This is a genomic window from Lacisediminihabitans sp. FW035 (genome assembly GCF_054880895.1).
This window is the reverse complement of the sequence record NZ_CM142187.1, coordinates 1,806,883-1,921,280: the sequence shown is the minus strand read 5'-3', so window position 1 is coordinate 1,921,280 and position 114,398 is coordinate 1,806,883. Positions and strand designations below refer to the sequence as shown.

The 114,398-nt window shown below is 66.6% G+C and carries 105 protein-coding genes and 1 tRNA gene (2 of these 106 only partly in view); 33 read left to right on the top strand and 73 right to left on the bottom strand.

The window, feature by feature from the left end; genetic code table 11:
• The 3 genes in view from ACVXZ4_RS09215 to ACVXZ4_RS09205 are tightly spaced (each overlapping or abutting the next) and all read left to right on the top strand, a layout consistent with a single transcriptional unit that may run on beyond the window.
• Positions 1-561: the 3' portion of a hypothetical protein gene (locus tag ACVXZ4_RS09215; protein WP_461797914.1), read on the top strand. 231 nt of this gene lie to the left of the window's left edge; only the last 561 of its 792 coding nucleotides appear in the window; the start codon falls outside the window, past its left edge; it ends in the stop codon at positions 559-561.
• Positions 561-2,225 (top strand): DNA polymerase Y family protein, encoded by a 1,665-nt coding sequence (locus ACVXZ4_RS09210; protein WP_461797913.1) that lies wholly within the window; start codon positions 561-563, stop codon positions 2,223-2,225. Before ACVXZ4_RS09215 ends, ACVXZ4_RS09210 begins: the two co-directional genes overlap by 1 nt.
• Entirely contained in the window at positions 2,225-5,710 is a 3,486-nt protein-coding gene (locus tag ACVXZ4_RS09205) for an error-prone DNA polymerase (RefSeq protein ID WP_461797912.1), read from the top strand. Before ACVXZ4_RS09210 ends, ACVXZ4_RS09205 begins: the two co-directional genes overlap by 1 nt.
• A 1-nt stretch (position 5,711) precedes the next feature.
• Here the strand turns inward: ACVXZ4_RS09205 and ACVXZ4_RS09200 are convergent, their stop codons facing one another.
• The 3 genes from ACVXZ4_RS09200 to ACVXZ4_RS09190 form a co-directional block, all read right to left on the bottom strand.
• Positions 5,712-6,650, bottom strand: coding sequence for a glycoside hydrolase family 6 protein (locus ACVXZ4_RS09200; protein ID WP_461797911.1), 939 nt, complete (start codon positions 6,648-6,650; stop codon positions 5,712-5,714).
• Positions 6,651-6,847: 197 nt separating this feature from the next.
• A complete protein-coding gene (locus tag ACVXZ4_RS09195; RefSeq protein WP_461797910.1) occupies positions 6,848-8,647 on the bottom strand; it encodes a DEAD/DEAH box helicase in 1,800 nt (599 codons plus the stop codon).
• A gap of 110 nt (positions 8,648-8,757) precedes the next feature.
• Positions 8,758-9,027: a GlsB/YeaQ/YmgE family stress response membrane protein gene (locus ACVXZ4_RS09190; RefSeq protein ID WP_461797909.1), complete on the bottom strand. Its 270-nt coding sequence runs from the start codon at positions 9,025-9,027 to the stop codon at positions 8,758-8,760.
• A 158-nt stretch (positions 9,028-9,185) separates the two neighbouring features.
• Here ACVXZ4_RS09190 and ACVXZ4_RS09185 point away from each other — a divergent pair, with 158 nt between their 5' ends.
• Positions 9,186-9,974 (top strand): SGNH/GDSL hydrolase family protein, encoded by a 789-nt coding sequence (locus ACVXZ4_RS09185; protein ID WP_461797908.1) that lies wholly within the window; start codon positions 9,186-9,188, stop codon positions 9,972-9,974.
• Positions 9,975-10,010: 36 nt separating this feature from the next.
• Here the strand turns inward: ACVXZ4_RS09185 and ACVXZ4_RS09180 are convergent, their stop codons facing one another.
• The 3 genes from ACVXZ4_RS09180 to ACVXZ4_RS09170 form a co-directional block, all read right to left on the bottom strand.
• Positions 10,011-11,108, bottom strand: a complete 1,098-nt coding sequence (locus ACVXZ4_RS09180) for a fatty acid desaturase family protein (RefSeq protein ID WP_461797907.1) — start codon at positions 11,106-11,108, stop codon at positions 10,011-10,013.
• Between the two features lie 149 nt (positions 11,109-11,257).
• The gene (locus ACVXZ4_RS09175; RefSeq protein ID WP_461797906.1) at positions 11,258-12,517 is read right to left on the bottom strand and encodes a D-alanyl-D-alanine carboxypeptidase family protein; all 1,260 of its coding nucleotides are present in this window, start codon (positions 12,515-12,517) and stop codon (positions 11,258-11,260) included.
• A gap of 38 nt (positions 12,518-12,555) precedes the next feature.
• Entirely contained in the window at positions 12,556-13,359 is an 804-nt protein-coding gene (locus ACVXZ4_RS09170) for a TrmH family RNA methyltransferase (protein ID WP_461797905.1), read from the bottom strand.
• 152 nt (positions 13,360-13,511) lie between these two features.
• On the opposite strand from ACVXZ4_RS09170, the gene ACVXZ4_RS09165 reads away from it, so the two are divergent.
• Positions 13,512-14,363: a Sir2 family NAD-dependent protein deacetylase gene (locus ACVXZ4_RS09165; RefSeq protein WP_461797904.1), complete on the top strand. Its 852-nt coding sequence runs from the start codon at positions 13,512-13,514 to the stop codon at positions 14,361-14,363.
• A 65-nt stretch (positions 14,364-14,428) separates the two neighbouring features.
• Complete coding sequence (locus ACVXZ4_RS09160; protein ID WP_461797903.1) at positions 14,429-15,100, top strand: histidine phosphatase family protein; 672 nt, start codon at positions 14,429-14,431, stop codon at positions 15,098-15,100.
• Here the strand turns inward: ACVXZ4_RS09160 and ACVXZ4_RS09155 are convergent.
• Positions 15,097-16,194, bottom strand: a complete 1,098-nt coding sequence (locus ACVXZ4_RS09155; protein WP_461797902.1) for a glycosyltransferase family 4 protein — start codon at positions 16,192-16,194, stop codon at positions 15,097-15,099. The two genes, ACVXZ4_RS09160 and ACVXZ4_RS09155, sit on opposite strands and share 4 nt — an antisense overlap.
• Positions 16,191-17,174, bottom strand: coding sequence for an alpha/beta fold hydrolase (locus ACVXZ4_RS09150; RefSeq protein ID WP_461797901.1), 984 nt, complete (start codon positions 17,172-17,174; stop codon positions 16,191-16,193). Before ACVXZ4_RS09150 ends, ACVXZ4_RS09155 begins: the two co-directional genes overlap by 4 nt.
• Before the next feature lie 105 nt (positions 17,175-17,279).
• Between ACVXZ4_RS09150 and treS the strand changes: the two genes are divergently transcribed.
• Complete coding sequence (treS, locus tag ACVXZ4_RS09145) at positions 17,280-19,004, top strand: maltose alpha-D-glucosyltransferase (RefSeq protein WP_461797900.1); 1,725 nt, start codon at positions 17,280-17,282, stop codon at positions 19,002-19,004.
• A gap of 9 nt (positions 19,005-19,013) precedes the next feature.
• On the top strand, positions 19,014-19,718 hold the full coding sequence (locus ACVXZ4_RS09140; RefSeq protein ID WP_461797899.1) for an exonuclease domain-containing protein: 705 nt from the start codon (positions 19,014-19,016) through the stop codon (positions 19,716-19,718).
• Positions 19,719-19,939: 221 nt separating this feature from the next.
• On the opposite strand, the gene ACVXZ4_RS09135 is transcribed toward ACVXZ4_RS09140, so the two are convergent.
• The 3 genes from ACVXZ4_RS09135 to glgA all read right to left on the bottom strand — a co-directional run bounded on the left by ACVXZ4_RS09135 (position 19,940) and on the right by glgA (position 22,315).
• A complete protein-coding gene (locus ACVXZ4_RS09135) occupies positions 19,940-20,188 on the bottom strand; it encodes a type B 50S ribosomal protein L31 (RefSeq protein ID WP_185203826.1) in 249 nt (82 codons plus the stop codon).
• Positions 20,189-20,270: 82 nt separating this feature from the next.
• Positions 20,271-21,062, bottom strand: coding sequence for an ABC transporter ATP-binding protein (locus ACVXZ4_RS09130; protein WP_461797898.1), 792 nt, complete (start codon positions 21,060-21,062; stop codon positions 20,271-20,273).
• A 71-nt stretch (positions 21,063-21,133) separates the two neighbouring features.
• Positions 21,134-22,315 carry a glycogen synthase gene (glgA, locus tag ACVXZ4_RS09125; RefSeq protein WP_461797897.1) on the bottom strand — a complete coding sequence of 394 codons (1,182 nt, stop codon included), beginning with the start codon at positions 22,313-22,315 and terminating at the stop codon, positions 21,134-21,136.
• Between the two features lie 62 nt (positions 22,316-22,377).
• On the opposite strand from glgA, the gene ACVXZ4_RS09120 reads away from it, so the two are divergent.
• Both ACVXZ4_RS09120 and serB read left to right on the top strand, forming a co-directional pair.
• Positions 22,378-23,616 carry a glucose-1-phosphate adenylyltransferase gene (locus ACVXZ4_RS09120; RefSeq protein ID WP_461797896.1) on the top strand — a complete coding sequence of 413 codons (1,239 nt, stop codon included), beginning with the start codon at positions 22,378-22,380 and terminating at the stop codon, positions 23,614-23,616.
• Positions 23,617-23,661: 45 nt separating this feature from the next.
• Positions 23,662-24,300: a phosphoserine phosphatase SerB gene (serB, locus tag ACVXZ4_RS09115; RefSeq protein ID WP_461797895.1), complete on the top strand. Its 639-nt coding sequence runs from the start codon at positions 23,662-23,664 to the stop codon at positions 24,298-24,300.
• Between the two features lie 24 nt (positions 24,301-24,324).
• Here serB and ACVXZ4_RS09110 read toward each other — a convergent pair whose 3' ends face one another.
• On the bottom strand, positions 24,325-25,047 hold the full coding sequence (locus ACVXZ4_RS09110; RefSeq protein WP_461797894.1) for a beta-ketoacyl-ACP reductase: 723 nt from the start codon (positions 25,045-25,047) through the stop codon (positions 24,325-24,327).
• Between the two features lie 113 nt (positions 25,048-25,160).
• Here ACVXZ4_RS09110 and ACVXZ4_RS09105 point away from each other — a divergent pair, with 113 nt between their 5' ends.
• Genes ACVXZ4_RS09105 through ACVXZ4_RS09095 form a run of 3 tightly spaced genes read left to right on the top strand, consistent with a single transcriptional unit; the run spans position 25,161 to position 26,562 of the window.
• Entirely contained in the window at positions 25,161-25,451 is a 291-nt protein-coding gene (locus ACVXZ4_RS09105; protein ID WP_461797893.1) for a DUF3099 domain-containing protein, read from the top strand.
• Positions 25,448-25,717 (top strand): hypothetical protein, encoded by a 270-nt coding sequence (locus ACVXZ4_RS09100; protein ID WP_461797892.1) that lies wholly within the window; start codon positions 25,448-25,450, stop codon positions 25,715-25,717. Before ACVXZ4_RS09105 ends, ACVXZ4_RS09100 begins: the two co-directional genes overlap by 4 nt.
• Positions 25,714-26,562 carry an SURF1 family cytochrome oxidase biogenesis protein gene (locus ACVXZ4_RS09095; RefSeq protein ID WP_461797891.1) on the top strand — a complete coding sequence of 283 codons (849 nt, stop codon included), beginning with the start codon at positions 25,714-25,716 and terminating at the stop codon, positions 26,560-26,562. Before ACVXZ4_RS09100 ends, ACVXZ4_RS09095 begins: the two co-directional genes overlap by 4 nt.
• Before the next feature lie 92 nt (positions 26,563-26,654).
• Here the strand turns inward: ACVXZ4_RS09095 and ACVXZ4_RS09090 are convergent, their stop codons facing one another.
• Positions 26,655-28,253, bottom strand: a complete 1,599-nt coding sequence (locus tag ACVXZ4_RS09090) for an ABC-F family ATP-binding cassette domain-containing protein (protein ID WP_185204058.1) — start codon at positions 28,251-28,253, stop codon at positions 26,655-26,657.
• A gap of 75 nt (positions 28,254-28,328) precedes the next feature.
• Entirely contained in the window at positions 28,329-28,967 is a 639-nt protein-coding gene (locus ACVXZ4_RS09085; protein WP_461797890.1) for a TetR family transcriptional regulator, read from the bottom strand.
• A 107-nt stretch (positions 28,968-29,074) separates the two neighbouring features.
• On the opposite strand from ACVXZ4_RS09085, the gene ACVXZ4_RS09080 reads away from it, so the two are divergent.
• Genes ACVXZ4_RS09080 through ACVXZ4_RS09055 form a run of 6 tightly spaced genes read left to right on the top strand, consistent with a single transcriptional unit; the run spans position 29,075 to position 33,751 of the window.
• On the top strand, positions 29,075-29,740 hold the full coding sequence (locus ACVXZ4_RS09080; RefSeq protein ID WP_461797948.1) for a biotin transporter BioY: 666 nt from the start codon (positions 29,075-29,077) through the stop codon (positions 29,738-29,740).
• Positions 29,737-30,990, top strand: a complete 1,254-nt coding sequence (locus ACVXZ4_RS09075) for a class I adenylate-forming enzyme family protein (RefSeq protein WP_461797889.1) — start codon at positions 29,737-29,739, stop codon at positions 30,988-30,990. The genes ACVXZ4_RS09080 and ACVXZ4_RS09075 overlap by 4 nt, the downstream gene beginning before the upstream one ends.
• The gene (locus ACVXZ4_RS09070; RefSeq protein WP_461797888.1) at positions 30,983-32,161 is read left to right on the top strand and encodes a thiolase family protein; all 1,179 of its coding nucleotides are present in this window, start codon (positions 30,983-30,985) and stop codon (positions 32,159-32,161) included. Before ACVXZ4_RS09075 ends, ACVXZ4_RS09070 begins: the two co-directional genes overlap by 8 nt.
• The gene (locus tag ACVXZ4_RS09065; protein WP_461797887.1) at positions 32,158-32,850 is read left to right on the top strand and encodes an energy-coupling factor ABC transporter ATP-binding protein; all 693 of its coding nucleotides are present in this window, start codon (positions 32,158-32,160) and stop codon (positions 32,848-32,850) included. The genes ACVXZ4_RS09070 and ACVXZ4_RS09065 overlap by 4 nt, the downstream gene beginning before the upstream one ends.
• Entirely contained in the window at positions 32,847-33,443 is a 597-nt protein-coding gene (locus ACVXZ4_RS09060) for an energy-coupling factor transporter transmembrane component T family protein (protein WP_461797886.1), read from the top strand. The genes ACVXZ4_RS09065 and ACVXZ4_RS09060 overlap by 4 nt, the downstream gene beginning before the upstream one ends.
• Positions 33,440-33,751 carry a CHY zinc finger protein gene (locus ACVXZ4_RS09055; protein WP_461797885.1) on the top strand — a complete coding sequence of 104 codons (312 nt, stop codon included), beginning with the start codon at positions 33,440-33,442 and terminating at the stop codon, positions 33,749-33,751. Before ACVXZ4_RS09060 ends, ACVXZ4_RS09055 begins: the two co-directional genes overlap by 4 nt.
• A gap of 173 nt (positions 33,752-33,924) precedes the next feature.
• Here the strand turns inward: ACVXZ4_RS09055 and ACVXZ4_RS09050 are convergent, their stop codons facing one another.
• The 7 genes from ACVXZ4_RS09050 to ACVXZ4_RS09020 all read right to left on the bottom strand — a co-directional run bounded on the left by ACVXZ4_RS09050 (position 33,925) and on the right by ACVXZ4_RS09020 (position 40,189).
• Positions 33,925-34,254, bottom strand: a complete 330-nt coding sequence (locus tag ACVXZ4_RS09050) for a metal-sulfur cluster assembly factor (RefSeq protein ID WP_185203835.1) — start codon at positions 34,252-34,254, stop codon at positions 33,925-33,927.
• A 4-nt stretch (positions 34,255-34,258) separates the two neighbouring features.
• A complete protein-coding gene (sufC, locus tag ACVXZ4_RS09045) occupies positions 34,259-35,023 on the bottom strand; it encodes a Fe-S cluster assembly ATPase SufC (RefSeq protein ID WP_461797884.1) in 765 nt (254 codons plus the stop codon).
• 19 nt (positions 35,024-35,042) lie between these two features.
• Positions 35,043-35,360, bottom strand: coding sequence for a non-heme iron oxygenase ferredoxin subunit (locus ACVXZ4_RS09040; protein WP_461797947.1), 318 nt, complete (start codon positions 35,358-35,360; stop codon positions 35,043-35,045).
• A 26-nt stretch (positions 35,361-35,386) separates the two neighbouring features.
• On the bottom strand, positions 35,387-36,613 hold the full coding sequence (gene sufD / locus ACVXZ4_RS09035; RefSeq protein WP_461797883.1) for a Fe-S cluster assembly protein SufD: 1,227 nt from the start codon (positions 36,611-36,613) through the stop codon (positions 35,387-35,389).
• Entirely contained in the window at positions 36,614-38,032 is a 1,419-nt protein-coding gene (gene sufB, locus ACVXZ4_RS09030) for a Fe-S cluster assembly protein SufB (RefSeq protein ID WP_461797882.1), read from the bottom strand.
• Positions 38,033-38,240: 208 nt separating this feature from the next.
• On the bottom strand, positions 38,241-39,125 hold the full coding sequence (locus tag ACVXZ4_RS09025; protein ID WP_461797881.1) for a COX15/CtaA family protein: 885 nt from the start codon (positions 39,123-39,125) through the stop codon (positions 38,241-38,243).
• Positions 39,126-39,262: 137 nt separating this feature from the next.
• Positions 39,263-40,189: a heme o synthase gene (locus ACVXZ4_RS09020; protein WP_461797880.1), complete on the bottom strand. Its 927-nt coding sequence runs from the start codon at positions 40,187-40,189 to the stop codon at positions 39,263-39,265.
• A gap of 282 nt (positions 40,190-40,471) precedes the next feature.
• On the opposite strand from ACVXZ4_RS09020, the gene tkt reads away from it, so the two are divergent.
• The 6 genes from tkt to pgl are packed head-to-tail and all read left to right on the top strand — an operon-like array spanning position 40,472 to position 48,708.
• A complete protein-coding gene (gene tkt / locus ACVXZ4_RS09015; protein ID WP_461797879.1) occupies positions 40,472-42,565 on the top strand; it encodes a transketolase in 2,094 nt (697 codons plus the stop codon).
• A 24-nt stretch (positions 42,566-42,589) separates the two neighbouring features.
• On the top strand, positions 42,590-43,774 hold the full coding sequence (gene tal / locus ACVXZ4_RS09010) for a transaldolase (protein WP_461797878.1): 1,185 nt from the start codon (positions 42,590-42,592) through the stop codon (positions 43,772-43,774).
• Positions 43,771-45,369, top strand: a complete 1,599-nt coding sequence (locus tag ACVXZ4_RS09005; RefSeq protein WP_461797877.1) for a glucose-6-phosphate isomerase — start codon at positions 43,771-43,773, stop codon at positions 45,367-45,369. Before tal ends, ACVXZ4_RS09005 begins: the two co-directional genes overlap by 4 nt.
• 33 nt (positions 45,370-45,402) lie before the next feature.
• Positions 45,403-46,944: a glucose-6-phosphate dehydrogenase gene (gene zwf, locus ACVXZ4_RS09000; RefSeq protein WP_461797876.1), complete on the top strand. Its 1,542-nt coding sequence runs from the start codon at positions 45,403-45,405 to the stop codon at positions 46,942-46,944.
• A gap of 22 nt (positions 46,945-46,966) precedes the next feature.
• Positions 46,967-47,938 (top strand): glucose-6-phosphate dehydrogenase assembly protein OpcA, encoded by a 972-nt coding sequence (locus tag ACVXZ4_RS08995; RefSeq protein ID WP_461797875.1) that lies wholly within the window; start codon positions 46,967-46,969, stop codon positions 47,936-47,938.
• Positions 47,938-48,708, top strand: coding sequence for a 6-phosphogluconolactonase (gene pgl / locus ACVXZ4_RS08990; RefSeq protein ID WP_461797874.1), 771 nt, complete (start codon positions 47,938-47,940; stop codon positions 48,706-48,708). The genes ACVXZ4_RS08995 and pgl overlap by 1 nt, the downstream gene beginning before the upstream one ends.
• A 420-nt stretch (positions 48,709-49,128) precedes the next feature.
• Here the strand turns inward: pgl and ACVXZ4_RS08985 are convergent, their stop codons facing one another.
• The 12 genes from ACVXZ4_RS08985 to uvrB form a co-directional block, all read right to left on the bottom strand.
• Positions 49,129-49,494 carry an RNA polymerase-binding protein RbpA gene (locus ACVXZ4_RS08985; RefSeq protein WP_461797873.1) on the bottom strand — a complete coding sequence of 122 codons (366 nt, stop codon included), beginning with the start codon at positions 49,492-49,494 and terminating at the stop codon, positions 49,129-49,131.
• Between the two features lie 11 nt (positions 49,495-49,505).
• Positions 49,506-49,757 carry a preprotein translocase subunit SecG gene (secG, locus tag ACVXZ4_RS08980; protein ID WP_185203850.1) on the bottom strand — a complete coding sequence of 84 codons (252 nt, stop codon included), beginning with the start codon at positions 49,755-49,757 and terminating at the stop codon, positions 49,506-49,508.
• 99 nt (positions 49,758-49,856) lie between these two features.
• Complete coding sequence (tpiA, locus tag ACVXZ4_RS08975; RefSeq protein WP_461797872.1) at positions 49,857-50,642, bottom strand: triose-phosphate isomerase; 786 nt, start codon at positions 50,640-50,642, stop codon at positions 49,857-49,859.
• Positions 50,639-51,859, bottom strand: coding sequence for a phosphoglycerate kinase (locus ACVXZ4_RS08970; protein WP_461797871.1), 1,221 nt, complete (start codon positions 51,857-51,859; stop codon positions 50,639-50,641). Before ACVXZ4_RS08970 ends, tpiA begins: the two co-directional genes overlap by 4 nt.
• Positions 51,860-51,868: 9 nt before the next feature.
• Positions 51,869-52,876: a type I glyceraldehyde-3-phosphate dehydrogenase gene (gene gap / locus ACVXZ4_RS08965; protein ID WP_461797870.1), complete on the bottom strand. Its 1,008-nt coding sequence runs from the start codon at positions 52,874-52,876 to the stop codon at positions 51,869-51,871.
• A 145-nt stretch (positions 52,877-53,021) separates the two neighbouring features.
• On the bottom strand, positions 53,022-53,648 hold the full coding sequence (locus tag ACVXZ4_RS08960; protein ID WP_461797869.1) for a superoxide dismutase: 627 nt from the start codon (positions 53,646-53,648) through the stop codon (positions 53,022-53,024).
• Positions 53,649-53,818: 170 nt separating this feature from the next.
• Positions 53,819-54,799, bottom strand: coding sequence for a DNA-binding protein WhiA (whiA, locus tag ACVXZ4_RS08955; RefSeq protein ID WP_461797868.1), 981 nt, complete (start codon positions 54,797-54,799; stop codon positions 53,819-53,821).
• 101 nt (positions 54,800-54,900) lie between these two features.
• Positions 54,901-55,788 (bottom strand): RNase adapter RapZ, encoded by an 888-nt coding sequence (gene rapZ, locus ACVXZ4_RS08950; protein ID WP_461797867.1) that lies wholly within the window; start codon positions 55,786-55,788, stop codon positions 54,901-54,903.
• Between the two features lie 58 nt (positions 55,789-55,846).
• Positions 55,847-57,772 (bottom strand): excinuclease ABC subunit UvrC, encoded by a 1,926-nt coding sequence (gene uvrC / locus ACVXZ4_RS08945; RefSeq protein ID WP_461797866.1) that lies wholly within the window; start codon positions 57,770-57,772, stop codon positions 55,847-55,849.
• Positions 57,773-57,781: 9 nt separating this feature from the next.
• Positions 57,782-60,709, bottom strand: coding sequence for an excinuclease ABC subunit UvrA (gene uvrA, locus ACVXZ4_RS08940; RefSeq protein ID WP_461797865.1), 2,928 nt, complete (start codon positions 60,707-60,709; stop codon positions 57,782-57,784).
• A gap of 46 nt (positions 60,710-60,755) precedes the next feature.
• A complete protein-coding gene (locus ACVXZ4_RS08935) occupies positions 60,756-62,468 on the bottom strand; it encodes a type III PLP-dependent enzyme (RefSeq protein ID WP_461797864.1) in 1,713 nt (570 codons plus the stop codon).
• A gap of 99 nt (positions 62,469-62,567) precedes the next feature.
• Positions 62,568-64,637: an excinuclease ABC subunit UvrB gene (uvrB, locus tag ACVXZ4_RS08930; RefSeq protein WP_461797863.1), complete on the bottom strand. Its 2,070-nt coding sequence runs from the start codon at positions 64,635-64,637 to the stop codon at positions 62,568-62,570.
• 194 nt (positions 64,638-64,831) lie between these two features.
• Here uvrB and ACVXZ4_RS08925 point away from each other — a divergent pair, with 194 nt between their 5' ends.
• The gene (locus tag ACVXZ4_RS08925; protein WP_461797862.1) at positions 64,832-66,187 is read left to right on the top strand and encodes an MFS transporter; all 1,356 of its coding nucleotides are present in this window, start codon (positions 64,832-64,834) and stop codon (positions 66,185-66,187) included.
• On the opposite strand, the gene ACVXZ4_RS08920 is transcribed toward ACVXZ4_RS08925, so the two are convergent.
• From ACVXZ4_RS08920 to polA, 16 genes are all read right to left on the bottom strand, one after another.
• A complete protein-coding gene (locus ACVXZ4_RS08920; RefSeq protein ID WP_461797861.1) occupies positions 66,138-67,289 on the bottom strand; it encodes an acyltransferase in 1,152 nt (383 codons plus the stop codon). The genes ACVXZ4_RS08925 and ACVXZ4_RS08920 overlap by 50 nt on opposite strands.
• Positions 67,286-68,797: a class I adenylate-forming enzyme family protein gene (locus tag ACVXZ4_RS08915; RefSeq protein ID WP_461797860.1), complete on the bottom strand. Its 1,512-nt coding sequence runs from the start codon at positions 68,795-68,797 to the stop codon at positions 67,286-67,288. Before ACVXZ4_RS08915 ends, ACVXZ4_RS08920 begins: the two co-directional genes overlap by 4 nt.
• Positions 68,798-68,865: 68 nt before the next feature.
• Entirely contained in the window at positions 68,866-69,840 is a 975-nt protein-coding gene (locus ACVXZ4_RS08910; RefSeq protein ID WP_461797859.1) for a BPSS1187 family protein, read from the bottom strand.
• A gap of 86 nt (positions 69,841-69,926) precedes the next feature.
• The gene (gene coaE / locus ACVXZ4_RS08905; RefSeq protein WP_461797858.1) at positions 69,927-70,538 is read right to left on the bottom strand and encodes a dephospho-CoA kinase; all 612 of its coding nucleotides are present in this window, start codon (positions 70,536-70,538) and stop codon (positions 69,927-69,929) included.
• Between the two features lie 213 nt (positions 70,539-70,751).
• The gene (gene rpsA / locus ACVXZ4_RS08900) at positions 70,752-72,197 is read right to left on the bottom strand and encodes a 30S ribosomal protein S1 (protein WP_185203865.1); all 1,446 of its coding nucleotides are present in this window, start codon (positions 72,195-72,197) and stop codon (positions 70,752-70,754) included.
• Between the two features lie 193 nt (positions 72,198-72,390).
• Complete coding sequence (locus ACVXZ4_RS08895) at positions 72,391-73,365, bottom strand: epimerase (protein ID WP_461797857.1); 975 nt, start codon at positions 73,363-73,365, stop codon at positions 72,391-72,393.
• A complete protein-coding gene (locus ACVXZ4_RS08890; RefSeq protein ID WP_461797856.1) occupies positions 73,362-73,979 on the bottom strand; it encodes a DUF4166 domain-containing protein in 618 nt (205 codons plus the stop codon). The genes ACVXZ4_RS08895 and ACVXZ4_RS08890 overlap by 4 nt, the downstream gene beginning before the upstream one ends.
• Entirely contained in the window at positions 73,980-75,665 is a 1,686-nt protein-coding gene (locus ACVXZ4_RS08885) for a DUF885 domain-containing protein (protein WP_461797855.1), read from the bottom strand.
• Positions 75,666-76,071: 406 nt separating this feature from the next.
• Complete coding sequence (locus ACVXZ4_RS08880; protein WP_461797854.1) at positions 76,072-76,341, bottom strand: HPr family phosphocarrier protein; 270 nt, start codon at positions 76,339-76,341, stop codon at positions 76,072-76,074.
• 48 nt (positions 76,342-76,389) lie between these two features.
• A complete protein-coding gene (locus ACVXZ4_RS08875) occupies positions 76,390-77,430 on the bottom strand; it encodes a zinc-dependent dehydrogenase (protein WP_461797853.1) in 1,041 nt (346 codons plus the stop codon).
• A gap of 3 nt (positions 77,431-77,433) precedes the next feature.
• Complete coding sequence (locus ACVXZ4_RS08870; protein WP_461797852.1) at positions 77,434-77,898, bottom strand: PTS sugar transporter subunit IIA; 465 nt, start codon at positions 77,896-77,898, stop codon at positions 77,434-77,436.
• Positions 77,899-77,901: 3 nt separating this feature from the next.
• Entirely contained in the window at positions 77,902-78,210 is a 309-nt protein-coding gene (locus tag ACVXZ4_RS08865) for a PTS lactose transporter subunit IIB (RefSeq protein ID WP_461797851.1), read from the bottom strand.
• A 38-nt stretch (positions 78,211-78,248) separates the two neighbouring features.
• The gene (locus ACVXZ4_RS08860; protein ID WP_461797850.1) at positions 78,249-79,481 is read right to left on the bottom strand and encodes a PTS transporter subunit EIIC; all 1,233 of its coding nucleotides are present in this window, start codon (positions 79,479-79,481) and stop codon (positions 78,249-78,251) included.
• 66 nt (positions 79,482-79,547) lie between these two features.
• A complete protein-coding gene (locus ACVXZ4_RS08855) occupies positions 79,548-80,489 on the bottom strand; it encodes a 1-phosphofructokinase family hexose kinase (protein ID WP_461797849.1) in 942 nt (313 codons plus the stop codon).
• 8 nt (positions 80,490-80,497) lie between these two features.
• Positions 80,498-81,259, bottom strand: a complete 762-nt coding sequence (locus tag ACVXZ4_RS08850) for a DeoR/GlpR family DNA-binding transcription regulator (protein ID WP_461797848.1) — start codon at positions 81,257-81,259, stop codon at positions 80,498-80,500.
• A gap of 304 nt (positions 81,260-81,563) precedes the next feature.
• A complete protein-coding gene (gene polA / locus ACVXZ4_RS08845; protein ID WP_461797847.1) occupies positions 81,564-84,242 on the bottom strand; it encodes a DNA polymerase I in 2,679 nt (892 codons plus the stop codon).
• A gap of 54 nt (positions 84,243-84,296) precedes the next feature.
• Between polA and ACVXZ4_RS08840 the strand changes: the two genes are divergently transcribed.
• Positions 84,297-84,722 (top strand): PaaI family thioesterase, encoded by a 426-nt coding sequence (locus ACVXZ4_RS08840; protein WP_461797846.1) that lies wholly within the window; start codon positions 84,297-84,299, stop codon positions 84,720-84,722.
• 23 nt (positions 84,723-84,745) lie between these two features.
• Here ACVXZ4_RS08840 and ACVXZ4_RS08835 read toward each other — a convergent pair whose 3' ends face one another.
• The gene (locus tag ACVXZ4_RS08835; RefSeq protein WP_461797845.1) at positions 84,746-85,351 is read right to left on the bottom strand and encodes an ANTAR domain-containing response regulator; all 606 of its coding nucleotides are present in this window, start codon (positions 85,349-85,351) and stop codon (positions 84,746-84,748) included.
• A gap of 39 nt (positions 85,352-85,390) precedes the next feature.
• On the opposite strand from ACVXZ4_RS08835, the gene ACVXZ4_RS08830 reads away from it, so the two are divergent.
• Positions 85,391-85,473, top strand: a tRNA-Leu gene (locus ACVXZ4_RS08830).
• 57 nt (positions 85,474-85,530) lie between these two features.
• Here the strand turns inward: ACVXZ4_RS08830 and ACVXZ4_RS08825 are convergent.
• Positions 85,531-86,331, bottom strand: a complete 801-nt coding sequence (locus tag ACVXZ4_RS08825; RefSeq protein ID WP_461797844.1) for a class I SAM-dependent methyltransferase — start codon at positions 86,329-86,331, stop codon at positions 85,531-85,533.
• Between the two features lie 104 nt (positions 86,332-86,435).
• Here ACVXZ4_RS08825 and ACVXZ4_RS08820 point away from each other — a divergent pair, with 104 nt between their 5' ends.
• From ACVXZ4_RS08820 to ACVXZ4_RS08810, 3 genes are read left to right on the top strand one after another with little or no spacing between them, the layout of a single operon-like run.
• Positions 86,436-87,062 carry a DUF2510 domain-containing protein gene (locus tag ACVXZ4_RS08820; protein ID WP_461797843.1) on the top strand — a complete coding sequence of 209 codons (627 nt, stop codon included), beginning with the start codon at positions 86,436-86,438 and terminating at the stop codon, positions 87,060-87,062.
• 59 nt (positions 87,063-87,121) lie between these two features.
• The gene (locus ACVXZ4_RS08815; protein ID WP_461797842.1) at positions 87,122-87,457 is read left to right on the top strand and encodes a DUF7882 family protein; all 336 of its coding nucleotides are present in this window, start codon (positions 87,122-87,124) and stop codon (positions 87,455-87,457) included.
• A complete protein-coding gene (locus tag ACVXZ4_RS08810) occupies positions 87,454-88,425 on the top strand; it encodes a bacteriorhodopsin (RefSeq protein ID WP_461797841.1) in 972 nt (323 codons plus the stop codon). Before ACVXZ4_RS08815 ends, ACVXZ4_RS08810 begins: the two co-directional genes overlap by 4 nt.
• Before the next feature lie 22 nt (positions 88,426-88,447).
• On the opposite strand, the gene ACVXZ4_RS08805 is transcribed toward ACVXZ4_RS08810, so the two are convergent.
• From ACVXZ4_RS08805 to fdhD, 18 genes are all read right to left on the bottom strand, one after another.
• The gene (locus ACVXZ4_RS08805; protein ID WP_461797840.1) at positions 88,448-89,332 is read right to left on the bottom strand and encodes an FHA domain-containing protein; all 885 of its coding nucleotides are present in this window, start codon (positions 89,330-89,332) and stop codon (positions 88,448-88,450) included.
• Positions 89,333-89,334: 2 nt separating this feature from the next.
• Positions 89,335-89,607 (bottom strand): hypothetical protein, encoded by a 273-nt coding sequence (locus tag ACVXZ4_RS08800; protein WP_461797839.1) that lies wholly within the window; start codon positions 89,605-89,607, stop codon positions 89,335-89,337.
• Between the two features lie 108 nt (positions 89,608-89,715).
• Complete coding sequence (pyk, locus tag ACVXZ4_RS08795) at positions 89,716-91,161, bottom strand: pyruvate kinase (protein WP_461797838.1); 1,446 nt, start codon at positions 91,159-91,161, stop codon at positions 89,716-89,718.
• 56 nt (positions 91,162-91,217) lie between these two features.
• Positions 91,218-92,672, bottom strand: coding sequence for a glutamate synthase subunit beta (locus ACVXZ4_RS08790; protein ID WP_461797837.1), 1,455 nt, complete (start codon positions 92,670-92,672; stop codon positions 91,218-91,220).
• The gene (gene gltB, locus ACVXZ4_RS08785) at positions 92,665-97,248 is read right to left on the bottom strand and encodes a glutamate synthase large subunit (protein WP_461797836.1); all 4,584 of its coding nucleotides are present in this window, start codon (positions 97,246-97,248) and stop codon (positions 92,665-92,667) included. Before gltB ends, ACVXZ4_RS08790 begins: the two co-directional genes overlap by 8 nt.
• Positions 97,249-97,403: 155 nt before the next feature.
• Positions 97,404-98,465, bottom strand: a complete 1,062-nt coding sequence (gene lgt / locus ACVXZ4_RS08780; RefSeq protein WP_461797835.1) for a prolipoprotein diacylglyceryl transferase — start codon at positions 98,463-98,465, stop codon at positions 97,404-97,406.
• 111 nt (positions 98,466-98,576) lie between these two features.
• Positions 98,577-99,374, bottom strand: coding sequence for a tryptophan synthase subunit alpha (gene trpA / locus ACVXZ4_RS08775; protein WP_461797834.1), 798 nt, complete (start codon positions 99,372-99,374; stop codon positions 98,577-98,579).
• Positions 99,371-100,633 carry a tryptophan synthase subunit beta gene (trpB, locus tag ACVXZ4_RS08770; RefSeq protein ID WP_461797833.1) on the bottom strand — a complete coding sequence of 421 codons (1,263 nt, stop codon included), beginning with the start codon at positions 100,631-100,633 and terminating at the stop codon, positions 99,371-99,373. Before trpB ends, trpA begins: the two co-directional genes overlap by 4 nt.
• A 3-nt stretch (positions 100,634-100,636) precedes the next feature.
• The gene (gene trpC / locus ACVXZ4_RS08765) at positions 100,637-101,431 is read right to left on the bottom strand and encodes an indole-3-glycerol phosphate synthase TrpC (RefSeq protein ID WP_461797832.1); all 795 of its coding nucleotides are present in this window, start codon (positions 101,429-101,431) and stop codon (positions 100,637-100,639) included.
• A gap of 5 nt (positions 101,432-101,436) precedes the next feature.
• A complete protein-coding gene (locus ACVXZ4_RS08760; protein ID WP_461797831.1) occupies positions 101,437-101,667 on the bottom strand; it encodes a DUF6704 family protein in 231 nt (76 codons plus the stop codon).
• A 31-nt stretch (positions 101,668-101,698) separates the two neighbouring features.
• The gene (locus ACVXZ4_RS08755) at positions 101,699-102,331 is read right to left on the bottom strand and encodes a Trp biosynthesis-associated membrane protein (RefSeq protein WP_461797830.1); all 633 of its coding nucleotides are present in this window, start codon (positions 102,329-102,331) and stop codon (positions 101,699-101,701) included.
• 3 nt (positions 102,332-102,334) lie between these two features.
• Positions 102,335-103,870 (bottom strand): anthranilate synthase component I, encoded by a 1,536-nt coding sequence (locus ACVXZ4_RS08750; protein ID WP_461797829.1) that lies wholly within the window; start codon positions 103,868-103,870, stop codon positions 102,335-102,337.
• A complete protein-coding gene (hisI, locus tag ACVXZ4_RS08745) occupies positions 103,863-104,240 on the bottom strand; it encodes a phosphoribosyl-AMP cyclohydrolase (protein ID WP_461797828.1) in 378 nt (125 codons plus the stop codon). The genes ACVXZ4_RS08750 and hisI overlap by 8 nt, the downstream gene beginning before the upstream one ends.
• 5 nt (positions 104,241-104,245) lie before the next feature.
• On the bottom strand, positions 104,246-105,010 hold the full coding sequence (hisF, locus tag ACVXZ4_RS08740) for an imidazole glycerol phosphate synthase subunit HisF (protein WP_461797827.1): 765 nt from the start codon (positions 105,008-105,010) through the stop codon (positions 104,246-104,248).
• 2 nt (positions 105,011-105,012) lie between these two features.
• Complete coding sequence (gene hisG / locus ACVXZ4_RS08735; protein WP_461797826.1) at positions 105,013-105,852, bottom strand: ATP phosphoribosyltransferase; 840 nt, start codon at positions 105,850-105,852, stop codon at positions 105,013-105,015.
• 44 nt (positions 105,853-105,896) lie between these two features.
• Complete coding sequence (locus ACVXZ4_RS08730; protein WP_461797825.1) at positions 105,897-106,160, bottom strand: phosphoribosyl-ATP diphosphatase; 264 nt, start codon at positions 106,158-106,160, stop codon at positions 105,897-105,899.
• Between the two features lie 10 nt (positions 106,161-106,170).
• The gene (locus ACVXZ4_RS08725; protein WP_461797824.1) at positions 106,171-108,477 is read right to left on the bottom strand and encodes an FdhF/YdeP family oxidoreductase; all 2,307 of its coding nucleotides are present in this window, start codon (positions 108,475-108,477) and stop codon (positions 106,171-106,173) included.
• Entirely contained in the window at positions 108,474-109,346 is an 873-nt protein-coding gene (fdhD, locus tag ACVXZ4_RS08720) for a formate dehydrogenase accessory sulfurtransferase FdhD (protein ID WP_461797823.1), read from the bottom strand. Before fdhD ends, ACVXZ4_RS08725 begins: the two co-directional genes overlap by 4 nt.
• Positions 109,347-109,423: 77 nt before the next feature.
• Here fdhD and ACVXZ4_RS08715 point away from each other — a divergent pair, with 77 nt between their 5' ends.
• Both ACVXZ4_RS08715 and ACVXZ4_RS08710 read left to right on the top strand, forming a co-directional pair.
• A complete protein-coding gene (locus ACVXZ4_RS08715) occupies positions 109,424-110,365 on the top strand; it encodes an NTP transferase domain-containing protein (protein ID WP_461797822.1) in 942 nt (313 codons plus the stop codon).
• On the top strand, positions 110,362-111,528 hold the full coding sequence (locus ACVXZ4_RS08710; RefSeq protein WP_461797821.1) for a molybdopterin molybdotransferase MoeA: 1,167 nt from the start codon (positions 110,362-110,364) through the stop codon (positions 111,526-111,528). Before ACVXZ4_RS08715 ends, ACVXZ4_RS08710 begins: the two co-directional genes overlap by 4 nt.
• Positions 111,529-111,624: 96 nt before the next feature.
• On the opposite strand, the gene ACVXZ4_RS08705 is transcribed toward ACVXZ4_RS08710, so the two are convergent.
• The 4 genes from ACVXZ4_RS08705 to fmt all read right to left on the bottom strand — a co-directional run.
• Positions 111,625-111,999, bottom strand: coding sequence for an FKBP-type peptidyl-prolyl cis-trans isomerase (locus ACVXZ4_RS08705; protein WP_461797820.1), 375 nt, complete (start codon positions 111,997-111,999; stop codon positions 111,625-111,627).
• Between the two features lie 34 nt (positions 112,000-112,033).
• Positions 112,034-112,696: a ribulose-phosphate 3-epimerase gene (rpe, locus tag ACVXZ4_RS08700; protein ID WP_461797819.1), complete on the bottom strand. Its 663-nt coding sequence runs from the start codon at positions 112,694-112,696 to the stop codon at positions 112,034-112,036.
• A 181-nt stretch (positions 112,697-112,877) separates the two neighbouring features.
• Complete coding sequence (locus ACVXZ4_RS08695; RefSeq protein WP_461797818.1) at positions 112,878-114,302, bottom strand: RsmB/NOP family class I SAM-dependent RNA methyltransferase; 1,425 nt, start codon at positions 114,300-114,302, stop codon at positions 112,878-112,880.
• On the bottom strand, positions 114,299-114,398 hold the 3' portion of the coding sequence (gene fmt, locus ACVXZ4_RS08690; RefSeq protein ID WP_461797817.1) for a methionyl-tRNA formyltransferase. Its footprint extends 830 nt past the window's final position; the window shows 100 of its 930 coding nt (coding positions 831-930); its start codon lies beyond the right edge, outside the window; its stop codon occupies positions 114,299-114,301. Before fmt ends, ACVXZ4_RS08695 begins: the two co-directional genes overlap by 4 nt.

Genomic DNA, 114,398 nt, shown 5'->3' with positions numbered 1-114,398 from the left:
GCAGGCCCCTCGGCTGCCGGCTCATGGTGCGGTGTCATCGGGGTGCCCGAGTTCGGGGTGGAGGCTGCCGAACACTTCGGTATCGACCTCGAGCGGCTCGTGCTCGTGCCGCACCCCGGGGAGCAGTGGCTCGGCGTCACTGCGGCGATCGCCGATGTGCTCGGCGTCGTCGTCACCCGGCCACCCAAGCGCGCGAGCGATTCGAGCGTCGCGCGCCTGAGTGCCCGCCTGCGTCAGCGCGGGACCACCCTCATCGTGCTGGGACCGTGGCCGCAGAGCGAGGCGATGCTGAGCCTCTCCGACAGCCACTGGACCGGCATCGGCCAGGGCAACGGGCATCTCAGCGCCCGGCAGGCCACTGTCACGGTGTCCAGCCGGGCGGGGAGGCCGCGCAGTGCCCGGCTCTGGCTGCCCGATCCGCACGAGCAGTTCCGCGAGGTGGACAGGTTCGCGCAGCCCGAGGCGGGCCCGCGCGAATCGGTGGTGCAGGGCGAATCGGTGGTGCAGCGCGAATCGGTGGTGCAGCGTGAATCGGGCTACTGGCGCGAGGCGGCGGGATAATGCGCCGCACCACATCGCTCTCTCCCCCCGGTGCTCCGATGCGCACCATCGTGTTGTGGTGCCCCGACTGGCCGATCACGGCCGCCCTGCGCCTCGCGGGGGCCGGCGCAAAAGGTGCCGGCGCAAAGGATGACGGCGCAAAGGGCACCGCAACAAAGGGCACCGCAACAAAGGGCACCGCAACAAAGGGCACGGCCACAGCGGATGCCCCGCTCGCCCTGATCGACGCCGGCCAGGTCTTCGCCTGCTCGGCATCGGCTCGCAGCGAGGGCGTGCGCCGCGGGCTCCGGGTGCGCGAGGCCCAGGCCCGCTGCCCGGAGCTCCGGGTGCTCGACTACGACCCCGCCCTCGACATCCGCGCTTTCGAACCGGTACTCGAGGCCATCGAGGAGACGATGCCCGGTGCCCAGGTGCTGCGCCCGGGCACTTGCGCAGTGAGGGCTCGCGGGCCCGCTCGCTATTACGGCGGCGAGGAAGAGGCCGCCCTCTGGCTGCTCGATGCGCTCGATGCGCTCGGCATCCACGGCTCACGGGTGGGCATCGCCGACGGGCCGTTCACCGCGGAACACGCGGCGCGCAGTCCGCAGCGCCAGCGCATCCGAATCGTGCCGGAGGGGGGATCCGCCGAGTTCCTCGCTGGCATGCCGGTGGGGCTGCTCGGCGAGCACTCCCTTGCGACGCTGTTGCGGCGGCTGGGCATCCGCACCCTCGGTGAGTTCGCCCGGCTGCAACCGCAGGATGTCGAGGCACGATTCGGAGACACCGGCGCGCGGGTGCACGCCCTGGCCCGCGGCCTCGACAGTCGCCCCGTCGTGCCGCGGACCGTTCCGGAGGAGCTCGACAGCGCCGTGGGATTCGAACCGCCGCTCGATCGCATCGACCAGGTGACCTTCGGCTTCCGGGCATCCGCGGACCGTTTCATCGAACAACTGGTGAAGGCGCGGCTCGTCTGCACGTCGATCCGGATCGAGGTGGATTCCGAGTCGGGAGAGCTGTCGGAGCGCACCTGGCTGCATCCGCGTTCCTTCACGGCGGCGGATGTCGTGGACCGGGTGCGCTGGCAACTGCAGGGCAGCGGCACCATCGACCACGGTCTCAGCTCGGGCATCACCCGGGTGCGGGTAGTGCCCGAGAGCGTCGATGCCATCGGCAACCACGAACAGGGGCTCTGGGGCACCGGGCACGACGAACGCATCCACCACGGGCTCTCCCGGGTGCAGAGCATGCTCGGGCACGGTGCCGTCGTCACCGCAGCGATCGGCGGAGGGCGCACCCTGCTCGACCGCCAGAGCCTCGTGGCGTGGGGGGATCGCTCCGAGACCCCCAAGCCCGATGGTCTTCCCTGGCCCGGACAACTGCCCACCCCGACACCCGGCACGGTGTTCGAGGCGCCGAGGCCGGCGATGGTGATCGACTCCGCCGGCGTCGCCGTCGACCTGGACTCGCGAGGGGTGCTCTCAGGCACGCCGGCCCGGTTCTCCACCGACGGGCGCACCCTGAGCACGGTTGCCGCCTGGGCGGGCCCCTGGACCGTCGACGAACGCTGGTGGGATGCCGCCACCTTTCGCCGGGCGAGCCGCTTCCAGGTCGTCGATGACGCCGGGGCGGCCTGGCTGCTGGTACTCGACAGCCATCTGTGGTGGGTCGAAGCGAGGTACGACTGATGGGCTGGAACAACCCCCCGATCCCCTGGTCGGAGTTCGAGAAAGCCCTCTCCGACGCTCGGCGACCCCGAAACGTGCCGGTCGGAGCGGATGGCGGCGACAGCCCCGGCTGGTCGCACAAGCGCGGAGCCTATGAAGCGCCACCTGAGACTGTGCAGGAGGTGCCGGTCGGCGATCGGGTGCCCTACGCCGAGCTGCACGCCCACTCGAGCTTCAGCTTCCTCGACGGGGCATCTTCCCCCGAGCAGCTGCTCGAGGAGTCCTCCCGGCTCGGGTTGCACGCTCTCGCGATGACCGATCACGACGGGTTCTACGGTGTCGTGCGCCTCGCCGAGGCGGCGGAGCAGCATCCGCAGATCGGCACGGTGTTCGGGGCCGAACTCTCGCTCGGGCTCAACCGCCCGCAGAACGGCGCTGCCGACCCGGAGGGCAGCCACCTTCTGGTGCTCGCGCGCCGGGAGGAGGGCTATCACCGGCTGGCCGGGGCCCTCACCGATGCCCAGCTCGCCGGCCTCGAGAAGGGGCGCCCGGTCTACGACCTCGACGAGCTCGCAGCCCGGGCCGAAGGGCACTGGGCGATTCTCAGCGGATGTCGGAAGGGCGCCGTGCGGCAGGCTCTCGAGCAGTCCCCGGCGGCCGCCACCCGGGAGATCGACCGTCTGGTCGACCTGTTCGGCCATGCCAATGTGATCGTCGAGCTCTTCGATCACGGCACGCCCCTCGCGAGCGACCACAACGATGCGCTCTTCGAGATCGCGGATCGGCGGGGACTACCGGTAGTCGCCACCGGCAACGTGCACTACGCCCGGCCGGAGCAGTACCGGCTGGCATCGGCCCTTGCGGCGGTTCGCGCCCGTCGCAGCCTCGACGACATGGACGGCTGGCTGCCGGCATCCGGAGCGGCCCACCTGCGCTCCGGTGCCGAGATGGCGGCGCGGTTCGCCCGCTATCCCGGGGCGGTCGAGTACACCGTCACCCTCGCCGACGAGCTCTCCTTCCAGCTGCGCCGGGCACGGCCGAAGCTGCCGAAGCAGGAGGTGCCCGAAGGCCACACCCCCATGAGCTACCTCCGCACGCTGGTCTGGGATGCCGTGCCGGTGCGCTACCCGCAACTCGCGCAATCCGAGCGCGAGCGCATCGCACACGAGCTCGACGTCATCGAGGCGAAGGACTTCCCCGGCTACTTCCTCATCGTCTGGGACATCGTGAAATTCGCCCGCGATCGCGGCATCCTCTGCCAGGGTCGCGGATCGGCAGCGAACTCCGCTGTCTGCTACCTGCTCAACATCACGGCGGTGGATCCGATCGGCTACAAACTGCCCTTCGAACGCTTTCTCTCGAGCATGCGCGAGGAAGAGCCGGACATCGACGTCGACTTCGACTCCAACCGGCGCGAGGAGGCGATCCAGTACGTCTACGAGAAATATGGGCGGCAGAACGCGGCGCAGGTGGCGAACGTGATCCAGTACCGTCCGAAGTTCGCGGTGCGCGACATGGCGAAGGCCCTCGGAGCGAGCGCCGGGCAGCAGGATGCGTGGTCGAAGCAGGTGGAGCGCCACGGTGCCCTTCTCTCGAGTGTCGACCACGACATCCCGGATGCCGTGACGAGCCTCGCCCTCGAGGCGCTGAAGCTCCCGCGGCATCTCGGAATCCATTCGGGAGGCATGGTGCTCACCGACCGGCCCGTCGGGGAGGTCTGCCCGATCGAGCACGGACGCATGGACGGTCGAACGGTGCTGCAGTGGGACAAGGACGACTGCGCCTGGATGGGACTGGTCAAGTTCGACCTGCTCGGCCTCGGCATGCTGAACGCGATCCAGCACACGTTCGACCTCGTGCGGCAGCACCTCGGCGAGGAGTGGGAACTCGCCACGATCCCCAAGGAAGAGCAGGGCGTCTACGACCAGCTCTGCCGGGCGGATTCGATCGGCGTGTTCCAGGTGGAGAGCCGGGCACAGATGGGGCTTCTCCCCCGGCTGCAGCCGCGCAAGTTCTACGACCTCGTCGTGCAGATCGCGATGGTGCGACCGGGACCGATCCAGGGCGGGGCGGTGCACCCGTTCGTGCGGCGAAAGCTCGGCGAGGAGGCGATCACCTACCAGCATCCGAAGCTGAAGGAGCCGCTCGAACGCACGCTCGGCATCCCGGTGTTCCAGGAGCAGCTGATGCAGATGGCCATGGCGGTCGGGGGCTGCAGCGCGGATGACGCGGACCTCCTGCGCCGCGCGATGGGATCCAAGCGCGGGCAGGAGAAAATCGCCTCGCTCAAGACCACGCTCTATGCCGGAATGGAGAGCAACGGCATCGTCGGAGACGTCGCCGACGACATCTACGCCAAGATCGAGGCCTTCGCCAACTTCGGATTCGCTGAGAGCCACAGCCTCAGCTTCGGGCTGCTCGTCTATGCAAGTTCCTGGCTGCGGTTGCACTACCCCGGGGCATTCCTCGCGTCGCTGCTGCGCGCCCAGCCGATGGGCTTCTATTCGCCGCTCTCGCTGGTGGCGGATGCCCGGCGGCACGGCGTCGAAGTGCGGCGTCCCGACATCCTGCGGTCGGGCTGGCAGCCGGGGCTAGAGGCGGGTCCTGCTGGTCGAATACATCCTGCCGGTCGAGTAGCGCCGTCTACGGCGCGTGTCGAGACCCCGCCACCCGCCCCGCTACCATCCCCACTCGCCGCGCCGACGGGCACCGACTCCTGCCTCTCCCGCATCCAACCACCGGTCGGTCCCTACGACCGCCATGCCCACTTCGACACCGACGATCACCGCCGCGACGGAGCCCTCGCGGTGCGTCTCGGGCTCGCGGAGGTCACCGGCATCGGCGAGACCCTCGCGAAGAAGATCGTCGCCGATCGCGAGGAGGGCGGCAACTTCACCGACCTCGCGAACCTCGTGCGTCGGGTCGGGCTCAGCACCGCCCAGCTCGAGGCCCTCGCCGCGGCCGGCGCCTTCGAATCCCTCGGCCTCAGCATGCGTGAGGCACTCTGGGCAGCGGGAGACGCCGCCCGCGATCGCGAGGAGTTCCTCGCCGGCAGCATGGTCACCGTGCAGCCACCGCTGTTCTCGATGCCCAGCACCTCGGAGATCCTCGCCTCCGACCTCTGGGCCACCGGCATCTCGCCCGACGATCATCCGATCCGCTACCTGCGCGAGGCCCTCCGGGAGCGGGGTGCTCTCAGCTCCGATGATCTCAAGAAGGCGGAGTCCGGCCGACGCATCGAGGTGGGCGGCGTCGTGACCCATCGTCAACGACCCGCGACGGCGAGTGGAATCACCTTCATGAACCTCGAGGATGAGAGCGGGCTCGTCAACGTGATCTGCAGCGTCGGCGTCTGGAATCGCTACCGGCGCATCGCCCGCGATTCTCCCGCCCTCATTGTGCGCGGCATCCTCGAGCGCTCCCCCGAGGGCGTCACGAACCTGCTCGCCGACCGTCTCGAAGCCCTGCCGATGTCGACCCGCACGGCATCCCGCGACTTCCGCTGAATCAGCGGCTCCGCTTCGAGACCAGGGACAGGGCGGATGCCTCGAACCAGGCCCCGGCGGCCGGGCTTCCGTTGCACGACCCATCGCTCACCCCTGGGTTCTTCACCCAGAGCAGGGCGTCGAGGCCGGTAGTTCCGGCGCTGACGTGCGGATTCTGGCCGAGGGCCGCGCCGGGTGGATTGCACCAGGAGCCCTGCCACCCCGCCCCGTTTCGCGAGACGTCGATCACGAAGTGGGTGCCGCCGAGCAGCGCGCTGAGAGAGTCGGCATAGCTGCGTTCGGCATCCACCCGCGAGAAATTCGCCACGTTGGTGAAGAATCCGCGGGTGTATTGGACACCCGCCGTGGAGAGCCGGGCCGCCATCACGGATGGGGCGACCCAGTGGCTGTTCCCGCCGTCGAGATAGACCGGCACGCCCGCATCGAAGTAGATCTTCGCGACCTGGGCGAGCAGTTGAAGCCGTGCGCCGGCGACCGCGGCGCAGCGTGCGTCGCCGAGCATCGCGATGGAGTCCGGTTCCATCAACACGACGGCCGGATGTCCCGTGAGCGTCATCGCGATGGTGCGGTTCCACTCCAGATAGGAGGCATCGGTGTATCCACCGGCCGAGTACCCACCGCAATCCCGGTCGGGGATGGCGTAGGTGACGAACACCGGGGTGCGGCCGGCCGCAGCGGAGGCGGCGAGCATCCCGCGCAGTTTGGAGCCGAGGAGGCTCGAGCTCCACCAGTCGCCGAGCCAGGTGGCGCTCGGCTGGGACGAGATCTGACGGATCAGGGCGGCATCCGCCGTGCGACCCGAGGCGGCGAGCTGCGTGGCCGCGGACGACGCGAGCGTCGCGGGGTTGGTCCAGAGTCCCCCGGGGAACAGCTGCGCGTTCGAGGCCGAACCCGGCCACGACAGCGGAGCGGCCGAGGCAGTCGGTGCGAACCCGACCATCACCGCCAGCGAGACACACCCGACAACCATCGCTGAAACCAGACGACGAAACCGTCGCCCGAAGCGCTCCCCGGAAAACCCCGACATACAGTGCCCCCGCACCAGCGAAAGTGCCGCGGACCCGATTCCGCCACATCTCGCTCCCACCAGTGTGCGCGCGATCGGCCCGACGCGTCTGCCCCACTTCGGGGCATCGATCAGCTCCGAAGCCCCCGCCGCAACAGGTCGATGCGAGCCTGCAGCTGCGACACGCTCGCCTGCGCCACCGCCGGGCCGCCCGCCATCCGACGCAACTCCGCGTGGATGATGCCGTGCGGCTCCCCGGTGCCCTTTGCCCGCATTCCGACGAGGCTGTTGAGCAGCGCGCGCTGCTCCTTGAGATTGCGGTAGAGCGGCACGATCTCCGCCTCAGCCCCGGATTCGTCGGCCTGCCGCTGGCGGTCGCCGATGCGCCGGGCCTGGCGTTGGTGGCGGTGCCGAAGCAGCTCCTTCACCTGGTCCGGCTCGAGAAGGCCCGGGATGCCGATGAAATCGAGCTCCTCGAGGCTGTCCGGCACGGCACCGGCTCCGAACTCGTCGCCGTCGAACAGCACCCTGTCGAACGCGGCTTCGGAGCCGAGAGCCTTGAAGTCGAAGAGCAGCGCGTCGCCGGAGGCCGATTCGACCCGGTTCGCTTCGTCGGCCGCGTCGTCGTCGAGCAGGATCTCTTCGAGCCCCTCGCCCGGATCCCGGTCGAGGGCGTGGTCACGCTGCAGCTCCATCGCGGAGGCGAGCCCGAGAAGGGACGGAACGCTCGGCAGGAAGATCGACGCCGTCTCCCCGCGTCGTCTCGTGCGCACGAAACGGCCGATCGCCTGGGCGAAGAACAGCGGCGTCGAGGCGGATGTCGCGTAGACGCCGACTCCGAGGCGCGGGATGTCAACACCCTCCGACACCATGCGCACCGCCACCATCCAGCGGGAATCGGATGCCGCGAACTTGGCGATCCGGTCGCTCGCCGCCTTCTCGTCGGAGAGCACGATCGTCGGCGCCTCCCCGGTCACTTTCTCGAGGATGTCGGCGTAGGCCCGGGCGGCGTAGTGGTCCGTGGCGATCACGAGTCCCCCGGCATCCGGGATGCCGTGGCGCACCTCGGTGAGGCGACGGTTCGCCGCCTTGAGCACCGCGGGCACCCACTCCCCCTCGGGATCGAGTGCTGTTCTCCAAGCCTGTGCAGTGATGTCTTTGGTGTCGCCCTCGCCGAGCCGCGCCTCCATCTCATCCCCTGTGCGCGTGCGCCAGCGCATCCGGCCCGCGTAGGCGAGGAAGATCACCGGGCGCACCACGCCATCGGCAAGAGCGCGGCCGTAGCCGTAGGCGTAGTCGGCCTGGGAGGTGCGGATGCCGTGCTCGTCCGGGTAGTAGGTCACGAACGGGATCGGCGAAGTGTCCGACCGGAAAGGCGTGCCGGTGAGGGAGAGCCGTCGGGTGGCCGGCTCGAACGCCTCCCGGATGGCGTCGCCCCAGCTGAGCGCGTCGCCGCCGTGATGCACCTCGTCCAGGATCACCAGCGTGCGTCCGCCCTCGGTCATCGACCGGTGTAGGGCCGCCCGGGTCGCAACCTGCGCGTAGGTGACGGCAACTCCGTGGAAGTGCTTGCCCGCCCAGCCCTGGGCGTTCTTGAAGCTCGGGTCGAGCCGAACGCCCACACGGTGGGCGGCGTCCGCCCATTGCCGCTTGAGGTGTTCGGTCGGGGCGACCACGGTCACCCGGTCGATCTTGCGCTGGGCGAGTAGCTCGGTGACCAGGCGGAGCGCGAACGTGGTCTTGCCCGCCCCGGGGGTCGCGGCGACGAGGAAGTCCTTCGGCTCCCGCAGGAAATACTCGGCGATCGCCTCCTGCTGCCACGCACGGAGTTTGTCGGCGGTGCCGCGGGCCGCACGCTCCGGGAAGGATGGGGAGAGGTGTTCCGCTGCCGAGGTACCCACCTGGGGTCCGAAGGGCTGCGGGTTGGTCATCAGTCGAGCTTAACCGGGACGACCGACCTCCCAGTCCGCGCCGGTCACGCCGGCACAACGAAAAGGTCCCTCAGCCCGAAGGCGGAGGGACCTTTCTCCGAAGCGCGTAGTTACGCGCGGCTCCGCGAACCGCGAGTGACGAGGCCGTAGATGAGGAGGACGACGATCGAGCCCAGGATCGCGATGACCCAGGTACGGATGTCGAAGAATCCACCCATTGCGACGCCGAAGATGGCGCTGGCGAGGAAGCCGCCGAGCAGTGCGCCCACGACTCCGAGGATCAGGGTGATGAGCCAGCCGCCGCCCTGCTTGCCCGGGAGGATGGCCTTGGCGATAGCTCCGGCGATTAGTCCCAGAATGATCCAACCGATGATTCCCATGGTTTTCTCCAAAAAGTCATGATGTGGTCATCCGGATCTCGAATGCCGCTGTCTACTGTTCCCTTCCCCCTTTTGGGGGACAAGGGCCTTGACTCCGAGCGAATCCCCTGTTAGCTCTCGGTTTGGCGTGCCGCGTCTGCCTGATGCAGGGTAGAACCATGACTCAGCAGCATCCCTGGTCCCGCTATGTCGCTCTCGGCGACTCCTTCACCGAAGGAATCGGGGATCCCGAGCCGAAGAGCCCGGGAGGCAATCGTGGTTGGGCGGACCGGGTCGCCGAAGTGCTCAGCGAACAGACCGACGACTTCGCCTACGCGAATCTCGCCATCCGTGGCCGGCTGCTGCGCCAGATCCTGGACGAGCAGGTGGATGTCGCGCTCGCCCTGCGCCCTGACCTCATCTCGATCTCGGCCGGCGGCAACGACATCATCCGCCCGAACACCGACCCGGACCGCCTCGCGACGATCCTCGAGGCCGGAGTCGCGCGGCTGCGTGCGGACGGCGCGACGGTGGTGCTCTTCAACGGGCCGGACATCGGGATGACCCCGGTTCTCAATCGCTCGCGCGGCAAGGTCGCGATCTACAACGAGAACCTGCGGGCGATCGCACTTCGCCACGATCTCGTGGTCGCAGACATGTGGGCTCTTCGCGAACTCAAGGATCCGCGCATGTGGGCTCCCGATCGGCTGCACTTCTCCCCGGTCGGGCATACCGCGATCGCGCGAATGGTCCTCGAGGCGCTCAATGTGGAGAACGACCTCGAGCCGTTCACGCCAGAGCCGCTCGTGCGGGTGCCCTGGCGTCAGGCCCGGGTGGAGGACATGGGCTGGGCACGGGAATACCTCGTGCCTTGGGTTCTTCGACGCATCCGCCACCAGTCGTCGGGCGACGGCATTACGGCGAAGCGGCCGGATGCCGGCCCCTACCTCGGCCAGACGTCCAGCTGATAGCAGAGCGAGCGCTCGCCCAACGGCGCCGCGAGCCTAGCGACCGAACTGGGTGGCCGCCGGGCAGTCGAAGGGGTCGCCACCGGCCGAGAGTCCGACACGGTTGAGATAGGCGATGACGATGCCGTAGGACTGGGTCAGCGAGGTCTCGGTATAGAGGATGTTGTGAGAATCGCAGTACTCCTTCGCGATCTCACGAGCCTTCGCGAGGTGCGGGCGAGGCATGTTCGGGAAGAGGTGGTGCTCGATCTGGTAATTGAGTCCGCCCATGAAGGTCGTCGTACCGAGTCCCGTGATGTTGCGGGACGTGAGCACCTGGCGGCGGAGGAAATCGACCTTGCTGTCGTGCGGCAGGATCGGCATCCCCTTGTGGTTCGGGGCGAAGGACGCTCCCATGTAGAGCCCGAAGACCGCGACCTGAACGCCGATGAACGCGAAGGCCATGCCCACCGGGAGGAATAGGAAGATCACGGCGACGTAGAGCGCGATACGGGGAACGAGCATGCTGATCTCGACCCAGCGGCGATCGACCCGGTCGCGACCGAACACCGTCTTGAATCCGAGGATGTGGAGGTTGATGCCTTCGAGCAGAAGTGCGGGGAAGAACAGGTAGCCCTGGCGGCGGGTAGCCCAGGCATAGAGGCCCTTTGCCCGGGCGGCGTCTTCAGGGGTGAACGACACGAAGTCCCGCTCGATATCGGTGTCCTTGCCGATCACGTTGGGGTTGGCGTGGTGGCGGCTGTGCTTCGTCATCCACCAGGAATAGCTGATTCCGACGAAGAGATTCGCCAGGGCGCGGCCCGCAACGTCGTTCGCCCGACCCGACTCGAAGACCTGGCGATGAGCAGCCTCGTGGGCGAGGAACGCGTATTGCGTGAGGATGACTCCCAGGGCGCCGGCGATCAGCAACTGGTACCAGCTGTCACCAAGCAGGATGAACCCGGTGATGGCACCTCCGAGTGCGAGGGTGATGATCGAGAACATCATCACGTAGAAGCCGGTGCGGCGGCGCAGGAGGCCGGCATCGCGAACGGTGCGGAGGAGCGACGAATACTCGGTCGTGGGGTTGGTACGCGACCCGCCGGGCTTGGTCTTGGTGAAGGTCACTACCGGTGACACGACTGCATCGCTCACGATACCTCGATTCGAAATGACTTCCCAGTCGGGGTAGAACGAGCGGGTGCTCCAAAGGATGTGATTACCATAAGCGAAAATCCTGTGAGAGCAATGCATTTATGCGCAAATGAGCATACACGGCGCGTCTCCCGGAAGACGCCGAGCGCTCAGCCGATCAGCTCGATGGGGTTCGAGAGTCGCCACCACGGGCCGGGGTCGACGAGGACGTGGTCGAGCGTGAGGGGAACGCTCACGGACTGGCTTCCGGCTGTGAACGTGACCCGGCCGACGGCGGCGGCGGCCGCGCCGACCCGTGCAGCACCCGCGGCGACCACCGCGGTGACGGGGGTGTTGCTCCAGACCAGCACGGACGCTGTCTTCGTCGAGACAGCCCGGGCTTTCTGCGACCACGGCGTGACGAAGTCGGCGAACGCCTGGCCCTTCTTCGCCAGGACGATCTCATGGAATCCGGATTTCACACCCGCGAGAAGTGCGGTGACCGTGGCATCCACCGCCTTGTGGTCGCTGGCGCCGACCACCGCACCCACAACAGTCACCGAATGGCTCCCATAGCGGTAGGTGGCGGCGAAGAGCAGGTTGGAGGATCCATTGAGAGTGCCCGTCTTGATGCCCTCGACGCCGTGCTTACCGAGCAGCGTGTTGGTGTTGGCGAAGCTCCCGACCCCGGCGAGAGTCATCGACTGGGTCGAGACGATCTGCGAGACCACTGGATCGGCGAGGGCGAGCTTGCCGATCTCCACCAGGTCGGACGCCGTGCTCGTGTTTCCGGGATTGATGCCCGTCGGCTCCACGATGGTCGTGTGCTTCAGCCCGTGCGAACCGAGCCAGGCCGTGACGGCGATCTCGAATGCTCCGCGAGTGCCGAAGGCCCAACCGGTCAGGGCGTCGGCATAATTGTTTGCCGAGGCGACGAGAGTGACCCGCAGGAGATCGAGCTGGCTGATCGTCGACCCGGCCGCGAGCGGTTTGGTCTCGCCGTTGAGGGCGATGTACTTGGCGCGAAGCGCGGCATCCGCCGCCGTGAAGGTGATCGTGGGGCCGGAGTCACCCGGCGACAGCGGTTTGGCCTGGAGCACGACGAGGGTCGTCACGATCTTGCTGATGCTCGCGATCGGCAAGGGAGTGGTGCTCCCGGCCGACGCGCTCGCCTCGGGATATCCGATCACCCCCACTGCGCTGGCCCCGTAAGCCGGAAGGGCAGGAGCGGCGGCGGTGCGCTCGGGATTGGTGAAGGGCACGAGCTTCGGGGCGGCGGCCCCGAGGGGCGCGAGCAGGGTGAGCGGGATATAGATGCCGAGCGCGATGACCAGGGTGGCAGCCGAGAGCACGGCGATCCGCCGCCGCACGAGCTGGCCACGGGTCGGCCTCCGGCGCACCGCCGACGTGGACCCCTCCTTCACCGGCATGAAACCATATTAGGTTTCCAACCCGCACGAGACGGGCATCACCGCACCCGGAGCGCCCAGAGCGCGACGGCACTCGCCGACGCGACATTCAGCGAATCGACCCCGTGCATCATGGGGATGGTGACAACGGTGTCGGCGTGCGCCACCGCGACCCGGCTCAGCCCATCGCCCTCGGTGCCGAGCAGGATCGCCAGCTTCTCCGGCGGATCCTGCGCGAGCACATCGAGGGTCACGGCATCGTCCGCGAGGGCGAGGGCCGCGAGGTGGAATCCGGCGCCCGTGAGAATGTCCGCGGCCTCCGGCCACTCCGGAAGGCGAGTCCACGGCACCTGGAGCACCGTGCCCATACTCACTCGCACGCTTCGGCGATAGAGCGGATCGGCGCAGCGTGGCGTGACGAGCACGGCATCCGCGCCGAGACCGGCTGCGGCACGGAAGATGGCGCCGACATTGGTGTGGTCCACGACATCCTCGATCACCACAACTCGGCGGGCTCCCGCGATCACGTCGGCCACCGGGAGTAGGCGCGGCCGGTGCATCGCCGCGAGGGCGCCGCGATGCAGGTTGAAGCCCGTGAGTTTCTCGAGCAGGCCCGGGGCGCCGACGTAGATCGGGACGTCGAAGGGCGCGAGCAGCTGCTCCATCTCGGGAAGCCACTGTTCCTGCACGAGGATCGACCGCGGTCGGTGTCCCGCGGCGATCGCCCGCGAGATCACCTTCGACGATTCCGCGATGTAGAGCCCCCCGGCGGGTTCGCTCAGCCGTCGGAGCGCGACGTCGGTGAGGCCGGAATAGTCGGCCAGGCCCGGGTGGTCGAGGTCGTCGATGCGCACGATGTGCATGGAACTCCTGCCGCCGGATCCGGCGTCGTGGTGGGGTTTGGGAAAATGGATGGCTCAGACTGCCAGCAATCGGAAACATATCCGAAAACTCGATTGTTTACTCTGGGGTAGGCACGCGACTGTGCCGCCGAATGCGGAGAGGGGTGTCGACCATGTCTGGTGCCGCCCTTCGCGAGTGGCCTCTCGCCACATCCGCCGAGTTGGACGCCGCAGCCGATGCCCTGCGCGGCCGCACCGTTGCTGTGCTCACCGGCGCAGGGATGAGCACCGACTCCGGCATCCCCGACTACCGCGGTGACGGCGCTCCCCCGCGCAACCCGATGACCTTCCAGCAGTTCCTGAAGGACGCCGAATACCGCAAACGGTACTGGGCGGGAAGCCACCTGGGCTGGAAGCGCTTCGATGGGGCCTCCCCGAACGACGGTCATCGCACCCTCGCCGAGCTCGAGACCGACGGGATCGTCAACGGCATCATCACCCAGAACGTGGACGGGCTTCACCTGCGCGCCGGCTCGCAGCGCGTCGTCGACCTCCACGGCACCATGGACCGCGTACGCTGCCTCACCTGCGGCCAGACCTTCGCCCGCTCGGATGTCTCGGAACGCATCACCCGAGCAAACGCCTGGCTCGACGAGCCCGATTCGTTCGAACTCGGCCCCGACGGCGACGTGGAGTTCACCCAGATCGCCGACTTCGTGACGCCCGATTGCACGGTCTGCGGCGGCATCCTCAAGCCGGACATCGTGTTCTTCGGAGAATTCATCCCCACCGAGAAATTCTCCGAGGCGAGCGCGCTGCTGCAATCGGCCGGGGCGCTGCTCATCGCCGGGTCGTCACTGGTGGTCAACTCCGGCATCCGGCTTCTCGATCAGGCTTCTAAACGGCGCCTTCCCGTGGTGATCGTCAATCGCGGCATCACGAAAGGCGACCCGCGCGCGACCGTTAAGATTGACGCGGGCGCTTCGGAGACACTCGCCGAACTCGCACTCCGACTCGCCATCTGACCCGTCCCGGTCGGGTGGCAATCGACGCGATAACGCCCACCGCTCGCGGGAGGGCCCTGACGCGCATGACACTGATCTATCTCGTGCGGCACGGGGAGACCGACTGGAACCGCGCCCGCCGCATCCAGGGCAGCACCGACATCCCCTTGAACGATGTCGGCCGGGCCCAGGCCGCTCGCACCGGCCGGTTGCTGGCGAAACGCGACTGGGACGGAATCTCGTCGAGTCCCCTCTCCCGGGCCTTCGAGACCGGTGCGATCATCGCCTCGGCCGTCGGCATCGACCCCTCCCGCATCGAGGTACTCGACGCCCTCGTCGAACGGCGATACGGGCAGGCGGAAGGCCTCGACGACCATGAACTGTTCCGACTCTTCCCCGGCGACACCCCGGTGCCGGGGCGTGAGTCTCGGGAGGATGTCGCGGCTCGCGTCATCCCGGCGCTCGTCGATCTCGCCCGGCGCCACGAGGAGTCCCGCGCTCCGTCGGCCGCCGATGCCCGGCTCATCGTGACGACGCACGGAGGGGTCATCCGCACCGTGCTCAACCATGTCTCGCCCCTGACCCGCTATCACCGGGGCATCCCGATCACCAACGGCTCGGTGCACAGCTTCCGTCATGTGGACGGTGCACTCGAGCTGGTGCTGTTCGACGATCCGATCGAGATCGAGTCCGTCGCGGACGATTGCGGTGATCTCGACGACCAGAACGCCGTGGAGCAGCGAGAGGTTGGCGCCTAACCGCCCTGGGACCGGCGTTCGGCGGTCTCACTCGACGGCACCATCGATGTGAGCAAGGCCAGCAGCCTCCGGGCCGATTCGTCCCAGGTGAAGTCGGCGGATCGGTCGCGTGATGCCTCGCTGCGCCGACGCCACTCCCCCGGAGCCTCGATCGACAGCACCGCGTCGGCAAATGCCCGCGCATCCGAGTGGTCGAAGTAGACCGCGGCCTCGCCGCCGACCTCGTGGAAAAGGGGGATGTCGCTGAGGACGAGGGGCACTCCGGCCGCTTCGCCCTCGATCAGCGGGATGCCGAAACCCTCATCCCAGCACGCTGTCACCATCGCGGTCGCGTCAGCGAGAGCGTCGAGATACTCGTCGTCGGTGACACCGTCGTCGAATCGGATGGATCCCACCGGCGCGAGCGCCGCAATCCGGTCACGGTCTTCGGGGCTGATGCGGGACAACAGCCGCAACGTGTATCCCGGAAGGTGGTGCATGCCGCGGGCCAGGGTCTCGACGTTCTTGTTCGGCTGGAAAGTGCCCATGTAGACGAGCGACTTCGAGGCCGGGCGGTCGCGCTGAGGAAGCCCGGAGTCGTCCACGCCGGGGCGGATCACCGTGAGGGGGCGACGCGTGAGTCGCGCCTCGATCATCTCGCGCTCACAGTTGTACGAGCCGGTGACGACGGCATCCGCCCGGCTGAGCACCGCGCGCTGAGGCCAGTAGGTGAGGTAGAAAGCCCGCCAGATCGCCCGCACGAACCAGCTGTACCCCGGCGGGATCTTCGTGATGCGGTAGAAGACCATGTCGTGCACGGTGAGCACGAGTTTGTAGCGGCGCCCGGTGGCGCCCATCGTCTGCATGGGGCTGAAGACCACATCCGGCTTCCACTTGTTGATGGAGAGCATTCCGATGAATGGTTCGAGTGCGCTCGTGCCGGGGCGGCCCATCACCCAGGGCAGGTCGGGCAGGAGGGCGAGCTGCCGCTCGTCGCTGATGAGCATCGTCACCGGATGCAGCCGGGAGAACGCTTCGACCAACCCGGCGGTGTACCGGCTGATGCCGTCGTGGCGCACGAAGCGCGTGTAGCGGCAATCGAAGATCACCTTCACGGCTGGGTGGGCTCCGTGCCGGAGTCGATGCTGTTGCTGCTGACGCTCCGCGGCGCGCTCCCGGCCTCGGGAGGCAGCTCACCGAAGAGGCCTTGCTCGACGAGGAAGCCGTGGATCGCCACTGCGGCGAGTTGCGGCACCTCGTAGTGGATGAGGTGACCGACGCCGAGGAGCAGCTCGAGCCGGGCATCAGCCATGCTCGCGACGAGGTCGCGGTGGGCCTGCACCGGGGTGATGTCATCCAGTTCGGCGGCCACGAGCAGAGTGGGGATCGTGATGCCGTCGGAGTAGGTGCTCACGTCGGAACCGACCGACGCCTCGAAGGCTTCGACCACGAAGTCGCGGCTGGCGAAACTGTTGAAGTAGGTGTGGTGCTGGTAGTGGATCCAGCGGCGGAGGTCGCGGTCTTTCGTCTTCGCCAGCACCGAGCTCATGAACTGCACCACGATCCAGCGTTTGAGCAGGAACTCGCCGACCCGGTCGGGCAGCCGGCCGGCCAGGCGATAGAACGCCACGGTCAGCTTCGTGGCGACCTTGCTCGGGCCTTCCAGCCCGGAGGTCGAGATCGGATTGACCAGGATCAGGGCGGGCGTCTTCAGGCCACCCGCTACCGCCTTCGACGAGATGATGGTTCCGAAGGAGTGCCCGAGTGTCACAGCGGTGCCCGTCAGCCCAAGCGCGTCCACGAAGGCTGTGAGCCACTTGGCGTAGCCGTCGATCGAATGCGGCACCTCGGTGAGTGGTGTCGACTCGCCGAAACCGGGCATGTCCGGCCCGATCCAGCGAATTCCGGGCAGCTGGGCGATCACCGGCTCCAGGCCGTGGTGCTCACCCCGGTACCCGTGCGCGACGACGATCGTGAGGGGCGCGTCGACCGGTCCGTACACCCAGTAACGGGTGGTGCTCCCGAGGATCACGATCTCGTGTCGCTCGATAGGCATCCGGTCGAGCAATTCGGCGTAGGGCGAGTGAACAGACATTGCCTCGATTCTACGTAAACGAAGTTACGCGGGCGTTTCGCACACGCGCCTAGACTTGAACGGCCCAGCGAATCCCCTAGCGACCCTGCTCTCGAGAGGAGCACTGTGAGCTTTACCGCCCCCATCCAACTGCCCGGTCTGACCCTCGATCCGCAGTGGTATCGGCGATCTGTGTTCTACGAGGTGATGGTCCGCTCGTTCGTCGACAGCAACGGAGACGGTTCCGGCGATCTCCAGGGCCTGCTCTCCAAACTCGACTACCTGCAGTGGCTCGGCATCGACGCGCTGTGGCTGCCGCCGTTCTACCAGTCGCCGCTGCGAGACGGTGGCTACGACGTGTCCGACTTCCGGGCCATCCTGCCGGAGTTCGGCACGCTCGACGAGTTCAAGGATCTCGTCACCAAATCGCACGAGCGCAACATGCGCATCATCATCGACTATCCGCTCAACCACACCTCGGATCAGCACGAGTGGTTCCAGCAGTCGCGCTCCGACCCGGAAGGTCCGTACGGCGACTACTACGTCTGGAGCGACACCGACGAGAAGTACCCGAACATCCGCGTGATCTTCGTCGACACCGAGGAGTCCAACTGGACCTTCGACCCGGTTCGACGCCAGTTCTTCTTTCACCGTTTCTTCTCCCACCAGCCCGACCTCAACTTCGAGAACCCAGCAGTGCAGGACGCGGTGATGGACGTGATGCGTTTCTGGCTCGACCTCGGGGTGGACGGCATCCGGCTCGATGCGATCCCGTACCTGTTCGAATCCGAAGAGGGCAACGGTGAGGGTGAAGCGCCGACCCACGACTACATCAAGCGCGTGCGGGCGATGTTCGACGAGGAGTTCCCCGGCCGCATCATGGTGGCCGAGGCGAACCAGTGGCCGCGTGAGGTCGCCGCATTCTTCGGCACCCAGGAAGAGCCGGAGTGCCACATGGCCTTCGACTTCCCGGTGATGCCACGCATCTTCTACTCGCTCCGGTCACAGAACGCTGCGGAGCTCACCCGCATCTTGGCCGAGACCACGGACATCCCGGATGGCGCGGGCTGGGGCGTGTTCCTCCGCAACCACGACGAGCTCACCCTCGAGATGGTGTCGGAGGAGTACCGCCAGGCGATGTACGGCTGGTACGCCTACGACCCACGGATGCGCTCGAATGTGGGCATCCGGCGTCGTCTTGCGCCGCTGCTCGACAATTCGCGGGCGGAGCTCGAACTCGCCCACGCGCTGCTATTCAGCCTCGCCGGAAGCCCGTTCCTCTACTACGGCGACGAGATCGGCATGGGCGACAACATCTGGCTGGCCGACCGTGATGCCTCCCGCACGCCGATGCAATGGACGCCCGACCGCAACGCCGGCTTCTCCTCGGCAGACCCCGGCAAGCTCTACCTGCCGGTCGTGCAGTCTTTGGTCTACAACTACAACCTCACGAACGTGGAGTCCCAGCTCGCCCAGTCGCGGTCACTTCTGCATTGGGTGCGCAATGTGATCCACGTGCGCAAGGCCCACCCCACCTTCGGGCTCGGTTCCCTCACCGTGCTCGAGACGGACCACGAATCCGTGCTGGCGTTCGTGCGCTCCTATGCCGGATCCGGCACCCAGTTCGGAGATTCGGCGGAGGATGTGCTCTGCGTGTTCAGCTTCGCCCACAATCCGATCGCCGTCACGATCAAGGCGGAGCAGTTCGCCGGATCCACCCTGTACGACCTCTTCGGCGGCGGGGAATTCCCCGCCTTCACGGAGGACGGCAAGGTCACCCTCACCCTCGGCACACAGAGTTTCTACTGGTTGCACGTCGGGTCGCCGAGCCCTGCCGGTGGTCGGCCCTAGGTTGGGACTGTGAATGGCGACGGCGACTCAGCAGCATCCTGGTACGACCGCTTGGGGGTTTTCGACCTCGAGACGACGGGCATAGACACCGACACGAGCCGGATCGTCTCCGCCTACGTGGGGGTCGTGGATGCCGCGGGGTCGCCGAAGGGCGTCTCCTGGCTCGCCGACCCCGGGGTCGAGATCCCCGTGCAGGCGTCTGCCGTGCACGGCATCACCACCGAACGCGCAAGAGCCGAAGGCAGGGATGCGGCGGAGGTGGTCGCCGAGATCGTGGCGGTGCTGCGCGCACTGTTGGCTCAGGGCGTGCCGATCGTGATCTACAACGCGGCCTACGACCTCACCCTGCTCAACCGGGAGTGCCTCCGCTACGGCATCGAGCCGCTGGCCGACCCGATCCCGATCATCGATCCGTTGGTCATCGACCGCGCGATGGACCGCTACCGCAAGGGCAAGCGCACCCTCGAGGCGGCCGCGGAGTTTTACGGGGTCGAACTCATGGACGCGCACGATGCCGAAGCGGATGCCGTGGCAGCCGGCCGCGTGGCGCAGGCGATCGCCCGCAAATACTGCGACACGCTCGGCGCCGATGTCACGCTGGTCCATACGAACCAGGTGGAGTGGGCTGCGGACAGCGCCACGAGCTTCCAGGAGTACATGCGCCGCACGAAAGACCCCGCGTTCGTCGCCGACGGGGCCTGGCCCGAGCGCTAAGCCGGACTTCGGCGCCGTCCCGACCCACACGGACACGCAGGTTCGTTCGACATCAGCTTTTCGGCCGATAGGTCTTTCAACAGCAGCATTTCCGACGTTCGGCCCCGCACGTGCTGGTGAACGACCCGCCCGGCCGAGCCGATAACGTCCGGCCCCGGCCGAGCCAACACAGACACAGGGCGACCGGCCGAAGCCGATCGCCCTGTGTCGAACGCTGTGGGTTACGCGCCGAAGCCCTTGTAGCGCGAGTTGAACTTCTCGACGCGGCCGGCGCTGTCGAGGATGCGCTGCTTGCCGGTGTAGAAGGGGTGCGAGGCGGAGGAGATCTCCACGTCGATGACGGGGTAGGTCACGCCGTCGAGGTCGATCGTCTTGTCGCTCTTGACGGTCGAGCGCGTGAGGAAGGTCTCGCCGCTCGCGAGATCGCGGAAGACGACCGCGCTGTAGTCGGGGTGGATGTCAGTCTTCATCGTTAATTCCTTGGTGTTGGGAAGGGAGCGGGAAAAATTCGGCGCGTGGGCCAAGGGATTACATTACCAGAAGTGGTGCCTGTTAGGAGGACTGGGCGGCGCGTGCCGTGAATCGTCCGTCGCGCTCTTCCACCTGCAGGTCGAGACCGAACGCCTCGGTCAATCTCTCCGAGGTGATCACCTCGCCGATGGGGCCCGCTGCCGTGATCCGCCCGTGCGACAACAACAGTGCGTGGCCGAAGCCCAGCGGGATCTCCTCCACATGATGGGTCACCATCACGATGGCCGGCGCCTGCTCCGCACGGGCATAGCCGCCGAGCAACTGGAGCAGCTCTTCGCGCGCACCGAGGTCCAGGCTCGCGGCCGGCTCATCCAGCAGCAGGAGCTCCGGGTCGGTCATCACCGAGCGGGCGATCTGCACACGCTTCTGTTCGCCGTCGCTCAGTTGGCCGAATCGCCGGTCCTCGAGGTGATCGAGCTTCCACTCGGCGAGAACCCGCTGGGCGCGGCGAACATCGATGTCTTCGTAGGCCTCGTTCCAGCGGCCGGCAACGGCGTAAGCGGCAGTGAGCACGACATCCAGCACCCGCTCGGTGGCCGGGATGCGCCGCGCCATCGCCGTGGAAGCGAATCCGATTCGCGGGCGCAAGTCGAACACGTCGGTGCGACCGAGCGTGACATCCAGGATCTTCACGCTGCCGGAGGTGGGATGGATCATCGCCGAGGCGAGCTGCAGAAGTGTGGTCTTGCCCGCACCGTTCGGCCCGAGGATGACCCAGCGCTGGTCGTCCTCCACGGTCCAGTTGACGGAATCGAGGATGTGGTTGCCTTCTCGGACGACGGAGACGTCGGAAAGCTGGAGAACGCTGGCCATGCCTCAACCCTACCTGCGCGTTCGGGCGATTCCTTCGAGCCCCACCGTGCACGAGGGGCGCGCCGCGGGATTCAGAGCAGTGAGCGGTAGATCTCCTGGGTGCGCTTGGAGATGCGATCCCAGCCGAAATCACGTTCGGCGCGGATCCGTCCCGCCTCCCCCATGCGCCGCGCCGAGTCCGGGTCGCCGACGACCTCGGTGAGAGCCTGGGCGAGGTCGGCAACGTACTGGTCGGGGTCGAGCGGCGTACCCGTGCCGTCCTCCGCCTGCGCGATCGGCACGAGGCGACCGGTCACCCCATCGTCGATGACCTCCGGGATGCCCCCGGTCGCGGTGCCGACGACTGCCGCACCGCAGGCCATGGCCTCGAGATTCACGATGCCGAGGGGCTCGTAGATCGACGGGCAGACGAAGGTCGTCGCCGCGGTGAGCACCGCCGAAAGGACGCGGCGGCTCAGCATCTCCTCGATCCAGACGACCCCGGTGCGGGTCTCCTGCAGTTCGGCGACGCCGGCGCGCACCTCAGCCATGATCTCGGCGGTGTCCGGCGCTCCGGCACACAAAACAAGCTGAACGTCCGCCGGCAGCAATGCCGCGGCGCGCAGGAGATACGGCAGGCCTTTCTGACGGGTGATTCGACCGACGAAGACCACAGAGGGGCGATCGGGATCAATCCCGAGTGAACGGACCAGCGCGTCGTCCTCGACCGGATGCCACGACTCGAGGTCGATCCCGTTGTGCACGACCGACACCTTCGCTTCGTCGAGCATCGGATAGGAGCGCAGGATGTCGCGGCGCATGCCATGACTGACGGCGATGACGGCATCGGCGGCGGTGAACGCATCCCGTTCGATCCAGCTCGAGACCCGGTAGCCTCCGCCGAGTTGCTCGGCCTTCCAGGGGCGGAGGGGCTCGAGGCTGTGCGCCGTCACCACATGGGGGATTCCGTGGAGCAGCTGAGCGATGTGCCCGGCCCCGTTGGCGTACCAGGTATGCGAATGCACGAGGTCGGCCCCCGCTACGTCCTGGGCGATCTCCAGGTCCACCCCGAGGGTGGCGAGAGTGGGATTGGCGTGGGCGAGACCCGGAGGAACCTCGTAGGAGTACACCTGGGCTTCGTCCCGCGGCTTTCCGAATGCGCGCACCACGACGTCGATGTCGAGGCGCAGCGCCTTGACGAGTTCGGTCACGTGCACACCGGCCCCGCCATAGATCTCAGGCGGATATTCCCTGGTAATCAGATCGACTCTCACAGGTCAAACGCTAGCGCGGTTCGCGGGCTGACGCACCGCGATCGTTCCTCTACTGTTGTCACATGGCATCGAAGAAGATCTTTGGCATTGTTCTCGCCGGCGGAGAGGGCAAGCGCCTCATGCCGCTCACTGCAGACCGCGCGAAGCCGGCCGTCCCGTTCGGCGGCAACTACCGTCTCATCGATTTCGCCCTATCCAATCTCATCAACTCGGGGCTTCGCCAGATCGTCGTGCTGACGCAGTACAAGTCGCACAGCCTCGACCGTCATGTATCGCAGACGTGGCGGCTCGACGGGATCACCGCCTCCTATGTGGCATCCGTGCCCGCCCAGCAGCGCCTCGGCAAACGGTGGTTCGCCGGATCCGCCGATGCCATCCTGCAGAGCCTCAACCTGCTTCGCGACGAGAAGCCGGACATCGTCGTCGTGGTCGGCGCCGACCACGTCTATCGCATGGACTTCAGCCAGATGATCGAGGCGCACATCGCTTCCGGTGCGGGGGTCACCGTCGCGGCGATCCGCCAACCCATCTCCCTCGCCGACCAGTTCGGAGTCATCGAGCTCGACCCGGATGACCCGACCCGCATCGCGCAGTTCCTGGAGAAGCCGAAGAACGCCGTGGGTCTGGCGGACTCCCCCGACGAGGTGCTCGCCTCGATGGGAAACTACATCTTCGATGCCGACATCCTGATAGATGCCGTGTTGCGCGATGGCGAGCTCACCACCTCGAACCACGACATGGGTGGCGATATCGTGCCCGATTTCGTCTCGCGCGGGGACGCCGCCGTGTACGACCTCAACCGCAACGAGGTGCCGGGTGCCACCGACCGCGACCGCTACTACTGGCGGGATGTGGGAACCATCGAGTCGTTCTTCGACGCGCACCAGGATCTGATCTCGGCACTCCCGATCTTCAACCTGTACAACAGCGAATGGCCGATCTTCAGCCAGCAGCTCAACTCGCCGCCGGCCAAATTCGTCCGTGACTCCAAAGGCAACCTCGGCACGACCATCGATTCGATCGTCTCGCTCGGCTCACTGCTCTCGGGTGCGCACATCGAGCGGAGTGTGCTCGGGCCGTGGGCGATCATCGAGTCCGGCGCGCAGGTGATCGACTCGATCGTCTTCGACCGGGTGCGAATCGGACCGGACGCCATCGTGCGCCGCGCTATTCTCGACAAGGAAGTCGTGGTCAACGCCGGTGCGACCGTCGGAGTGGATGCCGACGCCGACCGGGCTCGCGGGTTCACGGTCACCGATTCGGGGATCACCGTCGTCGGCAAGGGCGTCACCGTCAGCTGACGTCGTTTCGGTCTGACGATTCTCTTCTCCTAACGAACGGTTCCGATGTCCCGCTTTCTCGTCGTGCTCGATGTCGATTCCACCCTTATCGAGAACGAGGTGATCGAGCTTCTCGCGGATGCCGCGGGATCGGGTGCAGCGGTCGCCGAGATCACTGCGCGAGCGATGAACGGCGAGGTCGACTTCGAGGCGAGCCTGCGGGCTCGGGCAGCGACACTCGCCGGACTCCCTGCGACGGTCTTCGACGAGGTGGGTCGACTCGTGCGCGTCACCTCCGGTGTACCCGAGATGATCGCGGGGGTGCGCGCCGCCGGCGGCCGGGTGGCCGTCGTCTCCGGGGGCTTCCACGAAATCATCGATCCCCTCGCCGCCGAGCTCGCACTCGACTACTGGAGGGCGAACCGTCTCGAGGTTGTCGACGGTCACCTCACGGGAGGGCTGGTCGGTCCCATCATCGACGCGCAGGCGAAAGCCGACACCCTCGTCGAGTGGGCCGCCGATTTCGGCGTTCCACTCGCCAGCACTGTCGCCGTCGGAGACGGAGCGAACGACCTTCCGATGATGGCGATCACCGGCCTCGCGGTCGGATTCGACGCAAAGGCGCCCGTGCGCGATGAAGCGCACGTGCTGATGGACGTGCGTGACCTCAGCCAGCTGCTCCCGCTGCTTGGACTGCGCGGCTGACGGCCGGGAGACCCGGCGAAGCGATCAGTGGCCCATCCCGAGGCCGCCGTCGACCGGGATGACCGCCCCGGAGATATAGCCGGCGTCCTCTCCGGCTATCCAGGCCACCACCCGTGCGACCTCTTCGGGGCTCGCGAAGCGGCCCGCCGGGATCGACTTCTTGTAGGCGTCCTGCTGGGCTTCGGGCAGCTCTGCCGTCATGTCGGTCTCGATGAAGCCAGGCGCGATCACGTTCGCGGTGATCCCCCGGGCGCCGAGCTCGCGGGTCACGGATCGGGCGAGTCCGATCAGCCCGCTCTTCGACGCCGAGTAATTGACCTGGCCGGCGGAGCCCAGCAGGCCGACGACGCTCGACACGAGCACTATGCGCCCATAGCGGGCCTTGAGCATGCCCTTCGACGCCCGCTTCACTACCCGGAAAGCGCCCGAGAGGTTCGTGTCGATGACCGAGGTGAAGTCCTCCTCGGACATCCGCAGCAGGAGCGTGTCCCGGGTGATCCCGGCGTTCGCAACAAGGATCTCGATCGGTCCGAGGGCGGATTCGATCTCGGTGAAGGCGGCGTCGACCGACGCGGAATCCGTCACGTCCGCGCGTACGGTAAGGCTGCCCGCCGGACCCTCTCCCGACCGGGCGGTGACAGCAACCCGATGGCCGAGAGCCACGAACTCCGCCGCGATGGCGAATCCGATTCCCCGGTTTCCGCCGGTCACAAGCACGGTTCTCGGCACGAATTCGGAGCTGGTCATCGCTCTCCCACTCTCGCTGTCTCAACGTCTTCTGCGCTTGCCTCAACGCCCCCTGAGCGTATGCCGGGCGCCGACAAACTCCCGCAATCTTAGCCGTAGGCTGGGGACAACCCATGGCCAAACAGCAGCAGTCCATCACCTCTCTCCCCCGGTCTCCCCAGGACGACCGGCGCAGCCGCATGATCCAGTACACGGTGGCGATGAGCATCCGTACCATCTGCCTTCTGCTCTGCCTCGTCGTACCCGGCTGGTGGCGATTGCTACCCGCAGTAGGCGCGATCGTGCTTCCCTACATCGCTGTCGTGCTCGCGAACGCGAGCATCTCCCGGCCCGCCGCAGAGGTGTTGCGCCCCGGAGGGATTGTGCGGCGCGATCCCAACACCCCCGGACCCGATCCGCAGTGACCCTCTCCGCTCTGATGGACGACCGGGGCCTCGCGGAGCCGACCTGTTCGCGGGCCGGGTGTTCGCTTCCCGCCGCGTGGAACGTCAACTGGCGCAACCCGCGGATCCACGGTCCGGAGCGGGTGAAGATCTGGCTCGCGTGCGAAGACCATCGCGAGTACCTGCACGACTACCTCGAGGCCAGGGACTTCCCCGTCGTCGTCACGCCGCTCGCTCACCCCCTCGAACGCCTCCCCGAGGTCGTGGCCGTAGAGGGACCGTCATGAACCGCTGGCGATTCGCGCTGAGTCGGCGCTGGTTCGGATATCTCGCCCTCGCCGTGGTCTTCGCCGCCGTGTGCGTTGGACTCTCCCAGTGGCAGGTCGCGCGCCTCAACGAGACCCGCAGCGCGAACGAGCTGGTCGACCGCAACTACCACAGCACCCCGGTCGCCCTCGATTCGGCCTTGCCCTCCCTCACGTCCTATTCCTCACGCCAACAGTGGAAGCAGGTGACGATGACGGGCACCTACCTCGCGGATGACCAGGTGCTGGTGCGCAACCGTCCGCTGAACGGCCAGCCCGGGTTCGAGGTGCTCGACCCGCTGTTGCTCGCCGACGGCACCGTCTTCGTCGTCGACCGCGGCTATGTGCCGATCGGAAACAAGCAGGACCGACCCGACAGCATCCCGGCCCCACGCACCGGCACCGTCACCGTCGTGGTGCGTCTCCAGGCGGGCGAACCGACCCTGAGCGGTCGCTCGGACACCCGCGGTGAGCTGGCGACCATCCACCTTCCGGATGTCGCGAAACTCGTGGGCAAGCCGACCTACACGGGGGCGTACGGCCTGATGGTGTCCGAAAGCCCGGCGGCCGCCACCCGCCCGACTGCGATGCCCCAGCCGGAACTCGACGAGGGCCTGCACATCTCGTATGCGATCCAGTGGGTGATCTTCGGGGTGATGGCGTTCTTCGGACTCTGGTACGCCGTCCGCCAGGAATACCGGATGAGGAATGCCGACGACCCGGAGGAGCAGCAGCGCGCCGAGGTGCGGGAGCGCAAGAAGCTGACCAAGCCGCGGAGCGACAGCGAGATCGAGGACGAGATCCTGGAGACGACGGGGTCTCGCTGACCGGGTCTCGACACGGTCGCTGAGCGACCTACTCGACCAGCAGAGCTGTCTCGACACGGTCGCTGAGCGACCTACTCGACCAGCGGGCGTCCTTAGGCCAGGGCCACCAGGTCCGCGTAGTCGCGATTCCAGAGGTCCTCGGTGCCATCCGGCAGGATGAGCACGCGCTCGGGGTTGAGAGCTTCGACGGCACCCTCGTCGTGACTGACGAGCACGACGGCACCGGAATAGTTCGCCAACGCATCGAGGATCTCGAGCCGGCTGGCGGGATCGAGGTTGTTGGTGGGCTCGTCGAGCAGCAGCACGTTCGCGCCCGACACGACGATCATCGCGAGGGCGAGACGTGTCTTCTCGCCACCGGAGAGCACACCGGCGAGCTTGGTGGCGTCATCCCCCGAGAACAGGAAAGAGCCGAGAACGCGGCGCGCCTCGGTCTCGGTGATGTTCGGTGAGGAGGACACCATGTTCTGCAACACCGTGCGCTTCACATCGATGGTCTCGTGCTCCTGCGCGTAGTAGCCGATGCGCAAGCCGTGGCCGGGCTCGAGTTGGCCGGTATCCGGCTGGTCGACGCTCGCAAGGATGCGAAGCAGTGTGGTCTTGCCGGCTCCATTGAAGCCGAGGATCACCACTTTGGATCCGCGGTCGATGGCAAGGTCCACCGCCGTGAAGATCTCGAGCGATCCGTAGCTTTTGGAGAGGTTCGACGCCATCAGCGGAGTGCGGCCGCACGGGGCCGGATCGGGGAACCGCAGTTTGGCCACGCGATCGACGGCGCGCACCTCGTCGAGACCGGAGAGCATCTTCTCGGCCCGCCGCACCATCTGGTGGGCGGCGGCGGCCTTCGAGGCCTTCGCGCCGAACTTGGCCGCCTGCATCTGCAGCACACCGGCCTTCTTCTCGACGTTGACGCGCTCCTTCTTGCGGCGCTCCTCATCGGCAGCGCGCTGGCGCTGATAGTTCTTCCAGTTCATGTTGTAGATGTCGATGACCTGGCGATTGGCATCGAGGTAGAACACTCGATTCACGGTGTCTTCGACGAGCTCGACATCGTGGCTGATCACGATCAGTCCGCCCTGGAAGTTCTTCAGGAATTCGCGCAGCCAGGTGACGGAGTCGGCATCGAGGTGATTGGTCGGCTCGTCGAGCAGCATCGTGTCCGCCCCGGAGAACAGGATGCGGGCAAGCTCGATTCGCCGGCGCTGGCCGCCGGAGAGCGTCGAGAGCGGCTGATCGAGGATGCGGTCGGGCAGGCTCAGATTGCTGGCAATGGACGCCGCTTCGGCTTCGGCCGCATAGCCTCCGAGCGCCATGAAGCGGTCCTGCAACTCGCCGTACTGCTTCATCGCCTTCGCGGCGACCTTCTCGTCGGAATCGCCCATGTCGAGCGCGGTCTTCTCCATGCCGATCACGAGCTGGCCAAGGCCGCGGGCATCCAGGATGCGTGTGCGGGCCAGGTCCTCGGGGTTGCCGGAGCGTGGATCCTGCGGAAGATAGCCGATCTCGCCGGTCGAATCGATGGTGCCGCCGGTAGCGAGTTCCTCGCCGGCGAGCACCTTGGTCAGGGTCGTCTTGCCCGCTCCGTTTCGGCCGACCAGGCCGATCTTGTCGCCGCGTTCGACTCTGAAGGTGACGTCCTCCATGAGCATGCGTGCGCCAACACGCAGTTCGAGGTCGTGCACGCTGAGCACAGGCAGAGTCCAATTGTTTGAGTCATCTCGCGACGACGGGAGGGAGGGGTGAACCTCTAGTATATTTCCTCGCGGTCAGGCTGGCTTCGAGGCGGCGTGACGCTGCACCTCGAGCCCGGCGAGGAGCAGCGTGATCCCGAAGTCGAAGGATTCACGGGCGAGAAGCGTCGGGTCGGACTCGACGGCATGCCCAAGAGACACCTCGATGACCACGCCGAGGCTGTCGGCCTGGAGCCGCTGCTGCTCGTGCGACACATGGCCGAGCACGAAATGGAGCAGGGCGGATGCGGCGATGCCACTCGTGCGCGGATCGAAGCCCCCCTGCCCGATCGAGTCGGTGAACAGCGCGTGGGGCAGGTCGGCGCCGAGTCCGAGGGCGAGAGTGCTCGAGACCACTTCCGCCCCATCCCGGAAGGCGAGGAGTGCGTCGCGCAGGGCATAAGCCTCGTCCCTCGTCGTTGATTTCCAGTCCGGGCCGTTGTGCGGCACGGGACGTGCCCGCTCGACGATCCGGTCGGCGATCGACGCAAGGAGGGTCTGCTTGTTCGCGAAGTGCCAATACAGTGCGCTGGGTTGCACATCGAGAGTCGCGCCGAGGCGACGCATCGTCAGGTCGGGTAGCCCGTGAGTGTCGAGGATGCCGAGGGCGGCCGACACCACGTCGTCGCGGGTGTGACGCACGGATCTGGCGCCGACGGTTTCTGGTTGGGGCATCGTGTGGGTAGTCTAACAGCGTCATGAACACCGTTCAGGTGAACACCGTTCAGGATCGCGCCGCCCGGCGCTCCCTCCGCAGCACCGCGTCGAATCGAGCACAGGCCATGGGTACCCGTCCCGCATTCAGCATCCGTGACATCTCCCGTATCGCCGTCTTCGCCGCCATTCTCGCCGTGCTCGGTATTCCTGGTGCCATCCCGGTGTTCGGCGGCGCCGTGCCTATCACCGCGCAGACCCTCGGGGTGATGTTGGCCGGGGCGATCCTCGGATCCTGGAGGGGCGCCGCGGCGGTCGCGGTCTTCGAGGTGCTGGTGCTCGTGGGGCTGCCGCTGCTTTCCGGTGGCCGGGGCGGCATCGCCGTGTTCGCCGGTCCCTCGGTGGGATACCTGCTCGGCTGGATCATCGGCGCTTTCGTGGTCGGACTGATCGCGCGGCCCGGCGACCGGAAGCCCGGCTGGTGGCGCACCGCCATCGGCACCTTCGCCGGTGGAATCGTCGTCGTCTATGCGCTCGGAATCCCCCTCCAGTCGCTCATCACCGGGCTCCCCCTCGCACAGACCGCCCTGACAAGCGCCGTCTTCCTTCCGGGCGACATCCTCAAGGTCGTGGTGGCCACCATCGTCACCCTCGCGCTGTGGAAGGCGTACCCGCGCGCCTTCGAACGAACCACCCACACGGCGCCGGAGCTCCGGCTGGCGGCACACGATGAGGCGGGCGCGCCTGTCGCGCCCGTCGTGACCGATGAGACTCGGGGCGCGAGAGCCGAGTGACTGTCGATCCCGTCGCCCTGTGGTGCGGCCCGGTCTCCCTGACCGAGTCGGAGCTGCGCGACCGGATGCGCCGGGACTCGGCCGCACGGACCCATGCGCCCCATTCCCTCGTCGCGATCTTCGACGACGACAGGGTGAACTCTGTGGTCACTGCCCTCGCGGTGCGCGCGAACGGCGCGATTCCCCTCCTCGGCGACGATCGCTGGACCCCGGAATACCGCGCGCAACTGCGGATGCTCGCAACCGCCGCCGCCGAATACAGAGAGATCGCCTGGGCGGCCTTCAGCTCCGGGAGCAGCGGTTCGCCGAGGGTGATCCTGCGCTCCGAAGCGTCCTGGTCGGCATGCTTCGACGCCGTCAGCGCGCTGATGAGGCTAGAAAGTTCGGATGCGGTCTTCCTCCCGGCTCCGCTGTCATCGTCCCTCTCGCTCTTCTCGGTGGCCCACTCGCGATCGATCGGAGCCGCCGTCGTGCTTCCGAGCACGCAGGGCTTCTCCCTCGCGGACCTCGACCACGCCACTGCCATCCACGGCACCCCGCGATCGCTCCAGGTGATCGTCGAATCACTCGAGAGCGCGTCGAGCTCGCACGGGGTGCGCGTTGCGCTGATCGGGGGCGCACACCTCGAACCGGGGCTGCGCCACCGGGCCGAGGCCCTCGGCATCCGGGTTGTCTCGTACTACGGCGCGGCCGAGCTCTCTTTCGTCACCGTGGACACCGACGGACTCGGCCACCGCGCGTTCCCCGGGGTCGACGTGAGGGTCGAGGCGGGGGAACTCTGGGCACGCTCCCCCTATCTCGCCTCCGGCTATCTCGGCGAAGGGGGCGCGCTGCGGTACGCCCCCGGAGGCTGGGCCACAGTCGGTGACCGTGTCGAGGTCGACAGTGCAGGTCGGATGCATTTCCGCGGCCGTTCGGACGGGGCGATCATCACGGCGGCGGCGACCGTCGTGCCCGAGGACGTCGAATCAGCACTCCGCAGCATCGACGGGGTGGAGGACGCCATCGTCTTCGGCCTCGCCAACGCCACAGTCGGCGCTCTCGTCTGTGTCCTGATCGAGACGACTCCGGGACAAGTCGCGCCGTCGCTGTCAGAGCTCCGCGAGCAGGCCAGATCCCGGCTCGCGCCTTCCCACCTGCCCCGGCGCTGGTATCGGATCGACGCACTTCCGCGGACCTCGTCGGGTAAGCCCGCGCGCGCGGAGGCGCGCCGGGCCATCGAGAATGGGGAGGTGACCCGACTTGACTAGCCCGCACGGCCTTCGCGACGCGAATGGGCCGGTCGTGATCGCCGCGCGGCGAACGCCGATATCCACACGGGGGATGCGCCTCGCACACCTCGCCGTCGACGAACTCTCGTCGGCGGCCATCAGGGCGTGCCTGGACGACGCGGGCCGGCTCGGATCCACGCTCGGCATCGGGGATGTCGTGCTGGGCAACTGCATGGGTCCGGGGGGCAACATCGCCCGCCTGGCTGCCCTTGCGGCCGGTCTCGACGTGAGCGTGCCCGGCATGACTGTCGACCGACAGTGCGGCAGCGGTCTCTCTGCGATCATCACGGCCTCGGACAGCATCCGTGCCGGCGATTCGCGGCTACACCTCGCCGGTGGCGCCGAGAGCGCCTCCACCGCTCCCCTGCGAATCGCCGACGGTGCTCCTTACGCGCGTGCGGCGTTCGCTCCCGAGGGATTCCCCGATCCCGAAATGGGCCCGGCCGCCCAGGATCTCGCGGAGTCGCGCAGCATCGGCCGTGACCGCCAGGACGCCTATGCCTCCCGGAGCCACGCGCTCGCTCTCGAACAGATCCGGCGGGGCGGGTTCGACGACGAGCTGGTCGAGACCGGTGGGCTCTCCCGCGACGACAGCCCACGCGAACGGATGCCCGCCCTGCTCCCCCGCTTCGTCCCGCTGTATCCGGCGCCGGCCGGAGTCGCGAACGGCACAGTGACGGCGGGGAACTCCTGCCGTATCAGCGACGGAGCCGCGATCGTGGCGATGGTACCGTCGCAGCTCCGGGGGACGTCCCCCGGTCTCGCCCTCGTCGCGCACGCCACGATCGGATGCGACCCCGCCCTGCCCGGCATCGGTCCGGTTGCCGCGGTGAACCGGGTATTGGAGCTCGTAGGCGTCTCCCTCGACGACATCGTGGCCTTCGAGATCGTCGAGGCCTTTGCTGCCCAAACCCTCGCCGTGCTCGACGAGCTCGGTCTCGCCCGGCCGGGATTCGTCGATCCCCGGGTCTGCTCGGGAGGCGGCGCGCTCGCTCTCGGGCACCCCTGGGGTGCGAGCGGCGCGGTCAGCGTCGTACGTCTGTTCAGCCGCCTGGTGCGCGAGGGTGCTCCGGCCGGAAGCCTCGGGATCGCCACCGCAGCGATCGGCGGCGGGATGGGCGTCGCTGCTCTGTTCGAGGTCGTGCGGTGAGCAATGAGCGGGCCATCGTCCTCGAAGACGTTTCCGTCGAGTTCGCCGGACGAGTCGCACTCCGCGACGTCTCGGTCAGCCTCGATGTCGAACGGATCGGAGTTATCGGGTCTAACGGTTCCGGAAAGTCCACCTTCGCCCGCCTACTCAACGGCCTCGTCACGCCGACCGGAGGCACGGTGAGGGTGCACGGCCTCGACCCCGTGCGGGACGGCAAACGGCTGCGGCGCGAGGTCGGCTTCATCTTCAGCAACCCCGACGCCCAGATCGTGATGCCGACCGTCACCGAAGACCTGACGTTCTCGTTGCGCGGGCGCGGCCTGACCCGAGCGGAGGTCGCGGATCGGGTGTCCGCGACACTCGCTTCCGTCGATCTCACTGTCCATGCCGACGCTCCGACCCACAGCCTCTCCAGCGGCCAGAAGCAGCTGCTCGCCCTCGGAGCCATCCTCATCGGTGCGCCCGGGCTGGTCGTCGCGGATGAACCGACCGCGCTGCTCGATGCCTCGAATACCCGACGGATCGCCAACCGGCTCCTCGACGAGATGCCCCAGCAGCTCGTGCTCGTCACCCACGACCTGCGTCTCGCTGCCCGTTGCGACATCGTCCTCCGCTTCGAGGCCGGGATGCTGGTCGAACACGGCGAACCGGGGTCGGTCATCGCCCACTACGAGAGCGACAACGCATGATCGTGCTCTACATCCCCGGCTCGAGCATCCTGCACCGGGCGCCGGCCGGAGCGAAGATTCTCGTGTTCGCGATGCTGGCGCTGGCCATTGCCCTCACCGCGCGGAACCTCTGGGCGCTCCCGGCTGCCGGATGCCTCGCGGTGGCGCTCTACCTGAGCGCAGGGTTCGGCATCCGTGTCATCCTGCAACAGGTGTATGCCGCCCGTTGGATCGTGGTGGTGATGCTGGTGACCCAGGCGATCTTCCTGCCGGTGGCGGTCGCCGCCACGAACACCGGGCGGGTGCTCGTCGTGATCGTGCTCGCGGCGCTGATCACGCTCACCACCAGGATCCCCGCCCTTCTCGACGCCACCGAGAGAGCGCTGGCCCCCCTGCGGCGATTCGGCGTCAACCCCGCGGCGGTCGGCCTCCTTCTAGCGCTCACCATCACCGCGATTCCGGTGATCGGAGGGTTCGCTGCCGACATCCGGGAGGCCCGGCGGGCGCGGGGTGTGCCGGTGCGTCCGCAGACCTTCGTGGTGCCGCTGCTGGTGATGTCGCTCAAGCACTCGGATGACCTCGCTGACGCTCTCGCGGCCCGGGGCATCGAATGATGGTCCACGGCCAGGTCATCGACGACCAGACCCGCTGCATCCACTACGGCACGGCGACGGATGTCATCGCGATCAGGTTCTACTGCTGCCGGCTGTACTATCCGTGCCACCTCTGCCACGAGGCATCCGCGGGCCATCCGGCGCTGCAGTGGCCGGTCTCTCAGCGTGACCAGAAGGCCGTGCTGTGCGGGGTGTGCTCACGCGAATTGACCATCGACGAGTATTTCGGCGTGCACGCCTGCCCGGAATGCGGCGCTTCATTCAATGACGGATGTCGGCTGCACCGCCACCTCTACTTCGAGAGTTGAGGGCGCCACGGGGCTGCGACTCGCGGGGGTTGCGCGCCGCGCCCGCCGCGTCGAACCCCACCTCGACCGGGCGGAATTGGCGCCGAATCCGCGGTTTTGGCGCCGATTCCGCCCACTCGCGGGATGGGGGATCTCGCCGAACTGCCGGGCGCGATCGACGGATCGCGCGACGCCTACATCGAGAAGCCGAGGGCCCTCATCATGTCGCGACCGTCATCGGTGATTTTCTCTGGGCCCCACGGCGGCATCCAGATCCAGTTGATGCGGAACTGCTCCACTACACCGTCGAGGGACTGTGCCGTCTGCTCCTCGATCACATCGGTGAGCGGGCAGCCGGCCGAGGTGAGGGTCATGCTGATGATCAGGGCGTCGTTCTCGTCGTCCCAGGTGAGGTCGTAGATGAGGCCGAGATCGACGATATTGACCCCGAGCTCGGGGTCCATGACATCCTTGAGCGCCTCTTCGACCTGGTCGAAGAGCGCGGGTGCGAGTGCGACTGCCATGGCCCTAGCCTAGGCTCGCGGGGGCAAGGAAGCGATCGTAGCCCTCATTCTCGAGGCGATCGGCCAGCTCGGCGCCGCCCTCTTCCGCGACCCGACCGTCGACGAACACATGCACGTAGTCGGGCGTGATGTAACGCAGGATGCGCGTGTAGTGCGTGATGAGCAGCAGGCCGAGCCCGGTGTTCTCCTTGGCGCGGTTGACGCCCTCCGACACGATCTTGAGCGCGTCGACATCGAGACCGGAGTCGGTCTCGTCGAGGATCGCGAATTTCGGCTTGAGCAGCTCGAGCTGCAGGATCTCGTGGCGCTTCTTCTCGCCGCCGGAGAAGCCCTCATTGACGTTGCGGTCCTTGAACGAGGCGTCCATGCGCAGGTTCTTCATCGACTCCGTGACCTCTTTGGTCCAGGTGCGGATGGAGGGCTGCACGCCGTCGATCGCGGTCTTCGCCGTGCGAAGGAAGTTCGTGACCGCCACACCGGGGATCTCGACGGGGTACTGCATGGCGAGGAAGAGGCCGGCGCGGGCGCGGGCGTCGACGGGGAGCGCGAGCAGGTCCTGCCCGTCGAGGGTGACCGATCCGCTCTCCACGTGATACTTCGGATGCCCGGCGATCGTGTAGGCCAACGTGGACTTGCCTGACCCGTTAGGGCCCATGATCGCGTGGATCTCGCCCTCGTTCACGATGAGGTCGACACCCTTGAGAATCTGCTTGGTGCCCTGTTCGGTTTCGACACTCACATGGAGGTCGGTGACTTCGAGTACTGACATGGGAGAACTCCTTGGCGCTTTAGGGGGTGACCACGGGGGTCGGGTCGATGAAGACGTCACCGTCCACGATGGAGACCGCGAAGACGGGAACCGGCTCGTAGGCCGGAAGGGTGATCGGCTTTCCGGTGAGCAGGGAGAACTTGGAGCCGTGCGCCCAGCACTCGAGGGTGTCGTCCTCGACGAAACCCTCGGCGAGCGAGATGTCCCCGTGAGTGCAGGTGTCGCCGATGGCGTGCACGGTGCCGGCCGAGTCTCGAACGACCGCGATGGGGGTGCCGTCGATGACGACTCGAACGGCGGAGCCGAGTTCGATATCGCTTTCGGCGCAGATCTTGATGGTCACTACAGGCTCTTTCGTTCGGGTCAGGCTTCGGTCTGGGTGAGCTCGGCCTCGATGGCCAATTGCAGTCGTTCCTCGAGCTCCGGGGAGCCGATCTTCTGCACGATCTCGGAGAGGAACCCGCGCACGACGAGGCGTCGGGCTTCGTCCTCACGGATACCACGCGCCTGCAGGTAAAACAGCTGCTCGTCGTCGAACCGTCCCGACGCGCTCGCGTGGCCGGCGCCGGCGATGTCACCGGTCTCGATCTCGAGGTTCGGGATGGAGTCGGCTCGCGCACCATCGGTCAGCAACAGGTTGCGGTTCTGCTCGTAGCTGTCGGTGCCGGAAGCTGTCGGGCGGATGAGCACGTCGCCGATCCAGACCGTGTGGGCGCCGGCACCCTGCAGGGCGCCCTTGTAGCTGACGCGCGACTTCGTGTTCGGGGCATCGTGGTTGACGAAGACCTGCTGCTCGAGGTGCTGGCCCGTATCGGCGAAGTACACGCCGTACAGCTCGACATCCCCGCCCTCGCTGGAGAGGTGCGTCGACGGATTGATTCTCACGACCGATCCGCCGAGGGAGACGACGACGTGCTTGAGGCTGGCGTCACGACCAACCTCCGAGAAGTGGCTGGCGAGGTGGATCGCGGAGGCGTCCCACTGCTGCACCGTGACCACGGTCAACCGGGCGCCCTCGTCGAGGATGATCTCGACGTTCTCGCTGAGGAGGGCATCCCCCGTGTTCTGCAGTACGACGGTGCCGACGCTGTGGTGAGTCGCGTGGATGACGGTATGCGCGGCCCGCGCGACGGATCCGAGGGCAGACCGGGAGACGGTGATCTCCGAGGCTTCTTCCCCGGTGATCGTGATGACGAGAGCCGACTCGAAAGCGCTCCAGGCATTGGCGGATGCCCGCTCCTCCGGCTTGCCCGCGCGCCCGATTCGCGAATCCCCGCGCGGCACCCATTCGATGAGAGCAGCGTCACCGGAAACGGAGACTCCGGTGAGCGAGCGGATGTCGCCTTCGAGCGGACCATCGATCAGCGGCTGCACCCGGGCGATCGGCGTGTGCTTCCATTCCGTCTCCTGGCCGGAGACGGCCTCGAAGTCGGAGACGTCGAAGGAAGCGAAACGCGCGGAGCGCACCTGCACGGGCACAAGGCCCCAGCCGCCGTCACTGTGTTGCTTCGAGCCGAGGCGGGAGTGGTCGGGCGCAGCCGCAGGACCCGTGGTGACCGATTCGGGCACGGTTTGAGTGGGAACAGACACCTAGCCGACGCTGCCTTCCATGCCCATTTCGATGAGCTTGTTGAGTTCGAGGGCGTACTCCATCGGGAGCTCGCGGGCGATGGGTTCGATGAAGCCGCGCACGATCATCGCCATCGCCTCGTCTTCGGGCATTCCGCGCGACTGGAGATAGAACAACTGCTCGGCGCTCACGCGCGAGACGGTGGCCTCGTGCCCCATCTGCACGTCGTCCTCACGGACGTCGGTGGTGGGGTAGGTGTCGGAGCGCGAGATGGCATCCACCAGCAGGGCGTCACAGCGCACGGTGTTCGCCGAGTGGTGTGCGCCCTCCGCGATGCGAACCTCGCCACGGTAGCCGGTGCGCCCCCCGCCGCGGGCGATCGATTTCGAGACGATCGACGACTGCGTATACGGCGCCATGTGGATCATCTTGGCGCCGGCATCCTGATGCTGTCCGGGGCCGGCGAAGGCCACCGAGAGCGTCTCCCCCTTCGCGTGCTCGCCGACGAGATAGATCGAGGGGTACTTCATGGTCACCTTTGAGCCGATGTTTCCATCGATCCACTCCATCGTGGCTCCCTCGTGGGCGATGGCGCGCTTGGTCACCAGGTTGTAGACGTTGTTCGACCAGTTCTGGATGGTCGTGTAGCGCACACGGGCGTTCTTCTTGACGATGATCTCGACGACCGCGGAGTGCAGCGAATCCGACTTGTAGATCGGGGCGGTGCACCCCTCGATGTAGTGCACGTAGGAGCCCTCGTCGGCGATGATCAGGGTGCGCTCGAACTGGCCCATGTTCTCGGTGTTGATGCGGAAGTACGCCTGCAGTGGGATCTGCACGTGCACACCCTTAGGCACGTAGACGAACGAGCCGCCCGACCACACGGAGGTGTTGAGTGCAGCGAATTTGTTGTCGCCGGCCGGAATCACCGTGCCGAAGTATTCCTTGAAGAGTTCCGGATACTCCTTCAAGGCGGTGTCGGTGTCCATGAAGATGACACCCTGCTCTTCGAGGTCCTTGTTGATCGTGTGATAAACGACTTCGGACTCGTATTGGGCTGCGACGCCGGATACCAGACGTTGGCGCTCCGCCTCGGGGATGCCGAGCTTCTCGTAGGTGCTCTTGATGTCATCAGGGAGGTCGTCCCAGGTCTGCGCCTGCTTCTCGGTGGAGCGCACGAAGTACTTGATGTTGTCGAAGTCGATGCCGGAGAGGTCCGCGCCCCACGCGGGCATGGGCTTCTTGTAGAAGAGCGCGAGCGCCTTCAGGCGGTTCTTGAGCATCCACTCGGGTTCGCTTTTGAGTGCCGAGATGTCGGCAACAACTTCGGGAGAGATTCCGCGTTTCGCGGATGCGCCGGCCACGTCGGAGTCGGACCAGCCGAACTCATAGATTCCGAGGCTCTCGAGTTCGGGACGGTCGATGAGGATGTCCGACATGATTTCCCTCTTCCTGTTGAAAAAACTCTGTGCCATGGGGCTCTCCCCTATGGCAACCGCAGACGAAGCGGAGGCATTCCCGCGCGCATCCACCGCCGGCGGATCATCACCATGCGCGCCGACTGGGGCGCCTTGCGTATCAACGCCGACACGGTGGCATAGCTGTGTGCTGCTTTCAAGAACGATTCTACAGGGAGCAGAGTGCGAATCAGCGGTGAGTCGTGACCGCTGCTTCGATCGGTGCCTGTAGCTGAACAGTGCGGAACAGCCTGGGGTTCACATCGAGGAGGACGCGAAGCACCCCCACCCAGACGAGAGCGGAGCCGAGCACGTGAATCGCGACAAGGCCGGCCGGCACCCCGATGTTGGCTTGGAGCAGCCCGAGGGCGGCCTGGGCGATCGTCACAATCAGAAACGCGACGACGCGGCGACGCGCGAGAGCAGTATCCGGGAACCCGCGAAGGCTGCCGTACATGGCGACGGCCAACACGATCACCAGGCTGCCGAGCACGCCGTGCACGATCGTGACCTCCGCCCAGACGAAGCCCATGCGCGGAACATCGGCCGAGTCGCCGGAGTGCTGGCCCGAGCCGGTGACCAGCGTCCCCACCACGACCAGTACGAAGGTGGTCGCCACCAGCAGGACGCTCAGGATGGCAGGGGCGCGGGGCGCCGGCGCCCCGGCGGAGGTCTCGGCGATGGCCTGCCGGGCGCGGTGCCAGGTGAGTGTCGTCGTGGTGAGCAGCGCGATCGCCAGGACGAAGTGCATCGCAACGACGTAGGGGTTCAGGCGCGTGAGCACCGAGATGCCGCCGGCGATGGAGTTGGCGACGACGAGCCAGAACTGCGACCAGGCCAGCCGGGTGAGAGTACGGTTGCGCGGCTTCTGCAGGCGAGCAGCGACGATCGCCCAGCCGACAGCAAGGATCAGCACGCCGGTGAGCGCACGGTTCGCGAATTCGATGAAACCGTGGATGCCGAGCTCCGGCGTTGTCGTGAATGACCCGGCATCGCACGCCGGCCAGGTGGGGCAGCCGAGTCCGGACCCGGTGACGCGCACGACGCCTCCGCTCAGCACGATGAAGACGCTCACCAGGAGGGCGGCGGTGGTGCCCCAGCGCAGTGCCCGTGCTCCGAGCGTGTAGCGGCTGGCGAGCCAGGCTAGTGGGGTGACGATGGGTCGGTCCTTCCGGGATCGGCAGTCAGCGTGGGGAGATCAGCGCAGGAGGGTCAGCGCAGTGAGGTCAACAGAGGGTCGATGCCCACCGCGAGGAACAACAGGGTGAGGTAGCTGATGGAGCTGTGGAAGACCCGCATCGGCTTGACCGTGTCGTGACGAATTGCCATCGAATAGAGGCGGTGGGACTCAAAGACGAACCATCCTCCGGCCAGCACCGCCACGACCGTGTAGAGGATGCCCATGTGTGCGACGGGGATCAGCAACAGGGAGCAGGCCACTGTCGCCCACGCGTAGAGCACGACCTGCAGGCCCACGACGGTGCGACCCCGCACCACGGCCAGCATCGGCACATTCACTGACGCGTAGTCGGCCCGGTAGCGCATCGAGAGCGGCCAGTAGTGCGGCGGGGTCCAGAGGAACACGATGCCGAACAGGATGACCGGGGCCCAGCTGAGCGAGCCGGTGACCGCCGCCCAGCCGATGAGGACCGGCATGCAGCCTGCCGCGCCGCCCCAGACGATGTTCTGCGGGGTGCGGCGCTTGAGCACCAGCGTGTAGACGAGCACGTAGAACAGGATCGCGACGAGCGAGAGCGCGGCCGCGAGCCAGTTGACCAGGAGCCCGAGCACCAGGATGGACGCCGCACCGATCACCCAGGCGAACACCAGCGCCTCGCGGTCGGTTAGTTCCCCGGTGACCAGCGGGCGCTTGCTCGTTCGCTTCATGACGCGGTCCATGTCGCGGTCGATGTAGCAGTTGAACGCTCCGGCCGAACCGGCGCTGAGGGCACCTCCGACGAGGGTCCAGAGCACGAGCCAGAGGTTCGGGATGCCGCCCTGCGCCAGGATCATCACCGGCGCGGTGGTCACGAGGAGTAATTCGATGACCCGGGGTTTGGTCAGCGCGAAGTAGGCCTTCGACTTGCGGGCGAAACCGATGCTCCCGCTCGGCTGCCGAGTCTCTACCGCTACGTCCATTGCTCCTCTAACACCCGATCGCACCCGCGAAATAGTCTAAGTGCCCCGGCTGGGAGCTCCTGTCAACCCCTGCCTCACAGACACGACGCTTTCAAACAGCAGAGCACAGCTTTCTCTATACTTGGATGTGCTCGCACGCCGTGCCCCCAGCCCCCGCCGACCTCGTTGGTGATCCGGTCTGCCATGGCCCTGCCGATGTCGTCAGGCGGGCAAGTGCAATTACCTCAGGCGGTGTGACCCACCCGGGACAGACATCGTACGCAACAGAAGGGTCGAATTCTCGTGGCAGCTCTCCAATGGGATCCCATTGACAACACCGCCGTAGACACCGCTCGCATCCTGGCAGCGGATGCTGTCGAGAAAGTCGGAAACGGGCACCCCGGCACCGCGATGAGCCTCGCCCCCGCCGCCTACCTCCTGTTCCAGAAGGTCATGCGTCGCGACCCGAGCGACAGCACCTGGATCGGTAGGGACCGTTTCATCCTCTCTGTCGGCCACTCTTCGCTCACCCAGTACGTGCAGTTCTACTTCGGGGGCTATGGCCTCGAGCTCGACGACCTCAAAGCACTGCGCACCTGGGGCTCCAAGACGCCTGGACACCCCGAGTACGGCCACACCGACGGTGTGGAGATCACGACCGGCCCACTCGGCCAGGGACTCTCCTCAGCCGTCGGATTCGCCTACGCGTCCCGCTACGAGCGTGGCCTGTTCGACCCGGATGCCGCACCGGGCACCAGCCCGTTCGACCACTACATCTACGCGATCGCCGGCGATGGCGACATGCAGGAGGGCGTGACGAGCGAGGCATCCTCGCTCGCCGGCCACCAAGAGCTCGGCAACCTCATCGCGATCTACGACAGCAATCAGATCTCGATCGAGGACGACACCAACATCGCCTTCACCGAAGACGTGAAGGCGCGTTACGAGGCGTACCACTGGCACGTGCAGGTGGTCGACTGGAAGAAGACCGGCCAGTACATCGAGGACGTCCAGGCGCTCAACGATGCGATCGAGGCGGCCAAGGGCGAGACGTCCAAGCCCTCGCTGATCATCCTTAAGACCATCATCGGTTGGCCGAGCCCGAAGAAGCAGAACTCGGGCAAGATCCATGGATCCGCCCTCGGGGCGGAGGAGCTCGCCGCCGTCAAGGAGGTGCTCGGCTTCGACCCCGAGAAGACCTTCGACGTGGACCCGGCCGTTCTCGCCCACACTCGCAAGGCCGTGGATCGCGGCCAGGCCGCCCATGCGGAATGGAACGCACAGTTCGATGCCTGGGCCGCCGCAAACCCCGAGCGCAAGGTGCTTCTCGACCGAATTCTCTCTGGAGATCTCCCCGAGGGCGTCGAAGAGGCGCTCCCCGTGTTCGAAGCGGGCAAAGAGATGTCGACTCGAGCGGCATCCGGCAAGGTGCTCAACGCCCTCGGCCCCGTGATCCCTGAGCTCTGGGGTGGTTCGGCCGATCTCGCCGAGTCGAACAACACCACCATCGAGGGCTCTGAGTCCTTCGTGCCGGCCGAGCATTCGACCCACGAATGGACCGGCAACAAGTACGGCCGCGTGCTTCACTTCGGCATCCGGGAACACGCGATGGGGTCGATCCTCAACGGCATCGTGCTCCACGGGAACACCCGACCGTTCGGCGGCACATTCTTGATCTTCAGCGACTACATGCGCCCGGCCGTCCGACTTGCCGCGCTGATGAAGGCGCCGACCATCTACGTCTGGACCCACGACTCGGTGGCCCTCGGCGAAGACGGTCCGACTCACCAGCCGATCGAGCAGCTCGCGGCACTTCGCGCCATCCCTGACCTCGACATCGTGCGCCCGGGTGACGCGAACGAGACAGCCTGGGCCTGGAAGACCATTCTCGAACGCCGAAAGGGCCCGGCCGGTATCGCGCTGACCCGCCAGAACATCCCGGTGTTCGAGCGCGGTGACGACGCAGCCGACGGCGACACCTTCGCCTCCGCAAAGCACGTCGCGAAGGGCGCCTATGTGCTCGCGGAAGCACCGGGCGGCGCTCCAGACGTCATCTTCATCGCCACCGGGTCCGAGGTGCAGATCGCCGTGGATGCCCGCGAGCAGCTCAAGGCCGACGGCATCAACGCCCGGGTCGTGTCGGCTCCGTGCCTCGAGTGGTTCGAGGAGCAGTCCGCCGAGTACCGCGAGTCCGTGCTTCCGAAGGCCGTCAAGGCCCGGGTCTCCATCGAAGCCGGCCGGGACCTCACCTGGCGCTCTTACGTCGGCGATGCCGGCCGCAGCGTCTCGATCGAGCACTTCGGTGCATCCGCCGACTACAAGACGCTGTTCCGTGAGTTCGGGATGACCACCGAGCACGCCATCTCCGCCGCCAAGGACTCGATCGCCGCCGTCTAGGCGTCGAAAGAAAAGGAAACCAACATGACCGAGAACACCCCCACCGCTGCCCTTTCCGCCCTCGGCACGAGCATCTGGCTCGACGACCTCTCGCGGGAGAGGATCAACTCCGGCGGACTGCAGAAACTGATCGCCGACCGCAACGTCGTCGGAGTCACCACGAACCCGACGATCTTCGCGGGCGCCCTCGCCAAGGGCGAGGCGTACGACGCCCAGGTCGCCGAGCTCGCCGCCGCGGGCAAGACGGTAACCGAGGCCGTCTTCGAGATCACCACCGATGATGTCGCCAACGCCAGCGACATCTTCCGCTCGGTCTACGACTCGACCGGTGGGCAGGACGGCCGCGTCTCGATCGAGGTCGAGCCCGGTTTCGCCCACGACGCCGCCGCGACCTCCCAGCAGGCCAAGCAGCTCTGGGCCAAGGTCGACCGCCCGAACGCCATGATCAAGATCCCCGCGACGGTCGAGGGCCTCGAGGCCATCACCGAGACCATCGGGTCTGGTATCAGCGTGAACGTGACCCTGATCTTCAGCCTCGAGCGTCACCGAGAGGTCATCAACGCCTACCTCACCGGCCTTGAGCAAGCGAAGGCCGCCGGCCACGACCTGTCGACGATCCACTCCGTCGCGTCGTTCTTCGTCTCGCGTGTGGACACGGAGATCAACAACCGCCTCGATGCCATCGGCACTCCTGAGGCCATCGCATTGAAGAGCAAGGCCGGCATCGCGAATGCCCGCCTGGCCTACCAGGTCTTCGAGCAGGCCTTCGACAGCGAGCGGGCAAAGGGCCTCCTCGCCGCCGGAGCGAACGTGCAGCGCCCGCTCTGGGCCTCCACCGGGGTGAAGGATCCAACGCTTCCCGACACGCTCTACGTCACCGAGCTCGCCGTCGCCAACGTCGTGAACACCATGCCGGAGAAGACCCTCGAGGCTACCTTCGACCACGGCGTCATCGCCGGGGACCAGGTAACCGGCAACTACGACGACGCCAACGCGGTACTCGACAAGCTCGATGCGCTCGGCATCTCGTACGAAGAGGTCACCGCGCTACTCGAGAAGGAGGGTGTGGAGAAGTTCATCGTCTCCTGGAATGAACTCCTCGACACCGTGACCGCGGCTCTCGAGTCGGCTCGGTCGGGCAAGCCGGAGACGGAATCCGCGGCATCCGGATCCGACCACACCGTCGAGTCTTCCGAGGTGGCCAAGTGAGCTTCGACATCACGGTGAGCGGAGCCGCCGCCGAAGCCGTCGACCGCATCGTGCCCCAGCTGGTGAGCGACCTCGTCGCCTCCCGCATCTCCGACCAGGATCCGACCCTCTGGGGAACGAATGCCGAGGCCGAAGCCGGCAAGCGGCTCGGCTGGACCGAGGCCGTCGTCATCTCTGAGCCCCTGATCGACGACATCATCGCACTGCGCGACAAGCTGCACGCCTCCGGCGTCGACCACGTCGTGCTCGGCGGGATGGGCGGCTCGTCGCTCGCCCCTGAGGTCATCACCCGCACGGCCGGAGTCGAACTCACCATCCTCGATTCCACCGACCCGGGGCAGATCCTCGCGGCCCTCGCCGACCGGCTCGAGACGACCGTCGTGGTGATCTCGTCCAAGTCGGGCTCGACCCTGGAGACCGCCAGCCAGCGCAAGTCGTACGAGGAGGCGTTCCACGGCATCGGAATCGATCCGGCCGAGCGCATCGTCGTCGTCACCGACCCTGGCTCGCCGCTCGATGCCTCGGCACGCGCGGCCGGGTACCGCGTTTTCAACGCCGACCCGAACGTCGGCGGCCGGTACTCGGCGCTGACCGCCTTCGGTCTGGTGCCTTCCGGGCTGGCTGGCGTCGACATCCAGGCGCTGCTCGCCGAGGCATCTGCCGTCACCGGGCAGCTGATGGTGGATCAGGCAGACAACCCCGGCCTCATCCTCGGCGCAGCCATCGCGGGCACCTCTCCGCTGAAGGACAAGATCGGCATCGTCGCCGACGGAACCTACATCGTGGGCTTCGGCGACTGGGTCGAGCAGCTCATCGCCGAGTCGACCGGCAAGAGCGGCAAGGGACTGCTCCCGGTCGTGCTCGACCTCAATTCACCGGAACTCACCGAGAACCTCGACGACGTGCAGATCGTACGCCTGGTCGAGAGTGCTCGCGCCACCAAGGATGTGCGGGACGGCGAGATCGAGATCAGCGGTACCCTCGGCGCGCAGATGCTCGTCTGGGAATACGCGGTCGCCGTCGCGGGTCGCCTGCTCGGCATCGATCCCTTCGACCAACCGGATGTCGAGTCGGCCAAGATCGCGACCCGCGCCCTCCTCGACTCGCGCCCCGAGCCCATCGCCCCCGCCTTCACCGAAGACGGAATCGAGGTACGGGCCTCGAGCGAACTCCTCGCCGGCGCGGACACAGTCTTCGCCGCGATCGATGCGCTCCTCGCCCACATCGGACCGGACGGCTACCTCGCCGTTCAGGCCTACGTCGACCGGCACGCGAACCACGAGCTCGCCAAGCTGCGAGACCTGCTCGCCGAGAAGACCGGACGACCGGTCACCTTCGGCTGGGGACCGCGGTTCCTTCACTCGACCGGCCAGTACCACAAGGGGGGCCCGGCGACCGGGGTGTTCCTGCAGATCACGGCGACGGCTCCGGCCGACCTCGAGATCCCGGACAGCCCGTTCTCGTATGGCTACCTCATCCAGGCACAGGCAGCCGGTGACGCGAGCGTGCTCGCCGATCATGGGCGCCCAGTGCTCACCCTCACCCTCACGAAGCCGGCCCAGAACCTCGCGACGCTCTTCAGCGCGATCTCCTGATCGACCAACCGACACGAACCCGCAAGGAGCCGAATGTCCCCGGTGGAAATCACGCCGGAGTTCAACCCGCTGAGGTTGCCCTCCGACCGCCGTCTCAACAGGATCGCTGGGCCGAGCGCCCTGATCATCTTCGGAGTGACGGGTGACCTCGCCCGCAAGAAGCTGATGCCGGCGGTCTACGACCTCGCCAACCGCGGACTCCTCCCCCCGGGCTTTGCGCTTGTGGGGTTCGCCCGGCGCGACTGGGTCGACCAGGATTTCGCCAAGGTGGTGCACGATGCCGTCGAGCAATATGCACGCACGCCGTTCGACGAAGACGTGTGGAAGCAATTGGCCGAAGGCATCCGCTTCGTGCAGGGAGAGTTCGACGACGACAAGGCGTTCGCCGAGCTCAAGAAAACCCTCGAGGAGCTCGACGAGACGCGCGGCACGATGGGCAACCACGCCTTCTACCTTTCGATCCCGCCGAAGTCGTTCCCGCAGGTCACGGAGCAGCTTCGACGGTCTGGGCTGGCCGATGAGGTGGATGGCGCGTGGCGCCGTGTCGTGATCGAGAAGCCGTTTGGAAGCGACCTCAAGACGGCCCGCGAACTCAATGACGTCGTGGAGTCGGTGTTCCCCCCGGACTCCGTGTTCCGGATCGACCATTACCTCGGCAAGGAGACCGTCCAGAACATCCTGGCCCTCCGCTTCGCCAACCAGCTGTACGAACCCATTTGGAACGCGAACTACGTCGACCATGTGCAGATCACCATGGCAGAAGACATCGGAGTCGGCGGCCGTGCGGGCTACTACGACGGGATCGGCGCCGCGCGCGACGTCATCCAGAACCACCTCCTGCAACTCCTCGCCCTCACGGCGATGGAGGAGCCCGTGTCGTTCGCAGCCAAGGACCTCCGCGCCGAGAAGGAGAAGGTGCTCTCGGCGATCCGCCTGCCGAAGGACCTCTCCCACTCGACCGCTCGCGGACAGTACGCCAGCGGCTGGCAGGGTGGTGAGAAGGTGGTCGGATTCCTCGAGGAAGACGGCATGAACCCGAAGTCCCTCACCGAGACCTTCGCCGCCATCCGCCTGGACATCGGCACCCGCCGCTGGGCGGGAGTGCCCTTCTACCTGCGCGCCGGCAAGCGCCTCGGGCGACGGGTCACCGAGATCGCCGTCGTGTTCAAGCGCGCGCCTCAGTACCTCTTCGCCGAGAGCCAGACCTCCGCTCTCGGGCAGAACGCGCTCGTCATCCGTGTGCAGCCGGATGAGGGCGTCACCATCCGCTTCGGATCGAAGGTGCCCGGAGCCGGGATGCAGGTTCGCGACGTCACCATGGACTTCGGCTACGGCCACGCCTTCACCGAGGCGAGCCCCGAGGCTTACGAACGCCTCATCCTCGACGTGCTCCTCGGCGACCCGCCGCTGTTCCCCCGCCACCAGGAGGTGGAACTCAGCTGGATGATCCTCGACCCGATCGAGGAGTACTGGGCGACCCAGGGCCAGCCCGAACAGTACCGTCCGGGCACCTGGGGTCCGGCATCCGCCGACGAACTCCTCGCCCGCGACGGACGCGTCTGGCGACGCCCGTGACCACCTCAACCTGGAGACGTCCATGATCGTCGATCTTCCCAACACCACCACGAGCCAGATCTCGAAGACCCTGGTAAAGATCCGTGAGGAGGGTGGCGCTGTCGCTCTCGGGCGCGTGCTCACCCTCGTGATCTCCACGAACCTCGGCCACGAGGAAGAGGCGATCGAGGCGGCCAACGACGCGTCCCGCGAGCATCCGATGCGGGTGATCGTGATCTCGACCGGTCCGGATGGCCCCGACATGTCGGACGCCCCGCGTCTCGACGCTCAGATCCGTGTCGGTGGAGATGCCGGCGCGAGCGAGGTCGTGGTGCTCAAGGCCTATGGGGACACGGCCTCGGACGAGGAGGGGCTGGTCACCGGCCTCCTCCTGCCCGACGCTCCCGTCGTCGCCTGGTGGCCTGGAGAGGCTCCAGAAGTGGCATCCCAGTCACCGCTCGGTCGCATAGCCCAGCGTCGCATCACGGATGCGGCCGCCCAGCGTGACCCTCGCGGGTTCCTGAACCACCTCTCCCGCACCTACAGCCCCGGCGACACCGATTTCTCCTGGACGCGCCTCACGCTCTGGCGCGCGCAACTCGCCGCGGTGCTCGACCAGCCTCCGTACGAGTCGATCACGAGCGCGGAGGTTCATGGTGCGCCGGACTCGCCCTCAACCGGACTCCTTGCCGCCTGGCTGCAGATGCAATTGAAGGTGCCATGCCGACACGAGCTGGTGACTCCCTCCCACGGGTCAAGCGGCATCCAGGGGGTACGGCTGCACCGGGCATCCGGCGTCATAGAGCTCGAACGCACCAGCGCGAACATCGTCACCCTCGTGCAGCCGAACCAGCCGATCCACGACATCTCACTCATCCGCCGCAGCCTTCGGGATTGCCTGGCCGAAGAGCTGCGACGCCTCGACCCGGACGACCTGTTCGGAGCGGTGATCCAGCACGGCCTCGCCGACCTGGACGCCCCGACCGTCACTGGATCGATCGCGGTACCCGAGTAATGACGAACGCCCGTCGCGTGCTGGTGCACGCGGACAAGAAAGCCCTTGCCGGCTCGGTCGCCGCCCGTTTCATCACCAAGGTGGTCGACCTGCTCGACCAGCAGTCCCGGGTGAACATCGCCCTCACCGGCGGAACCGTCGGCAGTGCAGTGCTGGAGGCGATCCGCGAATCCCCGGCCCGTGACAGCATCGACTGGTCCCGCGTCGTCCTGTGGTGGAGCGATGAGCGCTGGCTGCCCCGCGGCGATGCCGAGCGCAACGACACCCAGGCGCGTGAAGCCCTGCTGGACCATGTGGCCCTGCGCCCCGAGAACATCCACTGGTTTCCTGCGCCGGACACCGGCATCACCCTCGAGGATGCCGCCGCGGCCTATTCGGCAGAGCTCGCGGATGCCGCAGATGACGGCCACCAGTCCCCGCGATTCGACATCCTCTTCCTGGGCGTCGGCCCCGACGGGCATGTGGCGTCACTGTTCCCGGATGCCCCGGGCATCCGTGTGACGGAGGGAACCGTCATCGCCGTGCGCAACTCGCCGAAGCCGCCGCCGGAGCGCCTCAGCCTCACCCTTCCCGTGATCAACGGCGCGGACCGCATCTGGCTCGCCCTGTCCGGCCCCGACAAGGCATCCGCCCTCGGTCTCGCCCTGGCGGGTGCCAGCACCTGGGAGGTGCCTGTCGCTGGCGTCGAGGGGCGCCTGCGCACGGTCTTCTTCGTCGACCGGGAGGCCGCCGCAGAGGTGCCGGAAGACCTGATCGCGACCGAGTACTGAGCAGTCCAGTCGCCGCAGGCGGGTCCTGGGCGCTCGCTGGCGCCCTCCGCTTCCGCGGGCGCCATCCGTCGGTAACCGTCGTCGTGGAAGCTGTTCGCGACCGTTCCCGACGGGTCGAGGGCGGGTGTGTGTCCCGCGCGGGGGTGATCCGTCGGGCCGGATATCCGTCAGTCCCGGGTCATCTCTCGGCGATGCGGTAATCGATCGGACACGGTACTGCAGCGGTAGGTGCAGTCCCGACACGGGGCGGGGCGCATCCGTCGAAAACTGTCGGCTCGCGTACCCTTCGCGACGATTCGTGACGGGTGACGGCGCGGGACGAGCGACAATCAGCGACGGAGGACAGCCGGTGACGCACAACGGGCCGTGATGGGCGACGGTATACCCCGACCGGTGATGTGCAACCGGTCGGGAAGAGCCCTACTGCGGCGTGAGGCGACCGCGGCGCGCGCGGAGCTGCTCGAGAGCCTCGTCGAGGAGCGTTGCCGCTTCCTCTTCCGTACGCCGTTCCTTGACGTAGGCGAGGTGGGTCTTGTAGGGCTCGACCTTCACGACCGACGGAGGGTTCTCCTTGTCGCGTCCCGCGGGGAGACCGCAGTTCGGGCAGTCGAGAGTCTCGGGGATCTCCTCCGGCTCGATCGTCGCAAGGAAGTGCGGGCTCAGCTCGTGGCCATTGGCACACCAGTAGAAGACCTGGAGGCGCTCGGCGTGGAATCCACGGTCCTGCTCCCCCATCGGGCCTGCTCCCACACGGGATCCGCGAATAGCGCTGCCACCTGAAGCCATGGGTACGTCTCCTAGCCGGTTACGTCGAACTTGGTGATCAGACCAAGCACGATGATCGATGCCACCCAGATCAACGCGAGGATCAGCGTGATGCGGTTGAGGTTTCGTTCGGCGACGCCGGAAGCTCCGAGGTTGCTGGTCACTCCGCCGCCGAACATGTCGGACAGCCCGCCCCCGCGACCGCGGTGAAGCAGGATGAGGAGGGTCAACAGGAGGCTCGTGATACCGAGCACAACCTGCAGGATGACCTGAAGAATTTCCACGAACAGCCTTTCTGGGGCGCGACGATGAGGTCTATCGGGCGCGGTTTAGTATAACTTGCCGGGGCGGCTCCCTGGTGAACCGCCGAACCGGGCAGGAGATCAGGTTCCGACGTGCTTCTGGAACTGGGCGATGCTCGAGAACTCCGCGAGGTCGAGGCTCGCACCGCCCACCAGCGCACCGTCCACGTTGGGTTCGCGCATGAAGCCCGCGATGTTCGAGGCCTTCACCGATCCCCCATAGAGGATCCGGGTGGCGGATGCCGCGTCCTCGCCGATCAGTTCGGCGAGGGTCGCCCGCAGCTGGGCAGCCACCTGCTCCGCCTGCGCCGGGGTGGCAGCCTGGCCCGAGCCGATCGCCCAGACCGGCTCATACGCCACGACGATGTCCGCGCCGGGCTTCACCGAGGCGAGGGCCGCACGCAGCTGGGCGACGGGCACGGCGCTCGGCCCGTGCTTCTCGAGGTCCTCGGCCGTCTCGCCGACGCACAACACCGGCACGAGACCGTGCGTGATCGCCGCAGCGACCTTCGCCGCGAGCTCTTCGTCGGTCTCGTGGTGGAGTGTGCGGCGCTCGGAGTGTCCGATGATCACGTACTCGCAGTCGAGCGCCTTGAGGAAGGCTCCCGAGATTTCGCCGGTGTAGGCACCGGAATCGTGGGCCGAGACATCCTGCCCACCGAACTTCAGCGGGAGCTTGTCTGCCGAGATGAGTGTCTGCACCGAACGAAGGTCGGTGAACGGCGGGAAGATCGCCACCTCGACGGTGCCGTAGTCGAGCCTCGCGTCTTTGAGACTCCAGGCCAGTTTCTGCACGAAGGCGATCGATTGAAGGTGGTCGAGGTTCATCTTCCAGTTGCCGGCGATGAACGGGGTGCGTGTGGTCATGCTGCTGTCCATCCCAGTACTTCCAAGCCCGGAAGACTCTTGCCCTCCAGGAATTCGAGGCTCGCGCCGCCCCCGGTCGAGATGTGGCCGAACTGGTCGTCGGTGAAACCGAGAGCCCGCACCGCGGCGGCGGAGTCTCCCCCGCCGACCACCGAGAGGCCGTCGACCTCAGTAAGAGCCTGAGCGACGGTCTTCGTCCCGGCAGCGAACGGCGCGAGCTCGAAGACGCCCATCGGACCATTCCAGAACACCGTCTTCGAGCCGCGGATGACCTCGGCGAAGCGTGCGGCCGTCTCCGGGCCGATATCCAGGCCGAGGCCCGACTCTCCCCAGGGCGATCCCTCGATGTCGTCGGCCGGTCGCACCTCGTGCTCCGCATCAGCTCCGAACTTCGACGCGACGACGACATCGGACGGGAGCACGATGTCGACACCGAGTTCTTCGGCCTTCGCCAGATACCCGCGAACGACCTCGAGCTGATCGATCTCGAGAAGACTCGCACCGACCTTGTGTCCCTGGGCGGCGAGGAAGGTGAAGAGCATGCCGCCACCGATGAGCAACGAGTCCACCCGCGGAAGGAGGTGGGCGATGACGCCGAGCTTGTCTGACACCTTCGACCCGCCGAGCACCACGGCGTAGGGCTTGCTCGGAGTCTCGGTGAGACGATCGAGCACGTCGAGTTCCGCAGCGATCAGTGTTCCGGCCGCGCTCGGCAGCAGTTCAGCGAGTTCGTAGACGCTCGCCTGTTTGCGGTGAACGACCCCGAACCCGTCGGACACGAACGCGTCGCCGACGGCCGCGAGTTTGCTCGCGAATTCCCGGCGCTCATCCGCACTCTTCGCAGTCTCGCCTGCATTGAACCGGAGGTTCTCGAGCAGCGCGACATCTCCGTCGGCCAAGCCGGCCACGGCATCCGCAGCGGAAGCACCGACGGTGTCTGAAGCGAATGTGACGGACTTGCCGAGAAGTTCGCTCAACCGCTGGGCGACCGGCGCGAGGCTGTACTTCGCGTCCGGCGCGCCATCGGGGCGCCCGAGGTGCGAGACGACGACCACGCGGGCGCCGGCGTGGATGAGCAGGTTCAGCGTGGGCAGCGAGGCGCGGATGCGACCATCGTCCGTGATCTGGGCGTCCTTGAGAGGCACGTTCAGATCACAGCGGACGATGACCGTCCTGCCCGCAAGCGAACCGAGGGAATCGATCGTGCGGAGCGTCATCCGGCTGCCTTACAGGCGGTCTGCGACGTACTCGGTGAAGTCGACGAGACGGTTGGAGTAGCCCCACTCGTTGTCGTACCACCCGGCGACCTTCACCTGGTTGCCGATCACCTTGGTGAGGCCGGCATCGAAGATGCAGGAGTGCGGGTCGCCCTGGATGTCACTCGAGACGATCGGGTCCTCGGTGTAGCTCAGGTATCCCTTGAGAACGCCACTCTCGGATGCCGCCTTGTACGCGGCGTTGATCTCGGCCACGGTGACATTGCGGCTGGACTCGATGGTGAGGTCGACGATCGAGCCGGTGGGCACCGGCACGCGCAGCGCATAGCCGTCGAGCTTGCCGACGAGCTCCGGGATGACGAGGCCGAGGGCCTTCGCGGCACCCGTCGAGGCCGGAATGATGTTGAGCGCCGCGGCACGGGCACGACGAAGGTCGCTGTGCGGGCCGTCCTGCAGGTTCTGGTCGGCCGTGTAGGCGTGAACCGTGGTCATGAGGCCGCGCTCGATGCCGAATGCCTCCATGAACACCTTCGCGAGCGGAGCGATGCAGTTGGTCGTGCACGACGCGTTGGAGAGGATGTGCTGGGTCGCGGCGTCGTAGAGGTGCTCGTTCACGCCCATGACGAAGGTGCCGTCGTCATCGGTCGCCGGGGCCGAGATGATTACCTTCTTGGCGCCGGCTTCGATGTGCTTGACCGCATCCTTCGCGTTGGTGAAGCGGCCGGTCGACTCGATGACGATGTCGACACCGAGGGCGCCCCAGCCGAGGTTGGCGGGATCGCGCTCGGCGAGTACCTTGATGCGCTTGCCTCCGACGACGATGAATTCACCATCGACCGAGACGTCTTCCGACAGTCGGCCGGCGACAGAGTCGTACTTGAGGAGGTGGGCGAGCGACTTGGGGTCGGTGAGGTCGTTGACGGCGACGACTTCGAGGTCAGCGCCCTGCGCGAGTACTGCGCGGAGGTAGTTACGACCAATTCGGCCGAAGCCGTTGATACCGATCTTGACAGTCAAGAGAACTCCTGTTGCTGAGGCGCCGTGAGCGCGACTTTATGGGGGGGTGTGGTTCTGTGGGGATGGGAGCGCGGGTGGGGCCGGGATCGACCCGGCCGCACCGCGCTCGACTGCCTTGGCAGATTTGCTATGACAGGCTGATTTTCTATGAGATTAGCAGCAGGCCGTTGGTCTTTTCGCGAGCGACATCGAATCGCTTCTGCACGTTGGCCCAGTTGGCGATGTTCCAGAACGCCTTGACGTAGTCCGCCCGCACGTTCTTGTAGTCGAGGTAGTAGGCGTGCTCCCAGACGTCGAGCATCAGAACCGGAACGGTACCGGCTGCGAAGTTCGACTGCTGGTCGAAGAACTGGCTGATGAGCAGCTTCTCGCCGATGGAGTCCCAGACGAGGGCCGCCCAGCCCGAACCCTGGACGCCGAGTGCCGCGGCAGTGAAGTGCGCCGTGAACTTGTCGAAGGATCCGAAGTTGTCGTCGATCGCAGAGGCGAGCTCCCCGACCGGCTTGTCGCCGCCGTCCGGCGAGAGGTTGGTCCAGAAGATCGAGTGGTTCACGTGGCCACCGAGGTTGAACGCGAGGTCCTTCTCGAGCTTGTTGACATTGGCGAGGTCGCCGGCATCGCGGGCGGCGGCGAGAGCCGCGACGGCCGCATTGGCCCCGGTCACATAGGCCTGGTGATGCTTGGAGTGGTGAAGCTCCATGATGGCGCCGCTGATGCTCGGAGCAAGCGCTCCGTAGTCGTATCCCAGTTCGGGCAGAGTGTAATCGGCCATAGTGCGATCTCCTTTGTGATTAGCCCCGTCGACGTGCGAGTTTTGAGTCGATCCGGGTCTTTTTTCAGTGTACTCGGCCAGGCAGGGGCACTCATCGGATGCTTCCCTCCCGGTCAGGTGACGTTCAGAACCTGTTCAGGACCGAGCGAGACCGCGATGCGACGAGAAGTTCAGGCGTCTTCGTAGTCCGGGGGCAGATTCGCATCGGTACCGGGGATGCCGAGGTCGACGGCACGCTTGTCGGCCATAGCCAGGAGGCGACGGATGCGGCCGGCGACGGCATCCTTCGTCATCGGTGGATCCGCGTGGTGGCCGAGCTCGTCGAGGCTCGAGTCCCGGAATCGAAGCCGGAGGTCGCCGGCGTAGCGCAGGTGCTCTGGCACGTTGCCGTCGAGGATTTCGAGCGCGCGCTCCACCCGCGCGCAGGCGGCGACAGCGGCCTGGGCGGACCGCCGCAGGTTCGCGTCGTCGAAATTCACGAGGCGGTTGGCGGTGGCGCGCACTTCGCGCCTCTGGCGTAGTTCTTCCCAGTTGAGCACTGTCGAATGCGCGCCCATATGCACCAGCATCGCGCTGATCGCCTCGCCATCACGGATGACGACCCGGTGCACTCCTCGCACCTCACGCGCCTTCGCGGCGATCTTCAGCCGACCGGCCGCCCCGACGAGTGCCATCGCCGACTCATTGCCGGGGCAGGTGATCTCCAGGGCCGCCGAGCGTCCGGGATCGGTGAGCGAACCGTGTGCGAGGAACGCACCGCGCCAGACTGCCGCGAGCTCCTCGCGGCTACCAGTCGTCAGCTTGTTCGGGAGGCCGCGGATCGGGCGGCGGCGGGCGTCCAGCAGCCCGGTCTGGCGCGCGAGCGTCTCTCCCCCGTCGAGAACGCGCACCAGGTAATGGCTCGTGCGCCGAAGGCCGGAGGCAGAGATCACCGAGATCTCGCTCTTCACGCCGTAGAGCTCGGCGAGGTCTTTGCGAACCCTCCGAGCGAGTTGAGCGGTATCGAGCTCGGACTCGACGGCGATGCGACCAGAGATCAGGTGCAACCCACCGGAGAACCGGAGGATGGTCGCGAGCTCCGCCGCGCGAACCGTTGTCTTACTCACATCGATGCGGGCGAGTTCGTCTTTGACGTCGGCAGTGAGGGCCAATCCGTGTTCCTAACTATCAGTTATTCGAGGATGGCGTATTCGGTTCCGACCGGGGTCGGCCGGGGTCCGGGGCCATCGAAGTCGTGGTGGGTAGCGACGCGCTACTCGCGTCCAAGGTCGCGGTGCTTGATGCTGACCGCAACTCCAGGCTGTTCGCGCAGGAGGCCGGCCAGGCGCTGAACGACGGCCACCGACCGGTGCTTTCCCCCCGTGCACCCAATGGCGATCGTAGCGTGTCTCTTGTTCTCGCGCTGGTACCCCGCAAGCACCGGGGCGAGTGCGAGCACGTACCGGTCGATGAATTCGGACGCACCCTCCTGGGAGAGCACGTAGTCGCTGACCGGCGCGTCCAGCCCGCTGAGCGCCCGAAGGGCGGGAACCCAGAAAGGGTTGGGCAGGAAGCGCATATCCGCTACGAGGTCCGCGTCGGCGGGCAGTCCGTACTTGTAGCCGAAGCTGAGCACCGTGAGTTGAAGCCCCGGCGTATCGGCGCTGGAGAAGGTCTCGGAGATCGTGGTCGCGAGTTGGTGGATGTTGAGGTCGGAGGTGTCGACGACGATGTCGCTCGACTCGCGCAGTCCGAGCATCCGCTGCCGCTCCGCTCCGATCCCGTCGAGGAGCGTGCCGTCACCCTGGAGCGGATGCGGACGACGCACCTGCTCGAAACGACGCACGAGCGCGGCATCCGTCGCTTCGAGGAAGAGCACGCGGACGGGAGTGGCCTCCCGCAGAGCCTCGACGGTCTCCTCGAGGTCGGCGAACAGCTTTCCCCCGCGCACGTCGACGATGGCGGCGACCTTCGGCAGGTTGTTGCCCGCCTTTCCTGCGAGCTCGACAAGCGGCCGGAGCATCTGCGGCGGCAGATTGTCGACGACGTACCAGCCGAGGTCCTCGAGGGCATTGCCCACCGTCGATCTGCCGGCGCCGGACATGCCGGTGACGATGAGCACCTCCTGGTGCTGCCCCTGGCGGTAGCTGTCCCCGGTCATCGCGTGGTCACACCTTCACTCCTGGGCGGTTGCCTGAGACTCAAGCCTAGCGACGAACTCACTCCCGGAGTTTCTCGAAGATGGTCTGCGCGATCACGGAGCCGACTCCCTTGACCTCCGCGATCGCCTCCGCATCGGCCGCCCGCAGCTGGGTCACCGATCCGAAATGGCGCAGCAGCTCTTTGACCCTGGCCGGTCCGAGACCGGGGATCTCCGACAGCACGGACCCGACATCGCGTTTGCGCCTCTGGCGCTGGTAGGTGATTGCGAACCGGTGTGCTTCGTCGCGGATGCGCTGGATCAGGAAGAGAGCATCGCTGTTGCGGGGAAGGATCACCGGATAGTCGTTACCGGGCAGCCAGATCTCCTCGAGGCGCTTCGCGATACCGCACAGGGCGATTCCCGTGATGCCCGCGTCGGCGAGGGCCCGTGCGGCGGCAGCCACCTGCGGCTGGCCCCCGTCCACGATGAGGAGGTTGGGGCGATAGGCGAAACGCGGGCGTGCCGAGCCGGCGCCGGTGTCGCCGGGGTCGACCACCTCGCCGCTCTCGGCAGCGGTGAGGGCCTCAGAAACTGCAGACACGGGATCATCGTCGAGATGGGCGAGGCGACGGGACAGGGTCTGATAGATCGACTCCGTGTCGTCGGTGGACTCGGGGATGCTGAACCGCCGGTACTGGTCCTTGCGCGGCAGACCGTCTTCGAACACGACCATCGACGCGACGATGTTCGTTCCGCTCAGGTGGGAGACGTCGTAACACTCCATGCGCAGTGGGGCGTCCTCCATGCCGAGGGCATCCTGGATGTCGGCGAGAGCCTGGGAGCGAGCGACGAAGTCCCCGCTTCGGCGGGTCTTGTAGAGGATCAGCGCGTTGCGGGCATTGGTGGCCACGGTGAGGGCGAGGGCCGCGAGTTCGCCCCGCTGGGCGACGCGCATCACGACCTTGCCGCTGCCGACTCCACGCTGGCCGCGCAGTTCGGTGAGCCAGGTCTCCAAGTCGGCCGAATCATCCGGAAGCACCGGCACTACCACCAGCCGCGGCGGGTCGAGTTCGTCGTAGGCGTTGTGGACCACCGTCTCGACGAGCTCGGCGAGTTCGAGATCGAGCTCCTTGTCCACCACCCAGCTGCGTACTCCACGGATGCGGCCGCCGCGCACAGTGAACTGCTGAACCGCCGCGGCAAGCTCGTCGTGGGCGATACCGAAGATGTCGGCATCCACGTCCTCCGACAGTACGACGGTGTTCTTGGAGAGTGCCGTTTCGAGCGCGCCGAGCTGGTCGCGGAACTTCGCCGCGGACTCGTAGTCCTGGATGGCGGCCGCCGCCTTCATCTTGCGCGACACCTCCCCCACGAACTTGGAGTCGTTGCCCGCCATGAAGGAGGCGAAGTCCACAGCGATGGACTTGTGCTCCTCTTTGGAGACGCGGCCGACACACGGCGCAGCGCATTTGCCGATATCACCGAGAAGGCAGGGACGGCCGGTCTGTTCCGCGCGCTTGTAGGTCGAATCCGAGCAACTGCGCATCGGGAACGCCTTGAGCATCAGATCGACGGTCTCCCGGATCGCCCAGACCTTGGTGTACGGGCCGAAATAGCGGGCGCTCTTGAGAGTGCGGTTGCGGGTGACCAGTACTCGCGGCACATCCTCCCCCAAAGTAATGGCCAGATACGGGTAGGACTTGTCGTCGCGGAACTGGACGTTGAACGGCGGATCGAACTCGTTGATCCAGGTGAACTCCAGCTGGAGAGCTTCGAACTCGGTGCCGACCACGGTCCACTCGACGGATGACGCGCTCAGCACCATACGTCGGGTGCGCTCGTGGAGGCTGGCCAGCGGGGCGAAATAGTTGCTCAGGCGAGCCCGGAGGTTCTTCGCCTTTCCCACGTAGAGCACACGTTGCGAGGCATCCCGGAATCGATAGACACCGGGCTGCTGGGGGATCTCGCCGGCTTTGGGGCGCCAGGGGACGGTATCGGACACAGCGCGAGCCTAGGTGGTGGCGAGAGCCTTGGCGCGGCCGGCAGCGGGCTTCTTGCGCCGCACCGGCGCGACCGGTACCGGAAGGATCTCCTTGAGGAAGGATCCCGTGAAGCTCGCCTCGACTGTCGCGAGGTGTTCCGGCGTTCCGACCGCGAGGATCTCTCCCCCGCCGGCCCCTCCCTCTGGACCGAGATCGATGAGCCAGTCCGCGGACTTGATCACATCGAGGTTGTGCTCGATCACGATCACGGTGTTGCCCTTGTCGACGAGTCCGTTGAGCACGAGCAGGAGCTTGCGCACGTCTTCGAAGTGGAGGCCGGTCGTCGGTTCGTCCAGGACGTAGATGCTGCGGCCCATCGAGCGCTTCTGCAACTCGGTGGCGAGCTTCACCCGCTGGGCCTCGCCGCCGGAGAGGGTCGTGGCGCTCTGTCCGAGTCGCACGTAGCCGAGGCCGACATCCACAAGGGTCTTCAAGAACCGGCTGATCGAAGAGATCGCCTCGAAGAAGTCCGCGGCCTCACTGATCGGCATGTCGAGCACCTCGGCGATGCTCTTGCCTTTGTAGTGCACCGCGAGGGTCTCGCGGTTGTAGCGGGCCCCGTTGCAGACCTCACACACCACGTACACATCGGGCAGGAAGTTCATCTCGATCTTGATCGTGCCGTCGCCGGAGCAGTTCTCGCAGCGGCCACCCTTCACATTGAAGCTGAACCGACCGGGGAGGTAGCCTCGTGCCTTCGCATCCTGGGTCTCACTGAACAGGGTGCGGATCTTGTCGAACACACCCGTATAGGTGGCGGGATTGGAGCGCGGGGTGCGACCGATCGGTGCCTGATCGACGTGGACGACCTTGTCGAGGTTGTCGAGACCGGTGACTCTGGTGTGCTTGCCCGGAATCTGGCGCGCGCCGTTGAGCTCGTTGGCGAGCACCTTGTAGAGGATGTCGTTGATCAGACTGGACTTGCCCGAACCGCTGACCCCGGTGACCGCCGTGAAGGTTCCGAGCGGGAACTCGGCGGTGACGTTGCGCAGGTTGTTGGCCCGCGCGCCCTCGACCGTGAGCATCCGCTTCTTGTCGATGGGACGTCGCGACTTCGGAGTATCGATCGAGCGACGTCCGGAGAGGTAGTCGCCGGTCATCGATTCGGTGTTGGCGAGAAGCGCCTCATAGGACCCGGAGTGCACCACCTCACCCCCGTGCTCCCCCGCCCCCGGCCCGATGTCGACGATCCAGTCGGCGGTGCGGATGGTGTCTTCGTCGTGCTCGACGACGATGAGGGTGTTGCCGAGGTTCTTGAGCTTCACGAGGGTCTCAATGAGCCGGCGATTGTCGCGCTGGTGCAGGCCGATACTCGGTTCGTCGAGCACGTACAGCACGCCCGTGAGGCCCGATCCGATCTGCGTCGCGAGCCTGATGCGCTGCGCCTCGCCGCCCGAGAGGGATCCGGCCGAGCGGGCGAGATTGAGGTAGCTCAGCCCCACCTCGATCAGGAACTCGAGGCGAAGTCGAATCTCGCGAAGCACCTGGGCGGCGATCTTGGCGTCCCGCGCGGAGAGTTCGAGGCGCTGCATGAAGTCGAAGGCGTCGAGAAGGCTGAGTTCCGCGACATCCGCGATGTTGTAGTCGTGCACGGTGACGGCGAGGACCTCTGGCTTCAATCGCTTGCCCTCGCAGACCGGGCAGTCGATCTCCCGGAGGTAGGCGGAGTAGCGCTGGCGGGCCGAATCTGTCTCCGCCTCGAGGAACTTGCGCTCGATGTACGGCATCACTCCCTCGAACCCGGTGGAGTACTTCATCTCGCGGCCGAAGCGGTTCTTCCACTTGACGGTGACCTGGAAGTCGTTGCCCTTGAGGATGGCGTTCTGGATGTCCGCGTCGAGATCGCGCCACGGCGTCTTGAGCGAGAAGTCCAGGTCTGCGGCCAGGCCCTCGAGCAGGCGCTGGAAGTAGTTGAACAGGCCCTTGCCGGACTGGGTCCAGGGCAGGATGACCCCGTCGGCCAGACTCAGCGCGGGATCGCCGAGGAGCAGCTCGGAGTCGACGGACATCTTCGTGCCGAGGCCGGAGCATTCCGGGCAGGCGCCGAACGGCGCGTTGAAGGAGAAGGTGCGCGGTTCGATCTCGGTAAGCTGCACCGGATGCCCGTTGGGGCACGACAGCTTCTCGCTGAAGTTGCGCCACGCGTCGGGACCCGTGGCATCGACGTAGTTCACGCTGACGAGGCCGTCAGTGAGGCGGAGGGCGGTCTCGAGGGAGTCGGTGAGCCTGGTGAGGATGTCGTCGGCGGCCACGAGGCGGTCGACCACAACCGAGATGTCGTGCTTGTACTGCTTCTTGAGGGTCGGCGGTTCGCTGAGCTGGATCTGCTCGCCGTCGACGATCGCGCGGGAGTACCCGCTCGCCGCCAGCTCCTTGAAGAGGTCGACGAACTCGCCCTTCTTCTGCGAGATCACCGGGCTGACGATCTGGTACCGCACGCCGGTCTCGAGGGTCATCAGCTGGTCGGCGATCTGCTGCACGGTCTGCCGCTCGATCTTCTCTCCGCAGATCGCGCAATGCGGCACGCCGATGCGGGCCCAGAGCAGGCGCATGTAGTCGTAGATCTCGGTGATCGTGCCGACGGTGGAACGCGGGTTGCGGTTGGTCGACTTCTGGTCGATCGAGACCGCCGGACTCAGTCCATCGATGAAGTCGACGTCGGGTCGGTCGACCTGGCCGAGGAACTGCCGCGCGTAGGCCGAGAGGGATTCGACGTAGCGTCGCTGCCCCTCCGCGAAGATCGTGTCGAACGCGAGGGACGATTTGCCCGATCCGGACAGGCCGGTGAACACCACGAGGGAATCACGCGGAATCTCGAGGTCGACACCCTTGAGATTGTGCACTCGCGCACCATGGACGGAGAGCTTCGAACCGGACTCGACGCGGGAAATAGACACTCTATAGATTCTATGCAGGCCACCGACATTGAATGCCGGGGTTCGCTCAGTGCGTAGCGAAGAGTAGGCCCGCAGCACGCTGGGTGGCCACGGCCCGCTCCAATACGACCACCTTCGCCGGACGGCGGCCGTTGAAGGTCGTCGCGGTGACGGAGGTGTACGCCCCCATCGTGGGGCTGAGGAGAAGGTCGCCCTCACGCAACCGAGGCAGCGGGTATCGTCGCGCGACGACATCCGCGCTGTCGCAGGTGGGACCGCCGACGGTCGTCGGAACTAGGGCGGATGCCTCCCGGTCGAGCTCCGATCGGGCGAGGATCACCGGGTGAACAGCCTCGGTCATCACATTCGAGTAGCTGCCGTAGACCCCGTCGTCGATGAAGCACCACGCCTCGCCGTCCCGGTCCCGCACTCCGACGACCCGGCTCACCAGCGTCGCCGCGTCGGCGACCAGGATGCGCCCAGGCTCGGCGATGATGCGCAGTCGTGCGGAACGCGGCTCGAGCAAAGGCCGAAGGGCACCGGCGATCTGCTCGATGCTCGCGACATCCGTTCGATAGCCGACCGGGAATCCGCCACCGATGTCGAGCATCGTGAACTGCATGTTCCATTGGCGCTCCAGCCGGTCCATCAACTCGAGCGTCGCCGTGGTGGCCGTGACGAAGGCATCGACACTGTCGAGCTGGCTCCCGACGTGGAAGCTGAATCCGGCGACATGATTGCCCTGCGCGATGGCCTGGGAGAGCAATACCTCCGCTTCGACGGGAGACACCCCGAACTTGCTGGAGAGGTCGCTTTTGGCCTCCGGATTGCGATAGGCCAGACGGATGAGCAGCGACACATTCGCCGGCACATTGCGGAACTTCGCCAGCTCCCCCGCGCTGTCGATGACGAAGGTGCGGATGCCGAGCACATAGGCCCGGGTGATCTCGGTCGGGGACTTGACCGGTTGGGTGTGGATGATGCGATCAGGGGTGATTCCATGACGGGCCACCACGTCGATCTCGCAATCGCTCGCCACGTCGAATGCCGCCCCGAGGGAGGCGAGGGTCTCGATTACGGCGGGATGCGAGAGCGCCTTGACCGCGTAGTGCCACCGCACGAACGGCAGTGCGGCGCGAAGTCGCGTGTACTGCGCGGCCACGCGGCCCGTGTCGAGCACGAGAAGGGGCGTGCCGTGCAGGGTGACCATTGCGTCGAGGTCCACCTCGGCGAGGGTCGCCCGCACGCCGTCGATCCGCCTCGACCTCATGGCGCCTTCGAGCGCAGTCTCGTCGGGAGCAATCACGACACTCGAACGCCGGCGGGCCTCGTCCCAGCGTCGTCCCATCACATAGCCCATCCCGGCGACGCCGTAGAAGACGAGATCGGCGCCCACCTTGCCGATGACCCACCCGGCGAGCGGCACCCCGATCACGAGGGGAGCGATCCACAGCAGGAGCGGACGCACGGCGAAGGTGTCGACGAGTTCGGCGGGACCGAATTCGACAGCCGAGAGCCACGCTGCGCGGGCGAGGGAGGATCGGCGACGCTGCGACGGCTCGCCGCTCGACAGCCGCCACTGCTCGGCGAAGTTGCGCGCGCCGGCGACCCCGTAGAAGCCCAGGTTCTCCCCGACGGTGCCGGCGATCGCTGCGACGAGCAGCGAACCCGTCGTCGCGTAGGCAAGGCCGGCCGCCAGAAGCGCCGTCGCCGTTCCGGCGACCTCACTCGGTAGGTACCGCCGGATCCAGAATCCGACGCTCCGCCTGCTGCTCGACACGGCATCCGCTTTTCCGAGGTCTCGGGGGCGACCTCATTGCGGATTAAGAGGGTGTCGGTGCCCCGGTGATACAACGGAGCCGACGATCGTCGCTTCTGGCTAGGAGAGGTGCCCCGCCGCTTCCATCTGCCGAAGCTCCTTCTTCAGGTCGGAGACCTCGTCGCGCAGCCTCCCGGCGAGCTCGAACTTCAGCTCTCCCGCGGCCTGCAGCATCTGATCGTTGAGATCCCGGATGATCGACTCGAGGTCGTTCGCCCCGGTCGCTGCGAGCCCGCCGTGCCTTTTCAGGTTCGGGGTGGGGGAACGTTTTCGGCCGTCCCGGCTCGACAGCAGCTCGGCGGTGTCGGCTCCCTCACGGTTGAGGGATTCGGTGATGTCGGCGATCTTCTTGCGCAGTGGTTGCGGATCGACCCCGCGTTCGAGGTTGTAGGCGACCTGGAGTTCACGGCGCCGGGTGGTCTCCGAGATGGCGAGCTTCATCGAGTCGGTCATTACGTCGGCGTACATGTGGACGGCGCCGGACACGTTGCGCGCGGCGCGCCCGATCGTCTGGATGAGGGAGGTCGACGAGCGCAGGAATCCCTCCTTGTCGGCGTCGAGGATCGCGACGAGCGACACCTCTGGAAGGTCGAGCCCCTCCCGCAGAAGGTTGATACCGACGAGCACGTCGTAGACGCCCTGACGCAACTCGGTGAGCAACTCGACGCGGCGAAGGGTATCGACGTCCGAGTGCAGGTAGCGCACGCGCACCCCCGCCTCGCCGAGGAACTCGGTGAGCTCTTCCGCCATCTTCTTGGTGAGGGTGGTCACGAGCACCCGCTCGTTCGCTGCGGTTCGCTTACGGATCTCCTCGAGCAGATCGTCGATCTGACCCTTGGACGGCTTCACCACGATCTCCGGGTCGATGAGGCCGGTGGGACGGATGATCTGCTCCACGACACTGTCGGTGATGCCCATCTCGTACTTGCCCGGCGTCGCCGACAGGTAGACCTTCTGGCCGACCCGGTCGAGGAACTCGTTGAACTTGAGCGGACGGTTGTCGAGGGCGCTCGGCAGCCGGAAACCGTGATCCACGAGGGTTCGCTTGCGGGAGGCATCGCCCTCGTACATCGCGCCGATCTGCGGAACCGTCACGTGCGACTCGTCGATCACCACGAGGAAGTCGTCTGGGAAGTAGTCGATGAGGCAGTGCGGGGCCTCGCCCGGCTGTCGCTGGTCGATGTGGCGGGAGTAGTTCTCGATGCCGCTGCAGAACCCGATCTGCTCCATCATCTCGATGTCGAAGGTCGTGCGCATGCGCAGTCGCTGGGCCTCGAGCAGCTTGCCCTCCCGCTCGAGCTGCGCCAGCCGCTCCTCGAGTTCCACCTTGATCGTCTTGATCGCCGCGTGCATACGCTCCTGGCCCGCGACATAGTGCGAACCGGGGAAGACGGATACCGCGTCGAGCTTCTGCACCACGTCGCCGGTCAGGGGATGAAGGCTGTACAAACCCTCGATCTCGTCCCCGAACATCTCGATGCGGATGGCCAGCTCCTCATACATCGGGATGATCTCGATCGTGTCTCCACGCACGCGGAAGTTGCCCCGGGAGAAGTCGACGTCGTTGCGCTGGTACTGCATCGAGACGAACTTTCGGATGAGCGTCTCGCGGTTGATCGACATGCCCACCCGGAGCGCCATCATCGCCTCGAGGTACTCCTCGGACGAGCCGAGACCGTAGATGCAGGAGACGGTCGACACCACGATCACGTCGCGACGGCTGAGCAGCGCATTCGTGGTGGAGTGACGGAGCCGCTCGACCTCGGCGTTGACAGAGGAGTCCTTCTCGATGAAGGTGTCGGTCTGGGGAACGTACGCCTCGGGCTGGTAGTAGTCGTAGTACGAGACGAAATACTCGACAGCGTTGTTGGGCATGAGTTCACGGAATTCGTTGGCAAGCTGCGCCGCGAGCGTTTTGTTGTGTGCGAGCACCAGCGTCGGACGCTGCACGGCCTCGATGAGCCAGGCCGTAGTCGCCGACTTGCCGGTACCGGTGGCGCCGAGAAGCACGATGTCGGTCTCGCCCGCGTTGATCCTCGCCGTCAGCTCGGCGATCGCCGTCGGCTGGTCACCGCTCGGCGTGTAGTCGCTGATGACCTCGAAAGGGCGTACGACTCGTGTCGGTTCCATGCTTCCAGCTTAGATATCACCACCGACAGTCCGGACGGATATCTCCGTGGGCGCAACCGCGGGGCGTCACGTTCCGCACCTTATGGATCCGCTGTGAAGAGATTGTGCTGCCGTCCACTCAGGAGTTGCATTGAAGACGTTCTTACGGTTGACCGACCGGACACCGACGCCAGATCGAACACGCAAGGGGTGTCATGACCATCACCAGGCCTCGCGCGACTCCGGTGAAGGCGAGCCCGATCTTCGGACGGATGCGCGGACGAGTCGTGGTGCTCCTCTGCATCATGTACGCGATCTCGTATATCGACCGCACCAACATCTCCACCGCCGGCCCGACGATCATGAAAGCGCTGGACCTCGATGCCGGAGAGTTCGGCATCGCCGTGGCCGCGTTCTCGGTGCCCTACGCGCTGCTACAGGTATTCGGGGGCAACCTCGGCGAAAGAATCGGGCCTCGGAAGGCTCTGTTCTGGATCGGGGTGCTGTGGGGTGTGGCCACGATCGCGACGGGGTTCTCCGTCGGGCTGCTTTCGCTGGTCGGGGCGCGACTTCTGCTGGGGCTCACCGAGTCCGCGGCTTTCCCCACCGCGACATCCGCAATGGCCAAATGGGTGCCGCCGGACCGTAATGGCTTCGTGCAGGGCATCGTGCACTCAGCGTCTCGGCTCGGCAACGCGGCCGCCCCGCTCATCGTCGGCGGGTTGATCATCTGGGGCGATTCGCTCGGCGGCCCGATAGCAGGCTGGCAGATCTCCTTCATCCTGGTCGGCGTGCTGAGCGCTCTCTGGGCCGTGCTCTGGGCGACCATGTACCGAGACCGACCGCAGGACTATCCCCGCATCACCGAGCAGGAGCTTTCCGAGATCCCCCGCGAGCTGGAGAAGTCGGCGCGTCCGCCCGTGCCGTGGAAACGCCTCATACGCACGATGCTCCCGGTCACCTTCGTGGATTTCGGGTACGGCTGGACGCTGTGGGTCTTCCTCACCTGGATCCCCTCGTTCCTGGCCGACAGCTTCGGGCTCGCACTGTCCGAGTACGCGGTCTTCACCACCTGTGTCCTCCTCGCCGGCGTCGTCGGAGACACGGCGGGCGGGGTGTTCGGCGACCGACTGCTGCGACGCACGGGCAACCTGCGTTTCGCCCGGCGCACGGTGCTGCTCATCGGACTCACCGGATCGTTGGTCTGCCTCACTCCCCTGTTGTTCGTGCACGACATAGTCATCGCGGCGATCTCCCTCGCCCTGTCGTTCTTCTTCCTCGAGCTCTGCAACGCCACCCTTTGGGCGATACCGATGGATGTCGCCCCGGAGTGGTCGGGCACGGCCAGCGGCATGATGAACACGGGATTCGGTCTCGCCGGCATCTTCTCGCCGATCCTCTTCGGGTGGCTGGTCACGACAACCGGGTGGCAGTGGCCGTTCGTGGCATCCATTGTTCTGCTCGGTGCGGCGGCTCTCGTCGCCGGCTTGATGCGACCAGAACGCGTGCTGCCTAACAGTGTCAGCGAACTGGCGCCTTCTTCCCCCTCGGAGCGAACCGACGACCGGTGAGCCCCAGGCTGAACCACGACCTGCGGGCCAGCTCGGTGAGTCCGAGCGACAGCACGATCACCAAGAGGTAGGTCACGAGGGTGAGCCACGGTGTCGGCACCGCTCTCGCCAGAGCGTCGTCACCGACCCACAACAGCAGCCAGATGAACAGCGGATGCGACAGGAAGATGCCGAACGAACGGTCCGATCCCGCATCCAGAGCCCGGGCCACGAAGCTGTCCGGGACACGCCGATCCGCCCACCAGGTCCCCACGGCAAGGAATCCGAGCGCGACGCCGACCGACCAGACCATCTCGATGGGCTGGAGCGGTGTACCGGCGCGATAGGGGCTCATCCCCGAGAGCATATTGAGGATCCACACTCCCACCGTGGCGATCGCCGTTCCGAGCACGATGAACCCGATAGCGCGGCGGTTCGAGCGAACCCACGCCAGAAATGTGGCGGAATGGTCGGCGGCGACAGCGCCGGCGATGATGAAGAACTGGTAGCTGAAGAAGACCTGCTTGTCATACCCGCCAAGCCAATCCATGGTGCTCGGCCAGTACATATACAGCGCGGTCAGCCCGAGCTGGAGTATTCCGCTGGCCACCAGTAGCACACCGTGTCGTCCTCGAGTACGGCGCACCAGCCAGAGGATCACGGGTATCAGAAGGTACACCTGCATCGTCACCAGCAGGAAGTAGAGGTGATACCACGCATTGCCGGTGAGGATGTAGCCTCCGAGGCGCAGAAGCATCTCGCCGAGGGTTCCGTGCGGGGAGCGCAGGTTGCTTGCCGCGAAGTAGATGACCGACCACACCACATACGGCACTCCGACGAGGAGGAAGCGGCGGGGCAGGAACTTGCGCATGGGCTGCGGACGGTTGAGATAGCTGTAGACCAGCACGAACGCAGTCAGCGCGAAAAACACCTCCCTCGTGAAATGGAGCAACGAGAGCAGCCCGTAGAGTCCGATGTCCGAGTCGGAAGCCGTGTGGCTGGTCGTGTGCACGCCGATCACGCAGGCAAAGGTAAGGATACGCACCACGTCGACCTCGTACAGGTGCGGAGCCTTCGAGCGCTTCGCCGGCACGGGAATATCGGCTTCCACGGGCTCCGTCATGCGGTGGCCCCAGACCGTTCCGCGTCGAACTCCCGAAGCCGGCGACGCTGCACCTTTCCGGTTGGCGCCCGGGGCACGTCGTCGACGAGGCTGATCTCGACCGGCCTCTTGAACCTGGGCAGTCGCTCCTCGCAGAGTTCGGCGAGTTCCCCTGCGAGCGATTTCTCGTTCCCGACATCCGCCGCCGCGATTACATACGCCACCGGCACCTGGCCGAGGATCGGATCCGACCTCCCCACCACGACGGCCTCCCGAACCCGGGAGTCCTCGAGCAGCACGTCCTCCACCTCGGCCGGATACACCTTCTCACCGCCCCGGTTGATCACGTCGTCCGAACGACCGGAGAGATAGACCCAACCATCGCCATCGACTCTTCCGAGGTCGCCGGTGACGAGCCAGCCGTCGGCATCGAAGCGTTCGGAGGCCCTCCCGCCGAAGTAGGAGCGCACGATGCCCGGCCCACGCACCCAGAGTGCACCGACATCTCCCACTGCCAGTTCGCCACCATCGTCGCCACGTACAGACACCTCACATCCGACCGGTGGGCCGACGGACCCGTCGCGCAGCGGCTGCCCGAGTGGGGTCGCGGCAATCTGGCTCGCACCTTCGGTCATGCCCCAGCTGACTACGAGAGGGGCGGAAGAGAAGGCATCCCGGACAGCATCGGGCAGAGGCGCCGAGGCGGAACGGATGAATCTGATCAGGGCAGGAACTCTCGGCTTCTCGTCTCGGGCGAGAACGGCGAGAATTGCTGGGACCGCATTGATCCAGGTGATTCGGCGGTCCGCCATCAGCTCCCAGAATCCCGTGCGTCGGAAGCGACGATCCAACACCACGGTCGCCCCGGCGACGAGGGTGGAGAGTAGCCCGACGACTTCGGCATTGACGTGGAAGAGCGGGAGGGGGTTATAGCCGCGGTCGGCCGATCCGAGACCGTTGTGCTGGGCGATCGCCCCGGCGACGAACAGCAACTGGTGCTCGGGCAGCTCCACTCCCTTCGGAGTTCCGGTGGATCCGGAGGTGAAGAGGAGCACGCTCCCCGCAGCATCCGGCTTCCCTTCCTCCCGATCGGATGTTCCGTGATCGGGGAGCCCGGTCTGCTCCACGGCACGGAGGAGAGCGGCGCGACCGAGGTCGGCCGGGACCTCCCGGTCACTGACCTGCGCTCCGACGGCATCGACCAGTGACGCGATCTTCTCGATATCGGCGACGGCGGCTCCAGGATCGATCGGTACGGCGATGCGGCCGCTGCTGACGATCGCGAGCAGGACGATTGCGAAGCACAGCGGATCGGCGAGGTCGACGAAGACCACGGAACCCCCGGCGACCTCGTGGGCGTCGAGTGTTCGGGACCAGGCCGCGACCGCATCGGCGAAGTCACCGTAATCGACGGCCCGCGCGGATCGCGCGTCCTCGAGATAGGGGTGGCGAGGAGAACTCGAGCCACGCGCCACGATAAGGGCACGAAGAGAGGAGGATGTCGGGGCTGCGGGCGATTCCTCGGTCACTATTAGAGGCTATCCGCTCGACCCGAGCACGGCGGTGTGCGGGCGGGGGCTTGACGGGAGCGCCCTGGTCACTTCGTCTGGGCGAGCATCCACTTCCAGGTCGGATCGAAGAGAGGGATGCCATCGGTAGCCCGCGGAGTGCTGTCGCTGACGGTACGGCCGTGCGACTGCACCGGAGTACCCACATCGAGCGTGCTGACCAATTGGTGGGATCCGCTGGGTACCGGCACGTCCGCCGGCATTCCCGCACGCTGCATCTTGAGTTCGGACCACGACCCGATGATCTTGCTGAAGTACATGTCGTGCTGGTTGACGAAGCCGTACATCCGACTCGCCGGGGTCACGCCGGGCTCGCGCATCCAGGCGGCGGGCACGCCGTCGTTCGTTTCGACCGGAGACGAGAACATCAGCACCCCGTGCACGAGGTGCAGATGGGAGATATAGGCCGACTCACCACCGCCCTGGGAGTGGCCGGCGAGCACGATTCGCGTCCAGTCGACTTCGCCGTCGTCGAGGTATCTCCCCCACTGCCCGGCAGGGTCTACGGTCGCGAGATGCGCAAGGGCGAGTGTGAGCCGATTGAGGATTGAATTGGCGGGGTCGACGTTGCTCGCTTCGCTTGGCGCACTGCCGTCGAAGCGGTTGCGCTGGACAGCGGTGTAGCACTCGGGGTTACTGCCGCAGGTGCGCACCACCGACTTGCCACGGTTCCAATAGTCGAGACCCAGCACGTCGTATCCGGAGGCGACAGCGGTGCGCAAAAACGTTCGATAGTCCCACGGGCGCGCACCGGTTGCGGGCAGGAACAGCAACAGGGGGCCGGGCGAGACGGCATGTTGCGCGTAGTTGCGCTGGTTCGGGAAGAGAGTCTGACCCTGGGAGGGCCCGAGGCGGAAAGAGATCAGTGGAGCCGACAGTCCGTCGGGCTTCGGAGGTGTGCGAGAGGAGGCACCCGCGGCCCCGAAGGACAGTGACGAGCCAAGGATCGCAAACACGGCGACCACGAGCGCAACCGCGCTCCACTTCCCCCGAATCCGTCTCACCGGTCAAATGTAACTGCCAACACCTCGAATGCCGACCGCGACCGCCTGAGAGTTCGTTCAGGCCGTTGCGACGAGACGTCCAAGGGTCACGCGGTGCGGGGAAGGCTCTCCCAGAGGGCCTCCGCCTGCGCGATCGTCTCATCGAGACTGCCGTTGCTGTCGATCACGACGTCCGCGATGACCAGACGCTCGGTATCGGTCGCCTGGGAGTTGAGTCGGTGCCGTGCCTCCTCACGGGTGAGCCCGCGGAGTTCGATGAGCCGTCGCAACCGGGTCTCGGCGCTCGCATTGACCACCACCACCAGGTCGAAGTCGTGGTACCCCGGTTGCCGGGACGCCTCCACGAGGAGTGGCACGTCGTAGACGACAACCGCGTTCGGGTCAGCCCGGTCCGCGGCGGCGAAGAGTTCGGCACTGAGCCGACGGATGGCGGGATGGGTGATCGCGTTGAGCGCGAGCCGGGCATCCGGGTCCTGGAATATCAGCCGGCCGAGCGCCGGACGATCGAGGGAGCCATCCGGTGCGATAACGTCGGGGCCGAAACGATCCGCTATCTCGGCGAGGCCGGGAGTGTTCGGCGCGACGACATCGCGGGCGAGCTGATCTGCGTCCACCACAATCGCGCCGAGTTGCTGGAGCCGTGTCGCGACGACTGTCTTGCCCGAGGCGATGCCGCCGGTCAATCCGATGAGATACACGCAGCAATGGTAGCCCGGGTGCGGATCATGATGCTCGACGCGCCGCTGACGCAGTCCGAAGCACCTCTCCGGGCCACATTGGTCATTCCGGGCCGGCATGCCGGCCCGGAATGACCGCGGACGCCCGGGTTTCGATGTCGCACCATTCACCGACAAAGCCGTTAACGACGGAACGGCCGGACCCGGGGGTCCGACCGTTCCGAAAAGGACTGCTTAGGAGTTCGAGCTCAGCTTCTCGCGAAGAGCCGCAAGAGCCTCGTCGTCCGCCAGAGTTCCGGCTGAGTCGGCGTCGTTCGAGAACGAGGAGCCACCGGCGACCGGTGCGTCGCTGATCTCGTCGGCGGTCGCAACCTGCTTCTTGTGGGCTTCCCAGCGAGCCTGGGCCGCAGCGTAGTCCTGCTCCCACTTCTCGCGCTGGGACTCGAAGCCCTCTTTCCACTCGTTGGTCTCCGGGTCGAATCCGTCCGGGTACTTGTAGTTGCCGGCTTCGTCGTACTCGGTGAGCATTCCGTAGAGCGCCGGGTCGAACTCGGTGCCTTCCGGGTCGACGCCCTCGTTCGCCTGCTTCAGCGAGAGGGAGATGCGGCGACGCTCGAGGTCGATGTCGATGACCTTGACGAACACCTCGTCACCGACAGAGACGACCTGCTCGGCGAGCTCGACGTGCTTGCCGGAGAGCTCGGAGATGTGCACGAGGCCCTCGATGCCCTCCGCAACGCGAACGAACGCGCCGAAGGGGACGAGCTTCGTGACCTTCCCGGGAGCAACCTGGCCGATGGCGTGGGTGCGGGCGAATACCTGCCACGGGTCTTCCTGCGTCGCCTTGAGCGACAGGGAGACGCGCTCACGCTCGAGGTCGACCTCGAGGATCTCGACGGTGACCTCCTGGCCAACCTCGACGACCTCTGAGGCGTGCTCGATGTGCTTCCAGCTGAGCTCGGAGACGTGAACGAGGCCGTCCACTCCGCCGAGGTCGACGAACGCACCGAAGTTGACGATCGAGGAGACGACACCCTTGCGAACCTGGCCCTTGGCGAGGTTGTTGAGGAACGTGGTGCGGCTCTCGGACTGTGTCTGCTCGAGGAGAGCGCGGCGGGAGAGCACGACGTTGTTGCGGTTCTTGTCGAGCTCGAGGATCTTGGCTTCGATCTCCTGGCCGAGGTACGGCGTGAGATCGCGGACACGGCGCAGCTCGATGAGCGAAGCCGGGAGGAACCCACGGAGACCGATGTCGACGATGAGACCGCCCTTGACGACCTCGATGACCGATCCGGTGACGACGCCATCGGCATCCTTGATCTTCTCGACATCGCCCCACGCACGCTCGTACTGAGCGCGCTTCTTGGAGAGGATGAGGCGGCCTTCTTTGTCTTCCTTCTGGAGGACGAGGGCTTCGACCACATCGCCGACCTGGACTACCTCGGTGGGGTCCACATCGTGCTTGATGGAGAGTTCGCGGGAGGGGATTACACCCTCGGTCTTGTAACCGACGTCGAGGAGGACCTCGTCACGATCGATCTTGACGACGGTGCCCTCGATGAGGTCCCCGTCGTTGAAGAATTTGAGAGTCTTTTCGACCGCGGCGAGAAAGTCTTCAGCAGATCCGATGTCGTTGATTGCGACCTGCTTGGGCGCCTTGTCGGTCGTTACGATTGTCATGTAGTAGTTGCTCCAGGATGGACATTGTTTTAGGCCAGCCGCAGGGTAATACCGTGCTGCGAGGGTGGTTCGTGTGATTTCCGCGACTGGCAGGCGGATGATTTGTCACAGAATTGCGACGTTTCAGTCTATAGCCCCCCACTGACCCGCGCCACCTCGGGCGATTGGCGAGCCGTGTCGGCACTCGAACGCCTCAGCGGCGCGAGCTGACGATCTGCCGAACCGCCGGCCCGAGTTCGGGATATTCGAATTCGTAGCCGGCTTCACGCAGCCGCTCGGGCAGCACCCACCGGCTCTTGAGCACGAGCTCCGTCTCGGTCTTGATCACCGCGGACCCGAGTTCCAGCATCCACCGCGGGGCAGGGATGCCGAACGGCATCCCGAGCACGTCACGGAGTGTCTGCATCACCGTGCGGTTGTCGGAGGGGTTGGGCGAGCTCACGTTCACCACGCCATCGATATCCGGGTGGGATCGGACGAAGCGGATGATGCCGAGCACGTCGGCCAGGTGCACCCAGCTGAACTTCTGGCTTCCGCCGCGCGACCGGAACTCGTGAAACGTGCCCGCGGCGCGCTGTGCGGCGGTGGAGAACCAGGGGCCGTCGAGCTGGGCACCCCCGAGTCCCAGCCGGGTGAGCGCCAGGAGAGGGGCAAGGGCGCTGCCGTCCCCGAGCACGATCGCCATCCGCAGCGCGACCCGGCGGGTGCCGGGAAGGTCCCGGTCGAAGAAGGCCTCCTCCCACGCCCGGGCGATTCCCACGGAGAAGCCGTCTCCGATTTCGCCCGTCGACTCCGTCATCGGGCGGTCTTCGGCATGACGGTAGATGGTGGCGGTGGAGGAGTTGATCCAGAGGGGTGGAGGCACGACGCAGGCGCGGATTGCCGCGGCGAGTTCGCGGGTTGTGTCGACTCGCGACCGCAGGATCTCCGCCCGGTTGGCCGGGGTGTACCGGCAGTTGACGCTTTTGCCGGCCAGGTTCACCAACAGCTGCGCCCCGTCGAGCAGGGCGGTTATCGCCTCGGGATCGGACCAGGCGGCATCCGCTCCCGAGCGTCCGACGAGCGAGACGCGGCTGCCCTGCCGGCGGAATTCGCGCGCGAGGTACTGGCCGATGAAGCCGGATGCCCCGGCGATCACTATGCGGTCGGGGGCGGGGGTCTCGGTCACGGGGCACTCTCGATCCGGTAGGTGAATGAACCGGAATACTCGTAGAGCCTACCGATGAGCGGAGCGCTCACTACGACCGAGACGTGTTGCCGGTCGTCGGACTCATCGAAGCGCTCATGGAGGCTCACCCTCGGCGCGACGAGCCGGGGCACGATCACTCGCACCCGGCCGACCCGAACCGCGAGGACTGTCGAAGAGAGCACGAGTCCCCCGTTGACGACCCGACCCGAGAGACGCGTGACCAGTCGTCGGGCCCGCCCGAGGTGGTCGACGAGAGCGGCATCTTCCGACGTGATGGCGTCGACCATCTGTCGGTTGCCGGACTCGAACCCGAAAGAACGCTCCGCCGCGACGGCGACATTGCCGTGGTCATCCCTCAGCGGGCGGTTGACCACGGTGAACGGCACCCCCCGGTGCCACCCTGGGAAGGCGATGCCGTCGGAGGCGAGGAGCCGGAGCACAGGCCACAGCCAGCGACGTGGGGTGCCGACGACGTCGAAGACGCCGACACCCACGCCGAGTGTCCCCGGCGGGATTTCGCCGAAATAGGCGCGAAGCCGGGGATGGAGCGAGTCGAGGATGGCGCCGAAGACTTCCTCGTAGGGAGACGACACTCAGGCGAGCAGCGCCGCCTTCAGGGTGTCGAGCCCGACTCCCCCGATGTCCAGGGCCTTCTTGTGGAACGCCTTGATGTCGAAGTCGGCCCCCTCGCGCCGCGCGTATTCGTCGCGGAGCTGCTCCCAGATACGCTGCCCGATCTTGTAGGAGGGTGCCTGGCCCGGCCAGCCGAGGTAGCGGTTCACCTCGAAGCGCACGAACTCCGGACTCATGTTGACATTGCGGCCGAGGAATCCGAAGGCGTACTCGCCCGTCCACGGTCCGGAGCCGTCGGGTAGCGGCTTCTCAAGGTGCACGCCGATGTCGAGGACCACACGAGCGGCGCGCATCCGCTGGCCGTCGAGCATGCCGAGACGGTCGCCGGGGTCGTCGAGATAGCCGAGCTGTTCCATGAGGCGCTCGGCGTAGAGCGCCCAGCCTTCGGCGTGACCAGAGGTGCCCGCGTTGCGGCGCCAGGTGTTGAGCATGGCCTTGTTGTAGACGGCCTGCCCGATCTGGAGATGATGGCCGGGAACGCCCTCGTGATAGACCGTGGTGAGCTCACGCCAGGTGTCGAATTCCGTCACGCCCTCCGGCACGCTCCACCACATCCGTCCCGCGCGCGAGAAGTCATCGGTGGGAGGGGTGTAGTAGATGCCACCCTCCTGGGTCGGGGCGATCATGCACTCCAGCCGTCGCACCTCCGTCGGGATGTCGAAATGCACTCGGGAGAGCTCGTCGACGGCTCGGTCGCTCGTCTCCTGCATCCACTTCTGCAGGGCGTCCGTGCCGTGCAGCTTGCGACTCAGGTCGGTGTCGAGAAACTCGATCGCCTCGGCGACGGTTGCCCCCGGCTTGATCTCCCGGGCGATGGACTCCTGCTCCGCGGTCATCCGAGCGAGCTCCTCGATACCCCACTCATAGGTCTCGTCGAGATCGACGACGGCGCCGAGGAAGTCACGCGACGCGAGCGCGTAGATTTCGCGACCGACGGCATCCCGCTCCGGGGCGTGCGGGGCGAGTTCGTTCTCCAGAAAATCGGAGAGCGCCGCGTAAGCGCCGGCAGATCCCCGCGCCGCTGCCGCAAGGTCTCCGCGCAGCGACTCGGGAAGGTCACCGTCGGCGGCCTTCGCCCCTTCGGCCAGCTGGTAGAAGAACCCGGTGTCGGCGACCTGCTTCGCGGCCTGGGCGACGACCTCACGGATCTGCCGGATCGCCGGCACGTTGCCGGCCGCTATGCCGGTACGCAGGGTCTGGATGTAGCCCTCCATCGCGGCCGGAAGGTTGCGCATGCGCGTGGCGACATGCGACCAGTCCTCTTCCGAGTCCGTCGGCATGAGGTCGAAGATGTCGCGGAGCCCCTGGGGGGCCGACGCGATCACGTTGAGGTCACGCTGGTCGAACCCCGCGTCGTGCTTGTCGATCATCAGCTGGAGCTCACGACTCAGGTCCATCTTCGTGACCTCGTCGACCGCATCGACCGGCGTGGAGGCCTGGATGCTCGCGAGGGTCTTCTTCACTTCGGCGATCACCCGTTCGGCGCCCGCTGGCGAATAGTCGGCGTACTCGCCCTCGTGTCCCGCTCGCCCAAGATACACGCGGTACTCCGGGAACAGGTCGAGCTCGGTATCGACCCACTTCTCGGCGATCGCATCGATGGGTGTGGTGGGACGGGCCTCGTGGGCCTGGTCTGCATCAGTCATCTCTCGAGCCTAGAACAGGGAGTCCGGAGGCGCAGTCCCGAGTTCACTGCGGCGTGCCTCGGCAGCGCACTGGCGTCGCGCCCGGGCAGGAACCCTGCGCGTCATCGTGCACCCAGAGCTCAAGGAATTCGCACGAAGTCCACGATCGAGAGCGCGGCACCATCCGGGCATCCTCCGGGACCGTCGCCACTCCGGCCTCGCCGGTTCCGAGGGACCGTATTGAACGTTGTCCGGGCTGCCTCACCGGCCAGCCGGTGACCTTCCTCCGCCTAACCCGGGTTCGAAATGCAGGACCCAGCGTTACGGATGCGGCGGATGAGGCGTTTGAGTTGACACCTGTCACAGGAATACCTGCATTTGCGACGGAAGCTACGTGTAGGAGGGACCGCGGACCGCGGCGACCGAACTACTCTTTGTCGAGGTCGGTGTTCAGCAGCTCGGCGAGCGAGTCGAGCGCCGTCTCGGCGTCGTCACCGTCTGACTTGAGGGTGACGACCTCGCCGTGACCGATGCCGAGCGACAGCACCCCGAGGATGCTCGCGGCATTGACGGTCTTTCCGGCGGCGTTCGTGAGGGTGACGGGCACCCCCGCCTTCGCCGCGGCCTGGCTGAACAGCGACGCGGGGCGGGCGTGAAGTCCGACGCTCGAGGCGACGGTGACGGTACGTTCAGGCATTTCTGACTCCTTGGTGTTCGGTCGGTAGGGGTATCGGCAGGGGGTGGATCATGGCTCGATGGTGACTTTGATGCCGTCTCCACGGGCGACGATCTCGATTGCTTCGAGCACGTCGTCGAGGGGAAGCCGGTGGGTGATCAGATCCGTGACCGGAACGGCGCCGGAGGCGATCAGAGCCAGCGCCTCCTTGTTGTGTGCGGGGCTGGACCCGTTGACTCCGACGATCGTGAGTTCGCGGTAGTGCACGAGGTTCGAGTCCACGGTGATCGTCGGGTGGTCCTTTGGCAGGCCGCCGAAGAGGCTGAGGCGGCCGCGGCGTGCGAGCATTCCAAGCCCCTGTTCCTGGGCGGCACCGGAGGCGGCAGCGGTGATCACGACATCCGCTCCGCGTCCGCCGGTCGCTTCTAGAACGGCGGCGACGGGATCCGTGGACTCGGACGCGATGGCGAGGTCGGGCTTCACCAGGTCGGAGGCCTTCTTCAATCGGTCGGCGTTGAGGTCGACGAGGATGATCTGCGCCGCGCCCCGTGCCCGGGCGAGGCGCACGTGCAGGCATCCGATCGGACCGGAGCCGACCACCACGACCACGTCTCCCGCGCCGACCCTGGCCAGTTCCTGGCCGTTGAGCACGCACGCGAGAGGTTCCGCGAGGCTGGCTTCGGCGAATCCCAGTCCCTCGGGGATGCGGTTGAGACCGTCGACGCGCAGCACCTCGCGCGGAACGATCATGTACTCCGCGAAACCGCCGGGGAACTGGTAGCCCATCGAGAGCTGGTGCGCGCAGACCGTCGGTCGACCTGCCAGGCAGTCGGGGCAGGTACCGTCGGGGATCGCCGCGATGACCTGCACCCGATCACCGACGTCCCACCCAGCGACACCGTCACCGACATCCACGATCTCGCCCGCGATCTCATGCCCCATCACCTGGGGTGGGGTCATGTTCGGGTGCCCCGACCGCGAGATCTTGACGTCTGTTCCACACGTGGAGCAATTGCGCACCCGGATCTTCACTTCTCCCGCTGAGACCTGCGGTTCCGCGATCTCTTCGAGACGGATGTCGCCGGGTGCGTAGAACCTCGCTACCTTCACGCCCTACTCGTCTTCGGGATCGGGCTTGAGGAGCTCGTAGACCTCGGAGCTCGTCGTCGCGGCACGAAGCGCCGCCGCCTTGTCCGGGTCGAGGAGCACGGTGGCGAGCTGGGACAGCAGGGCGATGTGGCCGTTGCCGCGGGCGGCGATGCCCACGCAGACGCGCACATCGTTGCCGTCCCAGTCCACGCCATCCGGAAAGCGGAGAACGACGAGAGCATCGTTCTTCACCGAGTCCTTGCCGGCGAGGGTGCCGTGAGGAATCGCGACACCCTCCCCGACGAAGGTGGAAACCGACCGCTCACGTTCGAGCATCGCGTCGATGTAGGAAGCATCGATCGCGCCGGCCTCCAACAGGGCTGCTCCCGTCTGCCTGATCGCGTCTTCCTGATCGGTCGCCGATTCGTCGAGTCGAATGGACGACTCGGCGAGCAGCGTCGACAGGGCGGGTGCGGTTTCTTCAGTCATCGTCTAGGCCTCGAAGGTCTCGCCGTTTTGAATGGCTTTGACGATCTTGGCCACGGCAGGATCACCCAGGAAGAGCTGGAACGGCACGACCGGCACGTCCGGCACGGTGTGCCGGGCGCGGTCCGCCAGTCCCGTGTGGGTGAACACCAGGTCGGCGTCGCTCGGGATCGAGGCGACGGGCGAATGCTCCACCGTCACCCCGCTCTTCGCGAGTTGCTTCTTCAGCGTGGAGGCCAGCATCACGCTGCTGCCCATCCCCGCGTCGCACGCAACGATCAGCTTCTTGATGCTGGATCCGTCGATGGTTGCCATTAGAGATTCTCCTTGAGTGTTCTACTGCGGGTCGATGCTCAGGCGACGGGGGCCGTCGCCGGCTTGTTCTTGTTGCGCGCGCTCTGCTCCTTGGCGGCCTCGAGGTCGAGTCCGCTGTTCTGGTTGCGACCGAAGCCGAGCAGCGCCGCACCCACGATGAACGCTACGCCTGCAGAGACGAGGATTCCGAGAAGGATCGTCGGAAGGTCTCCCGGGTAGGCCACGAGGATGTAGGCGAAGATGCTTCCCGGCGACGCCGGTGCGAGCAGTCCGTCGTTGAACAGGCTGAACATGAGCACACCCGAGGCTCCACCCGCAATCGCCGCAATGAGCAGGATCGGCTTCATGAGCACGTACGGGAAGTAGATCTCGTGGATGCCGCCGAGGAACTGCACAACGATGGCGGCCGGTACGGTCGCCCGAATGGCGATCGGTCCGAACAGCATCATCGCGACCAGGATGCCGAGGCCGGGGCCGGGGTTCGACTCCAGCATGAAGAGAATGGACTTGCCATCCGGTCCCGCCGCCTGCTTCGCGGCCAGAGGCACGAGCACACCGTTGCCGATCGCGTTATTGAGGAACAGGATCTTCGCCGGTTCGATGATTATCGAGGCCAGGGGAAGCAGCTTCGCGTTGATCAGGCCGTCCACGAAGTTCGCGAAGACCGTCGTCAACCAGAACACTGCCGGGCCGAGGGCGAACACGCCGACGAGTGCGGAGAAACCGCCAACGATGCCGGAGGTGAAGTTGTCGACCAGCATCTCGAACCCGCCGCGGAGCTTTCCGTCGATCAGGCTGTCGATCCACTTCAGCAGAAGTGCAGCGAGCGGGCCGATGATCAAAGCCCCGAGGAACTGCGGGCCGAGGTCGGCGATCGATTTCGGAGCGGCTGTCGACGCCGTGTGGAGAGAAAGCGCCAGCGGAGACACGATCACACCGATGGTCGCGATCGCGCCGACGACGGCTCCGCGCTGCCCGTGTACCGTACGGCCACCGGTGTAGCCGATCAGGATCGGGAGCAGGAAGACGATGATCGGGCCGACGATGGTCGACGCCTGGCCCGCGAACGGCACGACACCGTCCTTCGCGACGGCACCGGTCGCTCGCGCGATCTCGTTGATCCAGCCGTTGGGGATGAACAGGGCCGTGACGAGGCCCCAGGCAATGAACGCACCGAGGTTCGGCATGATCATCCCGGCGAGGAATGCACCGCCTCGCTGGATGCGTGCGCGGGCGCCGGTTCCGGCGGCCACGGGAGTGTAATCGGACATTTGTTGTGGTACTCCTTTGTACGAATCTTCGACTGTTCGGATGGGGTGGGTGGGATTCGGCAGGGGTTATGTGGCCACGAGGGGCCGATCCAGGTCTGGCTGCCACACCAGGTGGACGTTCGAGTAGGCGATATCGCCGGGACCGGGAACGGAGGTTCCCGGAAGACTGACAGCGGCCGCACCCCAGGCGAGCGCTTCGATGAGGGCGGCGCCCTCGTCGGATTCGTCGACGGTGAATTTCGACAGGAAGCCGGCGAGGAAACAGTCGCCCGCCCCGACGGTGCTCCGCCGCTGCTGCACGGTGGATTCGCCGACGATCGCACGGTGTTCGCCGACGAGCACCGCCCCCTCGGCGCCAAGGCTCACTAGTACGAGCTCGACCCCGAGTTCGCGCAGCTCTTCGGCGGCGGCGATCACCTCGGAGATGGAGTCGAGCTCGCGACCCACTGCTTGCGCGAGCTCCGCCCGGTTGGGCTTGATCACCCTCGGGTGGGCACTGATCGCCGCTCTGAGGCCATCACCGCTGGTATCGACAGCGAGCGAGGCGCCGAGGTCGGTGACCGAGGTCATGAGGGCCACGAGCTGAGCCTCGGAGCATTCGGGCGGGATGCTGCCGGAGAACACCACCCAGTCGTTCGCGGTGACGAGACCCGAGAGCACCGACGACAGCACCGAGAAGTCGGCGACGGAGAGCGACGAACCGGGCTCGTTGAGCTTCGTCACGGTGCCGTCTGGCTCGGCGACCGTCAGGTTGGAACGCGTGCGCCCGCTCACCGGAACCAACCGGGCGGTGATGCCCGCGGCATCCAGCATGGCGCTCAGTTCCGCTCCCTCCGGCCCCCCGACGGGAAGCACCGCGATGCTGTCGAAGCCGTTGCGGGAGAGCGCTCGGGTGAGGTTGACCCCTTTGCCACCGGGCTCGAGTACGGGGGCGGAGGTGCGGAGCACTGCGCCGCGCTCGAGCCGGTCCACCTCGACCGTGCGATCGAGGCTCGGATTGAGGGTCACGGAGACGATCACACGATCACCACCGTCGGGCCGGCGCTCTCGATGTCCTCGGCGAACTCCACGTCGAGTCCGACGTCGGTGATGATCGTATCGACGACGCTGAGAGGTGCGACGCGGGCGAAATCCTCCCGGCCGAACTTGGTGTGATCGGCCAGTACCACCACGCGCCGGGCGGCAGTGATGAGGGCCCGCTTGATAGTCGCTTCGGCGATGTCGGGGGTGGTGAGGCCCCGCTCGACACTGATGCCGTTGGTGCCCATGAACGCGACATCCGCGAACACGTCCGCGACCTGGGCCTTGGTCCACTCCCCCACAGCGGCGAGGGTGCGCGGCCGCACGACACCTCCGAGGAGATGGAGGCTGATATTGGGGCGTCCGGCAAGAAGAGCCGCGACGGGGATCGAGTGGGTGACGACCGTCAACTCGCGGTCGGTCGGAAGCAACTGGGCGAGCCGGACGGTCGTGGTGCCGGCGTCGAGGATGATGGAACCCCCGTCGGGGAGTTCATCGAGGGCGGCGCGGGCGATGCGTTCCTTCTGGCCGGCGGAATGTCCCTCGCGGTCCGCGACACCCGGCTCGATTCCGAAACGCTCGACCGGGATAGCTCCCCCGTGCACCCGGCGGAGGACTCCCCGGCGCTCGAGGGCGGTGAGATCCCGGCGCACCGTCTCGGGTGTCACTGCGAGATCGCGAGCGAGTCCGGCGACCTCGACACGGCCGAATGACCGCGCAGTCTCCAGGATCTGCTTGTGTCGCTCGGGAGCGTACATCGGACCTCTTCGTCGGGAACATAACAACATTCGCAATGTTGTTCTGCGCTTATATAAGTCCGTTTGTGTCCGCTTGTCAACTCACACGCCATTCACAGGTACGGCGTGTCGCGTTCGACGCGGATGATCTACGCGCCCGCGAGTGTCACGCGCGGGCGCAGTTTCGGGCGCGAACGTCACTCGCGAGCCCGACGGATATCGAGCACGCGAATAGCGAGCGCGACGAAACGCGGGCGCGACAATACGGGCGCGCCGCACAGATCTCGGTCACGCCAGGGCCTGGCATGCCGGATGCGCCGCGCTATCAGTGCGCGGCGGCGTCCCAGTTCGCCCCGAGGCCGACCTGAACCTCGAGGGGAACGGCCAGGTCGGCAGCGTGGCCCATGCGGTCGGTGACGATCGCGGTGAGCTCGTCGAGTTCCCCCTCGGCGACTTCGAAGACCAGTTCGTCGTGAACCTGAAGCAGGAGCCGCGACGACAGCTCCTTCTCATTGAGATCCGAGGCGACACCAAGCATCGCGATCTTGAGGATGTCGGCGGCCGAACCCTGGATCGGCGCGTTGAGCGCCGCCCGCTCCGCGTTCTGCTTGAGCACCCGGTTGTTCGACGCCAGGTCGGGGAACGGACGACGCCGACCGAAGATCGTCTCGGTGTAGCCGTCTTCGCGCGCCTGGTCGACCACACTGCGCAGGTAGTCCCGCACCGCTCCGAACCTCTCGAAATAGTCGGTCATCAACTGTTTCGCCTCGGAGTTCTCGATGCGCAACTGCTTGCTCAGGCCGAAGGCGCTCAGGCCGTAGGCGAGCCCGTAGGACATCGCCTTCACTTTGGTGCGCATCGCGGAACTGACGTCCGCCGGATCGACGCCGAAAATGCGAGATCCGACGAAGCGGTGCAGGTCTTCCCCGGAGTTGAATGCCTCGATGAGTCCCGCATCCCCGGAGAGGTGGGCCATGATCCGCATCTCGATCTGCGAGTAGTCGGCGGTCAACAGCGTGGTGAACTCGGGTCCGCTTTCGAAGGCCGTGCGGATCTCGCGCCCGACGGAGGTGCGCACGGGAATGTTCTGGAGGTTGGGGTCGGTCGAGGAGATACGCCCCGTGCTCGTGCCCGTCTGGTCGTAGCGCGTGTGCACCCGGTGGTCGGGAGCGATGGCCTTCTCGAGGGTGTCGACGATCTGGCGCAGTTTGGTGGCATCCCGATGCTGCAGCAGGAGGTCGAGGAAGGGATGCGGATTCTGCTCCTGAAGGTCGGCGAGGGAGGCCGCATCCGTCGAATACCCGGTCTTGTTCGATCGGGTCTTGGGCATCTGCAGGTCTTCGAAGAGAACCTGCTGCAGTTGCTTGGGTGAACCGAGGTTGATCTCGCGACCGCCGATCTCGGCATAGGCCCGGGTCGCGAGGTCGGCGGCGGTCTCACCGAGCTCGCGATTGAGACGCTCGAGTATGCCGGGATTCACCGTGATACCCGTGGTCTCCATCGCCGAGACCACGGGGATGAGCGGCAGTTCGATCTCGCGGAGTACGCGCAGCGAGCCCTCGTCAAGGCGCTCGGTGAGGTACTCCGAGAGGCGGAGCACATACCAGGCCTGGGTCGCGGCGCTCACGGCATCCGTCTCCGGCACCAGCTGGTTGGGATCGGGCTCGTCGAGATGCTCGCCGAGATGCGTGTAGACCTGCTCAGCGAGGGGCTGGTCGTGGCCGCCCGGTTTCAGGAGCCACGCGGCGAGTGTCGTGTCGAACACGACGCCGTCGAGGGGAAGGCCGGCCTTCTGCAGTAGTTTGAGGGCCGGCTTGTAGTCGAACAGGTATTTCGGCGCCGGGGAGGAGAGCCAGGCCGCGAGGGCGTCATAGTCCGGTCGGCCAGCCGCCCAGGGAACGAAGGCCGAGTCGTCCGCCGTCGCCAGCCCGAAGCCGGTGATGCCCTCCGGTCCGACTTCGAGCTGAAGCCCGAGGGGGCGGGTGCCCTTCGCGCTGACCGTGGAGATCCAGTGGCCGAGCTCCTCGTCGATCATCGTGCGCACCCCGGGGATCTCGGACCCGGGCACCGCGGATCCCTCACCCGTCGACTCTGTCGACACCGGATCTCCAGCCGCCGCCGCGATCTTGAGGACGCGATCGAGGAGGGTGCGGAACTGGAGCTTGTCGAACACCTCGCGAACGGCGGCCTCGTCGATCGGGCGCCGGTCGAGGTCGTGCGGGCCGACCGGCAGTTCAACGTCGGTGAGCAGATGGTTGAGCTTGCGGTTGCGGATGGCACGGTCCTGCTGTTCGCGGAGCTTCTCGCCGACGACGCCTTTGATCTCGTCCGCATGGGCGAGCACCTCGTCGAGTCCGCCGTACTGGACGATCCATTTGACGGCGGTCTTCTCCCCCACCTTGTCGATTCCGATGAGGTTGTCGCTCGTCTCGCCGACCAGCGCCGCGACATCCGGATACTGGTGCGGTTCGATCCCGTAGCGCTCGAAGACTGCGTCGCGGTCGTAGCGCTTGAGCTCGGACACGCCGCGCGCGTTCGGGTAGAGGAGAGTCACGTCGTCGTTGACCATCTGGATCGCGTCACGGTCCCCCGAGACGATGAGTACCCGGAAGCCCTCCTGCGCACCCTTCATCGCGAGGGTGGCGAGGATGTCGTCGGCCTCGTAGTCCTCCTTCGAGATTGTCGTGATCCCCATGGCGTGCAGTGCTTCCTCGAGGAGGGGGATCTGGCCGATGAACTCCGCCGGGGTCTCACCCCGGGTGCCCTTGTATTCGGGGTACTCCCGGGTGCGGAACGAATAGCGCGAAATGTCGAACGCCACGGCGAGATGGGTGGGTTTCTCCTTCTGGAGCAGGTTCAACATCATCGAGATGAAGCCGTGGATAGCGTTGGTGTGCTGGCCCTCCCGGTTCTGGAAACTGTCGACGGGCAGGGCGTAGAACGCCCGGAAGGCAAGCGAATGCCCGTCGATAACGAGGAGGGTAGGCTTTTCGTTGTCCGGCACGAAGCCAGCCTATCCGCGGCCGCCGACACCCCGCAGCCCGCCAGGAAGAAGACGATGACCATCATCCCCGACGATCTCGACCCTGAGCTGGTGGAGCGGCTCGTGAACTCCGGCGGCGGTCCCTTGGCCCTCAAGATGGGCTTCGAGTTTCTCGAGCTGTCGGCCGAGCGGTCCGTCGCGACGATGCCCGTCGAGGGTAATACCCAGGTGGTGGGCCTGCTCCACGGCGGCGCGCACGTCGTGCTCGCCGAGACACTCGGGTCCGTGTCATCCGCGATTCATGCGGGGCCGGGGCGCATCGCGGTAGGCATAGAGATCAACGCCTCCCACAGCCGCTCCATCACCGAAGGTCTTGTCACCGGAACCTGCACGGCGCTGAGCCTCGGGCGAACCCTCGCCACCCACGAGATCGTGATGCGCGACGAGCAGGGCCGACGGCTGTCGACAGTGCGCATGACGAACTTCCTACGCGACGCCTGACCGGCTGAGGACGAGCGCTCCCACTATTTTTTAGCGGACAGCTGCTCGATGATCGCCTGGGCGACGTCGTGCATGGTGAGGCGGCGATCCATGGATGCCTTCTGGATCCAGCGGAACGCCTCTGGCTCAGTGAGGCCCATCTTCTCGTTCAGCAGGCCCTTGGCCCGATCGACGAGCTTGCGGGTCTCGAAGCGTTCGATGAGATCGGTGACCTCGGCTTCGAGGGTGATGATCTGCGCGTAACGCGCGAGGGCGATCTCGATGGCCGGCAGAAGGTCGTTGGGGGTGAAGGGCTTGACGACGTAGGCGAGGGCGCCGGCCTCGGTGGCCCTCTCGACGAGCTCCTTCTGGCTGAAGGCGGTCAGCAGCACGACCGGGGCGATGTGGTTCTTGGTGAGACGTTCCGCGGCGGAGATGCCATCGAGGAGCGGCATCTTGACGTCCATGATCACCAGGTCGGGACGCAACTCCGTGGCGAGGGCCACGGCGGTTTCACCGTCACCGGCTTCACCGACGACCTCGAAGCCGTTGTCACGAAGCGTTTCGACGATGTCGAGGCGGATGAGCGACTCATCCTCGGCCACCACGACACGGCGGGGGGTCTGAGTAGCGTTTTCCTGGTCTGGCACGATCACAACCCTACGGTATTCTTGGGCTCGGTATCGTGCGCCGGTGTGGCGGAATGGCAGACGCGGAGCACTCAAAATGCTTTGCTCGCAAGGGCGTGTGGGTTCGAGTCCCACCACCGGCACGAACTCCCGGCTGGCCTCCACCCGACTATCGGGCCCGACAGATCGGGCCCGTGAGATCAGGCCCGCGCCGTCGCGACGAAGGCCGTGACGAGCGGATGCGGCGATGCCGTCATCCAATCGCGCAACACCGCAACGGCATGGTCGCGCTTCTCGGGCATCATGGCCGACAACACCGGCCCGTAGGGTGTGCCGAGGATGCCATTGACCGCGTCGTCGACGCTCGGCCAGTCGAGTCTCAGCGAGGTCGACTCGACCGCGGCATCCTCGAACCCGGCGAGGAGCTTGACGAGTTTCGGGCGCGCCATCTTGAAGGAGTCGAAGTCCCAGGCTCGAGGGAACGGTTCTTCCAGACCCTCGTCCCGCAGCACGTCCCCATAGCTGTCGAAAGGCTCGAGGCGCATCGCCGCCACCCACACGACGATCCCGAGACTCCCGCCGGGACGCAGCACCCGCTTCATTTCGGCCAGGGCCGCGGTCTGGTCACGCACGAAGGGGAGCCCGTGCTGGCAGAGCACGACATCGACCGAATCGTCTTCGAGCGGGATGGCAGTCGCGGGGGCTTCGAGGGTCTCGATGGGAGCGCCGTCGGGGTCCGCTCCCAGCGGTACCTCGGCGAGCATCCCGGAGCTGATGTCGCTCGCGATCACTCGTCCGTTCGGCCCCACCGCCGTCGCGGCCCGGCGCGCGACCGCGCCGGTGCCGGCCGCCACATCCAAAACGGTCGAGCCGGGCTTCGGCGCGACAGTCTCGACCAGATGCCGAGCCCAGGGCTCGAACACCGTCGGCAGTAGGTAGTGACGGTAGTTCTCGGCGATCGAGTCCGATTGGAACAGGCTTGATCGGGCATCTTCGGTCATTGTCACTCCTCGTGTCGATGGTCCTGCGCCGACCGTGCGGGTCGGCTGGTACTGGTTAGGCTGGTCCCCGCCAGACTGCTTGAGCCGAACTCACCGGAGGATCCGTGACCGACCTGCCCGAAACATCCGCTGTGCTGCCACCGGCCGGCTGGTATCCGGACCACACGGGAGCGCCAGGGGTGCGCTGGTGGAACGGCGCCGCATGGACCGAGGCCACCCGCAGCTCGGCAGAATATCCGGTCCCCGGGGCCACCCCATATGCGCTGCAACAGGCGCCCGCGAAAGTTCCCGCAGGCACTGCGGTGTACAACCCGTTCATCTGGACCCTGGCCCTCCTGCCGTTACTCGGCATCGTGACTCTACTCAACCGCGACATCTCGCAACTAGTGCAGTCCTCCACGGATCCTCTCGCGATCTATCGCGACCCCGCCTACCTGGCGAGCCTCGCCCTCGGCTGGGGGCTCTACGGGGTCTCGGTGGTTCTCGCCTATCTCGACCGCAAGCGGTTGCTGAAGGATGGCTATGATCGCCCATTCCACTGGGCGTGGACATTCCTCACCAGCGGCGTCTATGTGATCGGTCGCTCGGTGATCGTGCGTCGCCGGGCCGGACGCGGACAGGCTCCGATCTGGGTCTGGGTCGGCATCGTCGTGGCGGTGACGACCATCAACCTCATCCAGGTGGGCCAGGCGGTGGCGACGATGATGAGCACCATCCCGTTCTCCGCCTGAGCAAAGATTGGCGGCGCTCGAACCGCGCTAGGGTGGGCTACAACTTCTGGAGCACCCCGATGGGTAGTTTGCTGTATGGCAATCCCGGCACGGAGATCAGCTTCGATGACCGCGCTCTCATGCACCTCCAGGTGGTGATCACCGCGAAACTCCGGCGCCGGGAAAGTTTCCTCTTCACCTGGACGAACGCCCCGGACGCGGGAAGCGGGCGCAGTTCCATCTGGCTCGATCAGACCAGCTCACTGCTCTACCGCTTCGCCGGGAGTCGAGCGCCCTCTCTCAACCGGGAATGGATCGAGGCGCTCATGCTTTCTGCCAACAGTGCGGGCGGACTCTACTTCACTCCGGAACCCGCTGCATCCTCGAATTCCTCACCTCGGCCGGCCAGCGGATGACCGACGCGATCGAGGGCCCGTGGACTGCCACCCTGACGTCGTCGGAGTACCTCCTGGTGCTCTACTTCATCGTGGTCGCCGGCCTTGCATTACTCGCCGGCCTGGTGCGCACCTGGACGACCCGGGGGGAGGTCGGCTCCCGGTACCGATCCGCCACGGTGGCTCGCCTCACCGTCACCGCCGTCGCAACCCTGTCGTACGTGGCGATCCTGCTGGCGTTCCGCAGCGGGTATCACCCGACCGGATCGGGCTTCGAGCCGGATTCGACCGCCATTCTTGTCTCGGCGCTGCGCTACATGGACTGGTCGATCACTGTTCCGCTCCTCACCGTCGAGCTGATCAGTGTGTGTGTGCTTTCCGGGGCCGCAGCTCGCAAAACCGTGTTCCTCGCCATGACCGGTGCGTTCCTGATGATCTTCACGGGATTTCTCGGGACATTCGTCTTCGGCGGGACCTCGAAGCCCGGGGTGATGCTGCTCTGGGGAGCCCTGAGCGCGGTGTTCTGGATCGCCACCACTGCGATACTGCTTCGGGCGGTGCGCCGATCGCTGCCCCGACTGACGCCAGAGTCCGCCGTGCTGCTGAGGAATGCGACCATCCTGCTGCTCTCCGGATGGGTCGTCTACCCGGTGGTGTACCTGATCCAGGTCTTCACCGGGGGCGGAGGCTGGGCGACCGCCATCCAGGTCACACTGTGCGTCGCGGACGTGGCGATCAAAATCGGATTCGGCGGCCTGGTTCATCGCGTCGCGAAGCTCCGCACGGCAGAAGACGTACGAGCGGGTCGCGACGTGCATCCCGAATCGATCTGGATCTCCTCCGTGAAACAATCGGATGCCGGTGTCGCCCAGGCGGTCTACCTCGCGACCGACGCCGAAGGTCACACGAGGCGACCGCGTCCCCCGTCGTCAACGGCCGTGGCTGCTGTTCCAGACTCCCGCCCCGATTTCGGCGACGAGGACGGCTGATCGGACACTCGGGACGGCCACGCTAGCCGGCCGACGGACGCCCCGGACGCGCATCCCGCTGCGGCTTCTGACGCGCGAGCTCTCCCCCGACCCGACCCCCGTGAGGGCGCCCGTGGTCGGCGAATTCCTCCCGGAAGTACGCCATCTTCCAGTGTCCGAGTTCGATCCGGGTGCCGGTGCGCAGCACCTGGCCGCCGTCCTTGCGGCCGCTCGACTCCGGGAGTCTCGAGCTGCCCGAGAGCTCCCCGATCGGGTAGAGCACGTACTCGTCGTCGGCGGTATGCCGGATCTCGGCGTGCACCGGGTTCAGTCCGTCGAGTTGCAGGTCGGCTTCGGCACCGGACCCGATGGTCGTGCCGTTCGGAAGCAGGTCGAACTCGCGCGGCATCTGGCCGTTCCAGTTCTCGGATCCGATCACGAAGATGAGGCGGGGTCGACCGGATCCCGGAAGGTAATGAGTGGTGGTGACTGTGCGCTTGATGCGCCTGTTGATGGTGGGGACCAGCGGGAACAGGGTCGGCGGTGGCAGCGGGATCGCCGTGGTCGCCGATCCGCGGTTGCGGAGCAGCGGCGCGAGCGCGGTCGCGCTGCCGAGGCGGATGTGCGGAGACCCGGTGACGACCCTCTGCATCATGGGAGCATCGACGTCACCGATGCGGGCGATGACGCCGTCGGGACCCGAGAGCGTGATCGACAGGCCGAAGCCGGCGATCTCCTTCGCGAGGGTGCGGATGTCGGCGAGCTTCACACTCCGCCCCTGTACGAGCATCTCGGGGTGACTGGCGAAGACCTGGACGTCGCTCCCCGCCGCGGTGATTGTGCCCTCGAGCAGGTCGGCGGCCCCCGAACCCGTCGGTTCGGCCAGCGAGAACGTGAGGTCGATCTCGAGCCGCGGTACGGCGACCATCGTCAGCTGCGGTGCTGGTCTGCGCCGGCCGCCTGGTCGTCGCTCGTCGTGACCCGGAGTGTGCCGTTGAGCTTCCAGGTCGCCCGGGGGGCGTCCGGACCGATGTCACGGGGCACCTCGACGGTCATGTCGATGAAGCTGTAGTTGACGGCGGCGCCACGCCCGGTGAGATAGGACCACATCTCTCGGCCGAGGTCTGTCCAGTCGCTGATGCTGCGACCTTCCGGACCCGCGGAGTCGTCGAATGGACCGGAAACCTGCTGTGAATCAGTCACGATGAAATCCTTCCGAAGGGTGTGATTTCACCGTACCCAGAGCACGAAGCCGGCCGTCGATTTCACAGCCGACGGCCAGCCTCGTCTCTCGGTGGGGAGCGGTCTGCCTCAGTCCGCCGCGTAGGCCGGTGCGACCGCATTATGCGCGTCGCCGACCCGGTGCACGCGCATGTCGTTGGTGCCACCGGAGATTCCGGGAGGGGACCCGGCGATCACGACGACCTTCTCGCCGACGGTCGCCCGGTTGTGGCCGAGCAGGATGTCGTCGACCTGGCCGAACAGCTCGTCGGTGTGGGTCTTGCGCTCCACGCGGTAGGTCTCCGTGCCCCACACCCAGGCGAGGCGGTTGCGGATGCGCTCCTCCGGCGTGAAGGCGATGATCGGGATGCGGTGGCGCAGCCGTGACATGCGGCGCACCGAGTCACCGGACTCCGTGAACACGCAGAGGTACTTCGCCTCGACGAAGTCGGCGACCTCGGCGGCGGCGAGGGTGATCGCGCCACCCTGGGTGCGTGGCTTCGTGCCGAGTTCCGCGATCCGCTCGAGCCCGTGCTCCTCGGTGGAGGTGATGATCCGGGCCATGGTCTGCACGGTGATCACGGGATACTCCCCCACGCTCGTCTCGCCGCTGAGCATCACCGCGTCGGCTCCGTCGAGCACCGCGTTGGCGACATCCGAGGTCTCGGCGCGCGTCGGGATCGGGCTGGAGATCATCGACTCGAGCATCTGGGTGGCGACGATGACCGGTTTGGCCATGCGGCGCGACAATTCGACGGCCCGCTTCTGCACGATCGGCACGGCCTCGAGGGGAAGTTCGACCCCGAGGTCTCCGCGGGCCACCATGATGCCGTCGAAGGCGTCGATGATCGCTTCGAGGTTGTCGACAGCCTGCGGCTTCTCGATCTTGGCGATGACCGGGAGCTTGACGCCCTCTTCCGCCATGATCTCGTGGACGCGGATGATGTCCTCTGCGTTACGCACGAAGGACAGGGCGATGAGGTCCGCTCCGAGGCGGAGTCCCCAGCGGAGGTCCGCCTCATCCTTGTCGGACAGCGCGGGAACGTTCACAGCGACACCGGGGAGGTTGATCCCTTTGTTGTTGGACACAGCGCCGCCGACGACGACCTCAGTGGTCACGACGGTGCCGTCGGTCGAGATGACCTTGAGCTTGACCTTGCCATCGTCGATGAGCAGGGGGTCGCCCGGCTTCACGTCGTTGGGCAGGCCCTTGAAGGTGGTTCCGGAGAGTTCCTTCGTGCCGAGCACGTCTTCGATGGTGATCTTGAAGGTGTCGCCGACGGCGAGGTCGTAGGGTCCGTTCTCGAACTTGCCGAGTCGGATCTTCGGGCCCTGGAGGTCGACGAGCACGGCGACGGCGCGACCGGAGTCGGCGCTCGCCTTGCGGATGTTGGCGTAGACCTCCTCGTGCACGTCGTAGCTGCCGTGGCTGAGGTTCATGCGGGCCACGTCCACCCCGGCATCCACGATGGCGCGGATGTTCTCATAGCTGGCCGTTGCCGGACCGAGGGTTGCGACGATTTTTGCGCGTCTCATGTGTTTCTTTCTGTTGTGGGAAGAACTCTCGAGGAAGGAGTCAGGGACAGGGGAAATCAGAGGGAGATGGCCCGGTCGGTCGGTTTGACCGGGGAGGGCAGTTCGGTGTCGCCTTCGAGGAAACGGTCGACCGCCGCGGCGGCGGCTCGGCCTTCCGCGATAGCCCAGACGATGAGCGACTGCCCGCGTCCCGCATCGCCGGCGACGAACACGCCGGATTCGCTCGTCTGGTAGTCGGCATCGCGCTCAACGTTTCCACGGTCGAGGGGAAGCCGCAACTGGCTCTCGAGGGCATCCCCCTCCGTGCCGGTGAAACCGAGCGCGAGCAGCACGAGATCCGCCGGGATCTCACGCTCTGTGCCTGCCTTCGGAACGCGGCGGCCGTCGAGATATTCGGTCTCGGCGACGCGGATGGCGCGCACCTCTCCGGCGTCGTTTGCGAGGAACTCGACGGTGGAGGCGAGGTACACCCGCTCCCCGCCCTCCTCGTGCGCACTCGACACCTCGAAGAGTGTCGGCGACATGGGCCACGGCTGGTGCTCCGGACGCTCGTGCGGCGGCTGCAGTCCGATGGCGAGGTTGGTGACCGACAGCGCCTGCTGGCGGTGGGCGGTACCGATGCAGTCGGCTCCGGTATCCCCTCCCCCGAGCACGACCACGTGCTTGCCGTCGGCGGTGAGCTGATCGACGATCACATCGCCCGCGCCCACCCGGTTCTGCTGCACGAGGTAGTCCATGGCGAAATGCACCCCGGAGAGGTCGCGTCCGGGGATGGGCAGATCCCGGGGTCGCAGTGCGCCCGTCGCGACGACGACGGCGTCGTAGCGCGCCCGGAGCTCGTCCCAGGGGATATCGACCCCGATGTTGACTCCCGCGCGGAAGCGGGTGCCCTCGGCCTGCATCTGCTTGAGGCGAAGCTCGATGTGCTTCTTCTCCATCTTGAAGTCGGGGATGCCGTACCGCAGCAGGCCGCCGATGCGGTCATCCCGTTCGAAGACGGCGACGGTGTGGCCAGCCCTGGTGAGCTGCTGGGCGGCGGCGAGGCCCGCGGGGCCGGAACCGACGACGGCCACGGTCTTGCCGGTGAGACGTTCGGGCGGGTGCGGTTCCACCCAGTCGTTGGCGAAAGCCTGGTCGATGATGGCCACCTCGACGTTCTTGATGGTCACCGCCGGCTGGTTGATCGCGAGCACGCACGACGACTCGCAGGGTGCCGGGCAGAGTCGACCGGTGAACTCCGGGAAGTTGTTCGTGGCGTGGAGGCGTTCGATCGCCTGGCGACTCTCTCCGCGCCAGGTGAGATCGTTCCACTCCGGGATGAGGTTGCCGAGCGGGCAGCCGTGGTGACAGAACGGGATGCCGCAGTCCATGCATCGCCCGGCCTGCTTGCGTACGGTGGCCGCGTCGCCCTGTTCGTAGACCTCTTTCCAGTCCATCAGCCGCAGCGCGACGGGACGCCGCGCGGGCAGCTCCCGCTCGCGGGTCTTCAGGAATCCCTTGGGATCAGCCACCGGTTACCTCCATGATGCGGGACCAGACGATATCGCCGTCGGGGTCGAGTCCCTCTTCGACGGCGGTTGCGCGCGTCGCGATGACGGCGGCGTAGTCACGGGGAAGGACCTTCACGAACCGGGCCATCGCCTCGTCGAGGTTCGCCAGCATCCTGGCCGCGACGGCTGACTCCGTCTGGGCATGGTGCTGCCGAAGCAGGTCCGTGACGATCTCGATGTCCCCGGCACCCAGCGGGAGCAGGGAGAGCTCCCCGGTTGCGAGCGCGTCCCGGTTGACCCGTTCGGACGCGAGATCGTAGACGTAGGCGGTACCGCCGGACATGCCGGCGCCGAGGTTACGCCCGGTGCCACCGAGGATCACAGCGAGGCCGCCGGTCATGTACTCGAGGGCATGGTCGCCGACGCCTTCGACGACCGCTGTTGCCCCGGAGTTGCGCACCAGGAAGCGCTCGCCGACGATGCCGCGGAGGAACAGGCTACCCTGGGTCGCCCCGTAGCCGATGACGTTACCGGCGATCACGTTACGCTCCGCGGGGAAGGTGCTGTTGCGGTCGGGGCGCACGATGATCTGCCCACCGCAGAGCCCCTTACCGACGTAGTCGTTGCTGTCGCCCTCCAGGCGCAGGGTGATGCCGCTCGGCACGAAGGCGCCGAAGGACTGCCCGGCGGTTCCCCGGAGAGTGATGTCGATGGTGCCGGTCGGCAGGCCGTTTTCTCCGTGCCGGAGCGTCACCTCGTGTCCGAGCATGGTGCCGACCGCACGCTCGGTGTTGCGGATCGGGAGGGTGATGGCCACGGGCTCACCGCTGCGAAGCGCGCCCTCGCTCTGTCGGATCAGCTCGACGTCGAAATGTTTGTCGAGTTCGTGTTCCTGCTTGGACACGTTGGAGCGCGGTTCCTCCGGTGCGAAGACCGGACCGTCCAGGATCGGCGAGAGGTCGAGGCCATCCGCCTTCCAGTGCTCAATGGCGCGATTGACATCGAGGAGCTCGGCGTGGCCGACCGCTTCTTCGATCGAGCGGAATCCGAGCTCGGCGAGATACTCGCGTACTTCCTGGGCGAGGAACTCGAAGAAGTTGACCACGAATTCCGGCTTGCCGGTGAACCGCTTGCGTAGTTCGGGATTCTGGGTGGCGACGCCGACCGGGCAGGTGTCGAGGTGACACACGCGCATGAGGATGCAGCCGGAGACCACGAGCGGAGCGGTCGCGAATCCGAATTCCTCGGCCCCGAGCAACGCAGCGACGATCACGTCCCGTCCGGTCTTCATCTGGCCGTCGACCTGCACGACCACTCGTCCGCGCATCCCGTTGAGCATCAGCGTCTGCTGGGTCTCGGCGAGGCCGAGCTCCCACGGGGTGCCGGCGTGCTTGAGGGAGTTGAGCGGGCTCGCGCCGGTGCCGCCGTCGTGGCCGGAGACGAGCACGACGTCGGCGAGGGCCTTCGTCACGCCGGCGGCCACAGCACCGATGCCGGACTGGCTCACGAGCTTCACGTGAACGCGGGCATCCGGGTTTGCTCGCTTGAGGTCGAAGATGAGCTGCTTGAGGTCTTCGATCGAATAGATGTCGTGGTGCGGCGGGGGGCTGATCAGGCCGACTCCGGCGGTGGCGTGGCGGGTCTTCGCGATCCAGGGGTAGACCTTGTTCGACGGCAGCTGTCCGCCTTCCCCCGGCTTCGCGCCCTGGGCCATCTTGATCTGGATGTCGGTGGCGTGCGTGAGATACATGCTCGTGACACCGAACCGTCCGGAGGCGACCTGCTTGATCGCACTCCGCCGCTCCGGATCGAGCAGCCGCGCGGTGTCCTCGCCACCCTCTCCCGTGTTGCTCTTCGCTCCGAGGCTGTTCATCGCGATCGCGAGAGTCTCGTGCGCTTCTCCGCTGATCGAGCCGTAGCTCATCGCGCCGGTCGAGAAGCGGGTGACGATGGATGCCACGGACTCGACCTCGTCGATCGGCACCGCCGGCCGCACTCCCTCGCGCAGCGAGAACAGGCCGCGAAGCGTCATCAGGTTGACGGCCTGCTCGTCGACGAGCTTGGTGTAGTCGCGGAAGATGTCGTAGCGGCGCGACCGGGTGGCGTGCTGCAGCTTGAATACCGTGTCCGGGTTGAAAAGGTGCGGTGGGCCCTCCCGGCGCCACTGGTACTCCCCGCCGATCGCGAGGCGCTCGTGCGCGTTGATCGCCCCGTCCTCCGGATAGGCCGCCGTGTGCCGTGCCGCGCTCTCCGCTGCGATGACATCGATCCCGATTCCACCGAGCAGGCTCGAGGTGCCGGTGAAGTACTGGTCCACGAAGGCCTGGTCGAGTCCCACGGCCTCGAAGGCCTGAGCCCCGGCGTAGGAGCCGACCACCGAGATGCCCATCTTCGACATGATCTTGAGCACGCCCTTGCCGAGCGCCTTGATCAGGTTCTTCACGGCCTTCTGGGTGTCGATGCTCGAGATCATGCCGCTGCGCACGAGTTCTTCGGCGGACTCCATGGCCAGGTAGGGATTGATCGCCGAGGCGCCGAACCCGATCAGGAGCGCCACGTGGTGCACCTCGCGTACATCGCCGGCCTCGACGATGAGGCCGACCTTCATGCGGTTCTGGGCACGGATGAGGTGGTGATGGACCGCGGCCAGCATCAGCAAGGACGGCACGGGCGCGAAGTCCTTGTTGGAGTCGCGATCAGACAGAACGATGAACAGGGCGCCCTCGTCGATGGCCCGGTCCACTTCTTCGCACATCGCGGCGATCCGCTGCTCCATAGCCTTCGGACCCTGGTCGACGCGGTACAGGCCCTTGATCGTGCGCGTGGGGTTGAAAGCCTGGCGAGACGATTTCGGTGCGATGTGCTGGATCTTGGCCAGCTCGTCGTTGTCGATCACCGGGAAGTCGAGGATCACCTGGCGCGCATGCTCCGGAGTGGCATCCAGCAGGTTTCGCTCCGGGCCGAGGCCGAGCTTGAGCGAGGTCACGACCTCCTCGCGGATGCTGTCGAGAGGTGGGTTGGTCACCTGCGCGAACTGCTGCGTGAAGTAGTCGAAGAGCAGCCGCGGACGCTTCGAGAGCACCGCGATCGGAGTATCGGAGCCCATGGCGCCGAGGGGTTCCGCGCCGTTCTCCGCCATCGGCTTCAGCAGGATCCGCACCTCCTCCTCGGTATAACCGAAGGTGCGCTGGCGGCGGGTGACCGAGGCGGGGGTGTGAACGATGTGTTCGCGCTCCGGCAGGTCTTTGAGGTTGATGCGCCCGCCATCCAGCCACGCGCCCCAAGGCTCGGATGCCGCGAGCTGGCTCTTGATCTCGTCGTCTTCGATCAAGCGGCCGGCCTCGGTGTCGACGAGGAACATCTTGCCCGGGCGAAGCCGGCCCTTGCGCACGACGCGCTCCGGGGCGATGTCAAGCACTCCGATCTCGCTGGCGAGCACGACGAGGCCGTCATCGGTGACGAGGTAGCGGCCGGGGCGGAGACCGTTGCGGTCGAGAGTGGCACCCACGAGCGATCCGTCGGTGAAGACCAGCGCGGCGGGCCCATCCCACGGCTCCATCAGCATCGAGTGGTACTCGTAGAAATCACGGCGGGCCGGATCGATGTCGAGCTGGTTCTCGTAGGCCTCCGGCACCATCATCATCATCGCGTGGGGCAGTGAACGACCGCCGAGGTTGAGCAGCTCCACCACCTCGTCGAAGGACGCCGAGTCACTCGCGCCGGGAGTGACGATGGGGAAGATCGGGGCGAGGTCGCCGAGAAGGTCGGAGGCGAGCTGAGACTGGCGGGCCCGCATCCAGTTGCGGTTGCCCTGCACCGTGTTGATCTCGCCGTTGTGGGCGATCATGCGGAACGGCTGGGCAAGCGGCCAGGACGGGAAGGTGTTCGTGGAATAGCGCGAGTGCACCAGGGCGAGCTTCGAGGCGAACCGCTCGTCGGAGAGGTCCGGGTAGAACGGCTCGAGCTGGAGGGTCGTGACCATGCCTTTGTAGACGATGGTGCGACAGCTGAGGGAGGGGAAGTAGGCGTTCAGCTCACGCTCGGCGCGTTTGCGCAACCGGAAAGACTGGCGATCGAGCGCAATGCCCGTCACCGGGTCACCGGCGATGCCGAGCGTGCTCACGAGGAACACCTGCTCGAAGAACGGCATCGCCTCACGCGCGAGATTGCCGAGCCCCTCCGGGCGCACGGGCACCTCTCGCCAGCCGAGCACGCTGAGGTGCTCCTGCGTTGCGAGGGCTTCGATGCCGGCCTTGACGACCGACCGCTCCGTCTCATCCACCGGAAGGAATGCGGTGCCGACGACGTACTCGCCGACGGGAGGCAGAACGACGCCCGCGACCGCTCGGAAGAAGGCATCGGGGATCTGCGTGACGATTCCGGCGCCGTCGCCGGTTCCCGCATCCGATCCGATGGCACCGCGGTGTTCGAGGTTGCGCAGCGCTCCGAGCGCGAGGTCGATGATGTCGTGGCCCGCGCTGCCGCGGAGCGTGGCGACCATCGCGAGGCCGCACGCATCCTTTTCGCGACGGGGATCGTACATTCCGGTCGCGGCGGGAGTCGTGCTGAAGCGGGAGAAAGCTGGCGTGAGTGCCATTGTGGAACCGTCCTCACGAAGTTACGTCGGCAGGTGGGACGGCGGTGGCCCGAAGGGATGAAGCCCGAGATGGTTGCGCTGGTCGGACGCTGGGATGCGGCGCCCTGACGTCGATACCGTCATTCACGGGACCGTCGTCCTAAGACTTCAGGGTGTTACGACTTCAGGCGAGTCCCGCTTGTGACGGACTTCCCGCTTGGGGCAGCAGCACTCTTGGCAGAGGATGCCGTGGCCGGTTCGGAGCGCGAGTTGCTGTCGAGATCGGCATCGTTGTCGGCCTCATCGTATTCCGAATAGGTGTTTTCAGAGTCTACTGCAGGCGTCGGTGTCCACTCCCGACCCGGCATGTACGCGCTGGGCTCGAGCCCGGGGTGGCGGCGCGACTGCACGATGAAGATGATGACGCCGATCAGGATCGCCGCCCAGGCCGCCCACACGTTCGTGCGCACACCGAGGAAGATCAGGCTCGGGTCGATGCGAATCGATTCGAAGTAGCTGCGGCCGAGGCCGTACCAGATCAGATAGACCGAGAGGGTCTTTCCCCACTGGAGCGTGAACTTCTTCGACAGGTAGAGGATCACCAGCACGCCGGCCACGTTCCAGATGATCTCGAACAGGAAGGTCGGCTGGAAGAGCGTGCCGTCCGGGAGGCCCGCCGGGTATGCGGGGTTGGTCTTCTCGATCTCGAGGCCCCACCAGGCGTTCGTCGGCACACCGTACAGCTCGTGGTTGAACCAGTTGCCGAAGCGACCGAACGCCTGTGCGAGCAGGAGGCCGGGGGCGAGGGCGTCGGCGAAGGTCCAGAATCGCACCCCGGTCATCCGGCAGCCGATGTAGACGCCGATCGCTCCACCGATGAGCGATCCGAAGATCGCGATGCCACCCTCCCAGATATAGAGGATGTGCAGCATCTTCGCGGCCGAACCGAAGTAGTCGTCGGGGTGGGTGACCACGTGGAAGATGCGGGCGCCGATAATGCCGAGCGGCACGGCCCACAGGGCGATGTCGAGGACGACGCCGGACTCGGCGCCCCGTGCCTTGAGGCGCTCGTTGGTGAGGATTGTGGCGGCGATGATGCCGACGAGGATGCAGATCGCGTAGGTGCGGATGCTGAGGTTCGGGGAGATGAACGAAAGGCCGAGGCTGTTGAGCCATTCACCGAGGTGGATCGCCTGCCACGGTGCGCTCGGGCTGGGGATGCTCAGGGGAAGAACCACTTTTCTAGGGTGCCTTTCGTACTGACGCTTTCGTGCTGCGTACGTGTGGAGCTGGAGACTGCGTGGTGCCGAGGGCCTGACGGCCGGGAGAGACCGACGACCCGAAAAGGTCTAGCTAAGCGTACCGGTCGCGAGGCGCGCGGCCGTCGCAGCGACCGCCGCCACCCCTCCGTCGGCGAGAGCCTTCACCAGCGCCGAACCCACGATCGCGCCATCCGCGTACTGGATGACCTCCCGCACCTGCTCCGGCGAGGAGATGCCGAGGCCGACGCAGGTCGAGGTCGCCCCCGCGTGACGCAGGCGGGCCACGAGGGTCTTCGCCGCGATATCCACATCGCTGCGTGCACCGGTGATTCCCATGGTCGAGACGGCATACACGAAGCCGCGGCTCTGCTCGACGGCCTGGTCGAGGCGGGCGTCGGTGGACGAGGGCGCGGCAAGAAAGACCCGGTCGAGCCCGGTGCGGCTGGAGGCGGCCAACCAACCCTGTGCCTCGTCGGGGATGAGGTCGGGGGTGATGAGTCCGGCACCGCCGGCGGCGACGAGGTCGTCCGCGAAGCGATCGACGCCGTACTGCACGACGGGATTCCAATAGGTCATCAGCAGCACTGGAACGTCGGTGCGCGCCGTGATCTCCGCGATCGCTTCGAACCCGTGACGGAGCTTGAAGCCGGCACCCAGTGCCGTGAGCGTCGCGGCCTGGATCACCGGGCCGTCCATCACCGGATCGGAGTACGGCAGGCCGAGCTCTATGACATCGACCCCGTTCTCGGCGAGGGCGACCGCGGCCTCGATGCTCGTTCGCAGATCGGGGAATCCCACCGGGAGGTAGCCGATGAGCGCGCCGCTCCCGGCTGCCTTCCGAGCCGCGATGGCAGCCTCGACGGAACTGGTCGTGGCGATACTCATGCGTTGTCCCCGGTCGCGCCGGCGCGCATGGCCAGCTCCCCGGCTGCCTCGGCGGTGAGAGCCGCGGTATCGAGGATGTCGAAGTACTTGCCTGCGGTCTCCATGTCCTTGTCGCCGCGTCCGCTCAGATTGACCAGGATGGTCGCGTCCGGGCCGAGTTCGAGGCCGAGCTTGATCGTGCCGGCCAAAGCATGGGCGGTTTCGATGGCGGGGATGATGCCCTCGGTCATCGAGAGCAGCCGCATGGCCGCCATCGCCTCGTCGTCGGTGATCGGAAGATAGTGTGCCCGACCGATGTCTGCCAGCCACGAGTGCTCCGGGCCAACCCCCGGGTAGTCGAGCCCCGCAGAAATGGAGTGCGACTCGACGGTCTGGCCGTCTTCATCCTGCAACAGGTAGGTTCGCGCCCCGTGGAGAACCCCCGGGCGACCCTTGGTGATGGTGGCCGCGTGCCGCGGGGTGTCCGCGCCCTCGCCGGCCGCCTCGTAGCCGTAAAGCGCGACGTCCGGGTCATCGAGGAAGGCATGGAAGATCCCCATCGCGTTCGAGCCGCCGCCGACGCAAGCCGTCACGGCATCCGGGAGAGCTCCGGTGAGTTCGAGCACCTGAGCGCGCGCCTCCTCGCCGATGATCTTGTGGAAGTCCCGCACCATGACGGGGAACGGATGCGGCCCGGCGACGGTGCCGAGGAGGTAGTGGGTGTCGTCGACGTTCGCGACCCAGTCGCGCAGGGCCTCGTTGATGGCGTCCTTGAGGGTGCGGGAGCCCGCGGTGACCGGGATCACCTCCGCTCCGAGCAGGCGCATACGGGCCACGTTGAGTGCCTGGCGCTCGGTGTCCACCTCGCCCATGTACACGACGCACTGCATGCCGAACAGCGCGGCGGCCGTTGCTGTCGCCACGCCGTGCTGGCCGGCGCCCGTCTCGGCGATCAGGCGGGTCTTACCGAGTCGACGGGCCAGCAGGGCCTGCCCGAGCACGTTGTTGATCTTGTGCGACCCGGTGTGGTTCAGGTCCTCGCGCTTGAGGATGATGCGGGCGCCTCCGGCGTGCGCACCGAAGCGTGGCACCTCCGTGATGATGGAGGGGCGGCCGGTGTAGGTGCGATGGAGCTCCGCGAGCTCCTCCTGGAACAGCGGGTCGAGTTTCGCGGCCGTGTAGGCGGCGTCCAACTCGTCGAGTGCCGCGATCAGCGATTCCGGCACGAAACGTCCGCCGTATTCACCGAAGTACGGACCGAGTTCGTCACGCAGTGCCATTGATCAATAACCCTTGTTCGAGAGTGACTGGTTGCCGAGGAATTCTGCCAGCGTCCGCACCGGGTCGCCGGTGACCAGCGCTTCGCCCACCAGTACGACGTCGGCTCCGGCCTCACGATAGTGCGCGACATCGGCGGCAGACTTGACCGCGGACTCGGCGACGCGGATGACCCCGGACGGGATATGGCCGGCCAGGCTTCCGAAGAGGTCCTGGTCGAGCTCGAAGGTGGACAGGTCGCGAGCGTTGACCCCGACGAGGCCCGCGCCGATGTCGAGAGCCCGGGAGACCTCGTCGGCGCTGTGGGTCTCGACGAGCACTGCCATGCCGAGCTGCCTGGTGAGCTCGAAGAGGCTCGCGAGCGTCGCCTGGTCGAGCGCTGCCACGATGAGCAACACGAGGTCCGCCCCTGCTGCGCGCGCCTCGAAGACCTGGTAGGGCTCGGCGATGAAGTCCTTGCGCAGTACCGGAAGCGACACGGCATCCCTCACCGCTTCCAGGTCGGCAAGGGAACCGCCGAACCGTCGCCCCTCGGTGAGCACGCTGATGGCGCTCGCCCCGCCGGTCTCGTACGAGACGGCAAGGGCGGCGGGGTCGGGGATGTCGGCGAGCGGGCCGCGAGACGGGCTCGCGCGCTTGACCTCCGCGATGATCTTCACGCGGGACGACGGGGCCAGCGCAGCGAGGGCATCGATCGCAGCGGGCCGGGAGAGAGCCTCCGCTTCGACTTCAGCGAGGGTGCGAAGGGCACGACGCTCCGAAGCATCGATCAAGGCCCCGGAGACGAGATCTGCGAGCACCTGAGTCAGTGGCCCTTCGGCGTGTACTTCGCGCCGTATACGCCGTACCCCATGCGCTTGAGCACGTAGCCGACGATGGCTCCGACGATGAGGAGGCCGACAGAGGCCCACACCATGAACTGCACGTTGAAGAAGAACGCGATGGTGCCGATGCTGAATGCGACAAGCATGATGATCACGGCTGTCCAGGCAGCCGGGGAATTGCCTTCGCCCGGCTCGGGGAATTCGTCGCTCACAGGTCTCCTTCGTGGGTGTGCAGTCTTGAGTCTATCGCGAGGTCGGATCGCTGCCGCCGCTCAGCGTGTCCCAGTCGGACACGGCGTGGGCAGCGGCATCCTCGGTGTCGGGATCCTCGCCGGGTCCGGCGGAGCCCTCCGAATCCTCGAGCACAACGGGCTGGCGGTAGCGGCCGGAGGAGCCCGGCCATCGTCGGCCGGTCGCGAGCACGAAGACGCCGAGCGCCATCGTGAGGATGCCCACGACGATCGCGATGACCGGATAGGCGGTCTGCGACACCGCGGTCACCAGCGCGGCGATCGACCGTGACCCGCCGACCCCCGTGACGGCGGAAACCGCGGCCTCCGACGCTCGCACCGGATTCGACACCGCGAGCACCGCCGAGAGCGCGACGGTGAACCCGATCACGACCTGGAGCACTCCGAGCACGACCCGGAAGAACGGTCCGGAGATGGCGAGGGCAGCGACAAGAGCGAGACTCGCGAGCGCGAGCGCGATGAGCGCCGGTGCCGCAACGTCGCCGGTGACCCCGAGCACCGGACGACCGGTCGCCGACTCCTTCAGCGTGAGCGAGAACCACTCGCCGGTCCAGGCGAGGAGCGTGATGCCGCTCAGGAGGATGGCCACGAGCAGGGTGACGGACTTCAGTCGACGGGGCGCCATGGCCTACTGCACCCGTCGCATCGCGTTGGCGACGGCCACCGCGCGAAGGGGCGCGGCAGCCTTATTCTGCGATTCGAGGTATTCGCTGGCGGGGTCAGAGTCGGCCACAAGGCCCGCCCCGGCCTGCACGCGTGCCACACCTCCCGAGATCGTGGTGGTGCGGATGGCTATCGCGAGATCGAGATCCCCCGCGAAGCCGAAGTAGCCGACCACTCCCCCGTAGAGCCCTCGCTGGGAAACTTCGAGTTCATCGATGATTTCGAGCGCACGCGGCTTCGGTGCTCCGGAGAGGGTGCCGGCCGGGAAGGTCGCCCGGAAGACATCGATCGAATTGGCCGCCGGGCGGAGGTCGCCCTCCACCGAGGAGACGAGGTGCATGATGTGGCTGAATCGCTCCACCTGCATGAACTCGCTCACCTCGACGGTGCCGGGGACGCAGACCTTCAGCAGGTCGTTGCGGGCGAGGTCGACGAGCATCAGGTGCTCGGCGCGCTCCTTCGGATCCGCGAGGAGTTCGTCGGCGAGGGCGAGATCCTCCTCTGGGCCGACGCCGCGCGGCCGGGAACCAGCGATCGGATGCATGTAGACGCGGGAGTTCTCGACTTTCACGAGCGCTTCCGGCGACGAGCCGACAATCCAGTAGGGTTCGCCGCCGGGTGTCACGAGCGAGAGCAGGTACATGTACGGGCTCGGATTGAGCGTACGGAGCACCCGGTAGACATCGATCGCCTCCGCGGTGATCTCGTGGTCGAACCGCTGGGAGATCACCACCTGGAAGACGTCGCCGTCGCGGATGAACTTCTTCGAGCGCTCGACGGAATCGAGGAACACCGCGGAGTCGACGCGCGGGACCGGCGTGGCCGGGATAGTCAGGTCGACTTCCGCGAGCCAGGCCTCAGCCGGTTGCGCCAGGGCTGACTGCATGGCGTCGAGGCGCCCCTGTGCGAGCTCCCAGAGCTGTTCCGTGGCATCCACCCCGTCGTTGAGGACCGTGGCGATGAGCAGGACCGTGCCGGTGCGGTGATCCACGACCACGAGCTCGGAGACGAAGCTCAGGGCCTGCCCGGGGAAGTCGAAATCGGCCGGCGGGATGTTCGGCAGCCGCTCGATCTGGCGGATCGCCTCCCAACCGATGAAGCCGACGAGGCCTCCGGTGAGGGGCGGATGCCCGGGCACAGGGGGCGTGCCCCAGCGCTCGTAGAGGTGGGCGAGCGCGGCGAGAGGCGCGGTCGGGCAATCGACCCCGAGTGCGCGCTCGGCGGGGAGTCCGTAGTCGAGCCAGACCGCGGCATCCGCTCCCGCGTCGTCGGTGGTCTGAGTCAGCACACCAAAGCTCGAGACTCCGATGAAGGAGTAGCGCGACCAGATGCCACCCTGCTCGGCGGATTCGAGCAGGAAACTGCCTGGCTCGCCCTTGGCCAGCTTGCGGTAGATGCCCACCGGCGTCTCGCCGTCGGCGAAGAGCTCGCGGATCACCGGAACCACCCGGTGCCCGTCTAGGAGTGCTGCGAACTGCTCGCGGCTGGTGGTCTCACTCATGCTCGTCGCCGTCCGTCGAATCGAGGATCGTGGGTCGGAGGGGGTCCACGTCGAAGCAGGCGTGGGCGCCGGTGTGGCACGCGGCCCCGATCTGCTCGACCTGCACCAGGAGGGTGTCGGAGTCGCAATCCAGCGCGGCGCCCTTCACATACTGGCGGTGACCGGAGGTGTCCCCCTTGCGCCAGTACTCCTGCCGGGATCGCGACCAGAAGGTCACGCGACCCTCCGTGAGGGTGCGGCGCAGTGCTTCGGCATCCATGTAGCCGAGCATCAACACCTCGCGGGAGTCCCACTGCTGGATGACCGCCGGCAGCAGGCCGTCGGCTCCGAAGGTCGCCCTCGCGAGCACCGCGTCGATCGAGGTATCCATCTGCTCTATTTCCTCACCGTGAGTCCCGCCGCGGCGAGACCGTTCTTGACGTCGCCGACCGTCAGCTCGCCGTTGTGGAAGACGGATGCCGCGAGCACGGCATCCGCGCCCGCAGCGATCGCCGGTGCGAAGTGTTCGATCGCCCCGGCACCGCCACTCGCGATCACAGGCACGTGGCTGACCTCGCGGATGGCGGTGATCAGAGCCAGGTCGAACCCGTTCTTGGTGCCGTCCGCGTCGATCGAGTTCACCAGAAGCTCGCCGGCGCCACGTTCGATGGCCTCGATCGCCCAGGCAAGCGCATCGATGTCGGTCTCGGTGCGCCCGCCGTGGGTGGTGACGACCCAGCCGCTGGCACCACGGGGCGACCGCTTCACATCGAGGGAGAGCACGAGCGCCTGTGCTCCGAACCGGTCCGCGATCTCGCCGAGCAGTGCCGGGCGGGCTATCGCGGCGCTGTTGACGCCGATCTTGTCCGCGCCGTGGCCCTGGAGGCGCGCGACATCCTCGACGGTGCGCACCCCGCCGCCCACCGTCAGCGGGATGAAGACCTGCTCCGCCGTCGCCTGCACGACGTCGTACATCGTCGCGCGGTCGTCGACCGTCGCGGTCACGTCGAGAAAGGTGATCTCGTCGGCACCCTGCTCGTAGTAGCGCCGAGCGAGCTCGACGGGGTCGCCGGCGTCACGCAAGTCGAGGAAGTTGACGCCCTTGACGACCCGGCCCGCCGCGACATCCAGGCACGGGATCACGCGCACTGCGACAGGCACGGTCAGATCCGGGCCGCGTGGATGGGACTGACCAGGATGGCGCGCGCTCCGAGCTCGTAGAGCCGGTCCATGACCTGGTTGGTGTCTTCGCGCGGAACCATCACCCGCACCGCCACCCACTCGCGATCCCGCAGCGGCGAGACCGTCGGCGATTCGAGCCCCGGGGTCATTGCCGATGCCGCCTCGATCAGGGCGACGGGGAGGTCATAGTCCATCAGCACGTACTGGCGGGCGACGAGCACTCCCTGAAGGCGGCGCTGGAGCGTGGTGATTCCCGCCAGTCCGGTCTTGGCGCTGATGAGCACGGCGGAGGACTCGAGGATCACCGGGCCGAAGATCTCGAGGCCTTGGGCGCGCAGGGTCGAACCGGTCGAGACGACGTCGGCGACGGCATCCGCGACCCCGAGCTTGACGGCCGATTCGACGGCGCCGTCGAGCTTGACGAGGGTCGCGTTCACACCCTGCCGAGAGAGGAAGTCGCCGACGAGCCCGGGATAGCTCGTCGCAACGCGCACCCCCGCGAGGTCTGCGAGGGTGGAGAAACGGCCCGCCGTTCCGGCGAATCGGAACGTGGATGCCCCGAAGTCGAGGCTCGCGATCTCGACAGCGGTCGATCCGGAGTCGAGCAGCAGGTCGCGGCCGGTGATCCCGACATCGAGCGCGCCGGATCCCACGTAGGTGGCGATGTCCCGCGGGCGAAGGAAGAAGAACTCGACGTCGTTTCTGGGGTCGGACAGGTTGAGCGCGCGCGGATCGCGACGGCCGGCGTATCCGGCCTCGGACAGCATTTCGGCGGCGGTCTCGCTCAGGGAGCCCTTGTTGGGCACTGCGATTCGCAACATCGTGGGGGTCTCTTCAATGATGGGTGACGGATGAGGGAGGGGACTCACAGATGTCGGTAGACGTCCGCGGTGGTCAGGCCCTTCGAGATCATGAGCACCTGCAGGTGGTAGAGCAACTGCGAGATCTCTTCTGCCGTCTCGTCGAGAGACTGGAACTCGGCCGCCATCCACACCTCGGCGGCCTCTTCGACGATCTTCTTGCCGATGGCATGCACCCCGGCGTCGAGTTCGGCGACGGTGCCCGAGCCCTCCGGGCGCGTCAGCGACTTCTCGCTGAGCTCAGCAAACAGGTCGTCGAACGATTTCACATCTGCAAGGCTACCGGGTGCCGGTGGATGCCACGGGCTCGAGGCGCACGATGACGGCCTTCGACACCGGGGTGTTGCTGCCGATCGCCGCACTGGCCAGCGGGACGAGCACGTTGGCTTCCGGATAGTAGGCGGCGGCGCATCCCTTCGCGGTCGGGTAGGAGACGATCCGGTAGTTGCGCAGGACGCGGTCGGGCTCGTCCTTCCACTCGCTGACGATATCGACGCGCTGCCCGTCGTCGAGGTTCAGCTCGAGGAGGTCGGCGGGGTTCACGAAGATCACGTCACGACCGTTCTTAATGCCGCGATACCGGTCGTTGAGGCTGTAGATGGTGGTGTTGAACTGGTCGTGGGAGCGCAGGGTCTGCAAGATCAGCCGGCCCGCTGGACGTTCGAGTGCCTCGAGCTCGTTGACCGTGATCATGGCCTTGCCGGTCTTCGTTGCGAAGGTGCGGGAGTCGCGTGGGCCGTTCGGCAGGATGAATCCGCCCTTCTTGCGCACCTGCACGTTGAACCGCTCGAAGCCCGGGACCACCCGGCTGATGTGATCGCGGATGAGGTCGTAGTCACCCTCGAATCCGGCCCAGTCGACAGGAACGGAGTCGCCGAGCACCGCCCGGGCGAGGCGGGTCACGATGGAGATCTCCGAGAGCAGGCCCGGAGCGACCGGCGGCACCTGACCGTGGGATCCGTGCACCGCACAGACCGAATCCTCGACCGACACGAACTGGGGTCCGGTGGCCTGGAGGTCGACCTCTGTTCGACCCATCGTCGGGAGGATCAAGGCCTCGGTGCCGATGACCGCGTGCGATCGATTGAGCTTCGTCGACACCTGCACCGTCATCTCGGTGCCGTGCATGGCCTTTTCCGCGGCGGCGGTGTCCGAGATCGCGGCGACCAGATTGCCCCCGAGGGCGAACCAGACCTTCACCTCACCTCGCTGCATCCCTTCGATCGCCGCGAGGGCATCCGTGCCGTGCGCGCGGGGTGGCGCGAAGGAGAACTCCTTCTCGATGGCGTCGAGGAACTCGTCGCTCATCTGCTCCCACACACCCATGGTGCGGTCGCCCTGCACGTTGCTGTGGCCGCGGATCGGGGATGCCCCGGCTCCGGGCTTTCCGATGTTGCCGCGCAGTAGCAGCAGGTTGATCAGCTCTTTCAGCGTGTCGACCGACTTGCGGTGCTGGGTGAGGCCCATCGCCCAGGTGATGATCACCCGGTCGGCGGCGATGTAGCGCTCGGCGAGCTCATCGATCTCGGCCGACGTGAGACCGGTCGCGAGCAGCACCGCCGCTTCGTCGAGGTGGCCGAGGTGCTCGGTGAGGGCGTCGAGGCCGAGGGTGTACTGCTCGAGGAAGGCGTGGTCGAGCACCGTTCCGGGCTTCGCCGCCTCCGCGTCGAGCACCCGCTTCGACACGGCCTGGAGGAGCGCCATGTCCCCGCCGGACCGGATCTGCAGAAACTGGTCGGCGAGCGGAGTGCCGGCGCCGATGATGCCCCGGGCTTTTTGCGGGTTCTTGTAGCGCATGAGCCCGGCCTCCGGCAGCGGATTCACGGCCACGATGCTCGCTCCGTTGCGCTTCGCCTCCTCGAGGGCCGTGAGCATGCGCGGATGGTTCGTGCCGGGGTTCTGGCCCATGATGATCACGAGGTCCGACTTCTCGAAATCGTCGTAGGCGATGGTCGACTTCCCGATGCCGATCGTCTCGCCGAGGGCCGTACCGGTGGACTCGTGGCACATGTTCGAGCAGTCCGGGAGATTATTGGTGCCGAAGGCGCGTACGAAGAGCTGGTAGACGAACGCCGTCTCGTTCGCGGTGCGGCCGCTCGTATAGAAGGCGGCTTCGTCAGGTGACGACAGACCGTTGAGCTTCGTCGCGATGATCTCAAAGGCACGTTCCCAGCTCACCGGCTCGTAGTGGTCGGCACCGGCGGCACGGTACACGGGCTCGACGAGCCGCCCCTGCATCCCGAGCCAGTATTCGGACCTGGAGAGCAGGTCATCGATGGAATGCTCGGCCCAGAAGCTCGTCGGGACGGTGATCGGAGTGGCTTCCCAGGTGACGGCCTTGACCCCGTTCTCGCAGAACTCGGCGATGCTGCGATGCTCCGGATCCGGCCAGGCGCAGCTCATGCAGTCGAAGCCCTCCTTCTGGTTCATGGAGGTGAGCAGCTTCGTGGTGCGGGCGACTCCCATCGTGAGGAGGGCCGGTTCGACGGCGTGGTAGATCGCCGGAACCCCGACCGCCCAGTCCTGCACGGCTCCCACGTGGAGGTCGGGGTAGCCGGCATCCGCGTCCATCGGGGTCTTCGTCATCGGGTGGCCACCGTCTCATCGAGGGTCTTCTGGTTCACGTCACTGGTCAGTCGCTGCTCGCCGCTGTACAGGACCATCGACGGCCCGCGCAGGAAGCCGACGACGGTCATCCCGACCTCGGTGGCGAGCTCCACGGCGAGGGAGGAGGGCGCGGATACTGCAGCGAGCACCGGGATGCCCGCCATCGACGCCTTCTGCGTCAGCTCGAAGCTCGCCCGCCCCGAGACCATCAGCACAACGCCGCGAAGGGGAAGCATGTTCTGCGTGAGCGCCCAGCCCACCACCTTGTCCACCGCGTTGTGCCGGCCGACGTCCTCGCGAAGCACGAGCAACTCGCCGGTCGTCCCGTCGAAGAGGGCGGCGGCGTGAAGCCCACCGGTCTTCTCGAAGACGTCCTGGCCGGCGCGCAAGCGGTCGGGGAACGTCGCGAGCAGCGCGGCGTCGATCACCAGCGGATCATCGACGACCGTGTAGGCCGAAAGGGTGCGCACCGCATCGATGCTCGCCTTGCCGCATAGCCCGCACGAACTTGTCGTGAAGAAGTTGCGCTCGAGGCTCGGGTCCGGTGCCGGCACGCCCGCACCGAGCGTCACGTCGAGCACGTTGTAGGTGTTCTCGCCATCGACGGTCGCACCGGCGCAATAGCGGGCGGCGGCGAACTGGTCCCCTCGGGAGACGACCCCCTCCGAGACCAGGAATCCCGCTGCAAGGTCGAAGTCGTGGCCGGGCGTCCGCATCGTGATCGCGAGGGCCTTTCCGCCCACCCTGATCTCGAGGGGCTCCTCGACGGCGAGCACATCCTCACGACGCACCGCCCCCTGCCCGACCGTGACCCGCGTGACCCTGCGTCGAACCGTGATTCTGCCCATACTCTCGAGTATCCACCCGCCGACAGCATGCTCGGTATGTGCCGCGGCAGATCGGGGGCCGACCTAGAGTTGAGCCCATGATCTTCGACGCCATCGTGCTCGCCGGGGGGCGGGCATCCCGCCTCGGTGGCACCCCGAAAGCCGAGCTCGTCGTTGCCGGCCGCTCGCTGCTGTCGCGCGCTCTGGATGCCACGGCGGGCGCCCGGCGCGTCGTTGTGGTCGGCACCCCCGCCGTCGTGCCGCCGGGAGTGATCGTCACGCGGGAAGTGCCGGCCTACGGCGGGCCCGCAGCGGCGATTGCCGCGGGTCTCGGAGCGCTCGAATCGGGGTCCCCGGCCGACTTCGTGCTGGTGCTCGCCTGCGATATGCCCGACTGCGCCGCCGCCGTCGCTGAGCTGCTCGCCCGCGCGACCGACGGAGTTCACGGGGTCGTCGCGATCGATTCCGAGAGTCATCGCCAACCTCTCCTCGGTCTCTATCGGTCGGCACCACTCACCGCAGCGTTACGCGATTTCGGCACCGCCGTCGAGGGCCTGTCCGTTCGGGCGCTGCTCTCGGATCTCGAGCTCGCGGAGATCGCCGTGCCTGCCAGCTCGACCGAAGACATCGACACCTGGGAGGATGCCGCGGGATTCGGAATCTCCCCTACCCCAACGACATTGGAGCCCGCGCTCCCGACGAAAGGCCTGCCCATGAGCGACCGTGACGACGACGTGACACGAGCCACCCTCGCCGATTGGAGCCAGCGGCTCACCAGCGCTCTCGGCGTCGAGGGCGCGGAGGTCGACATCGATGCCGTGCTCGCCCTCGCTGGCACGGCAGCCCACGCGATCATGCGCCCGGCGGCGCCGCTGACCACCTACCTCGTCGGATACGCCGCCGGACTAGCCGCCGCCGCGTCCGCGGACTCCGCTGCCGCGAAGGCGGGCTTCGAACGCGCCTCCGAGATCGCACGGGGTCTCGCGACGGGATCCGTACCAGGCTCCGGTTCCGGGCGCGCGGAATCCGGCGACCGGTGAATCCTGGCCGACTTCCCGACCCGATCGAGTGGCATCAGGCGCGCGCCGTCGCTGCGGCCGCGGCATCCGTCCTCGGGGCAGAGACCGTCGCACTCGACCGCGCCATCGGACGCGTCCTCGCAACGGACCTGCTCGCCAAGACGGAGGTGCCGCACTACGCCTCCTCGGCGATGGACGGCTGGGCGGTGAGCGGCGACGGGCCCTGGCGGCTGGTCGACCGGCCGGCTCTCGGCGCCGGCTTCGCATCCGTCATCGTGACCGGCGGGGTGATCCCGGCCGGAACCGACGCGGTGCTGCGCAGCGAGAGCGGATTCGCGCGAGACGGGCAGCTGGAATCGATTTCGGCGACCGGCGAACCCCATCCCGGGCAGCACATCCGGTCCGCCGGTCAGGAGGCGCACTCTGGCGACTTCGTCGTGCGAGCCTCGACCCGGCTCAATCCGGCGCACATCGCCCTGGCCGCCGGCTGCGGGCATGACGAGATCGCGGTGATCCGGCGCCCCCGGGTGAGCCTCCTGTTCACCGGCGACGAGGTGGACGAAAGCGGGATTCCCGTAGTGGGCCGGGTGCGGGACAGCTTCGGACCTCAGCTTCCGACGGTACTGAGGATGCTCGGCGCCGAGGTCACCGCGACGCGTCGCATTCACGATGACCTCGCCACCACCCTCGAAGCGCTCACCGACTCCCCCGGTTCGGCAGAACTGATAGTCACCACCGGCGGCACCGGAGACTCCGCGGCAGACCACCTCCGGGCGGCGCTCGAGTCGCTCGGGGCCGAATACCTCGTGCCACGGGTCGCCATGAGGCCGGGAGGTCCGACTATGCTCGCGCGCCTTCCCGACGGACGGGTGCTGCTCGCGCTGCCCGGCAACTCGCTCGCCGCGATGATCGGGCTGTTCACCCTCGCGGCACCTCTTGTTGCCGCTTTCCAGGGCCGAACAAGTGATGTCGGGCTGGTGAAGTCGGCAGCGGCGCTCGAGGGCCGGCGCGGGTCGAGCATCCTCGTGCCGTTCCGACTGGAAGAGGGGCGGGCGGTGGCCAATCCCTGGCTCGGCTCCGGCATGATGCGCGGCCTCGCGGATGCCGCGGGAGTGCTCGTCGTCCCCCCGGCGGGTGTGGCCGCCGGCGAGGTCGTCGAGACTCTCACCCTGCCCTGGGCGTGACCGCCGCCTTCCCCGACCATCTACCGTTTTTACGACCACCGGCACGCACGTACACCGAGGTGGTCGCAAAAACGGTAGGTGGTCGCTCCTGCCGGGCTAGCTGACGCCCAGAAGATCGATCACGAAGATGAGGGTGCGCCCCGAGAGCTGGTGTCCCGAGCCCGCCGCGCCGTAGGCGAGGGCGGGCGGCACGATCAGCTGGCGGCGTCCACCGACCTTCATGCCGGGGATGCCTTCCTGCCAGCCCGCGATGAGGGAACGAAGCGGGAAGTCGACCGACTGCCCACGGCTCCACGAAGAGTCGAACTCCTCTCCGGATTCGAAGTCGACGCCGAGGTAGTGCACGTCGACCTTGTCCCCGGTCTTCGCCTCCTCGCCGCTGCCGACCTCGATGTCGATTGACACCAGCTCGACGGGCGCATCGCCTTCGTAGAACTCGATCTCTGGCTTGGTCTTGTTGAACTCAGTCATGGGTCAATTCAACCAGAGTCGAGAGCGCCAGAATTCAGTGGGTGTGCGCCGTCGCCGCGGCACGCAGCAGCGCGATCTGCTCGGCCGGTTCCCCGGCGTTGAAAACACTCGACCCCGCTACGAAGGTGTCAGCGCCGGCGTCGGCTGCGATCGTGATCGTGCTCTCAGTGATTCCGCCATCCACCTGGAGCCAGACATCGAGCCCGGATGCCGCGACCGCGGCACGAAGCGCGACGAGTTTCGGCATGGTCGATTCGATGAACGACTGGCCGCCGAATCCGGGTTCGACCGTCATCACAAGCACCTGGTCGAATTCGGGCAGAAGGTCGAGGTACGGCTCGATCGGGGTTCCGGGCTTCACCGCGATGCCCGCCCGGGCGCCGATCTCTCGGAGGCGGCGCGCGAGGCCGACGGCATCCGCCACCGCTTCGGCGTGGAAGGTGACAGAGTACGCACCCGACTCGGCGTAGCCGGGAGCCCAGCGGTCCGGGTCGTCGATCATGAGATGGATGTCGAGCGGCAGCGTCGACACCCGCTGCAGCGACTCCACCATGCGCGGGCCGAACGTGAGGTTGGGCACGAAATGGTTGTCCATCACGTCGACATGCACGAGGTCAGCCGACGCGATGCGGCCGATCTCATGCTCGAGGTTCGCGAAATCGGCGGTGAGGATGCTCGGGTTGATGCGTACGGTCACGTGCGCCAGCCTAGAGGGCCGGGCCTGCCGAATCGGATTCCCGCAGGCGAACAGAGGTCAGGTCGAACGCTCAGCGGGCCAGTGCGGACATTCCGGGCCGGCACGCCGGCCCAGGCGGACCGCCCTCGCCCGGTAAACCTCCTGTCGACCGGGATCGGGCCGGAAGAGCCCGCGCGAGACGTCAGACCGGCCCGGCCTTCTCGAGAAGGCAGATGAACATGGCATCCGTGCCGTGACGATGCGGCCAGAGCTGAACGTGCCCGTCGGACGAGGACTCCCCGAGGTCGAGCTCGCGCTTGGTCACCCCCGCGAGAACGGCGGCGGTATCGACGCGGGAGATTCCCTCCACTCGTCGAAGCACCGTCTCGACGACGACCTTCGTCTCCGCCAGGTGGGGCGAGCAGGTGACGTAGGCGAGGATGCCACCGGGTTTCAGCGCCGCGAGTCCCGACTCGAGAAGCGCGATCTGCAGCCCGGTGAGCTGGGCGACGTCGCTCGGTTGCTTGCGCCAGCGGGCCTCGGGGCGACGACGGAGGGCACCGAGTCCGGTGCACGGCGCGTCGAGCAGGATCCGGTCGAACTGCTGAGGCATCCGCTCCCCGAAGAGCGTGCCGTCTTGCACAAGCACCTGCGGCGGATCGGGGAAGACCGCAAGGGCCTTGCGTACGAGCTCGGCGCGGGCGGGGGTGATCTCGTTCGCGACGAGGATCGCTCCACCCTCCCTCGCTTCGGCGGCGAGGAGCGCGGCCTTTCCGCCGGGGCCGGCGCAGAGGTCGAGCCAGCGCTCACCCGGGGCCACCGGCCGCGCTCGACTGAGGGCGAGGGCGGCGAGTTGCGAGCCCTCGTCCTGCACGCGGGCTCGGCCCTCGTGCACGGCGGGCCAGAGCGCCGGATCTCCCCCGTCGCTCACAGCGGCGACCGGAGAGTATTTCGCCTTCTGGGTGCCGCGGATCTCAGAGATCGTCGCCAACCCGGGCAGCGCGACGAGACTCACTCGCGGAGCGAAATTGTCCGCAACCAGGAGGTCTTCCAGTTCGTCTTCGCGACCCTCGGCGGCAAGGGCCTGCCGGAATGCTCGCACGATCCAGAGCGGATGCGAGTGTTCCAGCGACAGTCGTTCGTCATCGTTACGCGGCTTCGCCATCACCCGGTCGTGCCAGGACGACGGCTCGCTGCGCGTGATCGTGCGGAGCACGCCGTTGACGAATCCCGTTGCCGAACGCGATCCGACCTCTTTGGCCAGGGACACCGCCTCGTCGACGGCGGCATGCTGCGCCACCCGCATCGACAGCAACTGGTGTGTTCCGAGCCGAAGCACGTCGAGGATCGGGGAATCGATCTCCTCGGTCGAACGCCCGGCAGCGAGTTCGATCACGGCGTCGTAGTAGCCCTGCTGGCGCAGGGTGCCGTAGGTCAGCTCCGTCGCGAGGGCGGCATCCTGCGGGTTCAACCGGGCGCGCTCGAGCTTCACCGGCAGCAGCAGGTTGGCGTAGGCATCCGTCTCCCGCACCGCCATGATCACTTCGAGCGCGATGCGCCGGGCGGGCTGCACGCGGGACGTCGGCTCGGGCGCCCTCGGGCCACGAGGAGGGCGACGGTCGGTCATCGGGTCACCGTGCCGGCGTCGGCCGGGCGGCCGCGCCACCAGTCTGCTGCTTTCATGGGCTTCCTTCCGGCCGGATGCACCGCCACAAGCTCGATC

Excerpts from the sequence above, each read along its gene's own strand:
- ACVXZ4_RS09210 (WP_461797913.1), top strand. The coding sequence starts at position 561 with ATGCGCCGCACCACATCGCTCTCTCCCCCCGGTGCTCCGATGCGCACC.
- ACVXZ4_RS09205 (WP_461797912.1), top strand. The coding sequence starts at position 2,225 with ATGGGCTGGAACAACCCCCCGATCCCCTGGTCGGAGTTCGAGAAAGCC.
- ACVXZ4_RS09200 (WP_461797911.1), bottom strand. The coding sequence starts at position 6,650 with ATGGTCGGGTTCGCACCGACTGCCTCGGCCGCTCCGCTGTCGTGGCCG.
- ACVXZ4_RS09195 (WP_461797910.1), bottom strand. The coding sequence starts at position 8,647 with ATGACCAACCCGCAGCCCTTCGGACCCCAGGTGGGTACCTCGGCAGCG.
- ACVXZ4_RS09190 (WP_461797909.1), bottom strand. The coding sequence starts at position 9,027 with ATGGGAATCATCGGTTGGATCATTCTGGGACTAATCGCCGGAGCTATC.
- ACVXZ4_RS09185 (WP_461797908.1), top strand. The coding sequence starts at position 9,186 with ATGACTCAGCAGCATCCCTGGTCCCGCTATGTCGCTCTCGGCGACTCC.
- ACVXZ4_RS09175 (WP_461797906.1), bottom strand. The coding sequence starts at position 12,517 with ATGCCGGTGAAGGAGGGGTCCACGTCGGCGGTGCGCCGGAGGCCGACC.
- ACVXZ4_RS09170 (WP_461797905.1), bottom strand. The coding sequence starts at position 13,359 with ATGCACATCGTGCGCATCGACGACCTCGACCACCCGGGCCTGGCCGAC.
- ACVXZ4_RS09165 (WP_461797904.1), top strand. The coding sequence starts at position 13,512 with ATGTCTGGTGCCGCCCTTCGCGAGTGGCCTCTCGCCACATCCGCCGAG.
- ACVXZ4_RS09160 (WP_461797903.1), top strand. The coding sequence starts at position 14,429 with ATGACACTGATCTATCTCGTGCGGCACGGGGAGACCGACTGGAACCGC.
- ACVXZ4_RS09150 (WP_461797901.1), bottom strand. The coding sequence starts at position 17,174 with ATGTCTGTTCACTCGCCCTACGCCGAATTGCTCGACCGGATGCCTATC.
- ACVXZ4_RS09135 (WP_185203826.1), bottom strand. The coding sequence starts at position 20,188 with ATGAAGACTGACATCCACCCCGACTACAGCGCGGTCGTCTTCCGCGAT.
- ACVXZ4_RS09130 (WP_461797898.1), bottom strand. The coding sequence starts at position 21,062 with ATGGCCAGCGTTCTCCAGCTTTCCGACGTCTCCGTCGTCCGAGAAGGC.
- ACVXZ4_RS09120 (WP_461797896.1), top strand. The coding sequence starts at position 22,378 with ATGGCATCGAAGAAGATCTTTGGCATTGTTCTCGCCGGCGGAGAGGGC.
- serB (WP_461797895.1), top strand. The coding sequence starts at position 23,662 with ATGTCCCGCTTTCTCGTCGTGCTCGATGTCGATTCCACCCTTATCGAG.
- ACVXZ4_RS09110 (WP_461797894.1), bottom strand. The coding sequence starts at position 25,047 with ATGACCAGCTCCGAATTCGTGCCGAGAACCGTGCTTGTGACCGGCGGA.
- ACVXZ4_RS09105 (WP_461797893.1), top strand. The coding sequence starts at position 25,161 with ATGGCCAAACAGCAGCAGTCCATCACCTCTCTCCCCCGGTCTCCCCAG.
- ACVXZ4_RS09095 (WP_461797891.1), top strand. The coding sequence starts at position 25,714 with ATGAACCGCTGGCGATTCGCGCTGAGTCGGCGCTGGTTCGGATATCTC.
- ACVXZ4_RS09085 (WP_461797890.1), bottom strand. The coding sequence starts at position 28,967 with ATGCCCCAACCAGAAACCGTCGGCGCCAGATCCGTGCGTCACACCCGC.
- ACVXZ4_RS09080 (WP_461797948.1), top strand. The coding sequence starts at position 29,075 with ATGGGTACCCGTCCCGCATTCAGCATCCGTGACATCTCCCGTATCGCC.
- ACVXZ4_RS09060 (WP_461797886.1), top strand. The coding sequence starts at position 32,847 with ATGATCGTGCTCTACATCCCCGGCTCGAGCATCCTGCACCGGGCGCCG.
- ACVXZ4_RS09055 (WP_461797885.1), top strand. The coding sequence starts at position 33,440 with ATGATGGTCCACGGCCAGGTCATCGACGACCAGACCCGCTGCATCCAC.
- ACVXZ4_RS09050 (WP_185203835.1), bottom strand. The coding sequence starts at position 34,254 with ATGGCAGTCGCACTCGCACCCGCGCTCTTCGACCAGGTCGAAGAGGCG.
- sufC (WP_461797884.1), bottom strand. The coding sequence starts at position 35,023 with ATGTCAGTACTCGAAGTCACCGACCTCCATGTGAGTGTCGAAACCGAA.
- sufB (WP_461797882.1), bottom strand. The coding sequence starts at position 38,032 with ATGTCGGACATCCTCATCGACCGTCCCGAACTCGAGAGCCTCGGAATC.
- ACVXZ4_RS09020 (WP_461797880.1), bottom strand. The coding sequence starts at position 40,189 with ATGGACGTAGCGGTAGAGACTCGGCAGCCGAGCGGGAGCATCGGTTTC.
- tal (WP_461797878.1), top strand. The coding sequence starts at position 42,590 with ATGACCGAGAACACCCCCACCGCTGCCCTTTCCGCCCTCGGCACGAGC.
- zwf (WP_461797876.1), top strand. The coding sequence starts at position 45,403 with ATGTCCCCGGTGGAAATCACGCCGGAGTTCAACCCGCTGAGGTTGCCC.
- ACVXZ4_RS08995 (WP_461797875.1), top strand. The coding sequence starts at position 46,967 with ATGATCGTCGATCTTCCCAACACCACCACGAGCCAGATCTCGAAGACC.
- pgl (WP_461797874.1), top strand. The coding sequence starts at position 47,938 with ATGACGAACGCCCGTCGCGTGCTGGTGCACGCGGACAAGAAAGCCCTT.
- ACVXZ4_RS08985 (WP_461797873.1), bottom strand. The coding sequence starts at position 49,494 with ATGGCTTCAGGTGGCAGCGCTATTCGCGGATCCCGTGTGGGAGCAGGC.
- tpiA (WP_461797872.1), bottom strand. The coding sequence starts at position 50,642 with ATGACCACACGCACCCCGTTCATCGCCGGCAACTGGAAGATGAACCTC.
- ACVXZ4_RS08970 (WP_461797871.1), bottom strand. The coding sequence starts at position 51,859 with ATGACGCTCCGCACGATCGATTCCCTCGGTTCGCTTGCGGGCAGGACG.
- ACVXZ4_RS08960 (WP_461797869.1), bottom strand. The coding sequence starts at position 53,648 with ATGGCCGATTACACTCTGCCCGAACTGGGATACGACTACGGAGCGCTT.
- rapZ (WP_461797867.1), bottom strand. The coding sequence starts at position 55,788 with ATGACCGGGGACAGCTACCGCCAGGGGCAGCACCAGGAGGTGCTCATC.
- uvrB (WP_461797863.1), bottom strand. The coding sequence starts at position 64,637 with ATGGAACCGACACGAGTCGTACGCCCTTTCGAGGTCATCAGCGACTAC.
- ACVXZ4_RS08925 (WP_461797862.1), top strand. The coding sequence starts at position 64,832 with ATGACCATCACCAGGCCTCGCGCGACTCCGGTGAAGGCGAGCCCGATC.
- ACVXZ4_RS08920 (WP_461797861.1), bottom strand. The coding sequence starts at position 67,289 with ATGACGGAGCCCGTGGAAGCCGATATTCCCGTGCCGGCGAAGCGCTCG.
- rpsA (WP_185203865.1), bottom strand. The coding sequence starts at position 72,197 with ATGACAATCGTAACGACCGACAAGGCGCCCAAGCAGGTCGCAATCAAC.
- ACVXZ4_RS08885 (WP_461797855.1), bottom strand. The coding sequence starts at position 75,665 with ATGACTGATGCAGACCAGGCCCACGAGGCCCGTCCCACCACACCCATC.
- ACVXZ4_RS08880 (WP_461797854.1), bottom strand. The coding sequence starts at position 76,341 with ATGCCTGAACGTACCGTCACCGTCGCCTCGAGCGTCGGACTTCACGCC.
- ACVXZ4_RS08870 (WP_461797852.1), bottom strand. The coding sequence starts at position 77,898 with ATGACTGAAGAAACCGCACCCGCCCTGTCGACGCTGCTCGCCGAGTCG.
- ACVXZ4_RS08865 (WP_461797851.1), bottom strand. The coding sequence starts at position 78,210 with ATGGCAACCATCGACGGATCCAGCATCAAGAAGCTGATCGTTGCGTGC.
- ACVXZ4_RS08860 (WP_461797850.1), bottom strand. The coding sequence starts at position 79,481 with ATGTCCGATTACACTCCCGTGGCCGCCGGAACCGGCGCCCGCGCACGC.
- ACVXZ4_RS08850 (WP_461797848.1), bottom strand. The coding sequence starts at position 81,259 with ATGTACGCTCCCGAGCGACACAAGCAGATCCTGGAGACTGCGCGGTCA.
- ACVXZ4_RS08840 (WP_461797846.1), top strand. The coding sequence starts at position 84,297 with ATGACCATCATCCCCGACGATCTCGACCCTGAGCTGGTGGAGCGGCTC.
- ACVXZ4_RS08825 (WP_461797844.1), bottom strand. The coding sequence starts at position 86,331 with ATGACCGAAGATGCCCGATCAAGCCTGTTCCAATCGGACTCGATCGCC.
- ACVXZ4_RS08815 (WP_461797842.1), top strand. The coding sequence starts at position 87,122 with ATGGGTAGTTTGCTGTATGGCAATCCCGGCACGGAGATCAGCTTCGAT.
- ACVXZ4_RS08810 (WP_461797841.1), top strand. The coding sequence starts at position 87,454 with ATGACCGACGCGATCGAGGGCCCGTGGACTGCCACCCTGACGTCGTCG.
- ACVXZ4_RS08805 (WP_461797840.1), bottom strand. The coding sequence starts at position 89,332 with ATGGTCGCCGTACCGCGGCTCGAGATCGACCTCACGTTCTCGCTGGCC.
- pyk (WP_461797838.1), bottom strand. The coding sequence starts at position 91,161 with ATGAGACGCGCAAAAATCGTCGCAACCCTCGGTCCGGCAACGGCCAGC.
- gltB (WP_461797836.1), bottom strand. The coding sequence starts at position 97,248 with ATGGCACTCACGCCAGCTTTCTCCCGCTTCAGCACGACTCCCGCCGCG.
- trpA (WP_461797834.1), bottom strand. The coding sequence starts at position 99,374 with ATGAGTATCGCCACGACCAGTTCCGTCGAGGCTGCCATCGCGGCTCGG.
- trpB (WP_461797833.1), bottom strand. The coding sequence starts at position 100,633 with ATGGCACTGCGTGACGAACTCGGTCCGTACTTCGGTGAATACGGCGGA.
- ACVXZ4_RS08755 (WP_461797830.1), bottom strand. The coding sequence starts at position 102,331 with ATGGCGCCCCGTCGACTGAAGTCCGTCACCCTGCTCGTGGCCATCCTC.
- ACVXZ4_RS08750 (WP_461797829.1), bottom strand. The coding sequence starts at position 103,870 with ATGAGTGAGACCACCAGCCGCGAGCAGTTCGCAGCACTCCTAGACGGG.
- hisI (WP_461797828.1), bottom strand. The coding sequence starts at position 104,240 with ATGGATACCTCGATCGACGCGGTGCTCGCGAGGGCGACCTTCGGAGCC.
- hisG (WP_461797826.1), bottom strand. The coding sequence starts at position 105,852 with ATGTTGCGAATCGCAGTGCCCAACAAGGGCTCCCTGAGCGAGACCGCC.
- ACVXZ4_RS08725 (WP_461797824.1), bottom strand. The coding sequence starts at position 108,477 with ATGACGAAGACCCCGATGGACGCGGATGCCGGCTACCCCGACCTCCAC.
- fdhD (WP_461797823.1), bottom strand. The coding sequence starts at position 109,346 with ATGGGCAGAATCACGGTTCGACGCAGGGTCACGCGGGTCACGGTCGGG.
- ACVXZ4_RS08715 (WP_461797822.1), top strand. The coding sequence starts at position 109,424 with ATGATCTTCGACGCCATCGTGCTCGCCGGGGGGCGGGCATCCCGCCTC.
- ACVXZ4_RS08705 (WP_461797820.1), bottom strand. The coding sequence starts at position 111,999 with ATGACTGAGTTCAACAAGACCAAGCCAGAGATCGAGTTCTACGAAGGC.
- ACVXZ4_RS08695 (WP_461797818.1), bottom strand. The coding sequence starts at position 114,302 with ATGACCGACCGTCGCCCTCCTCGTGGCCCGAGGGCGCCCGAGCCGACG.